At 66.0% G+C, this 114,210-nt stretch carries 103 protein-coding genes and 1 tRNA gene (1 of these 104 only partly in view); 51 read left to right on the forward strand and 53 right to left on the reverse strand.

The annotated features are described in order from the left end of the window. Positions 1–439: 439 nt before the first annotated feature. Together AC56KW_RS09470 and AC56KW_RS09475 are read left to right on the forward strand one after the other, a co-directional pair. The gene (locus AC56KW_RS09470; protein ID WP_497170484.1) at positions 440–910 is read left to right on the forward strand and encodes a TadE family protein; all 471 of its coding nucleotides are present in this window, start codon (positions 440–442) and stop codon (positions 908–910) included. A 787-nt stretch (positions 911–1,697) separates the two neighbouring features. Continuing rightward, complete coding sequence (locus tag AC56KW_RS09475; protein WP_497170485.1) at positions 1,698–2,294, forward strand: PEP-CTERM sorting domain-containing protein; 597 nt, start codon at positions 1,698–1,700, stop codon at positions 2,292–2,294. A gap of 397 nt (positions 2,295–2,691) precedes the next feature. Here AC56KW_RS09475 and AC56KW_RS09480 read toward each other — a convergent pair whose 3' ends face one another. The 3 genes from AC56KW_RS09480 to AC56KW_RS09490 all read right to left on the reverse strand — a co-directional run bounded on the left by AC56KW_RS09480 (position 2,692) and on the right by AC56KW_RS09490 (position 3,709). Further along, positions 2,692–2,736 (reverse strand): hypothetical protein, encoded by a 45-nt coding sequence (locus tag AC56KW_RS09480; protein ID WP_497170671.1) that lies wholly within the window; start codon positions 2,734–2,736, stop codon positions 2,692–2,694. A gap of 19 nt (positions 2,737–2,755) precedes the next feature. After that, complete coding sequence (locus tag AC56KW_RS09485; RefSeq protein ID WP_497170486.1) at positions 2,756–3,265, reverse strand: hypothetical protein; 510 nt, start codon at positions 3,263–3,265, stop codon at positions 2,756–2,758. Between the two features lie 357 nt (positions 3,266–3,622). Next, a tRNA-Leu gene (locus tag AC56KW_RS09490) sits at positions 3,623–3,709 on the reverse strand. A gap of 208 nt (positions 3,710–3,917) precedes the next feature. On the opposite strand from AC56KW_RS09490, the gene AC56KW_RS09495 reads away from it, so the two are divergent. The 12 genes from AC56KW_RS09495 (at position 3,918) to AC56KW_RS09550 (ending at position 17,434) form a co-directional block, all read left to right on the forward strand. Continuing rightward, positions 3,918–4,709, forward strand: coding sequence for a ParB N-terminal domain-containing protein (locus AC56KW_RS09495; RefSeq protein ID WP_497170487.1), 792 nt, complete (start codon positions 3,918–3,920; stop codon positions 4,707–4,709). Positions 4,710–4,732: 23 nt separating this feature from the next. Then, positions 4,733–6,976: a penicillin acylase family protein gene (locus AC56KW_RS09500; protein WP_497170488.1), complete on the forward strand. Its 2,244-nt coding sequence runs from the start codon at positions 4,733–4,735 to the stop codon at positions 6,974–6,976. Positions 6,977–7,155: 179 nt separating this feature from the next. Next, complete coding sequence (locus AC56KW_RS09505; protein WP_497170672.1) at positions 7,156–7,683, forward strand: sugar O-acetyltransferase; 528 nt, start codon at positions 7,156–7,158, stop codon at positions 7,681–7,683. A gap of 111 nt (positions 7,684–7,794) precedes the next feature. Next, on the forward strand, positions 7,795–8,346 hold the full coding sequence (locus AC56KW_RS09510) for a thymidine kinase (protein ID WP_497170489.1): 552 nt from the start codon (positions 7,795–7,797) through the stop codon (positions 8,344–8,346). A gap of 7 nt (positions 8,347–8,353) precedes the next feature. Next, entirely contained in the window at positions 8,354–8,932 is a 579-nt protein-coding gene (locus tag AC56KW_RS09515; protein ID WP_497170490.1) for a hypothetical protein, read from the forward strand. Positions 8,933–9,057: 125 nt separating this feature from the next. Further along, positions 9,058–10,104 carry an aldo/keto reductase gene (locus AC56KW_RS09520; protein WP_497170491.1) on the forward strand — a complete coding sequence of 349 codons (1,047 nt, stop codon included), beginning with the start codon at positions 9,058–9,060 and terminating at the stop codon, positions 10,102–10,104. Between the two features lie 297 nt (positions 10,105–10,401). Next, a complete protein-coding gene (locus AC56KW_RS09525) occupies positions 10,402–12,711 on the forward strand; it encodes a carboxy terminal-processing peptidase (protein WP_497170492.1) in 2,310 nt (769 codons plus the stop codon). A 360-nt stretch (positions 12,712–13,071) separates the two neighbouring features. Further along, complete coding sequence (locus AC56KW_RS09530; protein ID WP_497170493.1) at positions 13,072–13,866, forward strand: PEP-CTERM sorting domain-containing protein; 795 nt, start codon at positions 13,072–13,074, stop codon at positions 13,864–13,866. Between the two features lie 125 nt (positions 13,867–13,991). After that, positions 13,992–15,194, forward strand: coding sequence for an acyl-CoA dehydrogenase family protein (locus tag AC56KW_RS09535; RefSeq protein WP_497170494.1), 1,203 nt, complete (start codon positions 13,992–13,994; stop codon positions 15,192–15,194). A 7-nt stretch (positions 15,195–15,201) separates the two neighbouring features. After that, a complete protein-coding gene (locus AC56KW_RS09540; protein WP_497170495.1) occupies positions 15,202–16,455 on the forward strand; it encodes an acyl-CoA dehydrogenase family protein in 1,254 nt (417 codons plus the stop codon). Further along, the gene (locus AC56KW_RS09545) at positions 16,452–16,979 is read left to right on the forward strand and encodes a MaoC family dehydratase (RefSeq protein WP_497170496.1); all 528 of its coding nucleotides are present in this window, start codon (positions 16,452–16,454) and stop codon (positions 16,977–16,979) included. Before AC56KW_RS09540 ends, AC56KW_RS09545 begins: the two co-directional genes overlap by 4 nt. Continuing rightward, a complete protein-coding gene (locus AC56KW_RS09550; RefSeq protein WP_497170497.1) occupies positions 16,979–17,434 on the forward strand; it encodes a MaoC family dehydratase in 456 nt (151 codons plus the stop codon). The genes AC56KW_RS09545 and AC56KW_RS09550 overlap by 1 nt, the downstream gene beginning before the upstream one ends. Before the next feature lie 42 nt (positions 17,435–17,476). Here the strand turns inward: AC56KW_RS09550 and AC56KW_RS09555 are convergent, their stop codons facing one another. Both AC56KW_RS09555 and AC56KW_RS09560 read right to left on the reverse strand, forming a co-directional pair. Then, positions 17,477–18,430 (reverse strand): diguanylate cyclase domain-containing protein, encoded by a 954-nt coding sequence (locus tag AC56KW_RS09555; RefSeq protein ID WP_497170498.1) that lies wholly within the window; start codon positions 18,428–18,430, stop codon positions 17,477–17,479. Next, on the reverse strand, positions 18,427–22,518 hold the full coding sequence (locus AC56KW_RS09560; RefSeq protein WP_497170499.1) for a response regulator: 4,092 nt from the start codon (positions 22,516–22,518) through the stop codon (positions 18,427–18,429). Before AC56KW_RS09560 ends, AC56KW_RS09555 begins: the two co-directional genes overlap by 4 nt. 579 nt (positions 22,519–23,097) lie before the next feature. Between AC56KW_RS09560 and AC56KW_RS09565 the strand changes: the two genes are divergently transcribed. The 6 genes from AC56KW_RS09565 to AC56KW_RS09590 all read left to right on the forward strand — a co-directional run bounded on the left by AC56KW_RS09565 (position 23,098) and on the right by AC56KW_RS09590 (position 28,501). Continuing rightward, a complete protein-coding gene (locus AC56KW_RS09565; RefSeq protein WP_497170500.1) occupies positions 23,098–23,994 on the forward strand; it encodes an SPFH domain-containing protein in 897 nt (298 codons plus the stop codon). A 12-nt stretch (positions 23,995–24,006) separates the two neighbouring features. Next, positions 24,007–24,201 (forward strand): type II toxin-antitoxin system antitoxin, encoded by a 195-nt coding sequence (locus AC56KW_RS09570; RefSeq protein ID WP_497170501.1) that lies wholly within the window; start codon positions 24,007–24,009, stop codon positions 24,199–24,201. A 125-nt stretch (positions 24,202–24,326) separates the two neighbouring features. Then, on the forward strand, positions 24,327–25,970 hold the full coding sequence (locus tag AC56KW_RS09575) for a TonB C-terminal domain-containing protein (protein ID WP_497170502.1): 1,644 nt from the start codon (positions 24,327–24,329) through the stop codon (positions 25,968–25,970). A 42-nt stretch (positions 25,971–26,012) separates the two neighbouring features. After that, a complete protein-coding gene (locus tag AC56KW_RS09580; RefSeq protein WP_497170503.1) occupies positions 26,013–26,369 on the forward strand; it encodes a translation initiation factor Sui1 in 357 nt (118 codons plus the stop codon). 191 nt (positions 26,370–26,560) lie between these two features. Next, entirely contained in the window at positions 26,561–27,892 is a 1,332-nt protein-coding gene (gene paeA / locus AC56KW_RS09585; protein WP_497170504.1) for a polyamine export protein PaeA, read from the forward strand. A 132-nt stretch (positions 27,893–28,024) separates the two neighbouring features. Further along, positions 28,025–28,501, forward strand: a complete 477-nt coding sequence (locus tag AC56KW_RS09590; RefSeq protein ID WP_497170505.1) for a hypothetical protein — start codon at positions 28,025–28,027, stop codon at positions 28,499–28,501. A 3-nt stretch (positions 28,502–28,504) separates the two neighbouring features. Here AC56KW_RS09590 and AC56KW_RS09595 read toward each other — a convergent pair whose 3' ends face one another. Both AC56KW_RS09595 and AC56KW_RS09600 read right to left on the reverse strand, forming a co-directional pair. Further along, entirely contained in the window at positions 28,505–29,662 is a 1,158-nt protein-coding gene (locus tag AC56KW_RS09595) for a pyridoxal phosphate-dependent aminotransferase (protein WP_497170506.1), read from the reverse strand. Between the two features lie 27 nt (positions 29,663–29,689). Further along, entirely contained in the window at positions 29,690–30,145 is a 456-nt protein-coding gene (locus tag AC56KW_RS09600) for a putative toxin-antitoxin system toxin component, PIN family (RefSeq protein ID WP_497170507.1), read from the reverse strand. Positions 30,146–30,194: 49 nt separating this feature from the next. Between AC56KW_RS09600 and yaaA the strand changes: the two genes are divergently transcribed. After that, complete coding sequence (gene yaaA / locus AC56KW_RS09605; protein WP_497170508.1) at positions 30,195–30,965, forward strand: peroxide stress protein YaaA; 771 nt, start codon at positions 30,195–30,197, stop codon at positions 30,963–30,965. Positions 30,966–31,011: 46 nt separating this feature from the next. Here the strand turns inward: yaaA and AC56KW_RS09610 are convergent, their stop codons facing one another. After that, positions 31,012–31,914 carry an outer membrane protein assembly factor BamD gene (locus AC56KW_RS09610; protein ID WP_497170509.1) on the reverse strand — a complete coding sequence of 301 codons (903 nt, stop codon included), beginning with the start codon at positions 31,912–31,914 and terminating at the stop codon, positions 31,012–31,014. Between the two features lie 64 nt (positions 31,915–31,978). Between AC56KW_RS09610 and AC56KW_RS09615 the strand changes: the two genes are divergently transcribed. Beyond that, a complete protein-coding gene (locus AC56KW_RS09615; protein WP_497170510.1) occupies positions 31,979–33,073 on the forward strand; it encodes an RluA family pseudouridine synthase in 1,095 nt (364 codons plus the stop codon). Beyond that, a complete protein-coding gene (gene pgeF, locus AC56KW_RS09620) occupies positions 33,070–33,861 on the forward strand; it encodes a peptidoglycan editing factor PgeF (protein WP_497170511.1) in 792 nt (263 codons plus the stop codon). Before AC56KW_RS09615 ends, pgeF begins: the two co-directional genes overlap by 4 nt. 23 nt (positions 33,862–33,884) lie before the next feature. Here pgeF and AC56KW_RS09625 read toward each other — a convergent pair whose 3' ends face one another. Continuing rightward, positions 33,885–34,130: a hypothetical protein gene (locus AC56KW_RS09625; RefSeq protein WP_497170512.1), complete on the reverse strand. Its 246-nt coding sequence runs from the start codon at positions 34,128–34,130 to the stop codon at positions 33,885–33,887. Between the two features lie 50 nt (positions 34,131–34,180). On the opposite strand from AC56KW_RS09625, the gene phaC reads away from it, so the two are divergent. From phaC to AC56KW_RS09645, 4 genes are all read left to right on the forward strand, one after another. After that, positions 34,181–35,932 (forward strand): class I poly(R)-hydroxyalkanoic acid synthase, encoded by a 1,752-nt coding sequence (phaC, locus tag AC56KW_RS09630; RefSeq protein WP_497170513.1) that lies wholly within the window; start codon positions 34,181–34,183, stop codon positions 35,930–35,932. A gap of 205 nt (positions 35,933–36,137) precedes the next feature. After that, positions 36,138–36,704, forward strand: a complete 567-nt coding sequence (gene phaR / locus AC56KW_RS09635) for a polyhydroxyalkanoate synthesis repressor PhaR (RefSeq protein ID WP_497170514.1) — start codon at positions 36,138–36,140, stop codon at positions 36,702–36,704. Between the two features lie 99 nt (positions 36,705–36,803). Continuing rightward, positions 36,804–38,261, forward strand: a complete 1,458-nt coding sequence (gene rimO / locus AC56KW_RS09640) for a 30S ribosomal protein S12 methylthiotransferase RimO (RefSeq protein ID WP_497170515.1) — start codon at positions 36,804–36,806, stop codon at positions 38,259–38,261. A gap of 33 nt (positions 38,262–38,294) precedes the next feature. Beyond that, entirely contained in the window at positions 38,295–39,461 is a 1,167-nt protein-coding gene (locus tag AC56KW_RS09645) for a cystathionine beta-lyase (RefSeq protein WP_497170516.1), read from the forward strand. A gap of 30 nt (positions 39,462–39,491) precedes the next feature. Here the strand turns inward: AC56KW_RS09645 and AC56KW_RS09650 are convergent, their stop codons facing one another. Further along, positions 39,492–39,854 (reverse strand): DUF4870 family protein, encoded by a 363-nt coding sequence (locus AC56KW_RS09650; protein WP_497170517.1) that lies wholly within the window; start codon positions 39,852–39,854, stop codon positions 39,492–39,494. A 99-nt stretch (positions 39,855–39,953) separates the two neighbouring features. Next, complete coding sequence (gene trxC / locus AC56KW_RS09655) at positions 39,954–40,391, reverse strand: thioredoxin TrxC (RefSeq protein WP_497170518.1); 438 nt, start codon at positions 40,389–40,391, stop codon at positions 39,954–39,956. A 133-nt stretch (positions 40,392–40,524) separates the two neighbouring features. Between trxC and AC56KW_RS09660 the strand changes: the two genes are divergently transcribed. From AC56KW_RS09660 to AC56KW_RS09675, 4 genes are all read left to right on the forward strand, one after another. Then, entirely contained in the window at positions 40,525–41,295 is a 771-nt protein-coding gene (locus AC56KW_RS09660; RefSeq protein WP_497170519.1) for a DUF72 domain-containing protein, read from the forward strand. 71 nt (positions 41,296–41,366) lie between these two features. Then, positions 41,367–42,185 carry a Mut7-C RNAse domain-containing protein gene (locus tag AC56KW_RS09665; RefSeq protein WP_497170520.1) on the forward strand — a complete coding sequence of 273 codons (819 nt, stop codon included), beginning with the start codon at positions 41,367–41,369 and terminating at the stop codon, positions 42,183–42,185. A 53-nt stretch (positions 42,186–42,238) separates the two neighbouring features. Then, positions 42,239–42,628, forward strand: coding sequence for a hypothetical protein (locus AC56KW_RS09670; protein WP_497170673.1), 390 nt, complete (start codon positions 42,239–42,241; stop codon positions 42,626–42,628). A gap of 136 nt (positions 42,629–42,764) precedes the next feature. Continuing rightward, positions 42,765–43,151, forward strand: a complete 387-nt coding sequence (locus tag AC56KW_RS09675) for a cupin domain-containing protein (protein ID WP_497170521.1) — start codon at positions 42,765–42,767, stop codon at positions 43,149–43,151. 64 nt (positions 43,152–43,215) lie between these two features. Here AC56KW_RS09675 and AC56KW_RS09680 read toward each other — a convergent pair whose 3' ends face one another. The 4 genes from AC56KW_RS09680 to mfd form a co-directional block, all read right to left on the reverse strand. Further along, positions 43,216–43,683: a hypothetical protein gene (locus AC56KW_RS09680; protein ID WP_497170522.1), complete on the reverse strand. Its 468-nt coding sequence runs from the start codon at positions 43,681–43,683 to the stop codon at positions 43,216–43,218. 97 nt (positions 43,684–43,780) lie between these two features. Next, positions 43,781–45,007 (reverse strand): SGNH/GDSL hydrolase family protein, encoded by a 1,227-nt coding sequence (locus AC56KW_RS09685; RefSeq protein ID WP_497170523.1) that lies wholly within the window; start codon positions 45,005–45,007, stop codon positions 43,781–43,783. Between the two features lie 353 nt (positions 45,008–45,360). Continuing rightward, entirely contained in the window at positions 45,361–46,209 is an 849-nt protein-coding gene (gene serB / locus AC56KW_RS09690) for a phosphoserine phosphatase SerB (RefSeq protein WP_497170524.1), read from the reverse strand. 14 nt (positions 46,210–46,223) lie between these two features. Further along, positions 46,224–49,670, reverse strand: a complete 3,447-nt coding sequence (mfd, locus tag AC56KW_RS09695; protein ID WP_497170525.1) for a transcription-repair coupling factor — start codon at positions 49,668–49,670, stop codon at positions 46,224–46,226. A 156-nt stretch (positions 49,671–49,826) separates the two neighbouring features. Between mfd and AC56KW_RS09700 the strand changes: the two genes are divergently transcribed. Further along, positions 49,827–50,498 (forward strand): class I SAM-dependent methyltransferase, encoded by a 672-nt coding sequence (locus AC56KW_RS09700; RefSeq protein WP_497170526.1) that lies wholly within the window; start codon positions 49,827–49,829, stop codon positions 50,496–50,498. Between the two features lie 74 nt (positions 50,499–50,572). Then, on the forward strand, positions 50,573–51,892 hold the full coding sequence (locus AC56KW_RS09705) for a GDSL-type esterase/lipase family protein (protein ID WP_497170527.1): 1,320 nt from the start codon (positions 50,573–50,575) through the stop codon (positions 51,890–51,892). Here AC56KW_RS09705 and AC56KW_RS09710 read toward each other — a convergent pair. The 11 genes from AC56KW_RS09710 to AC56KW_RS09760 form a co-directional block, all read right to left on the reverse strand. Beyond that, positions 51,846–52,832 (reverse strand): 5'-nucleotidase, encoded by a 987-nt coding sequence (locus tag AC56KW_RS09710; protein WP_497170528.1) that lies wholly within the window; start codon positions 52,830–52,832, stop codon positions 51,846–51,848. The genes AC56KW_RS09705 and AC56KW_RS09710 overlap by 47 nt on opposite strands. Further along, positions 52,833–53,828, reverse strand: coding sequence for an HDOD domain-containing protein (locus AC56KW_RS09715; protein ID WP_497170529.1), 996 nt, complete (start codon positions 53,826–53,828; stop codon positions 52,833–52,835). Positions 53,829–53,959: 131 nt separating this feature from the next. Further along, positions 53,960–54,187, reverse strand: a complete 228-nt coding sequence (locus tag AC56KW_RS09720; RefSeq protein WP_497170530.1) for a hypothetical protein — start codon at positions 54,185–54,187, stop codon at positions 53,960–53,962. A gap of 143 nt (positions 54,188–54,330) precedes the next feature. Beyond that, positions 54,331–54,600 (reverse strand): hypothetical protein, encoded by a 270-nt coding sequence (locus tag AC56KW_RS09725; protein WP_497170531.1) that lies wholly within the window; start codon positions 54,598–54,600, stop codon positions 54,331–54,333. A gap of 169 nt (positions 54,601–54,769) precedes the next feature. Continuing rightward, positions 54,770–55,027: a hypothetical protein gene (locus AC56KW_RS09730; RefSeq protein ID WP_497170532.1), complete on the reverse strand. Its 258-nt coding sequence runs from the start codon at positions 55,025–55,027 to the stop codon at positions 54,770–54,772. A 142-nt stretch (positions 55,028–55,169) separates the two neighbouring features. Next, complete coding sequence (locus AC56KW_RS09735; RefSeq protein ID WP_497170533.1) at positions 55,170–56,936, reverse strand: putative bifunctional diguanylate cyclase/phosphodiesterase; 1,767 nt, start codon at positions 56,934–56,936, stop codon at positions 55,170–55,172. Further along, complete coding sequence (locus tag AC56KW_RS09740) at positions 56,926–57,747, reverse strand: PAS domain S-box protein (protein WP_497170534.1); 822 nt, start codon at positions 57,745–57,747, stop codon at positions 56,926–56,928. Before AC56KW_RS09740 ends, AC56KW_RS09735 begins: the two co-directional genes overlap by 11 nt. Further along, positions 57,744–58,136 carry a phosphonate transporter gene (locus AC56KW_RS09745; protein WP_497170535.1) on the reverse strand — a complete coding sequence of 131 codons (393 nt, stop codon included), beginning with the start codon at positions 58,134–58,136 and terminating at the stop codon, positions 57,744–57,746. The genes AC56KW_RS09740 and AC56KW_RS09745 overlap by 4 nt, the downstream gene beginning before the upstream one ends. Positions 58,137–58,272: 136 nt before the next feature. Continuing rightward, positions 58,273–58,632, reverse strand: a complete 360-nt coding sequence (locus AC56KW_RS09750) for a DUF1428 domain-containing protein (protein ID WP_497170536.1) — start codon at positions 58,630–58,632, stop codon at positions 58,273–58,275. A 96-nt stretch (positions 58,633–58,728) separates the two neighbouring features. After that, complete coding sequence (locus AC56KW_RS09755) at positions 58,729–59,088, reverse strand: DUF1428 domain-containing protein (RefSeq protein WP_497170537.1); 360 nt, start codon at positions 59,086–59,088, stop codon at positions 58,729–58,731. A gap of 106 nt (positions 59,089–59,194) precedes the next feature. After that, the gene (locus tag AC56KW_RS09760) at positions 59,195–61,669 is read right to left on the reverse strand and encodes a penicillin-binding protein 1A (protein ID WP_497170538.1); all 2,475 of its coding nucleotides are present in this window, start codon (positions 61,667–61,669) and stop codon (positions 59,195–59,197) included. A 152-nt stretch (positions 61,670–61,821) separates the two neighbouring features. Between AC56KW_RS09760 and AC56KW_RS09765 the strand changes: the two genes are divergently transcribed. After that, positions 61,822–64,080, forward strand: coding sequence for an OPT family oligopeptide transporter (locus AC56KW_RS09765; RefSeq protein WP_497170539.1), 2,259 nt, complete (start codon positions 61,822–61,824; stop codon positions 64,078–64,080). A gap of 104 nt (positions 64,081–64,184) precedes the next feature. On the opposite strand, the gene AC56KW_RS09770 is transcribed toward AC56KW_RS09765, so the two are convergent. Continuing rightward, on the reverse strand, positions 64,185–65,096 hold the full coding sequence (locus tag AC56KW_RS09770) for an NAD-dependent epimerase/dehydratase family protein (protein WP_497170540.1): 912 nt from the start codon (positions 65,094–65,096) through the stop codon (positions 64,185–64,187). Between the two features lie 104 nt (positions 65,097–65,200). On the opposite strand from AC56KW_RS09770, the gene AC56KW_RS09775 reads away from it, so the two are divergent. Beyond that, positions 65,201–66,100 carry a LysR substrate-binding domain-containing protein gene (locus AC56KW_RS09775; protein WP_497170541.1) on the forward strand — a complete coding sequence of 300 codons (900 nt, stop codon included), beginning with the start codon at positions 65,201–65,203 and terminating at the stop codon, positions 66,098–66,100. Between the two features lie 84 nt (positions 66,101–66,184). On the opposite strand, the gene AC56KW_RS09780 is transcribed toward AC56KW_RS09775, so the two are convergent. After that, a complete protein-coding gene (locus AC56KW_RS09780; RefSeq protein ID WP_497170542.1) occupies positions 66,185–67,693 on the reverse strand; it encodes a peptide MFS transporter in 1,509 nt (502 codons plus the stop codon). Between the two features lie 253 nt (positions 67,694–67,946). On the opposite strand from AC56KW_RS09780, the gene ppnN reads away from it, so the two are divergent. Then, on the forward strand, positions 67,947–69,353 hold the full coding sequence (gene ppnN / locus AC56KW_RS09785; protein WP_497170543.1) for a nucleotide 5'-monophosphate nucleosidase PpnN: 1,407 nt from the start codon (positions 67,947–67,949) through the stop codon (positions 69,351–69,353). A 168-nt stretch (positions 69,354–69,521) separates the two neighbouring features. On the opposite strand, the gene lysS is transcribed toward ppnN, so the two are convergent. The 4 genes from lysS to AC56KW_RS09805 form a co-directional block, all read right to left on the reverse strand. Beyond that, positions 69,522–71,060 carry a lysine--tRNA ligase gene (gene lysS, locus AC56KW_RS09790; protein ID WP_497170544.1) on the reverse strand — a complete coding sequence of 513 codons (1,539 nt, stop codon included), beginning with the start codon at positions 71,058–71,060 and terminating at the stop codon, positions 69,522–69,524. A 26-nt stretch (positions 71,061–71,086) separates the two neighbouring features. After that, positions 71,087–71,752 (reverse strand): HAD family hydrolase, encoded by a 666-nt coding sequence (locus AC56KW_RS09795; protein WP_497170545.1) that lies wholly within the window; start codon positions 71,750–71,752, stop codon positions 71,087–71,089. 15 nt (positions 71,753–71,767) lie between these two features. Further along, positions 71,768–72,872, reverse strand: a protein-coding gene (gene prfB, locus AC56KW_RS09800; RefSeq protein ID WP_497170546.1) for a peptide chain release factor 2 whose coding sequence is annotated in 2 segments (ribosomal slippage) — positions 71,768–72,790 and positions 72,792–72,872 — 1,104 coding nt in all. Because the reading frame shifts where the segments join, the coding sequence is not laid out codon by codon here. Further along, the gene (locus tag AC56KW_RS09805; RefSeq protein ID WP_497170680.1) at positions 72,789–72,956 is read right to left on the reverse strand and encodes a hypothetical protein; all 168 of its coding nucleotides are present in this window, start codon (positions 72,954–72,956) and stop codon (positions 72,789–72,791) included. The genes prfB and AC56KW_RS09805 overlap by 84 nt, the downstream gene beginning before the upstream one ends. A gap of 50 nt (positions 72,957–73,006) precedes the next feature. Here AC56KW_RS09805 and AC56KW_RS09810 point away from each other — a divergent pair, with 50 nt between their 5' ends. Continuing rightward, entirely contained in the window at positions 73,007–75,019 is a 2,013-nt protein-coding gene (locus AC56KW_RS09810) for a bifunctional 2',3'-cyclic-nucleotide 2'-phosphodiesterase/3'-nucleotidase (protein ID WP_497170547.1), read from the forward strand. 131 nt (positions 75,020–75,150) lie between these two features. Here AC56KW_RS09810 and AC56KW_RS09815 read toward each other — a convergent pair whose 3' ends face one another. From AC56KW_RS09815 to AC56KW_RS09825, 3 genes are read right to left on the reverse strand one after another with little or no spacing between them, the layout of a single operon-like run. Next, complete coding sequence (locus tag AC56KW_RS09815; RefSeq protein ID WP_497170548.1) at positions 75,151–75,486, reverse strand: DUF2288 domain-containing protein; 336 nt, start codon at positions 75,484–75,486, stop codon at positions 75,151–75,153. 11 nt (positions 75,487–75,497) lie between these two features. Next, the gene (locus AC56KW_RS09820; RefSeq protein WP_497170674.1) at positions 75,498–76,172 is read right to left on the reverse strand and encodes an RES family NAD+ phosphorylase; all 675 of its coding nucleotides are present in this window, start codon (positions 76,170–76,172) and stop codon (positions 75,498–75,500) included. A gap of 11 nt (positions 76,173–76,183) precedes the next feature. Next, on the reverse strand, positions 76,184–76,621 hold the full coding sequence (locus AC56KW_RS09825) for an antitoxin Xre-like helix-turn-helix domain-containing protein (protein WP_497170549.1): 438 nt from the start codon (positions 76,619–76,621) through the stop codon (positions 76,184–76,186). A gap of 125 nt (positions 76,622–76,746) precedes the next feature. Here AC56KW_RS09825 and AC56KW_RS09830 point away from each other — a divergent pair, with 125 nt between their 5' ends. After that, positions 76,747–77,190, forward strand: a complete 444-nt coding sequence (locus AC56KW_RS09830; RefSeq protein ID WP_497170550.1) for a YybH family protein — start codon at positions 76,747–76,749, stop codon at positions 77,188–77,190. A gap of 6 nt (positions 77,191–77,196) precedes the next feature. On the opposite strand, the gene AC56KW_RS09835 is transcribed toward AC56KW_RS09830, so the two are convergent. Further along, a complete protein-coding gene (locus AC56KW_RS09835) occupies positions 77,197–77,631 on the reverse strand; it encodes a PACE efflux transporter (protein ID WP_497170551.1) in 435 nt (144 codons plus the stop codon). 90 nt (positions 77,632–77,721) lie between these two features. Between AC56KW_RS09835 and AC56KW_RS09840 the strand changes: the two genes are divergently transcribed. Next, positions 77,722–78,615 carry a LysR family transcriptional regulator gene (locus tag AC56KW_RS09840; RefSeq protein ID WP_497170552.1) on the forward strand — a complete coding sequence of 298 codons (894 nt, stop codon included), beginning with the start codon at positions 77,722–77,724 and terminating at the stop codon, positions 78,613–78,615. A gap of 74 nt (positions 78,616–78,689) precedes the next feature. Here AC56KW_RS09840 and AC56KW_RS09845 read toward each other — a convergent pair whose 3' ends face one another. The 3 genes from AC56KW_RS09845 to AC56KW_RS09855 are packed head-to-tail and all read right to left on the reverse strand — an operon-like array spanning position 78,690 to position 81,416. Beyond that, positions 78,690–79,511: a hypothetical protein gene (locus tag AC56KW_RS09845; protein ID WP_497170553.1), complete on the reverse strand. Its 822-nt coding sequence runs from the start codon at positions 79,509–79,511 to the stop codon at positions 78,690–78,692. Between the two features lie 4 nt (positions 79,512–79,515). Then, positions 79,516–80,253 (reverse strand): hypothetical protein, encoded by a 738-nt coding sequence (locus AC56KW_RS09850; protein WP_497170554.1) that lies wholly within the window; start codon positions 80,251–80,253, stop codon positions 79,516–79,518. After that, positions 80,253–81,416, reverse strand: a complete 1,164-nt coding sequence (locus AC56KW_RS09855; protein WP_497170555.1) for a sialidase family protein — start codon at positions 81,414–81,416, stop codon at positions 80,253–80,255. The genes AC56KW_RS09850 and AC56KW_RS09855 overlap by 1 nt, the downstream gene beginning before the upstream one ends. Positions 81,417–81,742: 326 nt before the next feature. Here AC56KW_RS09855 and AC56KW_RS09860 point away from each other — a divergent pair, with 326 nt between their 5' ends. Continuing rightward, entirely contained in the window at positions 81,743–82,843 is a 1,101-nt protein-coding gene (locus AC56KW_RS09860) for an MBL fold metallo-hydrolase (protein WP_497170556.1), read from the forward strand. 3 nt (positions 82,844–82,846) lie between these two features. On the opposite strand, the gene AC56KW_RS09865 is transcribed toward AC56KW_RS09860, so the two are convergent. Next, positions 82,847–83,959, reverse strand: a complete 1,113-nt coding sequence (locus AC56KW_RS09865; RefSeq protein ID WP_497170557.1) for a metallophosphoesterase — start codon at positions 83,957–83,959, stop codon at positions 82,847–82,849. A 131-nt stretch (positions 83,960–84,090) separates the two neighbouring features. Between AC56KW_RS09865 and AC56KW_RS09870 the strand changes: the two genes are divergently transcribed. Continuing rightward, the gene (locus AC56KW_RS09870) at positions 84,091–84,852 is read left to right on the forward strand and encodes a YdcF family protein (RefSeq protein ID WP_497170558.1); all 762 of its coding nucleotides are present in this window, start codon (positions 84,091–84,093) and stop codon (positions 84,850–84,852) included. A 2-nt stretch (positions 84,853–84,854) separates the two neighbouring features. Here AC56KW_RS09870 and recJ read toward each other — a convergent pair whose 3' ends face one another. Together recJ and AC56KW_RS09880 are read right to left on the reverse strand one after the other, a co-directional pair. Continuing rightward, positions 84,855–86,558, reverse strand: a complete 1,704-nt coding sequence (recJ, locus tag AC56KW_RS09875) for a single-stranded-DNA-specific exonuclease RecJ (RefSeq protein ID WP_497170559.1) — start codon at positions 86,556–86,558, stop codon at positions 84,855–84,857. Between the two features lies 1 nt (position 86,559). Further along, the gene (locus AC56KW_RS09880; RefSeq protein ID WP_497170560.1) at positions 86,560–87,582 is read right to left on the reverse strand and encodes a hypothetical protein; all 1,023 of its coding nucleotides are present in this window, start codon (positions 87,580–87,582) and stop codon (positions 86,560–86,562) included. A 176-nt stretch (positions 87,583–87,758) separates the two neighbouring features. Between AC56KW_RS09880 and AC56KW_RS09885 the strand changes: the two genes are divergently transcribed. The 8 genes from AC56KW_RS09885 to AC56KW_RS09920 all read left to right on the forward strand — a co-directional run bounded on the left by AC56KW_RS09885 (position 87,759) and on the right by AC56KW_RS09920 (position 100,670). Continuing rightward, positions 87,759–89,042, forward strand: a complete 1,284-nt coding sequence (locus tag AC56KW_RS09885; protein WP_497170561.1) for a lipoprotein-releasing ABC transporter permease subunit — start codon at positions 87,759–87,761, stop codon at positions 89,040–89,042. 48 nt (positions 89,043–89,090) lie between these two features. Beyond that, positions 89,091–90,368 (forward strand): lipoprotein-releasing ABC transporter permease subunit, encoded by a 1,278-nt coding sequence (locus AC56KW_RS09890; protein WP_497170562.1) that lies wholly within the window; start codon positions 89,091–89,093, stop codon positions 90,366–90,368. Continuing rightward, on the forward strand, positions 90,361–91,068 hold the full coding sequence (lolD, locus tag AC56KW_RS09895) for a lipoprotein-releasing ABC transporter ATP-binding protein LolD (protein WP_497170563.1): 708 nt from the start codon (positions 90,361–90,363) through the stop codon (positions 91,066–91,068). Before AC56KW_RS09890 ends, lolD begins: the two co-directional genes overlap by 8 nt. Positions 91,069–91,071: 3 nt before the next feature. Then, a complete protein-coding gene (locus AC56KW_RS09900; protein ID WP_497170564.1) occupies positions 91,072–91,872 on the forward strand; it encodes a TatD family hydrolase in 801 nt (266 codons plus the stop codon). A 140-nt stretch (positions 91,873–92,012) separates the two neighbouring features. Beyond that, positions 92,013–94,847 (forward strand): type VI secretion system Vgr family protein, encoded by a 2,835-nt coding sequence (locus tag AC56KW_RS09905; RefSeq protein ID WP_497170565.1) that lies wholly within the window; start codon positions 92,013–92,015, stop codon positions 94,845–94,847. After that, a complete protein-coding gene (locus tag AC56KW_RS09910; protein ID WP_497170566.1) occupies positions 94,844–96,550 on the forward strand; it encodes an esterase/lipase family protein in 1,707 nt (568 codons plus the stop codon). The genes AC56KW_RS09905 and AC56KW_RS09910 overlap by 4 nt, the downstream gene beginning before the upstream one ends. Continuing rightward, positions 96,547–98,262: a T6SS immunity protein Tli4 family protein gene (locus tag AC56KW_RS09915; protein ID WP_497170567.1), complete on the forward strand. Its 1,716-nt coding sequence runs from the start codon at positions 96,547–96,549 to the stop codon at positions 98,260–98,262. Before AC56KW_RS09910 ends, AC56KW_RS09915 begins: the two co-directional genes overlap by 4 nt. Positions 98,263–98,318: 56 nt before the next feature. Then, positions 98,319–100,670 carry a DNA internalization-related competence protein ComEC/Rec2 gene (locus AC56KW_RS09920; RefSeq protein ID WP_497170568.1) on the forward strand — a complete coding sequence of 784 codons (2,352 nt, stop codon included), beginning with the start codon at positions 98,319–98,321 and terminating at the stop codon, positions 100,668–100,670. A 15-nt stretch (positions 100,671–100,685) separates the two neighbouring features. Here the strand turns inward: AC56KW_RS09920 and AC56KW_RS09925 are convergent, their stop codons facing one another. The 3 genes from AC56KW_RS09925 to AC56KW_RS09935 all read right to left on the reverse strand — a co-directional run bounded on the left by AC56KW_RS09925 (position 100,686) and on the right by AC56KW_RS09935 (position 104,429). Then, the gene (locus AC56KW_RS09925; RefSeq protein ID WP_497170569.1) at positions 100,686–102,251 is read right to left on the reverse strand and encodes a hypothetical protein; all 1,566 of its coding nucleotides are present in this window, start codon (positions 102,249–102,251) and stop codon (positions 100,686–100,688) included. A gap of 77 nt (positions 102,252–102,328) precedes the next feature. After that, positions 102,329–103,741, reverse strand: coding sequence for a sensor histidine kinase (locus AC56KW_RS09930; RefSeq protein ID WP_497170570.1), 1,413 nt, complete (start codon positions 103,739–103,741; stop codon positions 102,329–102,331). A gap of 1 nt (position 103,742) precedes the next feature. Continuing rightward, a complete protein-coding gene (locus AC56KW_RS09935) occupies positions 103,743–104,429 on the reverse strand; it encodes a response regulator transcription factor (protein WP_497170571.1) in 687 nt (228 codons plus the stop codon). Between the two features lie 255 nt (positions 104,430–104,684). On the opposite strand from AC56KW_RS09935, the gene AC56KW_RS09940 reads away from it, so the two are divergent. Further along, entirely contained in the window at positions 104,685–105,521 is an 837-nt protein-coding gene (locus AC56KW_RS09940) for an alpha/beta fold hydrolase (RefSeq protein ID WP_497170572.1), read from the forward strand. A 16-nt stretch (positions 105,522–105,537) separates the two neighbouring features. Here the strand turns inward: AC56KW_RS09940 and AC56KW_RS09945 are convergent, their stop codons facing one another. Next, positions 105,538–105,801, reverse strand: coding sequence for a hypothetical protein (locus AC56KW_RS09945; RefSeq protein ID WP_497170573.1), 264 nt, complete (start codon positions 105,799–105,801; stop codon positions 105,538–105,540). Between the two features lie 151 nt (positions 105,802–105,952). Between AC56KW_RS09945 and dcd the strand changes: the two genes are divergently transcribed. Then, the gene (gene dcd, locus AC56KW_RS09950; RefSeq protein WP_123068242.1) at positions 105,953–106,519 is read left to right on the forward strand and encodes a dCTP deaminase; all 567 of its coding nucleotides are present in this window, start codon (positions 105,953–105,955) and stop codon (positions 106,517–106,519) included. 12 nt (positions 106,520–106,531) lie between these two features. Here the strand turns inward: dcd and AC56KW_RS09955 are convergent, their stop codons facing one another. The 7 genes from AC56KW_RS09955 to AC56KW_RS09985 all read right to left on the reverse strand — a co-directional run. Then, on the reverse strand, positions 106,532–107,413 hold the full coding sequence (locus tag AC56KW_RS09955) for a sigma-70 family RNA polymerase sigma factor (RefSeq protein WP_497170574.1): 882 nt from the start codon (positions 107,411–107,413) through the stop codon (positions 106,532–106,534). Between the two features lie 69 nt (positions 107,414–107,482). Beyond that, positions 107,483–109,741 (reverse strand): Orn/Lys/Arg family decarboxylase, encoded by a 2,259-nt coding sequence (locus AC56KW_RS09960; protein ID WP_497170575.1) that lies wholly within the window; start codon positions 109,739–109,741, stop codon positions 107,483–107,485. Between the two features lie 196 nt (positions 109,742–109,937). Further along, positions 109,938–110,573, reverse strand: a complete 636-nt coding sequence (locus AC56KW_RS09965) for a DUF4337 domain-containing protein (protein ID WP_497170576.1) — start codon at positions 110,571–110,573, stop codon at positions 109,938–109,940. Further along, complete coding sequence (locus AC56KW_RS09970; protein ID WP_497170577.1) at positions 110,570–111,070, reverse strand: dihydrofolate reductase; 501 nt, start codon at positions 111,068–111,070, stop codon at positions 110,570–110,572. Before AC56KW_RS09970 ends, AC56KW_RS09965 begins: the two co-directional genes overlap by 4 nt. Beyond that, a complete protein-coding gene (locus tag AC56KW_RS09975; protein ID WP_497170578.1) occupies positions 111,067–111,861 on the reverse strand; it encodes a thymidylate synthase in 795 nt (264 codons plus the stop codon). Before AC56KW_RS09975 ends, AC56KW_RS09970 begins: the two co-directional genes overlap by 4 nt. Positions 111,862–111,890: 29 nt before the next feature. Next, a complete protein-coding gene (locus AC56KW_RS09980; RefSeq protein WP_497170579.1) occupies positions 111,891–112,994 on the reverse strand; it encodes a threonine aldolase family protein in 1,104 nt (367 codons plus the stop codon). 58 nt (positions 112,995–113,052) lie between these two features. Then, on the reverse strand, positions 113,053–114,210 hold the 3' portion of the coding sequence (locus AC56KW_RS09985) for a methyl-accepting chemotaxis protein (RefSeq protein ID WP_497170580.1). It continues 867 nt past the right edge of the window; only the last 1,158 of its 2,025 coding nucleotides appear in the window; the start codon falls outside the window, past its right edge; its stop codon occupies positions 113,053–113,055.

Below are 114,210 nucleotides of genomic sequence, written 5' to 3' on the forward strand. Positions count from 1 at the left end.
ACGCGAGAATACCTTGACCAGGGCCTGTTCTACAAATGCCGGAGAATACCTTGCTTTCATCTTGCGCCTCTACCTCTGGGGGAAATTTAGAGGCGACAACTAGTCTGACACCGGGGGCAGTTAAGCCGGTGCTCGTCCTGAATTATGGGCAGACCCCTTGATCTTCATCCGCCACTCAGGCGTGCTTTATCGTTTACGCCCCTGGAAGTGACATATGAATCGCTAGATTCTGCCTGGAATGGTCATCACGTAAAACCGCCACGAAATGCGCACCGGATCCGATCTGCCCCGAGGAATGCGGGAGCGCCCGCACGGCGACATGTCGGAGACGATTCAGGCCTGGCCGCAGTAACAACCAGCGCACGGTTTGTCGATGCGCAATTGAGCCGACGCCCATTTGAATAGGATCAAATCAAGTTCTTTCGTGGAGCAATTTGACATGGACCACCCGTTGCGGGGATGCATCCGTAAGCAATCTGGGTCAGCAGCTGTAGAGCTTGCTCTCCTGTGCCCGCTGTTCGTATTCCTGTTCGCGGTTCCGGTGTTTTACGGGGCACTGATGATGGATTACGAAAGAGCGTTCAAGGCCGCTGAGGATGCGACCCGCTATCTGTCTACGATCTCCGAACAGGAGATGAGGGAGCCTGATTTGACGATAGCTGCAGCCGAAGTGACCCGCGCGATCGTCATGATGGAGTTGGCGGATATGGGCCCGCGGGCAGAGGGCGTCACCGTCGAAGTATTTTGCGGCACTGAAACATGTGCTGGCGTACGGTCGCGACCGCTTCCAGATATTGTCCGGGTTCGCATCGCTATGGACGTCAAGGACCGCTTCATGGGCTTGGTCGACACAGGCCGATACGGGCTGCCGATAACGATCGACATGAGCACGACCTACCTTGGGCAGTAGTCCTTGCCAAGATGCTTCAGTTCGGGACGGGGAGTCATGGGGCCGGGCGCCGGCGCAGCCAGGACCTGAGGAGCATGCGCAGGGCGAGATCCAACCCGGCGCCTTGGAGCTCAAGCGCCCGGTCGCCGCCGGGTGCGCGCCGTGCGTTGGCGCGACATTGATGACCAGGTCGAACTCGACAGCGGTTGGACGGTCGGTTCGAGTATGCACCGCGGCAGCGTAGCCGGCTGGTTGGATCCGGGCGCAAACAGGGTTAAGCCGGCAGGCTGACATACTGCATGGCGGTTTGCGCGGAACTACCGCAACGAGCCGCGAGTTGCAGGAGGGTACATTAGCATTGGTGCCCGAAGCCGGAATCGAACCGGCATGCCATGGCTGGCAGCAGATTTAAGACTTGGCGCACGGTCATTAAAATCAGAAGATCAAGCCAGGTTTGCGTTCCGCAGATGATAAACAGGCGTCCTGTTCTGCACTATGAAAAATGCTATTCGTAGATCATCTGCGGAACGACTTTGTCGGTGACGAGCCTGTCCTCGAGCAGGTTTGGCCAAAGCCTTGCCAAGCACCACGATCATTTGACGAAGGGCTGATGTTTGACCGATAGAGGACGAGCGGAACGGCTAAGTGCATGCTGCTTTCATGTAGGCCGACTATGGTCTATCAGGCCCCCTTGGTGTCGGTAGTTCTTACAGCTGAGCTACATGACGGGTTGGGAGACCTTGTGAATCAACGAGTTAGCGTTTCGGCATGGAAATTGCTAATAGATGGCCACAAACTAGAGGGTTATATGAATCTGAAACTAACTATCGCAGCAGCATGTCTGTCTTTGCTATCAACGGCAAGCCAAGCTGGCGTCGTGTACGAGTGGGTCACCGTCAAGAACGAAATGCCGATGAAGAACCCTAAAATCCTTATTGAGATTGAAGAAAGCGTGGTTCGAAGCGGCTCATTTCAACTTACTGTTCCGAGCGGGGTCCAGAACATTCCAAAGACTGGTCTTGATCGATTTTATTACCTTGATACTAGCGCTCCAGAAAACTGGTTCCCAACGCAGTTCGGGTATATGAACATAAACTTGAACTTCGTCCAAGACAACTTCTACGCAGTTGGATCTATTAGTTACATTGATTTTGCCAGCGAGCTGATTGCGAGCACAACATATAACCCTGTTGATCCACTGCTCTGGACTATCCACCGGACGAACGGCGACAGCATCTTGGGGTGTAGTTTCGAGACAACTCAGGGCTATTGCTCTGGAGCGACGGGCTACTTCCGTAAAGTGCCAGAACCCGCGTCAATATTGCTTCTTGGCGCCGGCGCTTTGGCCATCGGTATCTCTAGGCGCCGAAAGATAAAATACCAGGTGTCTCGGCTTGCGGTCTAAGACAGCGGCGTCGGAATCCCTGTCAGCATCCCTGACGGTTGGGACACTTCTAGGGTAACTGCTGCATTTCAAACGTACGGCTAGCGGCCGCTTCGGCCGATTGCAGCCAGTTGTAATTGCTGAGAGCAGCTGCAATGGCGCCGAAGTAAATTGTAGAAGTTACACCCGCTGCTGTGTATTCGTCGAACCAAGTCAAAGCCAACCCTTGATAGCGCGCAAGCGGCGCCACGCCCGTTAGTGGAGCGCCCGACTACCGACGACTGTGACGCATGGCAGACCTGGGCGATTGGACGCTACGAGAGTACGCCGAGTGCGCCGCACGCCACACCGAGGCTGTTCAGATCTGATCAAAGTGAGCAGAGCTAAAGCTGTGCAGGCATTTGAACCATGTTTATGACTATCTGCGACGCGCGAATATTAGAGTGGCGATTGCCAGAGCCATCAAGGCTAATGGATTTGGCTCAGGATATCGAATACGGCAGTTCGGATTTGGCAAAGTTCAGCCTCATGCAATAGTTGGCGCGAAAATCTCGCCGCAAATAATAGTTATTAATATTGTCGGCCCCGTCTTCGTGAGAATGATATGCGCCGATTGAATGTGCAAGCGGGCCGCCGATTTGGTAGATAATTCGGAATGGAATAAACGTTTCGTAAATCCCGTCATTGTCAGAATTAAATTCCCCGGCAACGCCATCAATGTCAACTTCGTTTAACAGAGCGCTGCCTGCCGCGCGAGCGCCTGTATCGCTTTGAAACACGAAGTCCGATTTTTCATCACAGTTGCCGGAAATTGAAGAGCAGGCGCCTTTAAAAACGTCACGTCGTAGCTCTTTCCTAGAACGGTCACGTTTTTTGCGCCAGTCAAGATGCCACTGCTGTCGACTTGAAGGATAGGTGCAGCGCCAGCATGTGCGGTGAAAAACGAGGGCGGCAACGGCTGCTGTGGCGCGGACGATAGGCAAGAATTTCAAGAAATCGGACGCAGTAAAAGTCAGGTCCAACTTGCATAAGGGCCCTGCGTTTTTCAATCAGGTCGCTGCGGCGATTCTGCCTTGACCCCGTCCAGCAAGCTGTGCGCCAACACATGCTCGCAAACCTCGGGCGAGAACGATTTGTCGACCAACCCAGCACATCGCTCGCATGACGTACATGTGACGAAGTCGCGCGCCGTGCATGGCGTGAAAGCATATCGGAAAGGGTGCGTGGTAGCGAGAGCGGGGACTGCGGTAGGTGATCCACCAGGTTTGTGGAACGTACCTTTGCGGAATTACCTTGATTTTGCGGAACCACGACCGCGAGAAACGTTCCGCAGAGACCCATGTAAACACTGGTGCCCGGAGCCGGAATCGAACCGGCACGCCATTGCTGGCAGCAGATTTTAAGTCTGCGGTGTCTACCAGTTTCACCATCCGGGCAACGCCCAGGATTCTAGCACAGGCACGCTCGATTCGGATCGGTTAGGCAACTTAATCCCTCCCTAGATAACTCGCCGCTACGGCATGCATGTCCTCCGGCCAAGTTCGCGCGAACTCTTGTGTCTTTGGAACCATTGCCCGTATGGTGTAGCATGCCATCCTGCGCCCCAGCTGGCGCAACCATAGGCAAGACTAGCAAGGACAAGAATTGAACATCACGATCAACGACGAATTGCGGTCCTTCGTCGACCCGCTCACCGACATCGAATACGCCGCGCTCGAGCGCAGTCTTCTGGCTGAAGGCTGCCGCGACGCGCTGGTCCTCTGGCGCGATACGCTGATCGACGGCCATAACCGCTACGAAATCTGCCAGAAGCACGGCATTCCCTTCCGCACCGTCCACAACAATAACTTCGCCTCGCTCGAGGACGTTATGTTGTGGATGATCGACAATCATCTGGCGCGTCGCAGCGTGTCGGACTTCCAGCGCGGCGTCCTCGCCCTGCGCAAGAAAGAGCTCGTCGCCGCGCGCGTCGCCGAGCCTCCAGCGCAGGAAGCGGGCGACAAGACCGCCGCGGCCGACGACGGCGCGCCGCCCTGGAACACACGCGAAGACGTGGCGCGCGCCGCCCGCGTGTCGAGCAACACCATCAGCCAGATCGAACGCATCCAGAAGGCCGCAACGCCGCAGCTGCGCGAAGCAGTGCGCACCGGCACTATCTCGATCAACGCCGCCGCCAATGTGGCGCAGCTGCCGGAAGAGCAGCAGATCGCCGCGGTTGCGGGTGGCCGCAAGGAATTGCAGCAGGCCGCGCGCCAGGTGCGCGAGCAAAAGATGGCCAGCCGTCCGCGCAAGGAAAAAGTCGCGCTTGATCCAGAAGACGAGCTGGCCGCTCTGCGCAAGGAAGTCGCGGGCTTGAAAGACCGCCTGGCGACCCTGCTTACCGATAACCAGCGCCTCAAGCAGCGCCTGGCCAATGCCGGCCTGGACGACGAATAACCCGACCTGAAGGAAGACAATAGATGCCCATGCCACGCTCGTTCACGCCGGTCCTGCTCAGTAGTGTCCTGGCCGCCGCCGCGGCCCCGGCGCTCGCCGTCGCGCCAGCCAGGGCGCCCGTCGACGCCATGCCCGCCACGCCGGCTTTCAGCGCGGCCGAGATCGCACGTTGGAAGGCGACCGCGCAACGCGTGACGATTATGCGCGATAAATGGGGCGTCCCGCACATCTTCGGCAAGACCGACGCCGACACCGTGTTCGGCATGCTGTACGCCCAGGCCGAGGACGATTTCAACCGGATCGAACTGAACTACATCAATGCGATGGGGCGCCTGGCCGAGGTCGAGGGCGAGAAGGAAATCTGGCGCGACCTGCGCATGAAGATGTATATCCAGCCGGCCGCCATGCAGGCCAGGTATGCGGCCAGCCCGGCCTGGCTGAAGAACCTGATGATCGCCTTCGCCGATGGCCTGAACTATTACCTGCATACCCACCCCGAGGTGAAGCCGAAGCTGCTGTCCCGTTTCGAGCCTTGGATGGCCTTGACCTTCAGCGAAGGCAGCATTGGCGGCGACATCGAATCGATCGACCTCAAGGATCTGGAGCGCTTCTACGGCAAGCGCCCCGTCATTGCCCAGCTCGATGTGAACAAGGGATTCGATCCCGAACCGCGCGGCTCGAATGGTTTTGCCATCGCTCCAAAGCGCTCGGCCAACGGCCATGCGCTGCTGATGATCAATCCTCATACCTCGTTCTATTTCCGTCCCGAGGTGCACATGGTCAGCGACGAGGGCTTGAACGCCTATGGCGCCGTGACCTGGGGCCAGTTCTTCATCTACCAGGGCTTCAACGACAAGCTCGGCTGGATGCATACTTCGGGCGGCGGTGACGTGATCGACGAATACCTCGAGACCGTAATCGAGCGGGACGGCGAGTTTTTCTACAAATACGGCAAGCACGAAGGCCGGATGCGCACTGCGCAGATCAACCTGCCATACAAGACGGCGAATGGCGCCATGGCCAGCCGCACCGTCACCGCCTACTTCACGCACCACGGCCCGGTCGTGCGCCAAGAGGGCAATAAATGGGTGTCGGTCAAGATGATGGATGATCCGCTCAATGCGCTGACCCAGTCCTATTCGCGCACCAAGGCGCGCGACTACAACGCCTTCTACAAGGCGATGGAGTTGCGGACGAATTCCTCGAACAATACCGTGTACGCCGATGCCCAGGGCAATATCGCCTACTTCCACGGCAATTTCATCCCCAAACGCGACCCCCGCTTCGACTGGACCAAGCCAGTGGACGGCAGCAATCCGGCCACCGAATGGCAAGGTCTGCACGAGATCAAGGAAACGATCACCCTGGTGAACCCGGCGAGCGGCTACATCTCCAATACCAATAACTGGCCGTGCAATGCTGCGGGCGCCGGCAGCAGCCCCAAATGCGCGAACTATCCGGCCTATATGTGGTCGCTGCCCGAGAATGCGCGTGGTCGCAATGCCGAGCGCGTGTTCAAGGATGCAAAAGGTCTCGACATCGACGGCCTGATCGCCGCCTCCTACGACACGCGCCTGGCTGCGTTCGAGCAACTGGTGCCGGCGGTGGTGGCAGACCACGCCGCGCTGCCCGAGAGCGACGAACGCAAGGCCGCTCTGCTGGAGCAGATCGCCGTGCTGCGCGACTGGAACCTGCGCTATGCGGTCGATTCGGTACCGACCTCGCTGGCGGTGTATTGGGGGCAAGAGATGGTGGCCGAGCATGGCGCGCGGGCGCGGGCCGAAAACATCCCGGCGGTCGACTACATCGCTACCCGCTTGAGCCCGGCCGACCGGCTCGATGCGCTGGCACGCGCCTCGAACAAGCTGCAGGCCGACTTCGGCAGCTGGCGTACACCATGGGGCGAGATCAACCGCTTCCAGCGCCTGAGCGGCGCCGTCGACCAGCAATACGATGACAGCAAGCCGAGCATCCCGGTAGCATTCGCCTCGGCCAACTGGGGTTCGCTGGCGTCGTTCGGCATGTCGGCCAGGCAGAACACCAAACGCATCTATGGCGATCGCGGCAACAGTTTCGTGGCGGCGGTCGAGTTCGGTCCGCGTATCAAGGCCAAGAGCATCCTGGCCGGCGGCCAGAGCAGCGATCCACGTTCGCCGCATTTCAGTGACCAGGCGGCGATGTACGCGCGCGGCGAATTCAAGGATGTGCTGTTCTACAAAGAAGATATCGAGCGCAACCTGGAGCGCAAGTACCACCCGGGACAGTGATCAATGTCGTCGAGCTGGCCGCCGCCCAGGGCGGATGGCTGCGCCGACCGTGCGTCCGGCTCGAGCTCGCCCTGTGGCGAAGGAGCTGCCGGTTCAACGCGTAGGCGGCAGGGCCGCCCGCCGCTTGTTATCGATATGCATCCAGAAAGGACCGCGTGGAACTGAGCGAAAAACAAAAGATGTTGGCCGGTATGCAGTACCACGCCAGCGATCCCGAATTGCGCGCCGAACAGAACGCCACGGCAAGCTGGCTGGCGCGCTACAACGCTGCGCTGGGCGAACCGATCAGCTGGCAAACCTTGCTGGGCGAGCGCATCGCGCGCGTCGGGAAGGGTACGACCGTGCGTCCGCCGTTTCACTGCGACTACGGCTGGCACATCACCCTTGGCGCACGGGTATTCATCAACTTCGACTGCGTCTTCCTCGACGTCGCGCCGATCGTCATCGGCGACGATTGCCGCATCGGTCCGGGCGTGCACATCTATACCGCCGACCATCCGCGCGATCCGGCCCTGCGCCGGGCCGGCTTCGAGTCGGGACGGCCGGTGACCATCGGGCGCAATGTCTGGATTGGTGGCGGCGCCATCATCCTGCCCGGCGTGACGGTCGGCGATGACGCGATCATCGGCGCCGGTAGCGTCGTCACCCACGACGTGGCGCCCGGCGCCCAGGTTGCGGGCAATCCGGCACAGGCAATTTCCGGTTGATTCGTCCCACCGCCCGGATGGATCGGCGCGTGGCCAGTGGCTGGCGTAGCCTGTTACCCGCTTGCTATAATCGCAGCTTCGCACCAAAGAACAGCAAGGCAGGACAGGGCAGTGGCCAAACTCTATTTCAGGTACTCGGCGATGAACGCCGGCAAATCGACGGCCCTGCTACAGGTCGCCCATAACTACGAAGAGCAGGGCCAGCAGGTCAAGCTCTACACGGCCGCGATCGACAACCGCTATGGCGTCGGTCTGATCACCTCGCGCCTGGGCGCCCAGCGCAGCGCCGAGGTCTTCGATGCCGACACCAACTTCCTCGAGCAAGTCTCCGGCATCGCCTGCCTGCTGGTCGATGAATCGCAGTTCCTCACCAGCGTCCAGGTCGGCCAGCTGCACCAGCTGGCCCAGGTGCGCGGCGTGCCGGTCATCTGCTATGGGCTGCGCAGCGATTTCCGTGGCGAACCTTTCCCTGGCTCGGCCTACTTGCTGGCGCTGGCCGACGATATCGAGGAAATCAAGAATATCTGCACCTGCGGCAAGAAGGCGACCATGAATATCCGTGTCGACGAACAGGGGCGCCGCATCCTCGAAGGCGAGCAGGTCAGCATCGGCGGCAATGAAAGCTACCGCCAGGCCTGCGGCCGCTGCTTCTACGCGGGCTGATCCTGCGATGATGCCCGGCTGCGGCGCATGGCTTCCGGCCGCCGCCTGCGCCGCGGCAGGTCCGGCGCTCGACATCTTCCTGTACCTGGTCCCGTCGGCCGCGCTGGCCGTGTTGCTGTGGATCGCCTCCGGCGCCCATCCGGCCTTCTTCGTCTTCACGGCCGCCGGCACCCTGTGCCATGAACTGGCTCACTTCTCGGTCGGCCTGCTGACCAATGCCGAGCCGGTTGGCCTGAGCGTGTTCCCGCGCCGGATCAAGCGCCCCAAGGGTGGCCACAACTGGGAACTGGGCTCGGTCACCTTTGCCAACCTGCGCTGGTATAACGCGGCCCCCGCCGCGTTGGCGCCGCTGCTGGTGCTGCTGGTGCCGCTCGGCGTGGCCTGGTGGCGCACCCGTGGCGGCTGGAACTTCGAGCCGGTCGACCTGGCCATCATGTTCTTCCTCGCGCCCCAGTTCCTGTCGTTCTGGCCGTCGCCGGTGGACTGGAAACTGGCGGCCAGGTCCTGGCCCTGGGCGCCGCTGTTGGCGCTGTCCGCGGGATGCTGGTATGCGCGCGATATGCTGTTCCAGTTCATTGAGCGATAGGCATCTCCTGCGCCAGTTCCGTGGGCCAGCCGACTTCTTGATACAGGAAGAACCCGGCTTTTCGAGGCAGGCGCGAGGCGCCGTTCGATGCTATCACTAGCATGTGTCCAGCCGAGGAGAAAAACATGCGCTACCGCCTGTTTGGCGCCCATTCCGGTTTGCGGGTTTCCCAGCTCGCTCTGGGGACCGGAAACTTTGGCACCGCCTGGGGTTATGGCGCCGAGCCCGATGAGGCGCGGCGCATGTTCGCGCGCTACGTCGAGGCCGGCGGCAATTTCATCGATACGGCCGACAACTACCAGGCCGGCCAGTCCGAAACCCTGCTGGGCGAGATGGTGGCGCCGCTGCGCGACAGTCTCGTACTCGCTACCAAGTTCTCGCTCGGCGCCAATCATGCCGGTGCCGGCCCCGCCGCAGTAGGCAATTCGCGCAAAGTGATGATGCAGTCGGTCGAGGCCAGCCTGCGGCGCCTGCGTACCGACCGCATCGACTTGTTGTGGGTACACCTGCCCGATGGCGTGACCCCAGTGGACGAGCTGATGCGAGGTCTGGACGACCTGGCCCGCGCCGGCAAGATCGCGTATGCCGGCTTCTCGGATTTTCCGGCCTGGCGCGTGGCGCGGGCAGCGACCCTGGCAGAATTGCGCGGGACCTTGCCGCTGGCGGGGATGCAGATCGAATACAGCCTGGTCGAGCGGACCGCCGAACGCGAGCTGTTGCCGATGGCCAGCGCGCTCGGAATCGGCACGGTTGGCTGGTCGCCCCTCGGAGGCGGTCTGCTGACCGGTAAATATCGGCGCGGCGAAGAAGGGCGTGCGACCCAGCTGGGCATGCTGATCCACCAGGAAGACGACGCCCGAAAGGCGGCCGTGCTCGATGCGCTCGAGACAGTGGCCGACGAGGTAGGTTCGAACATGGGGCGCGTCGCCATTGCCTGGGTAATCGCGCGTGGCGTTACGCCCATCATCGGCCCCAAGTCGCTGCTGCAGCTCGACGATAATCTGGCCGCGGCCGGCCTGGGCCTGGCCGAGCAGCATCTTGCGCTGCTCGACGCGGCCGGCGCGCCGTCCCTGGGCTTCCCGCACGAGATGCTGAACCAGGAAGCGATTCGGCAGGGCCTGGCAGGAGTCGACCCTGCGCTGCTGGACTTGCCTGGCGGCGCTATCGCCTGAGTTCGCTGCACCGCCGCGGCCGTGCCCGGTCGCGCGCCGCTCGCGCGCCCTGGGCGCCTGCCAATATCGCCACCCGTTGTCCCGGCGCTTGCCAAAGCGGCCATCCCGCGTGCCGGCCGGGTTGCATGGCGGCTTACGCCAGCCTTAATTTGCCCCGGTTTTGCTTCGTCAAGCGGGACAAGCCACCTCTTGCGCGCGGTTCTATCCTGTAGAATGGACCGCAAAGCGCGGTATGGCTGGCTTATGGATATGTGGTCATGTCGCATCCGCAAGGAATTCCGTACGGAGAAACGCAGAATGAAGAAGCACGTGCTCATCGCCGCCTTGGCATTTGCCATGTCCGCCCATGTGGTGACTGCGCAGCCAGAAAAGTCGGCTGCCATCGCAACGCCACCGGCGCCCGCCAAGCCCGCCGATTCTGCGAAGAAAGCCGCAGCACCCGCCCCCGGTTCCCTCGAGATGAAGCCGATCGCAGCCCAGACCCAGGCCGCCCTGTGGGCCTCGCGCGTGCTGGGCCGCTACCACTACAGCCCGATCCCCCTCGACGACGCCATGTCGGCCAAGATCTTCGACAATTACTTCGATGGCCTGGACGGCGAAAAGCTGTACTTCGTGCAGGGCGACCTCGACCAGTTCGGCGCGCTGCGCACGCAGATGGACGACGCGATCAACAACGAAGACCTGACCGCGCCTTTCGCCATCTACAACCTGTATCAGAAGCGCTTTGCCGAACGCATGGCTTATGCGCGCGGCCTGCTCAAGACCAAGTTCGACTTCACCACCGACGAGACCATGCAGCTCGATCGCGAAAAGGCTGCCTGGGCGAAGGACGAGAACGAGATCCACGATCTGTGGCGCAAGCGTGTCAAGAACGACTGGCTGCGTCTCAAGCTGGCAGGCAAAGACGACAAGTCGATCCGCGAAACGCTGGACAAGCGTTACGACAACTACGTCAACCGCATCCGCAAGCTGAACAACGAGGACGTGTTCCAGATGTTCATGAACGCGTACGCGACCGCGATCGAGCCGCACACCAATTACCTCGGCCCGCGTTCGGCCGATAACTTCGATATCGCGATGCGCCTGTCGCTTGAAGGCATCGGCTGCGTGCTGCAGTCGCGCGACGACTACACCATCATCCGCGAAATCGTGCCGGGCAGTCCGGCCGACAAGTCGGGCAAGCTGAAGGTTGGCGACCGCATCGTCGGCGTGGCCCAGGGCGACAAGCCGTTTACCGACGTGCTGGGCTGGCGCCTGGACGATGTGGTGGCGCTGGTGCGCGGCGAGAAAGGTTCCACCGTGCGCCTCGATGTGATCCCGGGCGACGGCGGTGTCGACGCCAAGCACGTCACCGTGTCGATGGTCCGTAAAAAGATCAGCATGGAAGAGCAGGCCGCCAAGAAGTCGATCATCGAAGTCAAGGAAAACGGCGTGGCGCGCCGCATCGGCGTGATTTCCCTGCCGACTTTCTATCAGGACTTCGAGGCGCGCCGCAAGGGCGACCGCGATTTCCGCAGCGCGACCCGCGACGTCGAACGCATCTTGACCGAACTCAAGAAAGAAAAGGTCGATAACGTCCTGATCGACCTGCGCAACAATGGCGGCGGCTCGCTCATCGAGGCGGTCGAACTGACCGGCCTGTTCATCGACAAGGGCCCGGTCGTGATGCAGCGCACCGCCGAAGGGCGGGTCGAGGTGGAAAGCGATACCAAGCCGGGCCTGGCCTGGGACGGCCCGATGGGCGTCCTGATCAACCGTGGCTCAGCCTCGGCATCCGAGATCTTCGCGGCGGCGATCCAGGATTACGGCCGCGGCCTGGTGATCGGCGAGCCGAGCTTCGGCAAGGGCACGGTTCAGACCTTGATCGACCTCGACCGCTTTGCGCCGAACGAAAAGATGCGCTATGGCGAACTGAAGATGACCATCGCCCAGTTCTTCCGGATCAATGGTGGCACCACCCAGTTGCGCGGCGTGACGCCGGACATCAAGCTGCCGGTGCTCACCGATATGGACACCTTCGGCGAATCGTCCTACGACAATGCGCTGCCGTGGGTGGCGATCAAGCCGGCGCAATACATGCCGCTGGGCGACCTGAAGGAACTGGTGACGCCGTTGCAGAAGCGTCATGAAGAGCGCATCGCCAAGGACAAGGATTTCCAGTTCCTGCAAGAAGACATCAGCGAAGTCCTCAAGCTGCGCAAGGAGAACTCGCTATCGCTGAACGAAGCCGTCCGTCGCAAGGAGCGCGACGCCCAGGACGCGCGTTCGAAGATGCGCGAGGCGCGTCTGGCGGGCACGTCGGCGACGCCGGACGAGCCGGCGAGCGGTCCAGGTAAGCTGGAGCAGCGCGCCGCAGAACCGGATCCGACCAAGGCGGAGAAATCGGTAGTCGCCCTGCGCGGTACGCCGCGCCAGGACGATGGCCTGCAATCCGACGAGCGTAATCTCCAGGCCGAGCTGGCTGCCGAAAAAGCGGCGAAGGATGCCAAGGACGTGATGCTGCAAGAAGCAGCGAACATCCTGGCCGACGAAGTCGGCATGCTCAAGACCGATACGCGGATGGCGTCGCGCGTCATGCCGTATATGACGGTGGCTGACAGTAAATAAACTCGCCATGGCGTGGCCTGGGCCACACGTCGAACAGGAACGGCCACGCCAGAACGGCGTGGCCTTTTTATTTTGCGGGTGAATGCGGGACGCGGGGCGCGCTGCCACTCCCACTAACAAAGCTGTCAGCGAGGATGCATTTCCCCGCCGCCTCTATCAAAAGTACATGTTCCTTAGATGGGATATCTATAAAACAAAACGCCTGAATTGGCTTTCAGAGAAGCATATTTATACCGAAGCTCAACAATCAAGACGCATGCACGGTTCGCGGTTGGCCAATAATTAAGTTTTTTGGTTTGTGGTACGATGATTTCATGGTTGTAAAAAGAACAATGTTTTCTTTACTTAGGAGTTATCGTCATGTCAACACGCCACCTCGTCGCTGCTGCGATTCTCGTCTTCGCCGGTGCAGCCCAGGCAGATGTCGTTTCCACGACAGGATTCCAGAATGGATGGAACGCCGGTAACGGTTCCAGTGTGATCGGTTCTGGTGTACTTGGCAGCGACGTCAGCTTGGTCGGCGGCGTTGCCCACAGCGCCAGCGGCGACCTGTCCAGCGCGCTGATCGGCAAGGCGAGCGCGAGCTTGTCGTCGGCCGACGCCCAGAAACTTTTCGTCCAGCAAGGTATCGACGCCAACTACGTGCTGAGCGCCGGTAACGGCCTGCTGGCTGCGCGCTACGGCAATTCGGTGTCGGTCATCAACGATGGCGATGGCGTGAAGATCGTGCCGGGGCAGAATGGTGGAGGCAACGCCGTGTTGCCGAGCGCTCCGGCGGCAGGCGACATTCCGTCCGCAGGCGGCGGCAATGCCGCCCCAGGCAGCGGCAACACCGCGCCGGGCGGCGGCAATACCACGCCGGGCAGCGGCAACACCGCGCCAGGTGGTGGCAATACCGTGCCAGGTGGCGGCAACATCGCGCCAGGTACCGGTAGCGGTCCGGCAACACCGGACACGGGCAGCGACAACGGTGGTGGCAGCGATGTCATCGTCTCCGTTCCAGATGCCGACCCAGTCTTCCAGCTCCCGGTCGAAGGCGATATCGGCGTACTGCCTGATGAAGTCAACGCAGTACCGGAACCAGGCACCATTACCCTGATGCTGGCCGGCCTGGTCGCCGCCGGCGCCTTCTCGCGTCGCCGCAAGGCCAGGTAACACGCTGTCGGCCTGGCCAATCCAGGCTGGATAACCGCGCCGCTACCGCTTGGCGGCGCGGCCGATTCGGGTACAATCCTTGTGAACGATCGTGCTATTCAAGACGACGATAACAAGGAGACCGCATGAATCTGCTTTACTCCGACGAGGACCTGGCTTTCCGTCGCCAGGTCCGCGCCTTTCTCGCATCGCAGCTCCCTCCAGAACTCCAGCACAAGGTCCGGCGGCATCTTCGCCTGGAGCGGGACGACTACGTCCGCTGGCATCGCATCCTCGCCGCCCAGGGCTGGGCCGCGCCCGGCTGGCCGGTCGAGCATGGCGGCCCGGGCTGGACGCCGGTGCAGCGCCACATCTTCGAGGAAGAGTGCGCGCTGGCCGGCACGCCGCCGGTCCTGCCGTTCGGCGTCAATATGGTGGCGCCCGTGATCATGGCCTTCGGCAGCCAGCAGCAGAAAGCGCATTATTTGCCGCGCATCCTGTCCTGCGAGGACTGGTGGTGCCAGGGCTATTCCGAGCCCGGCGCCGGCTCCGACCTGGCCGCGCTCAAGACCAGCGCGCGGCGCGAGACCGACGCCGCGGGCGAACACTACATCGTCAACGGCCAGAAGACCTGGACCACCCTGGCCCAGCATGCCGACATGATCTTTTGCCTGGTGCGCACCGATACCGGCGTGCGCAAGCAGGAGGGCATCTCCTTCCTCCTGATCGACATGCACAGCCCCGGCGTGACGGTGCGTCCGATCGCGATGCTCGACGAAGACCACGAAGTCAACGAAGTCTTCTTCGACAATGTGCGGGTGCCGGCCGCCAACCTGGTGGGCCAGGAAAACCGCGGCTGGACCTACGCCAAGTATTTGCTGGGCCACGAGCGCACGGGCATCGCCGCGGTGGGCCGTTCCAAGCGCGAACTGGCGTTCGTGAAGCGCCTGGCGCTGCGCGAGCACAAGCGCGGACGAGCGCTGCTGGACGATCCCTTGTTTGGCGCCAAGGTAGCGGCGCTCGAGATCGAACTGATGGCGCTGGAGGTGACCGTGCTGCGCGTACTGGCGCGTGGCGAGACCGCGCCTGGTCCCGAAGCGTCGATGCTCAAAGTGAAGGGCACCGAGATCCAGCAGGCGCTCACCGAGCTGATGGTGGAGGCGGTCGGGCCGCTGGCGCTGCCGTTCGAGCCGGACTACCTCGATGGCGGGCGCGAACACGCCAGCGCCGGCGACGACGATGCGGCTGCGCTGGCCGGCTACTACTTCAACTACCGCAAGACCTCGATCTACGGCGGATCGAACGAAATCCAACGCAATATCATCTCCCAGATGATCCTGGGACTGTGAGGACGCCATGCATCTCGAATTGAACCAGGAACAGCTGCAACTGGCCGACGCGATCCGGCGCTGGATCGGCCGCGACTATGGTTTCGACAAGCGCCGGGCGATCGTCCACCATGCAGCGGGCGTATCGACCGAGGCCTGGGACACCATGGTCGAACTCGGCCTGACGGCGCTGCCGGTGCCGGAGGCGCACGGCGGCTTCGGCGGCGACGCCGTCGACCTGTTCGCCGTGATGCAGGAACTCGGCCGCGGCCTGGTGGTCGAACCGTATATGGCGACGGTGCTGGGTGCCGAATTCCTGCGCCTGGGCGGCCTTCATGGCAGCGCACATGGCGACTTGCTCGCCCGCGTGGCCGCGGGTGAGTCGAAGCTTGCCTGCGCGCTGGGCGAACGCCAGTCGCGCCACGATGCCTTCGACATCGCTACCCGCCTGGAGTCCGTCGACGGCGGCTACCGCCTGCATGGCGAGAAACGGGTGGTGGTGCATGGCGCCGAGGCGGATGTGCTGGTGGTGTCGGCCCGGGCATCGGCTCCTGTAGCGGGCCACGGGCAAGCGCTGAATGGCGTCACGCTGTTCGCGGTGCCGGCGAACAGCGCCGGCCTGTCCATCACCGGCTACCGCACGCTCGATGGCCTGCGCGCGGCGAACGTGGTGCTCGACGGGGTCGTGATCGGGCCAGAGGCCGTGGTCGGCCAGGTGGGCGAGGGCGGCGTCATCCTCGATGCGGCGCTCGACTACGGCGCCGGGCTGCTGTGCGCCGAGGCGCTGGGGGCGATGCAGGCGCTGTTCGACGCGACGCTCGAGTATCTCAAGACGCGCCAGCAATTCGGTGCGCCGATCGGCAAGTTCCAGGCGCTGCAGCACAAGATGGCCGATATGGCGATCCACCTGGAGCAGGCGCGTTCAATGGCGCTGCTGGCGGCGCTCACCCTGGCGCACACGCGCGCCGGTGCCGATGCGGACGAAGCAAGCCAAGGTGGCGAAGTGGATGGAGGGGGCGTGCGAGGCGCAGGCCCGAATGGCACCGATAGCGATGCCGCGGAACGCCGGCGTGTCGTGTCTGCCGCCAAGTACCGCGTGGGCCTGGCCGCGCGCTTCATCGGCCAGGGCGCCATCCAGCTGCACGGCGGCATGGGCGTGACCGACGAGCTGCCGACCTCGCACTATTTCAAGCGCCTGTCGATGATCGAACTGACGCTGGGCGATATGGACCACCACCTGGAGCGCTTCGTTGCCCAGCCGGGATTCCGGGAGGCGGCATGACGGCAAGACGCGGCGGCGCGGCAGGCGCGGCGCAAGACGCGCCAGGCCAGGCGGGCGCGCCAGCCGGGAAGCGCTGGTATTTCGAGGACTTCCATCCCGGCCAACAGATCGACCTGGGCGAGCGTACCGTCACCGAAGCCGAGATCCTCGCTTTCGCGCGCGAGTTCGATCCGCAATCCTTCCATGTCGACACCGTAGCGGCGCAGGCGTCGCCGTATGGCGGCCTGATCGCCAGCGGCTGGCATACCTGCAGCATGATGATGCGGATGGTCGTCGACGGCGTATTCAGTTCGGCGGCCGGCATGGGTTCGCCTGGCCTGGACGGCGTGCGCTGGCTGCAGCCGGTGCGCCCGGGCGATACACTGCGCGTGCGCTACCTCACGCGCCAGGTCAAGGCATCCGCTACCAGGCCCGATCGCGGCGTGGTCTGGTCGACCTGGACCGCCACCAACCAGCATGGCGTCGACGTGTGCACGGTCGACGGCATGAGCATGGTCGGGAAACGTCCCGCCGGGCAGGATTGATGGCCACCACGATCGCACTCGACGCGCTGCCGGCCCTGGTCGGCAGCGAAGTGGGCGTCTCCGACTGGTTCGAGGTCGGGCAAGACCGCATCGCCACCTTCGCCGAAGCAACCGACGACCGCCAGTGGATCCACCTCGACCCCGAGCGTTGCGAGCGCGAATCTCCGTTCGGCCAGCCGGCGGCGCACGGCTTCCTGACCCTGTCGCTGCTGCCGGCCATGCTCACCAGCGCGCTGGCGATCGAGGGCATGCGCATGGGCGTAAACTATGGCCTCAACAAGGTGCGCTTCCCGAGCCCGCTCCCCTCGGGCAGCCGGGTGCGTGGACGCTGGCGCTTGCGCGGCGCCGATGCGGTGGCCGGTGGCTGGCAGTTCACCTGGGATGTGGCGATCGAGGCCGACGGCGCCGCCAAACCCATTTGCGCGGCCGAGTTCCTGATCCGCTGCTACGCCTGACCTGCGCCTGACCTGCGCTTGACCTAAAACCGAGGCGGCGCGCTAGGTGTCCTGGCCCCCGGCGGCGGCGGGCATGCCCGCACCATCCACGCGGTACTGGTTGCGTCCACCCGCCTTGGCCTGGTAGAGCAGGGCGTCGGCGCCGGCCAGCAGCGTGTCGGCGCCTTGCGCATCGCGCGGCACCAGGCTCGCGATGCCCATGCTCACCGTCAGCCGCGGCGCCGTGGGCGACGCAGCGTGCGCCAGGTCGAGCCGGGCCAGCTCTTCCAGCATGCGACGGGCCACGCCCTCGGCGCCGAGCGCGTCGAGCTGGGGCAGCAGGATGGCGAATTCCTCGCCCCCGTAGCGCGTGACCAGGTCGTGGGTGCGGCCGGCACCGCGCCGTAGCGCCGCCGCCACCTGCACCAGGCAGGCGTCGCCGGCCTGGTGGCCGTAGTGGTCGTTATACGCCTTGAAGTGGTCGACGTCGGCCAGGATCAGCGCGACCGGCAAGCCGGCGCGCGCGCAGCGCCGCCATTCGGCGTGCAGGCGCTCGTCGAACGCGCGGCGGTTGGCCACGCCGGTGAGCGGATCGGTCAGGCTCATGGCGCGCAGGGCGTCGGCCTGGCGTTTGACGGTCAGGTGGGTACGCACGCGGGCGCGCACCACGGCCGCGTTGACCGGCTTGGTGATGAAGTCGGCCGCGCCGGCGTCGAGCGCGCGCGTCTCGTCCTCCGGCGTCTTGAGCGCGGTGACGAAGATGACGGGGATATCGCGCGTCTCCGGCGCCGCGCGCAGGGCCGCGCACACGGCGTAGCCATCCATGTCGGGCATCATGGCGTCGACCAGGATCAGGTCGGGATGCTGGCTGCGCGCCAGCTCCAGCGCGCGCGCTCCGCTCAGCGCGAACAGCACTTCCTGCTCTTCCTGCAGCGCAGCGTGCAGGATCTGGATGTTTTCCATCGCATCGTCAACCACCAGGATGCGGCCACCCTGCGCCATCTCGGTCCAGCTCACGGTGTCTCCTTTCGCTTCATGAGCTCTGCCACCAGCCGCGCCGCTTCGTCGAAGCGCAGGGTGGCGATGGCGTTGGCCAGCGCATTCGCGGCCTGCTGGCCGGCGTCGGCCGCCAGCGCGGATCGCAGGGCGCCCTCGGCGGCGATGGCCCTCATATTGTTATTTTCCAGTAAGTGGAGCAGACGCGCCAGCGCGGCATTCAGCGTGGCGCGGTCATCCACCACGGGTAGCGCCATGGCCGGTTCCTGGTCGCGCACCGGCGGCGCCAGCTCGCGCGCGATCGCGACCACCGCGTCGAGCGCGCGCGCCAGGTCGGCCAGGCGCAGGCGCACAGTGCCGTCGTCGGCATCGCGCAGCGCCTGTTCGAGGGCGTGGGCGGCGTCGGCGGCGACGGTCGCGCCAAGGTTGGCGCTCACGCCGCGCAGGCGGTGCGCGAGCTGGCCGGCGCCGGCGCGCTCGCCCGACTCGACCTGCGCCCGCAATTCGGCGAAGGTGTGCGCCTGGCCGTCGGCGTACCGGGCGAACAGCTCGCAAAAGCGCTCGAAGCTGCCGGCAAAGCGCGGCAGGGTCGATTTCAGGTCGATGCCGGGCAGGTGCGGCAAGGCGACCGGCGGCGCGGGCGCGGCATCGGCCATGGGCAGCGCCGGTGGCCGCGCCGTGACCCGCGACAGGGTGGCGACCATGGCGTCGACGTCGATCGGCTTGGCCAGGTGGGCCTGCATGCCCGCCGCGAGCGAGCGCTGGCGGTCCTCGTCCATTGCGTTGGCGGTCATGGCCACGATCGGCACCGTCAAACCTGCGGCGCGGATCGCGGCGGTGGCCTCGAAGCCGTTCATCACTGGCATCTGCAAGTCCATCAGCACGACGTCGTAGGCCGCATCCTCGAGCAGCATGCTCAGGGCGGCGCGGCCGTTGGCGGCGATGTCGAGCGCGGCCCCGGCGTGGGCCAGGATGAAGCTGGCGACTTCCTGGTTGATCAGGTTGTCCTCGACCAGCAGCACCCGCAGGCCGCGCAGGGAGCCGGCCAGCGGCGTGCCGGCGGGGGCGGCCCCGGCCGCGTCAAGCCCACCCAGCAAGCGGGCGACGGCCGCGCGCAGGCTGGCGCCCGTAAACGGCTTGCCCAGCATGGCGGCCAGGCCCACGTCGTCGGCCAGTTCGGCGTAGCGCTCGGTGTCGGGATCGGGCGCCAGCAGGCACAGTCGGGGCAGGTGCGCGCGGGCATTGCGCGCCGCCGCGATCAGCGGCAGGCCGTCGAGGCCGGGCATGGCGCTGTCGAGGAAGGCCAGGTCATAGCGCCCGGCGCACAAGGCCGCGAGGGCCGCATCGCCATCGCGCACGGCGTCGACACGCCAGCCGAAGGCGGCGCAGGCCGCGGCCAGGGCGGCGCGCGCGCTGTCATTGTCGTCGGCCACCAGCACCCGCAGCGCGTCGTCTCCCGGGGGCGGCGCCATGGGAGCCGCTTCCAGCACATCGAAGTCGAGTTCGAAGCGGAAGGCGGCGCCGGCGCCAAGGCTGCTCTCCAGCCGCAGGGCGCCGCCGGCCAGCTCCACCAGGCGGCGCGAGATCGACAGGCCCAGGCCGGCGCCGCCGTGTTTGCGGACCGTCGAGCTGTCGGCCTGGGAAAACACCTCGAAGATCCCGGCCTGCACCTCGGGTGCGATGCCGATCCCCGTGTCGCGCACCTCGAAGGCCAGGCGCACCTGGTCATCGGCCCCGTGCTGCAGCGCGATCGACAGCACGATCTGGCCCTGCTCGGTGAACTTGACCGCGTTGCCGACCAGGTTGAGCAGGACCTGCTCGAGCCGTACCGGGTCGCCGCGCAGCAGCGGCGGTACGCCGGGGTCGACCGAGAACGCCAGTTCCACGCCCTTGGCCCAGGCACCCGGCCCGTTCAGGACCGCGATGCTGCCCAGGACATCGTCGATGCGCAGCGGGATGCGCTCCAAGGTCAGCTGGCCGGCCTCGATACGCGAGAAGTCGAGCAGGTCGCTCAGCATGCCCAGCAGCGAACGGGCGGCGGTGCGCATGCGCGCCACGTAGCCGCGTTCACGCTGGCCCAGCTGGCCTTCTTCCAGCAGGCGCGCCAGGCCCACGATGGCATTCATCGGCGTGCGCAGTTCATGGCTCATATTGGCCAGGAACTCGCTCTTGGCGCGGCTGGCCTGTTCGGCCAGGCGCAGCGCCGCCTGGAGCTGGGCGCCGGTGGCGCGCAGCGCTGTCTCGGCCGCGACGCGCGCGCTGATGTCGCGGATCGTGGCCTGCATCATGCCGACGCCGCCGATGTCGAGCCGGGTCAGCAGCACATCGGCGGTGAACTCGGTGCCGTCGGCGCGCAAGTGCTGCCACTCGAAGGACGCCCTGCCTTCATCGAGCGCGCGCCGCATGTTCTCCAGCGACACCTCGTTGCTCGGGCGGCCGTCGGGCTGCAGCAATGGCGACAGGCTGGCGGGCGACTCCTCGAGCAGGGCGGCCGGATCGCGAAAGCCGAACAGGTCGGCCGCGGCCTGGTTGGCGCTCACGAAGCTGGCGCCATACGCCAGCAGCAGGTGGGCGTCGCCGGCCGCTTCGAACAGCGCGCGGAACATCTCCTGGTGGTCGCGCTCGCGCTGCTGGTGCCGTTTGCGCTCGGTGATGTCGAGCACCACCGCGTTCACGCCCATCAGCTCGTGGTCGGGGCCATGCACCGGGTAGTAGCTCGAGATCCAGTGGCGCATCACGCCGGGCGCCGCGGGGGTGTCGGCCGTGGCCTCGATCTCGACCAGGGGGCGGCCGCTGTCGATCACGCGCCGGTAATTGGCTTCCAGCTCCTCGCCCTTGGGGCCGAGCAGCTCGGGCAGGGTGCGGCCGGCATGCTCGCGCGACGGCCGGCCATTGATGTCGGCCAGGTAGTCATTGACCATCACCATGCGCAGCTCGGTGTCCATGAAGCACAGGCCGACAGGGATCGCCGCGTACACCGTTTCCAGCTGGGCCTTGGAGCGCTCCAGCTCCTGGGTGCGCTCGGCCACCAGCCGCTCCAGGCAGCGCCGGTAGTCCTGCAGCTCGGCGTCGACCTGGCGCAGCGCATGCGCGACCGTCTCGACTTCGCGGATGTCCGACGGCGGCAAGACCAGCGGCTCGCCGCGTCCGAGTCGCTCGGCGGGGCCGGCCAGCCCCTGCACGGCGCGCGCGATCGAGCCGCCCAGCGCCCAGGCCAGGCCCAGGCTGATCGCCAGCAGGGCGGCGATGGCGGCCACGGTCTTGGGCATCGATTGCCCGAGCAGTTCGCCGGCGGCGTTGTGCGGATAGCGGATCGCGACCACCCAGCCATGCTTGGGCGAGCGCGCGAAGGCGGCGAAGGTCGACGGCCCGCCGTCTTGCGGCAGTTCGACGATGCCGGGACTGCCGTGCGCCACCGCCTCGGCCAGTGCCGGGACCATCGGCGTGCCGACGTGCCGGCCGGCGTCGGCGCTGCGCGAGATCGTCATCAGACGCCGGTCGTGGATCTCGGCGATCCAGCCCTCCGGGAGGTGCTGGCTGTCGAGCAATTCGGCCATACGGCGCGGACGCAGGTGGACAGAGAGCACGAAGCGCACCTCGCCCTCGTACCAGATCGGCACCTCGACCGAGGGCACGTATTGGGCGCCGCCATCGAGCCGGTGCAGGCCGGACGCCATCGTGTTGCCCGTTTCGGCCACGCGGCGGATGTCGTCTTCGTTGCCGGTGCGCGGCAGCGGCGCGCCGAGGCGATGATTGGTATGAACCAGCGGGATGCCGCTCGGCAGGCTCAATACGAAGGCCTGGGCCGGGAAGTCGGGCCGCAGCAGGCTGCGCGCCACGCCATGGATGGCGGCCATGTCGCCCCGGGCCATCATCGCCGTATTGGCCAGCACCCGGGCGGCGGTCTCGCCACTCTCGATGTCGCGCTCGACCGCCGCCGCCAGCACTTCCGCCACGGTCTGGGCATCGCGCGAGACATGGTTGCGCTCGCGCACCGCGGCGTCGCGCGCCAGCGCGATATAGCCGAGCAGGATCGGCAGCGCGCACGCCAGCACCAGGATGTACAGCTTGGCGCGGATCGAGGGCAACGGCAGACGGGCGAACGGCAAAATTGGACTCCAGGGCGGGGCGCACAGCGGGAAGGCGACATGGTAGCGGTCCTCATCCACGCCGCATAGCAGCATACGACATTGTGCAGGCGAATGTCTTGAGCCAGCAACATGATCGTCCGGCCGAATTCATCGTTATGGAACGGCTATCGCGCCTTGCTTATTGATTGATTATTATCGTACGCTGAAGCCGGCGGGCACAACCGCGCCAGTATCATCGGCGATGATCATGGCGAACCGCTTCGTTGTCGCCGGCGTGGCAGCGCGAGGGTCGCCAGTGCGAAGCGGCCGGGCACTACCAGGTCGCGCTGCGCACGGGCGCGCGCAATGGCGTGTGGTGGATGGGTCGCGGCATCTCGCTGCAGGCCGAGAAGCATGACGCCGAAGTGGTAGCGGCCTTCCAGCAAGCGCTGGCGAGCGGCGCGCCGGCAGCCGCACTGCAAGCATGCGTGGAGGGCCGGTTGCGACAATTCGGCCGCCGAGCGAACGTCCCGTCAACTTGCCAGAATTGCTTGACAATAAGTTCTGGTGATCCTAAAGTGATATCACTTTGATGTTACTTACACGAGAGGGTGGAATATGCATGGAGCTCACACGCGCCGCGAATCGGCGTTCTCTTCGGCCAACGGATACCTGGCGGGCTGCGCCGGGATCGTCCTGCTGCTGGCCGCCTTCTACGTGTTTCAGCTGATGGTGGAAACGGCGTCCGGCCTGCCGTACCTGGCTGGCGGCGTGGCGCTGGTGCTGGCAGGGGGGCTGTGCCTGGGCGGCCTCTACATGCTGCAGCCAAACGAGAGCGCGATCCTGACCCTGTTCGGTAAATACATCGGCACCGACCGCAGCGAGGGCTTGCGCTGGGCCTTCCCGTTCTACGTCAAGCGCCGCCTGTCGCTGCGCGCCCGCAACCTCAACGCGCCGACGCTCAAGGTCAACGACAGGCGCGGCAATCCGGTCGAGATCAGCGCGGCGGTTGTCTGGCGCGTGCGCGACACCGCCCAGGCGGTGTTCGAGGTCGACGATTTCGAGCGCTACGTTTCGATCCAGGCCGAAGCGGCGCTGCGCCACCTGGCCTCGCAATACGCTTACGACGAGGGTGAGGACCTGCCCGAAGGCGAGACGACCCTGCGCGCCGGCATGGACGTCGTGGCGGAGGCCCTCAAGGTCGAGCTGCAGGCACGTTTCGAGGCGGCGGGCGTGGAGGTGCTCGACGCCAAGCTGACCCACCTGGCGTACGCCGCCGAGATCGCGCAAGTCATGCTGCGCCGGCAGCAGGCCGAGGCCATCATCAGCGCTCGTGCCAAAATCGTGCATGGCGCGGTAAGCATGGTGGAAACGGCGCTGAAGGGCTTGTCCGAACGCGGCATCGTGGAGCTCGACGACGAACGCAAGGCGGCAATGGTCAGCAACCTGCTGGTCGTGCTGTGCTCGGACAAGGAAACCCAGCCGATCGTCAACACGGGCACACTGTATAACTAGCGGCCGACCAGCATGGCAAGTCCAGGTAAAAAAGCCTTCCCGTTGCGCATCGACCCCGCATTGTGGGAAGAACTGCAGCGCCTCGCGGCCCGCGACCTGCGCAGTGTGAACGCGCAGATCGAGTTCATGTTGCGCGAGGGACTGGCGCGGCGCGGCGTGAAGCAGATCGAGCCGGGCAAACGGGACGAGGGCGGCGACGGCGACTAGCGGTGCGCTGCGACATCCGTCTTGCTGCTGTTGTGTTAGCATCGCCGGGTTTGTTTCCTTATCGGCATCTTATCGTTCACGTGGCCTATTCGAAGCGGTTTTCCCCACCCGTCGCGTCAGGGCGCTTGCGCCTGGGGATCCTGCTGTCCCTGCTGTTGCACGCGCTGCTGCTCAGCATACCCATCCAGGGCGACACTTTCGGCATCGCCGGACTGCGTCTTCCCTGGCACGAGCGGCGACTGGCGGCCAGCGATCTGCAGGTCGTGCTGGCGCAGGCCCGCCCTGCGGCGACGCCGGCCGCGGCGCCGGAGGCGGTGCGAGCAGCCGCGCCGGCGCCCGTTCGAGCGACGGCGCCAATACCGGGGCCCGGACCAGCCCCGACTCCGGTCCCCGTTCCCGTTCCCGTTATCGCTTCCCCTGCCGCTCCGATTGCAGCGGTGGCGCCGCCAGCCGCCCCACGCGTGCAGATGCCTGTTCCGGCGCCGCCGCAAGTCAGTCAGGAAGCGAAGGAGATCGTCGCCGAACCGGCGCTTGACCCGACATCGAAACCGCAGGCGGTGGACCAGTCCCCCCAGGTCGAGTTGATCGCCCTGGCGCGTGCGCAGGCCGAGCGCGAGGCAGCCATGCGCGTGAAAGCGGACCGGGTCGCCGCCGAGCAACGCGAAGAGGCGAGAGAGGCAGCACTCGAGGCGGCGCGCCATGAACAGGCGAGGCAGGATGCGAAGGCGTGGGAGGCGCAGAAAGAAGCGGAGCGGCTTGAGGCCGTGCGGCAGGAAACCGTCCAACAAGAGCAGGCACGGCGCGAACAGGAGCGGCGCGAGCAGGCAGCGCGTGAGCAGGCAGCGCGCGAACAGGCGGCGCGTGAGCAGGCGGCGCGCGAGCAGGCAGCGCGTGAGCAGGCAGCGCGTGAGCAGGCGGCGCGTGAGCAGGCGGCGCGCGAACAGGCGGCGCGTGAGCAGGCAGCGCGCGAGCAGGCAGCGCGTGAGCAGGCAGCGCGCGAACAGGCGGCGCGTGAGCAGGCAGCGCGCGAACAGGCGGCGCGTGAGCAGGCGGCACTTGAGCAGGCGGCGCGTGAGCAGGCGGCAGGTGAGCAGGCGGCGCGTGAGCAGGCGGCACGTGAGCAGGCGGCGCGTGCGCAGGCGGCAGGTGAGCAGGCGGCACGTGCGCAGGCGGCGCGTGAGCAGGCGGCAGGTGAGCAGGCATCACGTGAGCAGGCATCACGTGAGCAGGAACGGGCAAGCCAGGCCCAGGCCAGCCAGTCGCCGGCGTTGCAAGCACCCGTCGGACAGGGCCAGCCGGCGCCGCTGGCGCCGCGCGAGGAAAGGCTGCGCGCGATCGCCGAACAACTGGCCAGGGAGGCCGCCCTGCGCGACGGGAACGCGACAGCGCCGGGCCTGCCGCAGCCGACAGTCAGCGGCCTGCGGCGCGGGTGGCTGTTCGGACGCGCGGATCCCAACCAGGACCTGGTCGAGTATGCGCAGGCGATGAGCCGGAAGATCGAGTTGAACATGACGCTGGACATGGTGCGCGACGCGCTCAAGCAGCCGCACAGGCAGCCGGTCGTCACGGTGGCGATCCGCGCCGACGGTTCCGTCGAAAAGGTCACATTCGTCACCTCGAGCGGCGTGCCGGCGATCGACGACGGTATCCGCGAGATCATCGCGAGCCAGGCGCCCTACGGTCCTTTCCCGCCCGCGCTGGCCAGGCAGTACGATGTGGTCGAGATACGCCGCACCTGGCTGTTCGATGTCGCTGTGCGCCTGCAGTAGCGCATGCGGCACCCCACCATTGCATAGAAACGTGAGCATGACATGAAACGCAGTCCCAGCGCTGGCCTGGTCTATTCCACGGAGAGCGGGCGCATGTGTCCCGCATGCCGGCAGCCTCTGGCGGCGTGCGCGTGCCGGGCCAGGGCCGCGCCGGTCGGCGATGGCGTGGTGCGGGTGTCGCGCCAATCGAAAGGCCGGGGCGGCAAGACTGTCACGCTGGTCAAGGGCGTGGCGCTCGACGCGGCAGCGCTGGCGTTGCTTGGCAAGCAGTTGCGCGCCGCCTGCGGTTCCGGCGGCACGGTCAAGGATGGCGTCATCGAAGTGCAGGGCGACCATTGCGACCTGGTGACCGACACGCTGACCAGGCTGGGTCACGCCCCGAAGCGTACGGGTGGCTGAACCCTGCATGGGCTTTGCATTGGCGGCGAGCGCTTGGTCCACCGCGCCGCCGGGATGCGGCACGCGTTCTTCGTCGGTCCCGAGCACATGGCCGACATCCTGCTCGACCGGTCAAGCTGGCCATGTGCTAAAGTGACATCATTGCCTCAATACCCCGGTCAAAGCGACCCAAAAACAAACCCGGGTGTCCCATGAATCTATTCGAACATTTGGCCGTGCTGGCCTTGCTGGTGCTGGCGGCCGGCTTCTTGTCACTGACCGAGATCGCGCTGGCCGGCGCGCGTAAAATCAAGCTCAAACTTCTGGCCGAGGCGGGCGACGAGCGGGCCCGCAAGGTCATGGCCCTGCAGGCGCAGTCGGCCGACTTCTTCGCCGCCTCGCAGCTCGGCCTGAATGCGATCGCGATCCTGGGCGGTATCCTGGGCGAGGGCGCCCTGCGGCCGTTCTTCCTCGAGTGGCTGTCGCTGTTCTACAGCGGCCCGGGTCGCGAAAATATTGCCTTCGCCCTGTCGTTCGTGTTCGTCACGACCTTGTTCGTGCTGTTCTCCGACCTCATGCCCAAGCGCCTGGCGATGATCGCGCCCGAGGTCACGGCGATGGCCGTGATCCGTCCCGTGCTGTTCGTGATCCGTCTCTTCCGGCCGTTCTCATGGGCGCTGAACAAGATCGCGAACATGCTGTTTCGCCTGTTCGGAGTCGACATGACGCGCGAAGACCGCATCACCTTCGACGAGATCTCGGCGGTGGTGGAGGCCGGCGCCCAGGCCGGCGTGTTGCAGAAGCAGGAGCAGCACTTCATCGAGAACGTGTTCGAGCTCGAGTCGCGCACCGTCACGTCGACCATGACGACGCGCGAGAACGTCGTGTTCTTCGACCTGAGCGAGCCCGAGGAAAGCATTCGCCAGAAGATCGCGAACCACTCGCTGTCGAAATTCCCCGTGTGCGACGGGGTGATCGACCGCGTGGTCGGCTATGTCGATACACGCGACATCCTGGTGCGCCTGCTGGGCAAGCAATCGAAGTTCCAGCTGAGCGAATCGACCATTCGCACCGTGCTGATGATCCCGGACACGCTGACCCTGTCCGAGATGCTCGACCGCTTCCGTTCCAGCAAGGAGACCTTCGCGGTCGTAATCAACGAATATGCCTTCGTGGTCGGCGTGATCACGCTGAGCGACATCATGGTCACCGTCATGGGCCGCTGGGGCAGCCCGCTGGAGGCCGACCAGCAGACCATGCAGCGCGACGACGGCTCATGGCTGATCGACGGCAGCACCCCGGTGGCGGACATGAAGCGCGTGCTCGACCTGCCGTCGCTGCCCGAGGAAGAGCGCTACGAGACGGCGGCCGGCTTCATGATGTACATGCTGCGCAAGGTGCCCAAGCCGACCGATAGCGTCGAGCACGAGGGCATGCGTTTCGAGGTCGTCGACGTCGACCATTACCGCATCGACCAGTTGCTGGTCAAGCGCCTGGAGCGCCCCGACACGTTCTCCGCGGCGTCGACCCTGTTGACCGACTAGTCCCGCGCAGTGATGTCGTTGGCAGACGTCGCGGCTGAGCCGTGCGTCAATGGTTTGCGCGCTTTGGTAGCCTGAACCGGTCCGGCTCGCCCATCGTTGCGAGCCGCTTACCTTCGTACAGGAGTCTCCGCCATGTCCATTCGTAACCTGCTTTCTTCCATCCTGATCGGCGCCGTCGCCAGCGCCCGCTCGATGACGCCCATGGCGACCATCGCGACCGCGCGCCTGGCCGGCCGCGGCACCTCGGGCGAGCTGTTCCTGCTCGATCGCCCCGCCTTCAAATATGGCGCGCTGGCGATGGGCGTCGGCGAGCTGTTCGGCGACAAGATGAAGAGCGCGCCCGACCGTACGGTCTTCCTTGGCTTGCTGGCGCGGGTAATGAGCGCAGGGATCGCCGGGGCGGCGTTGGCGCCGCAGGGAAGGGAGAAGGCGGGCGCCGCGGCCGCCGTCGCCACCGCCGTGCCGCTGGCCTACCTGACGCTGGCGGGCCGCAAGCAGGCCATGGCGCGCATCGGCCAGACCCGCAGCGGCCTGATCGAAGACGCGCTGATCATCGCCGCGGGCGCCGCGATCGTGGCGATGGCCACGAAGCCGCAGCGCGGCCAGTAACACTTACAGCTGCGCGAGACGCTCCAGCGCGAGCTGCAGCGTCTCGTCCTTCTTCGCGAAGCAGAAGCGAACGACTTTCGATTCGATCGGCCGGCTATAGAATACGGAGACGGGAATCGCCGCCACCTTGACCTGGCTGGTCAGCCACTGCGCGAACGCCACCTCGGACAGGTCCGAAATCGCCTCGTAGCGCACGCACTGGAAGTAGGTGCCGTCGGATGGCAGCAGCGTGAAGCGCGACCCGGCCAGGCCGGCGCGGAACAGGTCGCGCTTGGCCTGGTAGAAGGCCGGCAGGTCGCGCCACGGCGCCGGGTCTTGCAGGTAGGCCGCGATGGCGTGCTGCATCGGCGTGGCGACGCTGAACACGTTGTACTGGTGGACCTTTCGAAATTGTGCCGTCAAGTCCGCCGGCGCGGCCACATGGCCGATCTTCCAGCCGGTCACGTGGAACGCCTTGCCGAAGCTCGACACCACGAAGGCGCGCTCGGCCAACACCGGGTGGCGCGACACCGAGGCGTGCGGTGCGCCCTCGTACACCATGTGCTCGTACACCTCGTCGGAGAGGACCAGGATCTGGCTGCCTTCCACGATCGCGGCAAGCGCATCGAGGTCTGGCTGGCGCAGGATGGTCCCGGTCGGATTGTGCGGCGTATTCACGACGATCATCCGCGTGCGTGGCGTGACGGCGGCGCGTACGTCGTCCCAGTGCACGCTGTAGCCCCCCGCGTCGACCCGCATCGCGACCGGCACGACCACGCCGCCGCTCAGGACGACCGCGGGCGCGTAGCAGTCATACGCAGGCTCGATGACGATCACCTCGTCACCGGGATGCACGGCGGCGAGGATCGCCGACTGGATCGCCTGGCTGGCGCCGACGGTGACGGTGATCTCGGTCGCGGGATCGTAGCGGCGGCCATAAGTCGCCTCGATCTTGGCGGCGATCGCCTCGCGCAGCGCCGGTACCCCGGCCATGGGGGCGTACTGGTTATGCCCGGCGCGCATCGCCTCGCTCACGAGGTCGACCAGCCTGGGGTCGCAGGCGAAATCGGGAAAGCCCTGGCCGAGGTTGACGGCGCCGTGCTCGAGCGCCAGTTGCGACATCTGGGTGAACACGGTGGTGCCCACTTGCGGCAGGCGGGTGACCAGGGCAGGGATGCTCATGGTGTACTCTGGAAGTGAAAGATGGTTTTATTCTAACGTGCCTTCGGCGCGGGCCTTGAGCCAGGACTCGGGCAGCATGATCCGGAACAGTCCGGCCTGGGCTGTTTTGCGGCCGAGTTTGAGCAAGGCCTTGTCCTTGCTGATCAGGACCGAGGCGCCGGCGTCGCGCGCCAGTTCCATGAATTTCTGGTCGTCGCGGTCGGTGCATACCGGCAGGCGGATCGCTTTCGAATCGGGCGCTACCAGGCGCAACAGGGCGTCGAAGCGCGCCGCGGCCTGCGCGCGGCCGGCTTCATCCAGCGGCAGGTGCGGGTAGCGCAGCACGGCGAGGTATTCGTCGCGGCATTCGGCGCGCGTGATGGCATCGACTTGTTTTGACTCGATGGCGGCGAGCAGCTCGGCCCAACGCGGATCGTGGAACACGAACAGGTCGAGCAGGACATTGGTGTCGATGACGATGGGTTTCGCTGGAACGGTTATCATGTAGGTTGCTTATTTACATTATCTATTTGCGGAAAATTTTCGTTCGTCCATGCTGATTGTCCTGTCTCCCGCCAAGTCGCTCGATCTCGAATCGCCCCTGACCACAAAGCAACATACCACTCCCGAGTTCATCGCGCAGGCCAGTAGCCTGATCACGGTGCTGCGCGATTACTCGCCGGCCCAGGTCAGCGAACTGATGCATCTGTCGGATGCGCTGTCGGTGCTCAACGTCGGCCGCTACGCCCACTGGGAGCGTGACCACGCCGAGGCGCGCCCGGCCGTGATGTCCTTCAACGGCGACGTCTATACCGGCTTCGACGCCCCGAGCCTGGATGCGAAAGGGCTCGCGTACGTCCAGCGTCATGTGCGCATCCTTTCAGGGCTGTATGGCCTGCTGCGTCCACTGGACCAGATGCATCCGTATCGCCTCGAAATGGGCACCAGGCTGGCGAACCCGCGCGGCAAGGATTTGTATGCGTTCTGGGGCACGACGATCACCGAAGCGCTCAATCGCCAATTGGCCGAGACGAGGGCGATGGCCCTGGTCAACCTGGCATCGACCGAATATTTCAGGTCGGTCAAGCCGAAGCTCCTGGATGCGCCGGTGATCGAGCCCGTGTTCCAGGACTGGAAGAACGGCCAGTACAAGATCATCTCGTTCTTCGCCAAGCGGGCGCGCGGCATGATGGCGCGCTACGCGACCGACAACGGCATCACCGATCCTGAACAGCTGAAGGAGTTCGACGTCGACGGCTATGCCTTTGACGCGAGCGTCTCGCGCGACAACAGCTGGGTATTTCGCCGCCGCGTAGAAGCCTGACCCGGACGGACAACCGGCGCCCGAGGGCGCCGGCCGGCAGGGGTCTTTACTGCACCGCGTCCTTTGGCGAAGGACGTGGGCCGCTCTTGGCCCAGAATTTCCACCAGGGCGCATCGGCGACCGCGTTCGGGCGCGGACGCTGGTCGTTGCTCGCCCAGAACTTCCACCAGGCGGCGTCACCGCGCGCACCTGGATTGAGGAAGTAGCTGTCCGGGTAGTTGAGCAGGAACACGCGCTGGGTGTCGTCGCGCAGCAGCGGCATGCCCAGCTTGTCGTAGCTGCGGATCATGATGAACAGTGCTTCTTCGCGCGCCGGCGCGTCGGTGTAGTTGGTCACCGCATCCTGGGCGCGGTTGAGGGCCGCCAGGTAGGCGCCGCGGCGATAGTAGTAATTCGCCACGTGCACTTCGTACTGCGCCATCGCGTTGATCAGGTAGCTCATGCGCTCGATCGCGTCGGGCGCATATTTGCTGTTCGGGAACTTGTCGACCAGGGCCTTGAAGGCGGCGAACGCCTCGCGGGTCGCGCGCGGATCGCGCTCGGTCGGATCCTGTTCGTAGACGAAGCTGAAGAAGCCGAGCTGGTCGTTGAAGTTGATCAGGCCGCGCAGGTAGTACATATAGTCGACCTGGGCATGGTTCGGGTGCAGCTTGATGAAGCGCTCGACCGCGGCCAGGGCCTCGGCCTGGTCCTGCGCCTTGTAGTGGGCGTAGGCGATCTCCATCTGCGCCTGCGTTGCATAGACGCCAAACGGGAAGTTGGTTTCCAGGCGCTGGAACAGCGGAATTGCTGCTTCATAGTGCCCGCCGGCCATCTCCTCGCGCGCCTCAGCGTATAATTTCTCCGCCGACCAGTTTTTGGATTCGTCGGTAGGCTTCGGCAGAACACTGCATGCCGAGAGGCCGACGAGGACGCAAGTTGCGACCAACACAGACAATTTTTTTTGCATAGCTTTTTGCAGAAAAGTTTTACCTAGATTCAACGAACGGCTGATTATAGCCGATGGGACTCACGTGATATTAACTCCTGCGCCGGATTCGGCGGATTTACCAATTGACCCTGACTTTGACGATGAACTGGAGGCCGGGTTCGTCCCTGCGCCCGGCATCGACCTGTCGCCGATCACGCTCGCGCTGCAAGAAGAACATTGCGGCCAGCGGCTCGACAAGGTGGTGGCCGGCCTCGTGCCCCAGTTCTCGCGCAGCCGCCTGCAGCAATGGTTCGAAAGCGGCCACATCATGGTTGATGGCAAGCCGGCGCGCGGCAAGGACACCGCCTATGGCGACGAGACCATCGTCGTCGAGCCGCAGGCCGCGCCCGAGGACACGGCGTTCGCGCCAGAAGAAATGGCGCTGAACATCGTCCACGAGGACGACGACATCATCGTCGTCAACAAGCCGGCCGGCCTGGTCGTGCATCCGGGCTCGGGCAATTGGAGCGGCACCCTGCTCAACGGCCTGTTGCACCACTGCCCGCAACTGGTCGGCGTGCCGCGCGCCGGCATCGTGCACCGCCTGGACAAGGACACCAGCGGTCTGATGGTGGTGGGCAAGACCCTGGCCGCCCAGACCGACCTGGTGCGCCAACTGCAGGCGCGCACCGTCAAGCGCGAATACTTCGCGCTGGTCTGGGGCACGCCGCGCGCCTCGGGCACCATCGACAGCCCGATGGGCCGCGACGCCAAGGACCGCGTCAAGATGGCGGTCTCGAACAGCCCGTTCGCCAAGCCGGCGATCACCCATTACGAGCGCGTCGTCACCGGAGAACTCGACCGGCGTCCGGTGTCGCTGGTGCGCTGCCGCCTCGAGACCGGCCGCACCCACCAGATCCGCGTCCACATGCAGTCGCTGGGGTTTGCCCTCGTCGGCGATGCGGTCTACGGCAAGCGCCACCTGACCCCGGTGTTCCACCGCCAGGCGCTGCAGGCGCGCCGTCTCGGCCTGGTGCACCCGGGCACGGGCGAGCAATGCGAATGGACGGTGCCTCTGGCCGACGACTTCGCCGCGCTGATCGCCCAGGCGGGCATCGAAGAGCCGCAAGATGGCCACTTCGGCAGCGAGACCGCACACGAGGATGACGACGACGGCGTCGTCACCTACCGCGTATGACCCAAGGCGAGCTTGCTGCGGCCGACCTGGTCTGGCCGGCATGGCCGGACCTGCCGGCGTCGATCGGCGCGCTGGCCACCAGCCGCGACGGCGGGGTCAGCGCCGCGCCCTATGACGACGGCAAGGGCGGTGGCGGCCTCAACCTGGGACTGCACGTCAACGACGACCCCGATGCCGTGCGCGCCAACCGCGAGCGCCTGCGCGCCTGGCTGCCCGGCCGTCCGGCCTGGATCGCGCAAGTGCATGGCGCCGACGTGGTCGATGCCGCCACCGTGGGGTCCGACCAGCCGGTCCGCATGGGCGACGCCAGTATCGCGACTGCCGCCGGAATCGTCTGCGCCATCCTGACCGCCGATTGCCTGCCGGTGCTGTTCGCCGACCTGGATGGCAAGGTGGTGGGCGCCGCCCATGCCGGTTGGCGCGGGCTGGCCGGTGGCGTGCTCGGTGCGACCGTGAAAGCCATGCGCGCGGCGGGCGCCGGCGAGATCACGGCCTGGATGGGGCCGGCCATCGGCCCCGAGGCGTTCGAGGTGGGGCAGGATGTGGTGGATGCGTTCGCGGCGGCGATCCCTGGCGGGGCGGTGCATGCCTGTTTCCGCGATTATCCGGGGCGCACGGGCAAATACCTGGCCGATATGTTCACCCTGGCGCGCCTGATGCTGGCGCAGGATGGCGTCGACCGTGTCCATGGCGGCGGCCTGTGTACCGCTGGCGCGCCCGGGCGCTTTTATTCCTACCGCCGCGACGGCGTCACCGGTCGTCAAGCCAGCTTGATCTGGATCAAGTAAGGGGGGCGGCTGTCCGATACTGCTCAGTCGCCGTCGCCATCCGATGACTCGGCGGCATCTCCCGCCGCGTCCTTGTTGGCAGGCTTGCCTTGGCGATGCGTTGTCATTTGGCGGCGCTGCCGACGCCGCCTTGCGCCAGTCAGATAGAAAAGAATGGATAATGGGACTGCGCAGTAAAAGACAAAGGTCATGATGCCGCCGACCACGGTCGGTTCGGTCGCCGCCATGAGTACGACAACGTATATCCACGCGATGGCCACGATCCACATGATGTTTTGTTCCTGGTTGAAGAGACGAGATTCTAACAACGGATGCCTACATGAACATGCCTGACCCGCAAGCTTTCGCCGCAACCTGGTTGTCCCAGTTTACCGATCCCAAGGCCTGGGAGGGCTGGATGAAGATGGCGCCCATGGCTCCCTTGTCCGCGCCACCCGCGTCGGCCAATCCGCTGGCCGGCTTCCTCAAGGATATGGGCGCCGGCATCGACCCGACCAAGCTCGAGTCGATCCGCGACGATTACCTCAAGAAGGGCGCCCAACTCTGGCAAGATTTTATGTCCGGCAAGACGCCGGCGCTGCACGACAGGCGCTTCTCGGCATCGGAATGGGTCGGCAATCCGCTGTCGGCATTCTCGGCCGCGTCCTACCTGCTCAATTCCGAATTCATGCTGGCCCTGGCCGATGCGGTCGAGGCCGGCCCGCGCGAGCGCCAGAAGATCCGGTTCGCGGTGCAGCAAATGGTCGACGCCATGTCGCCCGCCAATTTCTTCGCGACGAATCCAGAAGCGCAGAAGAAAATGATCGACACCAAGGGCGAGAGCCTGACCAAGGGCATGGCGAACATGCTGGCCGACATGCAAAGGGGGCGCATCTCGCAGTCGGACGAATCCGCCTTCGAGGTTGGCCGCAATGTCGGCAATACGCCCGGCCAGGTGGTCTTTGAAAACGCGTTGTTCCAGCTGATCCAGTACACGCCAGCCACGCCGACGGTGCGCAGCGTGCCGCTGCTGATGATCCCGCCCTGCATCAACAAATTCTACATCCTCGACCTGCAACCCGAGAATTCGCTGGTGCGCTATGTGGTGGAGCAGGGCAATACCGTGTTCATGGTGTCATGGCGCAATCCTGATCGTACGCAAGCCAACCTGGGCTGGGACGACTACGTGGAGAAGGGCGCCATCCGCGCACTGGACGTGGTGGCCGAGATCAGCGGGCAAGAAAAAGCCCATGTGTTCGGCTTCTGCGTCGGCGGCACGATCGCCGCTACCGCGCTGGCGGTGCTGGCCGCGCGCGGCAAGCAGCCGGCCGCCAGCCTGTCGCTGCTGACCACCCTGCTCGATTTTTCCGATACCGGCGTGCTCGAAGTGTTCGTCGACGAAGCACAAGTGGCGCTGCGCGAGCAGACCCTGGGCGGCGGCGGCCTGATGCCGGGACGCGACCTGGCGACGACTTTCTCGGCCCTGCGTCCAAACGACCTGGTCTGGAACTATGTACAACAGAACTATTTGAAAGGCAAGGAGCCGCCGGCCTTCGACCTGCTGTACTGGAATGCCGACAGCACCAACCTGCCGGGCCCGATGTTCTGCTGGTACCTGCGCAATACCTACCTGGAGAACAAGCTCAGGACGCCTGGCGCGCTGACCGTGTGCGGCGTGCCGGTCGACCTCGGCAAAATCGACGCGCCGGTGTTCATCTATGGCTCGAAGGAAGACCATATCGTGCCGTGGCAGGCTGCGTATGCGTCGATGGGCTTGCTCAATCCGGCGAACCCGAAGGCGAACCGGTTCGTGCTGGGCGCCTCGGGCCACATCGCGGGCGTCATCAATCCCGCGGCGAAGAACAAGCGCAGCTATTGGGTCAACGACAAGGACGGCACATCGAAGCCGATGGACGATCGCGCCTGGTTCGATGGCGCGGTCGAGAACAAGGGCAGTTGGTGGCCGGAGTGGGCCAGGTTCCTGGCCCAGTACGGCGGCGCCGAAGTGCCGGCCCCGGCCGCGCCGGGCAACGCGCAATATGCAGCACTCGAGCCTGCGCCGGGACGCTACGTCAAGGCGCGTGCCGACTGAACGGACGTGCCTTAAATTGACAGAAAAGCCAGGGTAATGACCAACCTAGTAATTGCTGCACCTGCATCAATTGCGTGGTATGGTGTCTGCTGTTCGTCTGCTGCCGACCTGGCGGCGGGCGGGCAGGAGACGAACCGGCGATGCCGGCGCAAACAATTCTAAATACGTGGCGCATGAAGCCGCGGCGCAACCTATGGACCGAGAGATGAGCAGTGTGAAGAAAAGTACGGAACGCCTGATCAAGAAATACCCGAACCGTCGCCTGTACGATACGCAGACCAGTTCCTACATCACGCTTTCCGACGTCAAGCAGCTCGTGCTCGACGCCGACGAGTTTACCGTTGTCGACGCCAAGAGCAACGAAGACTTGACCCGCAGTATCCTGCTTCAGATTATCCTCGAGGAAGAAGCGAACGGCGTCCCGATGTTTTCGAGCTCGGTCCTGGCGCAGATCATTCGCTACTACGGTCACGCGATGCAGGGCATGATGGGTTCTTACCTGGAAAAGAACGTCCAGGCCTTCACCGACATCCAGAACAAGTTCACCAGCAACGCCGCCGGCGCGCTCGAAGGCAAGCCATTCAGCCCCGAGATGTGGACCCAGTTCATGAACGTCCAGGGCCCGATGATGCAGGGCATGATGAACAACTACATCGACCAGAGCAAGAACCTGTTCCTGCAGATGCAAGAGCAGATGCAGAACCAGAGCAAGGCGATGTTTGGCGCGTTTCCATTCCCGGGCATGCCGACCACTCCGACCGACAAGAAGTAAGCGCGTCGCACGGCGCTGCAACATACGGCCCCGGCGTCCCCACCGGGGCCCCGGGTTCAGGTACAATCGCGGATTGCCCAAATCATTTGTCGTCCGCCCATGCCTGAACTTCGTCGTAATCCTTCCGCCAACCCGAGCAACAGCCCCAGCATCGCTGCCGCCGCGAAAGCCCCCGCCATCGTCATCCCGACGCCGGCCCAGGGCGTGATCGCGCCGAAGGTCGGCTTCGTGTCGCTCGGCTGCCCGAAGGCGCTGGTCGACTCGGAACAGATCCTGACCCAGCTGCGCGCCGAAGGCTACCAGACCGCCAATTCCTACGACGGCGCCGACCTGGTGATCGTCAACACCTGCGGCTTCATCGACGCTGCAGTGCAGGAGTCGCTCGACGCGATCGGCGAAGCGCTGGCCGAAAACGGCAAGGTGATCGTGACCGGCTGCCTGGGCGCCAAGAAAGACGCGGCGGGCGACGACATCATCACCAAGGTGCACCCCAGGGTGCTGGCCGTGACCGGCCCGCACGCCGTCACCGAAGTGATGGAGTCGGTGCACCTGCACCTGCCGAAACCGCACGACCCGTTCATCGACCTGGTGCCGGACCACGGCGTCAAGCTGACCCCGAAGCACTACGCCTACCTCAAGATCTCGGAAGGCTGCAACCACCGCTGCAGCTTCTGCATCATCCCGTCGATGCGCGGCGACCTGGTGTCGCGCCGCATCGACGAAGTGCTGATCGAGGCCGAGAACCTGTTCAAGGCCGGCGTCAAGGAACTGCTGGTGATCTCGCAGGACACATCGGCCTACGGCGTCGACGTCAAGTTCCGCACCGGCTTCTGGAACGGCCGCCCGATCAAGACCCACATGACGCAGCTGGTCGAGGCACTGGGCCAGCTGGCGCGCCAGTACGACGCCTGGGTGCGCCTGCACTACGTCTATCCTTACCCGCACGTCGACCAGGCGATCCCGTTCATGGGCGACGGTCACGTGCTGCCTTACCTCGACATCCCGATGCAGCACGCGCATCCGGATGTCCTGAAGCGCATGAAGCGTCCGGCCAGCGGCGAGAAGAACCTCGAGCGCATCCTCAACTGGCGCCGCATGAACCCGGACCTGACGATCCGCTCGACCTTCATCGCCGGCTTCCCGGGCGAGACCGAGGCCGAATTCGCGTACCTGCTCGACTTCCTGAAAGAGGCGCAGATCGACCGCCTGGGCTGCTTCGCCTACTCGCCGGTCGAAGGCGCTACCGCCAACGAGCTGGCCAACCCGGTGCCGGAAGAAGTGCGCGAGGAACGCCGCGCGCGCGTCATGCTGCTGCAAGAAGAGATTTCGGCCAAGCGCCTGCAGGCCAAGGTGGGCAGGACGTTGCGCGTGCTGGTCGACGAAGTCGGCGCGCGCGAAGCGATCGGTCGCTCGGCTGCGGATGCGCCCGAAATCGACGGCGTGGTCCACATCAAGCGCCCGCTGGTGCCTGGCAAGAACAAGCTGGCGGTCGGTCAGTTCGCCGACGTGGTTGTTACCCGTGCCGACGCCCACGACCTGTGGGCCACGCCAGTCTGACGCAATTCACCCAGGGCTTAGCGCGACCGTCATATGAACAAGAAGTCGATCCAGACCACCCTGATCCATAGCGACTACGTCGCGCCGAGCGGGTTCGACGCCTTCCCGCCCGGGATCCACCGCGCGTCGACGGTGCTGTTCCCGAATACCGCCGCGATGCGCTCGACCGAATGGCGCGACAAGCAGGCCTATACCTACGGCCTGCACGGCACGCCGACCACCTTCGCGCTCGAAGGCAAGCTGGCCGAGATCGAGGGTGGCGCGCACTGCCTGCTGACGCCTTCCGGCCTCTCTGCGATCGCAATGGTCGACTTCGCGCTGCTCAAGAGTGGCGACGACGTGCTGTTGCCGGATAACGTCTACAACCCGAATCGCGAACTGGGGCGCTGGCTGACCGAGGATTTCGGCGTCTGCGCGCGCTATTACGATCCAATGATCGGCGCCGGCATCGCACAGCTGATCCAGCCAAACACCAGGTTGCTGTGGACCGAGGCGCCCGGTTCGGTCTCGATGGAAGTGCCGGACCTGCCGGCCTTGTGCAAGGCGGCCCACGCGCGCGGGGTGATCGTGGCGCTGGACAATACGTGGGCGGCCGGCCTTGCGCTGCGTGGCTTCGACCACGGCGTCGACATTGTCATGCATGCGCTGACCAAGTACCAGTCGGGCGGGGCGGACCTGCTGATGGGCGCCGTGATCACGCGCGATCGCGCGCTCAACGACCGCATCGCGCAGGCGCATATGCGGCTCGGCATGGGCGTGAGCCCGGACGACGCCTACCTCGTGCAGCGCGGCCTGCCGACCATGAAGCTGCGTTTCGAGCGTCACGATGCCAGCGCGCGCCTGCTTGCCGCCTGGTTCAAGGCGCGGCCTGAAGTGGCGAAGGTGCTGCACCCGGCGTTCGAGGATTGTCCTGGCCACGCATTCTGGAAACGCGATTTTACCGGTGCCGGCGGGCTGTTCTCGGTGGTGTTCGATTCGCGCCACGACGAGGCCCAGGTCGACCGGATGGTCGATGCCTTGACCCTGTTCGGCATCGGCTACAGCTGGGGAGGGCCGAACAGCCTGGTGATGCCGTACCGGATCAAGAGCCTGCGCGACAAATGGATCGATCCCGGCGTGCTGGTGCGCTTTAATGTCGGCCTGGAAGATCCGGCCGACCTGATCGCCGATCTCGAGCAGGCGTTCGAACTGCTGTCATGAAACATGGGGCCTGGTCGGCCCCATGCGTTTTCACGCCGGCATCGCCTTGTTACTGTTCAGGTCAAGGAAGCCGCGCACCAGGCGGTAGGCTTTCCAGACCCAGACCACGAACCACAGCAGGTACGCAAGCGGGATGCCGATGACGGTGATGAACAGCACGGCGCCGACGGCCATCCAGGCTGCATACCACCAGAACGACCGGATCATCCAGGTGTGATGGCTGTGCACGAGCGTGCCGACGGTTTCCGGACGCTTGATATAGTTGACGATCACGGGGATGATCGACAGCATCCCGAGCGAGAAGAAGAAGGTCAGTGCGTGAATCACGTACAGGATGCGCGCCCAGTGCTTGCTGTCCTCGACGCCTCGTTCCAATACCAGTTCTTGCGACATAGCGGCTCCTTGTAAGAGACGGGATCATCCCGTTTGTTGCCATTGTATCAGCGCCGGCCGCGCCCATGCGGGGCCGTGCAGGCCGGAGCGAAGCAGGACTCAGCCTATATGGTGGCGGACCCATGCCACCAGCCGTCCTGCGTCCATGGCGCCCGACTGGCGTGCAATTTCTTGCCCGCCGCGAAACAGCGCCAGGGTGGGGATGCTGCGGATGGCGAAGCGCGCCGACAGGTCTTGCGCGTGTTCGGTATCGACCTTCAGCAGGCGTACCTGCGGCTCGAGCCGCTGGGCGGCCTGGGCATACGCCGGCGCCATCATCTTGCAGGGGCCGCACCATTCGGCCCAGAAGTCGACCAGCACCGGTACATCGTTGCGCATGATGTGGCGCTCGAAGCGGGCGCTGTCGACGTCCAGCGGACGGCCGCTGAAGATGGCTTGCGAACATTTGCCGCAGGTAGGGGCATCCCGCAGCCGCGCCTGCGGCATGCGGTTGACCGCATCGCAGTGCGGGCAGACGACGTGGAGCGGGTCGCTCATGGTGCTTCTCCTTCGGTGGACACGATGACGGCATTGTAAGCGCGGCCGTGCGTTCGCGTCGCCGGCCCAGCCATGCGCCGCGACGAAGGCGACTTGCATAGAATTGTGGGAATGACACGATCACGGTAGTCCGATGCCTCAATCCGAATCGACCGGCCGCCTGCGCGTCGGCTGCGCCGGCTGGAGCCTGCCCAAGGCCTGCGCCGATGCTTTCCCCGCCGAAGGCAGCCACCTGGAACGCTATGCCGCCGTCTTCCCCACGGTGGAGATCAATTCCTCGTTCTACAGGCCGCACAAGCCTGAAACCTATGCGCGCTGGGCCGCCAGCGTGCCGGACGACTTCCGCTTCGCCGTCAAGGTGCCGCGCGCCATGACGCACGAGGCGCGCCTGATCGAGGTCGGCGCGCAGCTGGACCGCTTCCAGCGTGAAGCGGGCATGCTGGGCCATAAGCTCGGCTGCCTGCTGGTGCAGTTGCCGCCGCGTTTCGGTTTCACCGATGCACCGGCGCACGCCTTCTTCGATGGCTTGCGCGCCCGTTTCGGCTGCAGTATTGCCTTCGAGGCGCGCCATGCGAGCTGGTTTTCCGAAGCGGCCAGCGCCTTGCTGCGCGAATGCGGGGTGATCCGCGTGATCGCCGACCCGGCGGCCGGCCAGCCGGGCCCGCACGAACCGACCAGCGCTGAGGAAGTCTACGTCCGCCTGCACGGAACGCCGCGCATCTATTACTCGCGTTATCCGCAGGAAGAGATCGCACGCTGGCGGGCCGAATTCGACGCACTGGTCGCGCGAGGACGCAAGGTGTGGTGCATCCTCGACAATACGGCGGAGGGCGCCTCCGTACCCAATGCACTAGAATTGATGCAGGAGTACGATGTACAGGCGGCCGAATTGATGCAGGAGTAGGATGTACAGGCGGCCGAATTGGTGCAAGAGCAGGATTTGCAGGCGGGCGATCGGGCCAGACAGGTGCAAGCATGGTGAGCGCGACCTTTCGATTCCATCAGGCGTTGGGACAATTCCTGCCCCGCGACCGGCGCGGCCGTACTTTCGCCGCGGCATGTGCGTACCGGTCGACCACCAAGCACATGGTCGAGGCGCTCGGTGTGCCGCACACCGAAGTCGACATGGTGCTGGTCAACCGGGAAGCTAGCGGTTTCGACCGGGTGATCGACGAAGGCGACCATGTCGCCGTGTACGCGCGCTTCGAGTCGCACGGCCTGGGCCCGCACGGCAGACCCACACAGGAACGATCACGCGACCGGGCCCGCGCGCGCATGCGCTTTATCGCCGATTCGCATCTGGGTGGCCTGGCGCGCCTGTTGCGCATGGCGGGCTACGGCACCCTGTACGACAACCATTACCATGACGATGACGTCGAGCGCCTGGCGCAGCTGGACGATCGCATCGTGCTGACGCGGGACCGTGAACTGCTCAAGCGGCGCGCTGTCGTGCATGGCTGCTATATCCACGCCCTCGACCCGGCGCAACAGTTGCAAGAGCTGTTCGACCGGCTCGACCTGGCGCGCGGCGCGCGGCCGTTCTCGCTCTGCCTGCATTGCAATATGGCGCTGCGCATGGTCGACAAGGCGAGCGTCGCCGAGCGGCTGCCGCCGTCGGTGCGCGCGCTGCACGACAGTTTCACCATCTGCGACAGCTGCCTGCGGATCTACTGGAAGGGCTCGCACCACCGGAGGATGGCAGCGCTGCTGGCCACGGTGGCGCGGCGCAACGAAGGCGCCCTCAACGACTTTGCCGAGGTAGAATCAAGCGAGCAAACCGATTTTCAACCCTGAGCGTGACGATTTCTGCCGCTGCATCCTCCGTCCCGCCGGCGCCGATCGCCGGCATGCCCCTGCGGGTAGAATGCCCGCCGGGCGCCTGCGTGTGCGAGCGCGACCGGGTGCTGGCCGACCCGGCGGCCGACCAGCGGCCCTTGTTGATCACGCGCCAGCAAGAGTTGAAGCTGATCGAGCGCATCGAGCGTGTCGACAGCTATGCCGACCTGCAGCACGTCCAGAATCTGATCCGCAAGAACGTCGGCGCCGAACTGCGCATCGCCCCCGGCCCCAACGAGGTGCGCACCGTGCGCGGGATCGTGGTCGTGCTCGAGGAGCGCCCGGGATTGTGCAAGAAGCTCCGCCAGTCGGTGCCGGCGGCGGTGCGCCGGCGCCTGGTCGAGCGGCCCGAGATCGCCTGGGCCATTCTCGATGCGCATGACTTGTTTGGCGCAGGGTAAGGGGGACCCGAGGGGCGCCAGGCGCCCTTCGCACACGAATCGCCCGGCTCTTATACAATCGATGACAGAGCGGCATCTGCCGTCCGTGAACCTCCGCGCAGCCCTGGGCCGCGCGCGCAGCATTTTGGAGAACCCTATGTCGGGCGACAGCATCAATATCGAACAAAAAACGCTCTCTGGAAACAACTTCCGCGAGGTGCTCTACACCACCAAACGCAGCCAGCTCGTCATCATGACCCTGCAGCCGGGCGACGAGATCGGACTCGAGCGGCACGAAGGCCATGACCAGTTCATCCGCGTTGAAGCGGGCGCGGGCGTGGCGCTGCTGGACGGCGAAGAGCACAAGCTTGAAGACGGTGTTGCTGTCGTGGTCCCGGCCGGTACCGAGCACAATGTCATCAATACCTCGAAGAGCGAGCCGATGCGTTTGTACACGCTGTATACGCCGCCGGAGCATCCGGATGGCACCGTGCACGCCACCAAGGCCGAGGCGGACGAGTACGAGCGCCAGCACGGGCATTGATCGTCCGGGCCCGCAGGGGCCATGGATGAGCAACAAAAAAGCCGGCATCCGCCGGCTTCGTTATTTACCAGCCGTGAGGCCAGCGCGTCCCGATGTGTCCACCCCAGCCGCGACCACGGTGTCCGCGCCAGCTGCTGCGTCCAAAATCGAACCCGAGGCCGATCGAAATCGGTGGATACCAGTAGCGCGGCTGCTCGACATACACCGGCTGCGGCACATACACCGGTTGCTGCTGCACCCAGACCGGCTGCTGTTGCTGTACGATGACTGGTTGTTGCGTGCGGTACACGGGCGTTACCGACGTGGTCGACCAGCCAGAGCTGGGGGGCGCAGTGGCGATCGGGGTCGAAGTGACGACGCTGCCCTGGCCGGATGCGGCCACTTGGGCGCCAGTACCGACCGGCACCGGCGTCACGGACACCACCCGCCACTGGCTGGGATCGGATGGTTGCTGGTAGGTATAGGTCGGGCCCGGCGCGGCGCAGCCGGCCAGCAGACCCAGCGACCCGAGAATGATGACGAGATTTTTCATGGCGGTCCTCCTGATCATGTCATCATACGGAATGCCGGATCAGTGTGTCCAAGGAATTACACCCTGTTACACGGCGCCGAACCAAGACGGCATATCGTCAAAGCCCTCCACCCATCAGTGACCACAGCGCCGGCAGCGGCACTGCCGCCGCCAAGGCCTGGTAACCCGCATCATTCGGATGCAGGCGATCCCCGCTGTCGTACCCAGCAAGGAGGCGCTGCGGCGCACCGGAATCGCGTAGCGCCAGGTCGACATCGGCGAGCGCGTCGAACGGCTGCGCGCTGCGCATCCAGGCATTGACCGCCTGCCGCACCGCCTCGCGCGCCGGGGTGTAATAGACGAAGCCGAAAAACGGCGGCAACGTCGCCCCCAGCACTGGCATGCCGTGCAAATGCGCACGTGCGATCAGCTGCTGGTAGCCGGCGATGAGGTCCTCGGCCGGAATCGGCGCCGATGGCGGGCTATAGACAATATCGTTAATGCCGATGAGCACCGCCAGCCCGCGCACCCCGGCGGTGGACAGCACGTCGCGATCGAAGCGCTCCAGCAGGTCGTTGCCTGCCAACAGCGCGGTGCCGGTGTCGGCCAGCATCCGATTGGCCGCGATGCCGCGGTTGACGACGCCGATGCGGTCGTTACCGAGCTCAGCCTGGAAGCGGCGCGCCAGGTAGTCGGGCCAGCGTCGGTTGAGGTTGGAAGTGCTGCCCACCCCGTCGGTCACCGAATCGCCCACCGCCACCAGCACCGGCGCGGCACGGTCCACGTCGACCTCGGTCAGGAACGGCCAGGAGGCGAAGGCGCGCTGGACCGGCAGCGATGTCTGCGCGCCGAAGTCCCCGGCGGTCGAGGCGTAGCTCGCCTGGTAGGCGGCGTTGTGGATCGTGGTCGCCTGCACCGTGCCGGGAAGATACACGCTGATCGCGAGGTCGGTGAACGGCGCGACCGGCAGCGTCACCGGGTCGGAGACCACCGGGGCGCCGGCCGGGACGGTCACGCTCGTGCGGCCGCCGAAGGTCAGCTGGCGGCTGGTGCCCGCGGTGATCACGGCGCCGCCGGCGCGCAAGGCCACGCGCGCGTTGCCGACGCGCAGCGCTGCATCGCCCATCTCGTTCGAGAGCCGGATGCGGATGCGGTTGCCGCCGAGGCTGGTGCGCACGATCAGGCGCAGGGTCTGGTCGGTGAAGGTCAGCAGCGAGGCGGGCGGCGGCGGGCCGGCTGGAGCGCAACCCCAGCCCGCGCTCCAGCGCTCGGGCACGCCTGTCTGGGCCTTGACCGCGCCGCCCGGCGCGGCGAGCGCGCCGGCCACGATCGGAGCGGCGAGCAAAACACGTCGTCGGCCCCGATCGACGCCGGGCTTGTCTTGCGCAGGCGAGGAAGGTGGAATGCCGGGCAAATGGGAGACACTGAAATCCGGATTGGACATGGCGGGCTCCTGAAGAAGGTCCTGGAGGGTAGGGCGCGATTGACCCCGAAACCACGATATCCCAGAGCGCGGGTCACGCGCGGGCCGTCGCGCACATCCTTTGCGCTGGGTCGTGCGGATTTCTGATGGGAAGGATTGCCAATTCTAGGAATCAGCGGATACGTAGGAAGTGTGACGCGGCAAACGCCACAAGAACACGGCCCTTGCGTGGCGCCGGCGATCGTGCCGGCGCCGCCAAACCGGCTGGCGCCGGCTCAGGACAGGATGGTCAACAGAGCGTCCAGGCCCGAGAAGTTGAGGGCGACAGATGCTTGGGCGCGCACCACCGGCTTGGCGCGGAAGGCAACCGACAGACCAGCGATGCCCATCATCCCGAGATCGTTGGCGCCGTCGCCCATGACGATGGCTTGCGATGGGTCGATGCCCATCTCCGCGCACACGCGCTCGACGGTGCGCTTCTTTTCCTCGGCGTCGACGACGCCCCCCAGCACGCGACCGCTCAACTTGCCGTCGATGACTTCGAGCACATTGGCGTGGGTGTAGTCCAGGCCAAGGCGCGGCTTGAGGCGCTCGGTGAAAAAGGTGAAGCCGCCCGACACCAGGAGCGTCCTGAGGCCGGCCGCCTGCACCGCCTGCAGCATCGCTTCGCCGCCCGGTGAAATGCGCAGGCGTTCGTCATACACGCGCTGTAGGGCGCCCGCTTCCAAGCCTTCGAGCAGTGCCACGCGCCGCGCCAGGCTTTCCGAGAAATCGAGCTCGCCGCGCATGGCCGCCTCGGTGATCGCCGCCACTTGCGGCTTGAGGCCCTGCATGTCGGCGATCTCGTCGATGCACTCGATGGTGATCAGCGTCGAATCCATGTCCATCGCCACCAGCTTGAAGTCCGATAGCAGGCGTCCGGCGGCGATGAAGCTGGCGTCGACGCCCGCCCCGAAGGCGGCGGCCTCGATCTGCTGCTTGAGCGCGGCGCTGAAGGCGACGCCTTCGGCGCGCAGCGCGTGCGCGCCGAGCTGGGTCAAACGTTGCGGATTGGCCAGGCCGGCCAGGCGCTCGAGCGTTGCTTGGGTTGCCTGCGGTCCTTGCAGCACCAGGTTCGTGGTCATGAATGTCGTTCTCGTCAGGCGAGCAGTTGTTTGATTGTCTGTTTGATCTGGTTCACGCGCGCCGCCAGGTCGGGCATGCTGGCGGTGATACGCAGCTTATCCTGGCCGGCGAGCTTGACCTGGCGGTTCTTCTGGATCAGCGTGATGATCCTGATCGGGTCGATCGGCGGCTTTTCCATGAACTGCAGGCTGGCCGCCTCGCCATGGGCATCGATCTTGACGATGCCGACGCTCTTCGCGGCGATGCGCAGGCGGTGGGTCTCGACCAGGGCCTTGACGGCGTCCGGCATCTTGCCGAAGCGGTCGATCAGCTCTTCCTGCATCGAATCGATGCGGTCCTGGCTTTCGCAGTTGGCCAGGCGCTTGTAGATCGACAGCCGTTCGTGCACGTCGCCGCAGTAGTCGGCCGGCAGCAGGGCCGGCACGTGCAGGTTGATCTCGGTGGTCGACGACAGTGGCGCCGCCAGGTCGGGTTCCTTGCCGGCCTTGAGCGAGCGCACCGCCTCGCTCAGCATGTCCGAATACAGCTGGAAGCCGATTTCGAGCATTTCGCCAGACTGGTTCTCGCCCAGCACCTCGCCGGCGCCGCGGATCTCCAGGTCGTGCATGGCCAGGTAGAACCCGCTGCCCAGTTCTTCCATCTGCTGGATCGCATCCAGGCGGCGCTGCGACTGCTTGGTCAGGTTCGACAGGTCGCTGACCAGGAGATAGGCGTAGGCCTGGTGGTGCGAACGGCCGACCCGGCCGCGCAGCTGGTGCAGCTGGGCCAGGCCGAACTTGTCGGCGCGGTGCATGATGATCGTATTCGCGGTCGGCACGTCGATGCCGGTCTCGATGATCGTCGTGCATAGAAGGATGTTGAATCGCTGGGCCACGAAGTCGCGCATGACCTTCTCGAGGTCGCGCTCGTGCATCTGGCCGTGGGCCACGCCGATACGCGCTTCGGGAAGCAGCTCTTGCAGCATGGCGCGGCGATTTTCGATGGTGTCCACTTCGTTGTGCAGGAAGTAGATCTGGCCACCCCGTTTCAGTTCGCGCAGGCAGGCTTCGCGGATGATCGAGCCATCCTCGCTGCGAACGAAGGTCTTGATCGCCAGGCGCTTTTGCGGCGCGGTCGCGATGATCGAAAAGTCGCGCAAGCCTTCGAGCGCCATGCCCAGGGTGCGTGGGATCGGGGTCGCGGTCAGGGTCAGCACGTCGACTTCGGCGCGCAGGGCCTTCAGGGCTTCTTTCTGGCGCACGCCAAAGCGGTGTTCCTCGTCGATGATGACCAGCCCGAGGCGCGTGAATTTCACGTCGGGCGACAGCAGTTTATGCGTGCCGATCACGATGTCGAGCGTGCCGTCGGCCATGCCCTTGATCGCATTGTTGATTTCTTTTCCTGTCCTGAAGCGCGACAGCTCGGCGATCCTGACCGGCCAGTCGGCGAAGCGGTCGGCGAAGGTCTGGGCGTGTTGTTCGGCCAGCAAGGTGGTCGGGGCCAGGATCGCCACCTGCTTGCCGCCCATGACGGCGATGAAGGCGGCGCGCAGCGCCACCTCGGTCTTGCCGAAACCGACGTCGCCGCACACCAGGCGGTCCATCGGCCGCCCCGAGGTCATGTCCTTGATGACGTTGTGGATCGCCTCGGCCTGGTCCGGCGTCTCGTCGAAGCCGAAGCTCTGGGCGAAATTCTCGTAATCGACGCTCGAGTATTCGAACGCGTGGCCCTGGCGCGCGGCGCGGCGCGCGTAGAGGTTCAGGAGCTCGGCGGCGGTATCGCGCACCTGCTCGGCCGCCTTGCGCTTGGCTTTCTCCCACTGGCCCGAACCCAGCGAGTGCAGCGGCGCATCCTCGGGCGAGGTGCCGGAGTAGCGCGAGATCACGTGCAGCTGCGATACCGGCACATAAAGCTTGGTGTCCTTTGCATACTCCAGGTGCAGGAACTCGGTCTCGCCTTCGCCCAGGTCCATGCTGGTCAGGCCCATATAGCGCCCGATGCCATGGTTGATATGCACTACCGGATCGCCGATCTTGAGCTCCGACAGGTCGCGCACCATCGACTCGACCTGGCTGGTCGCTTCCTGCTTCTTCTTGCCGGCGCGCCGGCCCGAACCGGCATACAGCTCGGTCTCGGTGATGAACACCAGGTGGCCGGATGATTCATCGAGCAGCTCGAAGCCGGCCTGCAGCGGGGCCACGCCCAGTGCCAGCCTGGCGCTGCCGGCGCGGAAGCCCTCGAAGCCCTCGACCGGCGCCAGGTCCAGCTTGTACTCGCTGAAATACTGCTGCAGGGTCTCGCGGCGGCCGGCCGAGTCGGCGCAGATCATCACGCGTGTGTCGGTGCGCAGCAGGAAGGCGCGCAGGTTGGTCAGCGGGTCGTCCAGGCGCCGGTTGACGGCGATGTCGGGAATCGGGGCCGACAGCTCGGAGGCCGGTGCGCCTGGATCGCGCGCGATATTCCAGCGGCCGTGCGGCTTGATGCAGGTGAAGAACTGCTCGGCGCCGAGGAACAGCTCGTGCGGCTCCAGGATCGGGCGTTCGCGGTCGCTCTTCAGGAAGCGGTAGCGCGATTCGGTGTCCAGCCAGAAGCGCTGGATCGCCGCGTCGATATCGCCGACCAGGGCCACCGGCGCTTCATCGGGCAGGTAGTTGAACAGGTTGGCCGTCTCTTCGAAGAACAGCGGCAGGTAATACTCGATGCCGGCCGAGGCGATGCCGTTGCCGATGTCGCGGTAGATCGGCGAGCGGGTCGGGTCGCCCTCGAAGCGTTCGCGCCAGCGGCCGCGAAACGCGGTGCGGGCGGCGTCGTCCATCGGGAACTCGCGTCCCGGCAGCAGGCGCACTTCCTTGACCGGATACAGCGAGCGCTGGGTGTCGGCGTCGAAGGTGCGGATCGATTCGATCTCGTCGCCGAACAGGTCGAGCCGGTAGGGCAGCACCGAGCCCATCGGGAACAGGTCGATCAGGCCGCCGCGCACCGAGTATTCGCCGGGCGACATCACCTGCGATACATGGGTATAGCCGGCCAGCGTCAGCTGGGCCTTGAGCTTCGCTTCGTCCAGGCGTTCGCCCTGGCGGAAGAAGAAGGTATACGCGGCCAGGAACGATGGCGGCGCCAGGCGCACCAGGGCCGTCGTGGCCGGCACCACCAGCACGTCGCACTGGCCGTTGCGGATCTCGTGAAGGGTGGCCAGGCGCTCCGATACCAGGTCCTGGTGCGGCGAGAACGCGTCGTAGGGCAGCGTTTCCCAGTCGGGCAGCAGGTGGCAGGACAGCTTGCCTTCGGCAAACCAGGGAATTTCGTCCAGCAGGCGCTGGCCGTCGCTCGCGTTGGCGACGACCACGGTGAGCAGCTGGCCGCGCTCTTTCAGCGCCAGTGCGGCGGTGGCGAGGGCATAGGCATCGGAAGAACCGTGAGCCAGCGGCAGGACGAAACGGTGGCCTGGTTTGGGTAGGTGCTTCTTGAGATCGAAGGGCATGCAGCGTGCTGTAACGTTCGCGTCAAAGTAGACGTCAATTATAGACGAAGGCGCAACGGCTCGCCGTCTTGCGCGGCGCGACCCGGTAGTGCGGCGCTTGCGTAGCGGCCGCATACGTAATACGATAAGTTACGAGAAACCACAAGGAGTAACCCGATGTGCCATTTCCACGATCCGGCCATGGTGGCGCGCTACCCTGAGGGGCCGCCGACATTCGTCCCCGGCTTCGCCGACATGCAGCGCATGGCGCGGGTATTGCTGGCCGAGCGCGCGCCGCTTGACGCGCGGGTGCTGGTGCTGGGCGCCGGCGGCGGGCTGGAGCTGAAGGTGTTCGCCGACGGCCAGCCCGGGTGGCGTTTCGACGGCGTCGACCCATCCGCGGCGATGCTGGACCTGGCGCGGCAACTGGTCGCGCCGCATGGCGGGCGGATACGCCTGCACCAGGGATATGCGGACGCGGCGCCGCCAGGCCCGTTCGATGCCGCGGCCTGCCTGTTGACCATGCACTTCATGCCGGCGCCACAACGCAGCCAGGCGCTGCGGGCGATCCACGCCAGGCTCAGGCCGGGCAGCCCCTTCGTCGTGATGCACATGAGTATTGCGGCCGAGGCCAGGGCGCGCGCGCGCTGGATGGCGCGCGACGAAGCCTTCGCCGTCGCCGGCGGCGTGCCGGCCGACATGGCGCGACAGCGGCGCGAAGGGATCGCGACCAGCCTGTCGGTACTGGGGCCGGATGAGGACGAGGCACTGCTGGTTGGCGCCGGCTTTTCGGGGATCGAACTGTTTTATGTGGGCGGGGTATTCCGGGGCTGGATCTGCCATGCCTGAGGTGCCGGCATGGTTGTGGTCGAGCTGAAACTCGCGCATGATCTGGACTCGACAAGATAAAGACAGGAGACGTCATGCGCCCAGGCTTCGCCGCCATATACTTCATCATCGCAGCCACGCTGCCCGACCTTGCGGGCGCGGCGCCTCCCGCCACGCTGGTGCTGTTCGACGGCGCGGCGCGCCAGGACGTGGCCGTCTCCGTGGTCACGCCCGATACCGAGCACGTGCTGCTGCGCGACCGGGTCGACGCCACCGCGGCCATCGCCGAGAAATTCCCGCACAGCGCGATCGAGCTGACGCGCATCGATGGGCCCGGCGATGGCCAGGCCTTGCGCCTGCACTGGAAGAACATCTGGAAGAGTGGTGTGCTGTTGTCAGGGCCGCCATTCGACCTGCGTCCCTACCTCGCGACCGGCACCCTGGCCTTCGACCTCAAGGTCGATGCGCTGGACACGGGCGGCATCGTGTTCCGGGTCGGTTGCGGCGACGACTGCGACCGGCATCTCTCCTACGTCGTCCCCGGCCGCGCCGCCGCGGGCAAGGGCTGGCAGCGCATCGTCCTGTCGATGTCGTGTTTCGCGCGTCACGGCGACGATTTCTCGTCGGTGAAGCGGCCGTTCCAGCTCGAAGGCACGGGCAGCGGCGACATTGGCGTCGCCAACGTGACGTTCTCGCAGGACGGCACGCCGAATACTCCATGCCCCGACTGGCGCACAGTGGCCGTCACGCCCGACACACTCGACGAATCCTGGTCGATTGCCTGGTGGCTGCCGCGCCATCGCCAGAAGCTCGAAGAGGCCGAGCGCATGGTCGCCGAAGGCAAGCGCCCGCAACTGGTCTTCATCGGCGATTCGATCACCCAGGGCTGGGAAAAGGAAGGCGCGCCCGTTTGGCAACAGTACTATGCGCGCCACAATGCGCTGGCGCTGGGCTTTGGCGGCGACCGCACCGAGAATGTCCTGTGGCGCCTGCAGCACGGCGCGGTCGATGGCATCGATCCGAAGGTGGCGGTGCTGCTGATCGGCACCAATAACAGCGGTCACCGGCGCGACTTCCCGGCCATCACGGCGGCCGGCATCGAGCGCAATATCGAGGAGCTCAAGCAGCGCCTGCCGCGCACGCGCATCCTGCTGCTGTCGATCTTCCCGCGCGACGCGACGAGCGATGGCCGGCTGCGCCGTCTTAACGCGCAGATCAACGCGCGCCTGCCGGCGCTGGCCGACGGGCGCCGGGTGTTTCATCTGGACGTGAACCAGTCCTTCCTGCGCCCGGACGGCACGCTGCCGGCCGATGTCATGCCCGACTGGCTGCACCCGAACGAAACCGGTTACGCCATCTGGGCCAAGGCTATGCAGCCGGAGCTGGAGCGGCTGATGGCGCTGCCGCGTCTGTAACGGCATCACTGCCGCGCCGGTTGGCGATCCCGAACGGCACGTGCACCATCGGGATCGTGCCGCCGGGCCCAGACTTGAGGTGGGTCAGCTGGTCGTCGAAGAAGATGTGCGGCTTGAACACCGACAGCACCCGGCTCTTGTCCATCCCGCCCAGGAAGAACGTCTCGTCGGCCGCGACGCCCCAGCTGCCCAGGGTGGTGACCACGCGCTCGTGCGCCGGCGCGCTGCGCGCGGTGATGATGGCGATGCGCACGATGCGGCGGTAGGCTGGATCGTCGCGCTCGGCGTCCTTCTCGAGTTGCTGCAGCATCGACAGCTTGCGCACCATGCCTGCCAGCGGCCCGGGCTGGTGCGGGCGCGCCATGTGCAGGGTCTCGTGGGCGTGGAATTCGCCCAGGCCAGCGCGCTTGAAGACCGTCTCGGATTCGTCGTCGGCCAGCACGCCGTCGAAATCGAAGGCCACCCGCAGCTCGATGTCGTCCTGGTCGTCCGCGATGCGCGAAGGCAGCACCAGGCCGGCTGGATAATCGACGTCGATCGCGCTCTTGACGTCTTCCTCGTTCGCGCTCAGGAACAGCGCGGCATTGAAGGCCGGCAGATAGGGATAGGGTGACTTGCCTGTCATGAAAACGGCGCGCGAGATATCGAGGCCGTAATGGGCAATCGAGCGCATCACGCGCAAGCCCGTCTCGGGCGAATTACGCGAAAACAGCACCACCTCGACCGGCGCCTGCTGCGGGAAGCATTGGTTGAGGCTGAGGAAGCGTCGGATGAAAGGAAAGGCCACGCCGCGCGCCAGCACGACGTCGCGCTGGCGCTCCTGGTAGGCGCGGTACGCATCGGGACCGTGGTCCAGGTAGACCTGGTGCGACTCGGACAGGTCGAACAGCGCGCTCGAGGCGACGCCGATCACGAGCTTTTCTTCGATGGGAAACGGCATTCAGGCGTACTCTTCGTCTACGGGGTCGGAGGGATCGGTCAGTTTGTCGTACACCTGTCGCGCGTCGAACGGCAGCGCCAGCGCCGTGCGCACGAACACGGGCTGGCCGCCCCAGGCCAGCATGCGCAGCTTGGCCAGCCGGTCTGCATCGAACAGCAGCGCCGGCAGGGCGCCAGCGTCGCCCAGGTGGGCGATCGCGTGGCCGATCGCGGGTGGCAGTTCCCACTCGTCGGCGATGCGGGCCGACATCAGGCGGGCTACCCTGGTCAGGCGTAGGCCGAAGGCGTCGTCGTCGGGCAGGCCTCCGGCCGGCAGCAATTGCTCGATGACGCGGAAGGCCGCCACCAGCCCGACGTTATGCATCAGGCCCGCCAGGTAGGCTTCGAAGGCGTCGGCGCCGTGGTGTGGCGCCAGCAGGCTGGCGGCCCGCGCGCACTTCTCGGACTGGGCCCACAGGGGCGGCGCCACCAGCCGCGCCAGCGGGCCGGCCTGCTGGCTGATGATGGGGCGGAACGCGACCCGCGCCAGTAATATGCGCAAGCCGTTTTGCCCGAGGAGCAGCAGTGCGCCTTCGAGACTGCGGATCGGCGACGCGGGCTGGTAATAGGGACTGTTTACCTCGCGGATCACCTCGGCCACCAGCACCGGATCCTGGGCCACCTGGCGCGCCAGCGCCCCGGCGCTGCTGTCTTGTTCGCGCAGGCTGCGCAGCAATTGCGGAATCACGGCCGGCACGCGCGGCACCAGCGCCGCCGCGCCGTGCGGATCGCGCGCCAGGCGCACCAGTTCGTCAAGCAGGGGGCCGTCGGCGGCAGGGCGCCCTGTCACGTGCGGACTGACAAGCCAATGGAAGAAGGCGAGGTCGAGGTCGATCTGTTCGGGGGCCGGCGGTTCGGCGGCCGCGACGGCATGCTCGCGCAGGCCGTTGTCAGCGGTGACAGTGGCTTGGTCTCCCTCGTCGCGCGAACCGAACAAGCGTGCGAGCCAGTGCTTCATGGGCATATGTTCGTTGAGAATGGGACCATCCGGCCATTCTACCGTGAATGAAAAGGCGCTGTAATCGTTAGCTGTGGATGACGCCGCATGCGCTACGCAGCAAATGCTCGACGGTAGTCACTCGCCCACCATCACTGGCAGCAACGATAAGGCTGCAGGTCGTTGGCGTGTCCATGCCCGTGACAGCGCCCGCAGCCGCACGCCGGGCAGCAGCGCACTCTTGAGCGAATCCCGTCGACGAGGAAGGTGATGCGGTCGAGGTCGGCTGGCGGATGCAAGGCGGCGAGCAACTCCTGGCGCTGCGGCTGGTTCAGCAGCGGCAACTGGGAGAACAGCGTGGCGAACATGGGGGTTTTCACCGTGCGCTCCTATCGACATCGACAGGAGTTGGACCGCCCATCAGCTCAGCAGTTCAAGGCTCATCCACAGCTAACGGGTACAGCGCCAATGAAAATGGCCCGGCCACCGCTTGCGCGGGGCCGGGCCGTCAGGATGCAGTGGCTTACTGGCCGTTGTTCGAGCCGGTCGTGGTGTGACTGGTATTGGTCGGGGTGCTCGCGCTGCCGGTCGCATTGGCCGGGCCAGTGTTCGAGACGTCATTCGGGCTGATGCCCATCTGCGCGTCGACGGTCGGGTTGCCGGTCGACCCAGCTTGCGTCGTGCCCATCGAGGACGAGCCGCGCGTGGCGCCGGTGGTGTCGGTAGTGTTGCAGGCAGCCAGGCCGAAGGCCATCATGCCACCCAGCAGAACGGTGTGGAGCTTCTTCATCATGTTTCTCCTTGATTGGTGAGTCCATGCATCATGCGAGGTCAGCCGTACGCATGAAATAGGAAGAAAACGTCAATGCCTGTAGGAACAGGCTCACATATACCGCGGTCGATTCAGGCGCATGCAAGGTGCCTGGCATGGTGTCCACGTGGTCTTGCGTGCGCCAGCCCGATCAGCGGCTGACAGGCGTGTCGGTGGTCTGTTCGTTGTTGCTGGTGGTGCCCGAGGCGGCATTGACGCCCGAGGCGCCGTTCGAGCCCGCATTCCAGCTGTTCGTCCCGCCGGTGGTGCTTGGCGTCTGGACGCCGCTGCCGATGGCCGAGCCATTGCCGCTCGAGCCGCTCATTGAATCGGAGTTGGGGGTGTTGCAGGCAGCCAGGCCGAAAGCCATCATGCCTGCGAGAACTGCGGTGTGGACAGTGCGTTTCATGGTGCTCTCCTGTGGGTGCTTGAGTGTTTTCATTCTCGTAACAGGAGCGGTCCACGAGAATAGGAACACATCGGCTACCCATGTAGGATTCCGCGCCAGTTCGACGTCAGCTACCGCATTAGCACTGGCACCAGCACCACCATCACCCGGGCACGGCCGCCTCCAGCGCCAGCCAGTCGAGCAGTTCCGTAGCCGGCAGCGGCCGGCTGAAATAATAGCCCTGCACCTTGTCGCAACGCTGCTCGCGCACCACGTCCAGCTGGGAACGGGTCTCGATGCCTTCGGCCACCGTGGTCATGCCCAGGCTCTGAGCGACCTTCACGGTCGCCTCGATCAAGACGCGATGGTGGAAGCTGGTATCGGCCTGGCACACGAAGGAGCGGTCGATCTTGACCGTGTCGACCGGCAGCAGGTGCAGGCTTGACAGCGATGAGTAGCCGGTGCCGAAGTCGTCCAGGGCGAGCTTGACGCCCAGCGCCTTGAGCTCGTGCAGGCGCTCTTGCGTGTCCTGGTCCTGGGCCGCGAGGCTTTCGGTGACTTCGAGCTGCAGGCAGGCGGGCGGCACGCCGCTGGTGCGCAGCACCTCGGCGACGCTGTCGATCCAGCCTGCCTGGCCGAGCTGTGCGCGCGACAGGTTGACCGCCATCAGGCGCGGCGCCGCCGTGCCCAGACGCTCCTGCCAGTCCATGAAGTCGCGGCAGGCGCGCCCCAGCACGAAGTCGCCCAGCGCGCCGATCAGGCCGCATTCCTCGGCCACCTGGATGAATTCGATGGGCGGTACGATGCCGCGCTGCGGATGGCGCCAGCGCACCAGCGCCTCGACCCCGGCCGCGCGGTCGACGCCGCCGTCCGGCAGGAGCCGCACCACCGGTTGGTACACCACGAACAGCTGGTCGTCGGCCAGCGCATGGCGCAGGTCGGCCTCGATGTCGGCGCGGCGCGCCGCGCGCTCGCGCATATTCGCCTCGAACACCGCGTAACGGTTGCCGCCGGCGCGCTTGGCTTCGACCATGGCGATGCCGGCATCGCGCAGCAGGCTGTCGGGATCGTGCTGGCCGAGCGCCGCCGCGTCGAGTCCCCAGGCCAGACCCAGGCTCGCATGGCAGACGATCTCGTGGCCGCCGATCAGGTAGGGGTGGGCCAGCACGTCGAGCAGGCGCAGCGCGACCCGTTCGGCGTCGGCGCGCGCACGCAAGCCGTCCAGCGCCACGACGAACTCGTCGCCGCCCACGCGCGCCGCCAGCTGGCTGCTGCGCATGCCGGGTTCGATGCGGCCGGTGGGTGGGCGCAGGGCGTTGCGCAGGCGGTCGGCGACGTGCATCAGGAGCTGATCGCCGCCGGCCTGGCCCAGGCTGTCGTTGAGCTGGCGGAAACGGTCGCAGTTCAGGGTGAGCACCGCGAATCCGAGTCCATCCCGCGGCCGTGCGAGCAGGCGCTGCAGCTCTTCGCGCACCGCCGCGCGGTTGGGCATGCGGGTCAGGCTGTCGGTGCGGGCGGCGCTGTGCAGGCGGCGCGACAGCATCTCTTGTTCGCGCTGGACCTCGAAGGTGGCGTCGGCGACGGTCGCCATCAGGCGCTCGGGGTCGAGCTTCATGAGGTTGAGCGACAGCACCTGCAGCGAGCCGCTGGCCGCATGCTGGACGCCCACCGGCAGGCGCAGCCCCTCGCAGATCATGCCGGACGGCTCGGGGAAGGCCGCCACCATGGCCGGCAACTGCGGCGCCACCGGCGCCAGGACGTCGAACAGGTTGTCCAGTCCGGCGTCGGTGGCGAGCGGCATCAAGAGGTTCGAGGCCATCGGGTTGAGCATCTCCACCGCGCCGTCGAGCGCGGTCTGGGCCAGGCCGATCGGGGCCCGGTACAGGAATTGCACCAGCGGCTCGTAGGCGTCGCTCGGTTCATGCTGCATGGGCATTCTCCAGGTGGCGTTCGGATGTCGCTGGCCGCCGATCGATATCGCGCAGGATCAGGCAATAGGCGGCGCTGTCGTCGGCTTGTGCGGGGCTGGGCTCGCGATCCGGCAGCGGGGCGATCAGTGTACTTCCCCAGAAGGCGCCGCCATCAGCGCGCACGCGCCGGCCTTCGTCGAGCGACCAGCCGGTGGCGTCGGCCTCGCGCAGGCGGTCCTGGCGGTATTCGAGCGTGATCGCATCGGACGGATGGAAGATCGTGTACGGCTGCCCCACGGCCTCGGGACCGAAACCGGTGACGCGCCCGATGCTCGGGTTCCATTCGACGATCCGGCCCTGCAGGTCGAGGTCGGCCAGGGCGTAATCGCGGACCCCGGCCAGGATGACGTTCAGCCAGGCGTCGTTCTGGCGCAGCCGGCGTTCGCGCCGCAACTGTTCGGTGATGTCGTTGATCACCGCCATCAGGCGCCCGGCATCGAGCTTGAGCAGGGTGAGCGCCAGGACCTGCGGCGCGCGCCTGGCGCCGCCGCCGGCCGGCAGATGGACGTGCAGACCCTCGCACACCTTGCCGTAGGGCTCGGCATGCTGCCCGACGACGGCGTGCAGCTCGGGCGCCACCGCTTCCAGGGCCGTGAACAGGTTGTCGAGTCCGCCGTTACGCGACAGCGGCATCAGGAGCTGTGCCGCGATCGGGTTCATCATGGCGACGTCGCCATGGAGATCGGTCTGCACCAGGCCGACAGGGGCCAGGTACAGGAACTGGATCAGCGCCTCGTGCTCGGCGCTGGGTACCGTCAGGTCGCGGCTCACCGCGGCTGGCGCTGGACCAGGACGTAGCGCGTGCCGCTGCCCGGATTGGCCAGCAGCCGCAGCGCGACCTTGACCGGGCGCATGCGCAAGGTGAGCACGTAGTCGATCGTGTCGTCCAGCACGCTATTGTCGTCGCGGGCGTCCTCGAAGCGCTGGGCCACCATGAAGTTGTTCATGCAGGGCGCGACGTTCGTGAACAAGGGCTGGCCGAGCACGCGCTGCGGCGACAGGCCGGCCGCCTGCGATTCGAAGGCGTTGTACAGCGTGACATTGGTGTCCGCGCCAAAGCCGATGACGCCGAATTCCAGCGTATCGAGTTGCTCTGGCGTGGTCTGGTCGAGACGGGCGGCCAGGTCGGGCGTGTCGAAGGCGAGGAGCGGAGCGGTCATGGTATCGGATGCTGGGGCGCGGCTGTTGAATATGGGAAATGCATGTTGGCATGTGAAAAGGTTCAATGTCAACCGTGCGCGCCTTTCGCTGTGACATTTTTTCACTTCATGTGCCGTACATGGCACAGCGGTCGGCTCAGACGTCGACCAGGTTGTCGAAGCCACCGAAGAACATGCGCTTGCCGTCGAACGGTACACCGCCTGGTTTCATCATGTCGGCCAGGCGCGGGTCTTGCATGACTTTCTCGAGGACGGCGTCGCGGTGGCTGCGCGATTCGTACACCACCCAGGCCAGGATGACGGTCTCGCCGTCTTCGAGCCTGACGCTCTGCGGGAACGATGTGTGCTCGCCCGGCTTGACGTCGTCGGCGATCCATTCGCGGTATTCGAGCGCGCCGTGCTCGCGCCAGACCCGGCCGGATAACTCGGCCAGGGCGCGATACTCGTCGATCTTCGAGGTGGGAAGGGGAAGGACAAAACCGTCGACGTACGCCATGGTGCTTCTCCTGAAGGTAGGTGATGCGTGAGGCAAGGGCAAGACGATGCGCGGACCGCCCTGGTACTGACCGGCGGGCCGTGCACAAGTTTCCCGCTAGCGGTCGACGAACATCTGGAAGCCGCCGTAGATCAGACGCTTGCCGTCGAAGGGCATGAAGCCCGGCTGCATCATGTCAAGCATGCGCGGGTCTTTCTCGACCTTGCCATTGATCTCATCGCGGTGCGCGCGCGATTTGTAAACAATCCACGAGAAAACCACGGTCTCGCCATCTTCGAGCTTGACGCTCAGGGGGAAGGAAGTGGTCTTGCCGCCCGGGACGTCGTCGGCTACGGCTTCGCGGTATTCGAGCGCGCCGTATTCGAGCCAGATATCGGCGCACTTGTTGCTCAGCTCCCGGTATTCGTCGAGCTTCGACTTGGGCAGGGGCAGGACGAAACCATCTACATAGGCCATGGGTGTCTCCTCAGAGGTAGGACGCAAGGCTGGCCGCACGAGCCGCAGCTGGATGACCTGCGGCGCTGCGCCAGGTTCCCGGTCGCTGGGCCGGGAACCGAGCAGATTACCACAAGGCGTCTTGCGCGGGCGGGTTTGGCGGGGGCGGTGGCTGCGCCGGCGCGGGCGGTGCAGGCGCCGTTACCGGCGGCAGGGCCTCGATGGCCGGCCGCTCGTCGAATGGCGATGGGTCGGGCGGCATCTCCTGGCTGCCCGGCGCCAGGTCGAGCGGTTGCTCCATTGTCGATTGCTCGATGTCGATCGCACGCGTCTCGCTCGCGTCGGTGAATTCCGGGTAGATCCAGTCTTCTCCGTCGTGCACCACGTCTTCGGGCGGCGTACGCGCCACCGGCGCCACCTTGGCCAGCGCCACCCGCATGTAGTCGATCCAGATCGGCATGGCCAGGGTCGAGCCGAACTCGCGTCCGCCGAGCGAGCGCGGCTCGTCGTAGCCCATCCACGACACCGCCACCACATTGCCCGCGTAGCCGGCGAACCAGCCGTCGATCGCATCGTTGGTGGTGCCGGTCTTGCCGGCCAGGTCCTGCCGTCCCAGCTGCTTGGCGGAAGCGGCGGCGGTGCCGAAGCGGGTCACGTCGCGCAGCATGCTGTCGACCACGAAGGCGTTGCGCGCGGTGACCGCGCGGTTGGCTTCGTTCTTCGCCGCGGGAGGCGTGTTCTGGAGAATGATGGCGCCGTTGCCGTCCTGGATGCGCTCGATCAGGTAGGGTTTGACGCGGAAGCCGCCATTGGCGAACACCGCATAGCCGCCGGCCAGCTGCAGCGGGGTAACGGCGCCGGTGCCGAGCGCCATCGTGTAGTTCTTTGGATGGCGCGCCAGGTCGAAGCCGAAGTGTTCCAGGTACTGGTGGGCAAAGTCAACCGACACCGCGCGCAACACGCGCACCGTCGGTACGTTCTTCGATTTGACCAGCGCCTGGCGCAGGCTGACTTCGCCGTCGAACTTGCCGTCGTCGTTCTGCGGCCTCCACGGCGTCTCGAGGGTCGCGCCGGGCAGCTCGATCGGCTCGTCCAGGATGCGGGTGGTCGGCGAATAGCCTTTCTCCAGCGCCGCCGAATACACGAAGGGCTTGATGCTCGATCCCGGCTGGCGCCAGGCCTGGGTCACGTGGTTGAACTTCTGCAGGTTGTAGTCGAAGCCGCCGACCAGGGCGTGGTAGGCACCGGTGTCGGCATCGATCGCGACGAAGGCCGCCGCGACCTCGGGCACCTGGGTGATGGACCAGTTGCCGTCCTTGCCCGTGCTGATGCGGATCACGGCGCCCGGCGTGATCCTGGCGCTTTCGCGCGCCTTGCCCGACAAGGCATTGGCGGCGAACTTCAGGCCGTCGCCCTTGATGACGATGTCTTCGCCCGACAGCGTATCGACCAGCACTTCCTGCGGGCTCGCCGCGAGCACCATGGCGGGCAGCAGCCCGTCGCTGTCGGGACGCTTCTGCAGCGCGTCGACGATGGCTTCCTCGCGCTCCCCGGCGTCGACCGGCAACGCGATGCGCGCCTCCGGGCCGCGGTAGCCGTGGCGTGCGTCGTAGGCCAGCACATTGCGCCGCACCGAATCATAGGCGGCGTCCTGCTCTGCCGCGAGGATCGTGGTAGTGACGGTGATCCCGCGCGTGTATGATTCTTCGCCGAACTGCTGGTACACGGCCTGGCGCGCCAGCTCGGCCACGTACTCGGCGCGGGTATCGTACGACTGGCCGGCGTCGCGCTTGACGCGCAGCGGTTCGGCCAGGGCCTGGCGGTATTGCGCATCGTCGATCTCGCCCAGTTCGTGCAGGCGCTTGAGGATGGCGTGCTGGCGCACCTGCGCGCGCTTCGGGTTCGACACCGGGTTGGTGCGCGCCGGGTTTTGCGGCAGGCCTGCCAGCATCGCTGTCTCGGCCAGGGTAAGATGGTCGAGCGTCTTGCCGAAATAGCTGCGCGCCGCGCTCGAGAAGCCGTACGAGCGCTGGCCCAGGTAGATCTGGTTCATGTACAGCTCGAGGATCTGGTCCTTGCTCAGGGAGTCTTCGATCTTGTAGGCCAGCGCGATCTCGGTCAGCTTGCGCGTGACGGTCTTCTCGTTGGTCAGGAAGAAGTTGCGGGCCACCTGCATGGTAATGGTCGAGGCCCCCTGGCGAAAGCCCCCGCGCAGGTTGGCGCGCGCCGCACCCAGCGCGCGGATGAAGTCGATCCCACCGTGTTCATAGAAGCGCGTGTCCTCGATCGCGAGCACGGCGCTCTTCATCATCTGCGGTATCTTCGAGATCGGCACGAAGTCGCGGTGCTCGACGCCGAACTGGCCGATCAGCACATTGTCGGCCGTGTAGATGCGCAGCGGGATCTTGGGGCGATAGTCGGTCACGGCGTCGATCGGCGGCACTTTCGGCAGGATCGCGGTCATCACATAGACCATGGCGCCGGCCCCGGCCAGCAGCACGACGGCCAGTAAGACCAGGACGAAGGCGCGCAGATGCCTTACGTGCCGCATGCGCCAGGTCGTGCGGATTGGATTGCCGGACTTCTTGTCGGTGTCGCTCACTGCTTTACTCTCGCGGTGCGGCCAGGCTGGGGCCATGAGCGGCCGATTATAATCGGCTTTTATTCCGCGCTTTCTTTCCGTTCGTGCATGTGCGATATTCTCGCTTTGGCCTGCCGACGGCTTGGCGGGCCGCGCCTGCAACGAAGGAAACCATGCCACTCGATCCGAATCCGGCCGGCTTCAAGCCGTATATCCCCGCCAGCGCCCAGCTACCAGAGATGACCCCACGCGCCCTGATCATGGGCGTCATCCTCGGCATGATCTTCGGCGCGTCCTCGCTCTACCTGGTGCTCAAGGTGGGCCTGACGGTCAGCGCCTCGATCCCGGTGGCGGTGATCGCGATCACCCTGTTCGGCATGGCCAAGAAGCTCGGCGCGCGCGAATCGACGATCCTCGAGAACAGCGTGGCGCAGACCGCCGGCTCGGCCGGTGAATCGCTGGCCTTCGGCCTGGGCGTGACCATGCCGGCCATTATGATCCTCGGCTTCGACCTCGAGATCTCGCGCGTGATGCTGGTCGGGGTGCTGGGCGGCCTGCTGGGCATCCTGATGATGATTCCGCTGCGCCGCACGCTGATCGTCGACCAGCACCGCGAACTGAAATACCCGGAAGGCACGGCCTGCGCCGAAGTGCTCAAGGCTGCCGCCACCGACGTCTCGCGCGAAGCCGCGGGCGAGGTGCGGATCGAAGGCAGCGACGCCATGAAGACGGCCAAGCGCCGCGCCATGCTGATCTTCGGGGGCTTCGGCATCGGCATCCTGTACAAGACCCTGAGCGTGTCGTTCAAGGGCTGGCGCGACACGATCAACTTCGAGTTCGGTGCGCCACTCAAGACCGGCAGCATCGGCGCCGAGGTCTCGCCCGAACTGGTCGGCGTCGGCTACATCATCGGCCCGCGCATCGCCTACACGATGGCGGCCGGCGGCGTGCTGGCGTCGCTGCTGCTGGTCCCGATGATCAAGTTCTTCGGCGAGCTGGCGACCACGCCGCTGTCGCCCGCGACGATCCCGATCCGCGACATGAGCGGCGACGATATCCGTGCTTCCTATATCCTGTACATCGGCGCCGGCGCCGTGGCGGCCGGCGGCCTGATCTCGCTGGCGCGCTCGCTGCCGACAATCTGGAACGGCCTGCGCGGCGGCCTGGCCGGCGTCAGGCAGGGATCGAAGGGCGACGACTCCTTGCGCACCGAGCGCGACATCCCGATGAAATGGGTCGTGATCGGCTGCCTGGCCATCATCGCGATCATTTCGCTGGCGGCGCCGCTGCACATGAACGTGCTTGGCGCGCTGCTGATCCTGGTATTCGGTTTCCTGTTCGCCACCGTGTCGTCGCGCCTGACCGGCGAAATCGGTTCGTCGTCGAACCCGATTTCGGGCATGGCGGTGGCGACCCTGCTGTTTACCTGCCTGATCTTCCTGGTGATGGGCTGGACCGGCGGGCAGTACTATGTGACCGCGCTGTCGGTTGGCGCCATCGTCTGCATTGCCGCCAGCAATGCCGGCACTACCTCACAAGACCTCAAGACCGGCTACCTGGTCGGGTCGACCCCGCGCATGCAGCAGTACGCGATCCTGTGCGGCGCCTTCGCCTCGGCCCTGATCCTGGGCCCGATCCTGCTCAAGCTGAACGAGGCGGGCACCGTGTACGTGCCGGCCGCCCAGGTGGCCCCTGGCCTGACGGTCGATGCGTCGAAGCTCACCGATACCGCGCAGCTGCAAGGTCCGCAGGCCAAGGACGACCCCAACACGTATCGGGTCTGGCACAAGACCGACACCGTTGGCGGCCCGGCCGGCAAGTACCTCGTCGACGCGGCGGGCAAGGTGGCATACCTGGTCGACCCAGGCATCAACGGTCATCACGCCACGCGGCCGGACGGCACCGAAGTCAAGAAATACGATGCGCCGAAGGCAGTGCTGATGTCCTACATCATCAAGGGCATCCTGGACCGGGAACTGCCATGGACCCTGGTGCTGTTCGGCGTGATGATCGCGATCGTGCTCGAGATGGCGGGCATCGCATCGCTGGCGTTCTCGGTGGGCGTCTACTTGCCGCTGGTGGCGACCCTGCCGATTGCGATCGGCGGCACCGTGCGCTGGCTGGCTGACCGCCGCAATAACCAGCTGCCGCAAAACGCGCACCTCGACGAAGAAGAACGCCAGGCGGCGGGCGACCGCAGCTCGGGCGTGCTGCTGGCCTCCGGCTATATCGCTGGCGGCGCGCTGGCAGGCATTATCATCGCCATCACGGCCGGCGTATTCACCGACTTCGATGCCGCGATCGGGCGCTGGGCCGAGGCCTCGAATCCGTTCTTCGCGGGGGCGAGCGCGAACTGGCTCAGCATGATTCCGTATGCGGGCATCGTGCTGCTGCTGTGGTGGGTGGCGCGCGAAAGGCCACGCAAGGATTGAACTGGCGGGGAGCAAGCATGAATGACAACGCCGGCATGACGCCGGCGTTGTCCTATGGAGGCGGGTGCAGCGCCATCCCGCCCACGCGTCGAGCCAGGAGCGAATCAGACGTACGCCAGATCGTGCTGCCGGATCGCGCTGTCGATCCAGTCGCCGGTATGACTGAATTGATAACCCAGTGCCTTGGCGCGCGCGGTATCGAGCATCAGCGGCGTCACGAGGTCGAACGGCGACGGCGTGCCAGCCGCGACCTTGCGCATGCGCGCCGGCGCATTCAGCGCCGCGCCCACGCGGCCGTGCAGCTCATAAGCCGACAGCGCGCCATCGGCCGCCGCGTTCACGGGCCCCGTAAATTCGTGGGCGCCGGTCCAGACCAGGAAGTCGGCCGCCTCGCGCGCCTCGAGGAACGAGGTACGCGCCCTGGCGCTCGTATAGGAAAGAGGCGCACCCTGGCGCACCAGGTCGACGTAATGGGCCAGACGGCCGGTGAAGTCATCCGGCCCGCCCAGCACGTGGGCCAGGCGCACGCTCGCCACCGGCATGGCGCCGGCCCGGTACAGATAAGCCTCGGCCTGGACCTTGCCCGCGACATGGCTCTCCATTGCGCGCGCCGGATCGTGCCAGGGATAGCCGGTGTCGATCGGCTGCGCGTCGACGTGCAGCGACGCCTCGTCGAACGCCTGCGACTGCGGCTCCAGGGCGCGGTAGACGTCGATGGTGGAGGTCATGACGTAGCGCCCGACATTGCCCCTGAAAACGCGGCTCGAGATCGCCGCGTCGAGCGGCGAACAGCACATCTGGTCATAGACAATGTCAAACCTGACGCCGCCGAATGCGGTGCGCATCGCGTGTTCGTTGCGACGGTCGACCCGGACCCGCCTGATGCGCTCGCCGAAGGGATCCGGCGCATAGCCGCGGGTGGCGATGGTGACGTGGTGGCCGGCCCGGACCAGGCGCTGCACCAGCAGCTTGCCGAAAAAGCGGGTGCCGCCGATCACGAGAATATTCTTGGACATGGGGTTTCCTTGTGTGATCACTACTATTTTCCTCGTAGCAGTACAATTCATCAAACGAGAAAAAACATGTCAATGAATAAGAAAAACTTAGCCATGAGTGCGATATGAAGGCCTTGCGCAGCCTTTCCGGCCTGATCGACTTCGAGTGCGCGGCGCGCTGGGGCAGTTTCAAGCTGGCCGCGCATGAGTTGCACAAGACCCCGGCCGCGGTCAGTCTGCAGGTCAGGCAGCTGGAAGAGAATATCGGCTTCGCCCTGTTCGTGCGGCATCCGCGCCATATCGCGCTGACGGAGAAAGGGCAGGAGCTGGCGATCGCCACCGCCCGCATGCTGGGCGAATTGCGCGCCAAGGTTACTGCCTTGCAGAGCGGCGACGAGGAGGCGGTGCTGCGCATCGCCACCACCCACTCGTTCGCGATCAAGTGGCTGGTGCCGCGCATGCACCGTTTCACCAAGCTGTATCCGGAACTGGATATTCGCCTCGATTCGAACGACGCTCCGGTCGACCTGCAGGCCGACAGCACCGACGTCGCGATCCGCTACGGTCCTGTGACAAACGGCGATCCGACGGTGTTGTTTCGCGAGAGGCTGGTGCCGGCCTACAGCCCGGACCTGCTCTTGCCCGGCCAGGCGGGGCTGACCCTGGCCGACCTGGGCCAACACCGCCTGTTGATCGTGCATTCGCCCGAAGCCTGGCTGCAGCTGCTGAACGAGAACCGCTTGCTCAAGGGCGAGTACGATTTCTCGCGCGCCTATAGCCACTGGGGCGTACTGGTGCAGGCCGCGGTGGCCGGGCAGGGCGTGGCCCTGGTGCCGTACGGGATCGCGTTCCAGGACATCGCTTCCGGCGCGCTGCGCCTGATCCCTTGCCGCAGCGTGCCGTTCGCGAACGGCTATCGTTTCCTCGCCAATCCGCACAAGGAGCATATGCTCAAGGTGCGGCGCTTCCGCGAGTGGATGGTGGCCGAGATGGCGGCCATGAGCGCGCATCTCGATTACCGATAAGGGATCTGGCCCTGGAACGAACAACGGCGGCCCGGGGGCCGCCGTTGTTGACGAAGCAGGACGCGCTTAATTGGCAGGACGCGCTTACTTCACGCCGTGCATCAGTTTCTGGATCACTGGCGCCAGCAGCAGCAGCAGCACGCCGCCGCCCAGCAGCGACCAGAAGCCGAAGCTGTAGCCGCTCAGTGCCGAGGTCACCGACATGCCGGTCTCGCCCGAGACGTGCGAGGCGAAGATGCCCGACAGGTTGTTGCCGATCCCGGTCGAGAGGAACCAGCCGCCCATGCCCAGGCCCACCAGGCGGGTCGGCGCCAGCTTGGTCACCATCGACAGGCCGATCGGCGACAGGCACAGCTCACCGATCGACTGGATCACGTAGACCGCGAACAGGGTCCAGAACGGGATCTTGCCGTTGTCGTTGATCAGCTGCGACAGCGCGTACATCAGCAGGCCGAAGGCCAGCGCGTTGAACACCAGGCCGAGACCGAATTTGCGCGGGATCGACGGGTTCGCGTTGCGCTTGCCCAGCCACACCCAGATCGCGGCGATGATCGGCGCGAAGGCGATGATGGCGACCGAGTTCACCGACTGGAACCAGGCGACCGGGAAAGTCCAGCCGTTGGCGAAGTCGCGGTCGACGATGTTATCGGCCAGGAAGGTGAACGAGCTGCCGGCCTGCTCGAAGAAGCACCAGAACAGGATGTTGAAAAAGAAGATGATCATCATCGCCCAGGTCTTGTCGCGCGCGACCTTGCCCTCGCGGATGCCTTCCATGACCAGCATCGCGGCCAGGCCGACGAACAGGATGGTCAGCAGGACCTGCAGGTTGTTGGCGCCCGCCTGCAGCAGCAGGTACATGATCGGGATCACGACCAGCGCGCCGATGACGGTGAAGATCAGGCGCTTCGGATTGGCCAGGTCGCCGACCGGTGCGCCGATGCCCTTCAGGGATTTGCGGCCGATGTAGAACCAGACCAGCGAGATCAGCATGCCGATGCCCGAGGCCAGGAACACGATCTTGTACGATGGCATGGCTTCGGTGCCGAAGACTTTCTCGGCCAGGATCTGGGTCAGGATCGGTGCGAAGAAGGCGCCGACGTTGATGCCCATGTAGAAGATGGTGAAGCCGGAATCGCGACGGGTATCGTTCAGCGCGTACAGCTGGCCGACCATGGTCGAGATGTTCGGCTTGAACAGGCCGTTGCCGACGATGATGGTTGCCAGGCCCAGCTTGAAGACGTCATGGTTCGGGATCGAAATCATGAACAGGCCGGCCGCCATGAAGATCGCGCCGATGAGGATCGAGCGCTGGTAGCCGATGATGCGGTCGGCCACGTAGCCGCCGAAGACGGCGCCGGCATACACCAGCGCGAGGTAGGAACCGTAGGTGAGATTGGCGTCGGCCTGGCCGATCGCGCTACCGTCGTAGAACTGCGCGACGATATAAAGGACGAGTGCCCAACGAATGCCGTAGAAAGCGAAGCGCTCCCAGAATTCGGTCATGAACAGCATCCACAGCGGTGCTGGGTGGCCCATGATCTGCTTGAATTCTGGGAGAGGTCCCTTGGCGGGTGTAGTAGCTGCACCGCTCATGCGGTTCCTCCCGAAAATGTAATGACAGAGTAATAGTTATATGGAGCGAACCGACGGGCGGGCATTCCAATAGGCAGGCATTCTAGTGCATATTCTTCATCACAAGAAATCTTTTTCCAGATGTGTTAATACGGTTCGAACATGGTGCACTGCACCTGCGCGGCTCACGGTTTTGGGGCGCGCGTCGCGGCGGTTTGGCGTATATTGCTGTCAAGGCTGTAACGTTTTTTAGAACAGAAGAGGAAACACGACCATGACCCATGAAGTAGTCGATACACTCGTTTCACCCGAAAGCCTGCAACTGGTCGATACCCTGATTTCGCCGCAAGGCCGGCTCGAAGTACTGTCGAAGGCCGAAGTGGCCAAATTGCTCGAAACCGGCAAGGCCGGCCTGTACGATGTGTTCCGCAAATGCGCACTGGCTGTCCTCAATACCGGCAGCGATATCGACGATGGCAAGGAGCTGCTGGAGCGCTATGCGACCTTCGACATCAGCATCCTGCAGCGCGAGCGCGGCATCAAGCTCGAGATCCGCAATGCGCCGGGCAATGCCTTCGTCGACGGCAAGATGATCCGCGGTATCCACGAGCACCTGTTCGCGGTGCTGCGCGATATCGTGTTCGTCAACTTCGACGTCACCGACAACCCCAAATTCGACCTGACCCGCAGCGAAGGCATCACCGACTCGGTCTTCCACATCCTGCGCAACGCCAACGTGCTGCAGCCGCAGCGCAATCCCAACCTGGTGGTGTGCTGGGGCGGGCACTCGATCAGCCGCATCGAATACAACTACACCAAGAAGGTCGGCTATGCGCTGGGCCTGCGCGAAATGGATATCTGCACCGGCTGCGGACCGGGCGCCATGAAGGGCCCGATGAAGGGCGCCACCATCGGCCACTCCAAGCAGCGCCTTGGCAGCGGGCGTTATCTCGGCATCTCGGAGCCGGGCATCATCGCGGCCGAATCGCCGAACCCGATCGTCAATGACCTGGTGATCATGCCCGATATCGAAAAGCGCCTGGAGGCGTTCGTGCGCACCGGACACGGCATCGTGGTGTTCCCGGGCGGCGCCGGCACGGCCGAGGAGATCCTGTACATCCTGGGCATCCTGCTGCACCCCGATAACGCCGAGATCCCGTTCCCGCTGATCTTCACCGGCCCGGCGTCGGCGCGCGATTACTTCACCCAGATCGACCAGTTCATCGGCGTGACGCTGGGCGAAGCGGCGCAGCGGCGCTACCAGATCATCATCGACGACCCGGACGCGGTGGCGCGTGCGATGCAGGCCGGCGTGCAAGAGGTGCGCGCCTTCCGCAAGGCGCACAGCGACGCGTATTACTATAACTGGCGGCTCAAGATCGACCACGAGTTCCAGAAGCCGTTCAAGCCGACGCACGAAAACATGCGCAACCTCGACCTGCACCGCCGCATTCCCACGCACCTGCTGGCGGCGAACCTGCGCCGCGCGTTCTCGGGCGTGGTGGCGGGGAACGTGAAGGAAGAAGGGATCCACGCGATCGAGCAGTACGGCAAGTACGAGATCAGCGGCGAGGCCGACATCATGGGGCCGATGGATGCGCTGCTGGCGTCGTTCGTGGAGCAGAGCCGCATGAAACTGCCGGGCAAGGCGTACACGCCGTGCTATACGATCGTCCAGTAACAGTGCAGTATCGTGGGGTGGATGGCCATGCCATCCACGCGTTCAACTGATGATGAAGGGCCGTGAGGCCTGCACGTCCTGGTCGAACGCGTGGGCGGGGAGCCCGTCCACCCCGCTGCAGGTCGCCCTGCCGGATAAAAAAAGCCGCCATTCGGCGGCTTTGTACGATCAGTCTTCCTTGCGTAGATGCGGGAACAGCAGCACGTCGCGGATGTTCGGCGAGTCGGTGATCAGCATCATCAGGCGGTCGATGCCGATGCCGCATCCGCCGGCTGGCGGCATGCCGTATTCCAGCGCGCGAATGTAGTCGGCGTCGTAGAACATCGCCTCATCGTCGCCCGCGTCCTTGGCGGCCACCTGCGACAGGAAGCGCGCGGCCTGGTCTTCGGGATCGTTCAGCTCCGAGAAGCCGTTGGCGATCTCGCGGCCCACCATGAACAGCTCGAAGCGCTCGGTGATGCCTTCGCGCACGTCCGACGCGCGCGCCAGCGGCGACACTTCGACCGGATAGTCGATGATGAAGGTCGGTTCCCACAGCAGCGCTTCGGCGGTCTCTTCGAACAGCGCCAGTTGCAGCGCGCCCAGGCCGGCGGTGGCAAACGGCTTGACGCCGAACCTGGTCTTCAGTTCAGTCTTGATGAACTCGGCGTCGTTCAGCTGCTCGGGGGTATAGCCTGGCGCATACTTGTCGATTGCCTCGACGATGGTCAGGCGCTGGAATGGCTTCGACAGGTCCAGCTCGCGGCCGCCATAGGTCAGCACGGCGCTGCCGTGGGCGTCGATCGCGGCCTGGCGGATCACTTCCTCGGTGAAGTTCATGATCCACTTGTAGTCGGTGTAGGCCGCATAGAATTCCATCATCGTGAATTCTGGATTGTGACGGACCGATACGCCTTCGTTGCGGAAGTTGCGGTTGACCTCGAACACGCGGTCGAAGCCGCCCACGACCAGGCGCTTCAGGTACAGCTCGGGCGCGATGCGCAGGTACATTTCCATGTCCAGCGCATTGTGGTGGGTGACGAACGGCTTGGCCGCGGCGCCGCCCGGGATCGGGTGCAGCATCGGGGTCTCGACTTCCATGAAGCCGTTCTTTTCCATGAAGCGGCGCATCGACGACATCGCGCTAGTACGCGCCTTGAAGGTGCGGCGCGTCTCTTCGTTCATGATCAGGTCGACGTAGCGCTGGCGGTACTTGGTCTCCTGGTCGGCCAGGCCGTGGAACTTGTCGGGCAGCGGACGGATCGCCTTGGCGATCAGGCGCAGCTGGCTCACCTTGACGGTCAGCTCGTCGGTCTTGGTCTTGAACAGGGTGCCTTCCACGCCCAGGATGTCGCCCAGGTCGTAGCTGCGCAGCGCTTCCATCGCATCGATGCCGGCGTTGTCGAGGGCGATGTAGACCTGGATGCGGCCATTGGCGGCCGGGCCGGAGCTATCTTGCAGGGTCGCGAAGGCGGCCTTCTTGCCCGCTTCGCGGCGCAGCATCATGCGGCCGGCCAGCACGACGGCGACCGGCTCGGCTTCGAGTTCTTCGCGGGTCTTGCCGTTATAGCGCTCGACCAGATCGGCGGCCTTGTGCTGTGGGACGAAATCGTTCGGGAAGGCGATGCCTTTCTCGCGGATCGCGCCCAGCTTGGCGCGGCGCTCGGCCATGATCTTGTTTTCATCAGGAGCCTGCAGTGGCCCCTGTTCTTGGTTTTCGGTGGTCATGTGGTGTAGTTCTAGTGTTGGTTGGTTCAGGCCAGCAGCGACTCAACGTCCAGCTCAGTGAAATCGTTGACGATGGCGATGACATTGTCGAATTCGGCGAACGCCTCGGCCGGCAAGGTGGTGGTGAGCACCACCGCGCGCATGCCGGCGCGGCGCGCCGCTTCCACACCCAGCGGCGCATCCTCGAACACGATGCACTGGGCCGGCATGGTCGCGCAGCGGTCGGCCGCTTTCAGGAACACGTCCGGATGCGGCTTGCCGCGCGGGACGTCGACCGTGCCGACCACCACCGCGTCGAAGCGCGGCCGCAAGTCCATCTCGTCGAGTATGAAGCGCGCGCTGCCTGGCGAAGCCGAGGTGGCCACCGCCAGCTTCCAGCCGCGGGCGGCGCCGGCCTCGATGAAGGCGTCGAAGCCGGGCAGGGTGTTGCGGTGCGGGCCGTACAGCTCGCGGTACAGCTCTTCCTTCTCGTGGTTCAAGGTCGCCAGTTCGTCGTCGCCGAGCTCCTCGCCAATGTAGTGGCGCAGGATTTCCTTGCCCTGGCGGCCGGCCGTGTCGCGGAAGAAGGCTTCGGGCTCGATGACCTTGCCGCGCCGCGCGAAGAAGGTGATCCACGCCTGGGTGTGGAAGTCCATATTGTCGACGATGGTGCCATCCATGTCGAAGATCAGCGCGCGGGCGGATGTGGTCATCGGGTCTCTACCTTGTTAAACGTTCTGCTTGAGGGAAGCGGAGATGAAATCGTCCAGATCGCCGTCGAGCACGTTCTTGGTATTGCCCGTTTCGAAGCCGGTACGCAAGTCCTTGATACGCGACTGGTCGAGCACATACGAGCGGATCTGGTGGCCCCAGCCGACGTCGGTCTTGGAATCCTCGAGCTTTTGCTGCTCGCTCATGCGGTTACGCAGTTCGAGCTCGTACAGCTTCGCGCGCAGCATGTCCCAGGCCTCGGCCTTGTTGCGGTGCTGCGAGCGGTCATTCTGGCACTGGACGACGATACCCGATGGGCCGTGGGTCAGGCGCACCGCAGAATCGGTCTTGTTGATGTGCTGGCCGCCGGCGCCCGATGCGCGATAGGTGTCGATGCGCACGTCGGCAGGGTTGATCTCGATCTCGATCGAGTCGTCCACTTCCGGATACACGAACAGCGAGGTGAACGAGGTGTGGCGGCCGTTGGCCGAATCGAACGGCGATTTGCGCACCAGGCGGTGCACGCCGGTCTCGGTGCGCAGGTGGCCATAGGCGTACTCGCCGTCGACCTTGATGGTGGCGGTCTTGATGCCCGCGACCTCGCCCTCGGACTGTTCGAGGATCTCGGCCTTGAAGCCCTTGCGTTCGCAGTAGCGCAGATATTGACGCAGCAGCATCGAGGCCCAGTCTTGCGCCTCGGTGCCGCCGGCGCCGGCCTGGATGTCGATGAAGCAGCTGGCATGGTCCATCGGATTGCTGAACATGCGGCGAAATTCCATCGCCTCGATGATCTTCTGCACTTCGTCGAGGTCGCTGGAGACGGCTTCGATGGTGTCGTCGTCGCCTTCTTCGCGCGCCATGTCGAACAGGTCGCGTGCGTCGGCGAGATCGGCCTTGGCTTTCTCGAGCACGTGCACGACGCCTTCCAGCGCTTTCTTTTCTTTGCCCATTTCCTGGGCTTTTTTCGGGTCGTTCCAGATGGAAGGATCTTCCATCTCCTGGTTGACCTGTTCTAGTTTCTCCGACTTCTTATCGAAGTCAAAGATACCTCCGAAGTTCGGCCTCGCGACCCGTCAGGTCGTTCAGCAGGGCGGAAATGGCGTTGATGCGTTCGGCTTCCATGGTCTCGGCAGTCTCATTGGTTGATTGAATCGAACCGGGGATTATACCCGACGACTGCATCGACGACGCCGTATGGATTGCCATGGTGGCTGCCGCTGCCGTATCATCGCCCCGTCTTGTTTCCCGGAATGCCCATGAACCGCATCTTGCGTTACCAAACTGGCATGGCGTTCGCGCCGCTGCTGCTCATCCTTCCCGTCCACGCCGCCCAGACCCCGAGCGGTGCGACCGCCGTGCTGGCCGTGCTCGAGACCTCCGACCTGCACGCGAACGTGGTCGGCTACGACTACTACAAGCTGGCGCCGGATGCGTCGATCGGCTTCGACCGCACCGCCACGCTGATCAGGCAGGCGCGCAAGGAATTCCCCAACACGCTGCTGCTCGACAATGGCGACACGATCCAGGGCACTGCCTTCGCCGACTACCAGGCGTTGGTCAAGCCGCCGCGCTGCGACCAGGTGCTGGGCATCTACAAGATCATGAACGCGCTCGGCTACGAGGGCGGCACCGTGGGTAACCACGAATTCAACTATGGCCTGTCATTCCTGAACCAGATCACCGGCAGCAGTTTCAGGGTCAAGGACGTCAAGCCGCAGGCCAGGCCATGCGCGGGGCCGGATTTCCCGATCGTGCTGGCCAATATCCATAGCCTGCAGACGAATCAACCGCTGTTTGCGCCGTACCGCATCATCGACAAGAAGATCGTCGCGACCGGCAAGGACGGCAAGCGGATCGAGAGCACCGTCAAGGTCGGCATCATCGGCTTCACCCCACCGGACATCATGTCGTGGGACAAGCGCTGGCTCGAGGGCCGCGTGAAACCCGTGGACATCCGCGCCAGCGCCGAGCGCTACATCCCCGAGATGCGCAGGAAGGGCGCCGAACTGGTGGTGGTGCTGGGCCATGCGGGCCTGGATGACGCGGACTATTCGCCAAGGATGGAAAACACCAACTGGCACCTGGCCAAGGTGCCGGGGGTGGACGTGGTGCTGATGGGCCACGCGCACCAGCTGTTCCCGAACAAGGACAGCACCGTCGGCCAGTTCAACCTGCCGGGCGTGGACAAGGCGCGCGGCCTGGTGCACGGCGTGCCGGCGGTGATGCCGGGCCAGTGGGGCAAGCATCTGGGCGTGGTCCGGCTCCAGCTGGCGTTCGACGGCAAGCGCTGGACGGTCGAGAAGGACAAGACCGTGGTCGAGGCGCGTTCGACCCAGACCGCGCCGAAGACCTTCGTCGAGCCCGACGCCGAGGTCACGGCCCTGGTGCGCGCCGAGCACGAGGCGACCATCGCCTACGTCAAGACGCCGGTGGGCAAGTCGAGCTTTCGCATGAGCACCTACTTCGCCGACGTCGGCGATCCATCGGCGCTGGAAGTGGTGAACCGCGCGCAGGCCGAATATGTCGCCCGGTACGTGCAGGCCAACCTGCCGCAGTACGCGCAGCTGCCGGTGCTGTCGGTGACGGCGCCGTTCAAGGCCGGCTTCCCGACGGTTGCCGACTATACGGACGTGCCGGCCGGCGACCTGGCGCTGAACAATGCGGCCGACCTGTACCTGTTCCCGAACTCGCTGTATGCGGTCAAGGTGGACGGCGCGGGCCTGAAGGCGTGGCTCGAGACGGCGGCGGGGCGCTTCAATACGATCGACCCGGCCAGGGCCGAGCCGCAGGAACTGGTCAATGCACGCTTCCCGAGCTTTAATTTCGATACGATCACATCGCCGGACGTGCGCTACGAGATCGACGTCACCCGCGCGCCGGGCGACCGGATCCGCAAGCTGTCGTACCAGGGCAAACCGGTCGAGGCGAAGCAGGAATTCCTGGTGGCGACCAATAACTATCGCGCCAGCGGCGGCGGCGGTTTCCCGGGCCTGGACGGCGGCAATGTGGTGCTGGCGTCGCCGGACAATAACCGCGATATCCTGATCGAGTACATCCGCAGTGCCAGGGAACTGAGCCGCAAGGCGCAGGGAGCGGCGCGCAGCTGGCGTTTCGCGCAGGTAAAAACGGCGGGGCCGGTGGTGTTCCATTCGGCGCCGGAGCTGGTCGGGTTGGCGCAGGAGGCGGGCATCGACAACGTCAGGCAGCTGAAGGCCGATGATGGCAGCGGCAAGGGCACCGCCCTGTATGCGGTCGATCTGTCGCAGTAAATCGATCTGGCGTTACAACGATGGGGTGGGCGGCCAAGCCGTCCACGCGTCCAGACCACGCTGGAACAGCCGCTCGCCTGCTGGTCGGAGGCGTGGACGGGAGGCCCGCCCATACCACATGGATGCTGCGCTCAGTGCAGCTGTTTCTTCTCCGGCTGCACCAGCACGAACGGGCTTACCACCGACGCCCACAACACTTCATCCGCGTCCAGCCAGCCCTGCGCCTGTGCATCGCTGACCTTCGCCACGCTGCCTTCGTTCATCCAGCGCGTCACGCTGGCGCGATCATCATGGGCGATGCGCAGGGCGACCTCGATCAGGTCCAGCGCTTCGCTGACCCAGATGACCGAGCCGCTGGCGAAATGGCGTTCCAGCTCGCTCCATTTGACGCGGCCGGTTTCGCGGTTGATCTTGTCGTGCAGTTCGGGGTCGCGCAGTGCTAACTCGCTATCGGGTTTGGTTTTCATCGTGAATCTGTTCAAAGAATCTCGACCGCAGGATGCGGCGAACCCGCCCATGTTAACCGATAGGTCTGCGCCTTGCGCACATTGCCGACCAGCGCGGGCCGGAAGCAGGCCAGGCAAGTGCCGCCTGGATGCCGCACACTGGGGTAGATGACGCCCATCGAGCCCCCAGCGAGCAATTCGGTCGCCAGCGCCTGCGAGGCGACATAGCTGGCCGGATCGAGGCAATCCTCATATGCGGCAATCCCCCGCACGTCATGGAAGCTGGCGCTGAAGTCGGCCAGCAGGCACTGGTAGCTGACGCTGTCGTCGAAGCGCTTGATCTCGGCGTACTCCACCGTCTTGTGGAAGACGACCTCGGCCAGCGAGGTTTCGGCATCGAAGCCGCAATACCACGCCCCGCGCTCGCCGTCGTTGAAGCGGCTGCCCTCTGGCCGGGCGTAGGTGAAAGCCGCATTGATGATGCGGAAGTTGGGCACGCCGAACACCAGTTCGTCCATGCCGATGCCCTGCAACAGCCCGGACTCGCCGCGCAGGCGGTCGTTGGTGGCGTTATCGAGGTCGAACAGGTCGCGCAGGATGTCGTCGTTCTCGGCCAGCGGCGCCAGCACGGAGTCTTCCATGTCGGCGAAGCGCGACGGGATCAGGCGGCAGGTGTCGTTCTTGCGTAGCAGCGTGAGCCGCGGCATCAGCTTGAGACTCACAGGCCGCCGCGCCGGGCGTCGAGCAGGCGCCGCACGCTGTGCATCGCGAGCAGGCCACCGCAGAGCATGAAGGCGAGCGGCGTGCGGCCGGTGAATACAGGATTGGTATTCGGAAGCTGCACCCATTCGTCGGCCAGCTTGTCGCCGTACAGGATGTGCAGGCTCTTGTAGATGCCGAGCAGATAGGAGATGCGGGTGATACGGTCGACTTCGAGCACCCGGTCCGGGTTCTTCTTCCAGTCGTAGAACGACGACGACGAAAGCCCGCCGAGCAGCTCGCGCGCATCGTCGTCACGCAGGTTCCAGGCTGCCGCCAGCTTGAAGAACCCCTTCAGGGCCGACTGCGACAAGCGTTCGCGCTCCGCCCGCGAATGGAGGTCGACCAGGGTCGCCGGTTCGAAGCGGCTCTTGGGGTAGGCAAAGGCCAGGCTCATGTTTTCTCCGATAGTGGAGTGTTTATACTCCAATTCAGTATCGCATGAAAGGGCCAGTTGTCAAGCAGAGCATCCCATGACAGAATCGGCTGATTGCCAAACAGCAAATATCCTTTCCGCCTTCTATGCGCCTTAGCTCGCTTTCACTGATCGTCGTCTGCCTGGCCGCCGCCGCCGCCGCCGGCCGCGCGCGGGTGTCGGGCGACGACCTGCGCCGCCAGGTGATGGCGCACGAGCGCGCCTTTGCGACCACCATGGCGGCGCGCGACTTCGAGGGGTTCGGCCGCTACCTGTCGCGCGAGGCGGTCTTCATGGCCGATGGCGGCGCCTTGCACGGCAAGGAGGCAGTACTGGCCGGCTGGCGCCGCTACTTCGACGGCGGGCAGCCGCCATTCTCATGGGAGCCGGAACAGGTGGAAGTGGTCGAGTCGGGCACGCTGGCCTACAGCACCGGACCGATCCGCGATGCGGCGGGGCGCCGCATCGGCAGCTTCAATTCGGTCTGGCGGCTGGAGGCGCCGGGGCGCTGGGCGGTCGTGTTCGACCGCGGCTGCGATTGCAGGCAGTAGTCGCGGTCAGGCGCCATGCGGCGCGCCCACCGCTGCGACCGGAAACACGCGGTCGTACCCCAGGTTGAACAGGAAACCGTAGATCAGGTAGAACGTGACGATCGCGAGATCCATGACCAGCGCCGCCCATAGGCCAATGCCGAGGTACCAGGCGATCAAGGGGATGAGCATGGCGACCAGCCCGGCTTCGAACAGGAAGGTATGCGCCACCCGGATCGTCATCGTCTTGTCGACGCTGCCGCGCAGGCGCAGCATGGCGCGATCGAACCCCATATTGAAGATGAAGTTCCAGACGGTGGCGATGGTCGCCGAAGCGATGCCGATCACGCCCATGTGGTTGACCGGCTGGTCGAACAGCGCTGCCGAGCCGGGAATGAAGATGGCCAGGGCGACGGCCTCGAACAGGAGCGCGTGGCGAACGCGGTCACGGAAAGTACGCATGCAAAACATCCTCTATAAAACGCAGGGCCGCATCTTCGCATACACGAAAATATATGCACAGAGGCAAAATCGAGGCATCATGCTCCAAATATGAAACATACGAACTGGGATGACTTGCGCCTGCTGCTGCTGATCGCGCAAGAGGGCGCCTTGCGCGCTGCGGCGAGAAAAGCCGGAATCAGCGCGGCCACCCTGTCGCGCCGGCTCGATGCGCTGGAAGAGGCTCTCGGGCAACGGGTCGTCGAGCGCTTCCAGGGCGGCTGCGTGCCGACCGCGTTCGGCGCCGGCATCATCGCCGCGGCCAGCCAGATGGGTGAGATCGCCCTCGAGATCGACCGCAACCGCGACCGCCAGGACGCGCACGCCGCATCCGGAGTCGTGCGCATCAATACCGACGAGTGGCTGTCGTATTTCCTGACGACGCGCTTTGCCCGCTTCCATGACGCCCATCCCAACGTCGAAGTGGAAATCGTGACGTCGCACCGGCCCTACAGCCTGGCGCGGCGCGAGGCGGACATCGCGGTCCGGCCCTTTCGTCCGGAACAGCTCGACTTGGTCACGCGGCAGCTCGGCACCTTGTCATTCGGCCTGTACTGCAGCCGCGACGTGGCGGCGCGCCACGCCGCCGCCCTCGAGAACCAGGATTGGGCCAGCGTGCCGTTCGTGGGCTTCGATGAGCCACGCGCGGAATTCCAGTCCGACCTCTGGCTGCGCGCCTTGCCTGGCGCCCCGGCGCCATGGATGCGCTGCAGCTACGGGCTCGGGATCCTGGATGGCGTGGCGCACGGCGCCGGGCTCGGCGTGCTTGCGACTTTCCTCGCGGCCGATCTGGACAACCTGGTTGCCGCCATTCCCCATATCCCCGCGCTGGACCAGGATATCTGGCTGTCGATGCACAGCGGCCTGCGCACCAGCGCGCGCATCAGGGCGGTAGTCGACTTCATGGGGCAGGTGTTCAGCGAATATCGCCAGGGCGAAGGCTGACGGACCGGTTCGATGTCGGCGATGCGTCGAACCGGTCGGGAACGACCTGGCACGAGGGTGCGTGCCCGGCGCCCTCAGTCCCTGCCGATACCGCTGGCCAGCGCTGCATCGGCGCCGGCGCCGGCGCTGAGCATCCAGCCGGTCATGAGCAGATAGAACATCAGCAGCGTGAACAGCACCGCCACCCGGCGCGCGTTGATGCCGTCGAACAGCGGCTTCTTGCCGTAGTTGACGCCGACAAAATAGGCGCCGAAGACGGTCGCCATATAGTGCACGGCGCCGAAGGTTTCACCCAGCTCGCCCTTGCGCGGATGGTCGACCAGCAGGTGCGACAGGATCACCAGGACCAGGTAAGGCACCGAGGCCGCCAGCGGCGGCAGGTACAGGCCGAAGCGCTCGACGAAGCTGCGGACGGACGGACGCTTGAGGGCCAGCAGCGGCAGGAACAGGTTGTGGATCAAGCCAGCGATCACGATGATCTTCAGCAGCACCGCCTTGTGCAGGCTTTCCTTGCCAAAGCCGAGATTGTGCAGGTTCGTTTCGGCCTGGCGGTTATGCTGCTGGAACCATTCGGGCGACTGGATTTGCAGGATGCGCTGGAACCAGCTGATCTCTTCCAGCGCGGCAAGGGCGACCAGGCCCGTCAGGCCGGCCAGGACCAGCACGCCGAGACCGAAACCTTCCGTCTTCCAGCGGTCGATCGCGACGTAGCCCAGCAGGCCGGAAGTGAGCGAGAACGCCAGGAACTGCATCCATTCGACGATGCCGTCCTCGACCAGCAAGCGCGCCAGCTCATGCGAATTGTTTGCCCAGACCAGTGCCAGCAGCAGGCAGAAAGCGTTGATGATGGTCGCCGAGACGATCACCGGGTGTTTGTACCATTTGTTATCTACCACTAAATTACTCCTTCAAAGACGAAAAATGGTTGGCCGCCAGTGGTTGCAGGCCGGGCGCCGGCGCGCTGGCCGGCTCGGGTTCGCGCTCCTGCAGGCGATCGGAGGCGCGGCGGCCCGTGCGGCGCAGGGCGCCAGCCAGCAGGGTCACCACGGCCCAGCCCCACAGCAGCGGGTCGATCAGGGCATCCCACAGGTTGCCGGTGGGCAGGCGCAGCAGCGCAAACAGGGCGAACGCGCCGAGCAGGCAGCTCGCCGGGCCACGGCCATGGCCGCGCACGATGGCGAACACGCAGCCGGCCGCCGCGGCGATGCCGAGCAGTGGCGCGGTCGCGCCGCCGAAGCCGGCATAATAAAAGCCGCGCGCCAGCACGCCGAGGGCGTCGAGATACAACAGGATGCCGCTGACCGCCAGCACGCCGGCCAGCGCCTGCGGCATGACCTGGCTGCGCCGGACACCGTTCCAGCGCTCGCCCAGGCGCAACAGGCAGCAGCCGACCAGCAGACCGCTCGGATACTGGAACGCCAGGCCCAGCGACCAGGCCGGCGACAGCGCGCCCGGCAACGCCATCGCCGCCAGCGAGGCCACCACCACCGCCGCCAGCGCGACCCGGGACAGGGGCGACGAGCGGCGCGCGAAGGCGCGCCACGAAGCGCACCACAGGGCGCACGCCAGCGCCGCGACGACAATGGCCCAGCCCAGGCGGCTGTACAGGATTTGCAGTGACAGGTCCGGCAGGTGCATCAGATGGTCCCTCCGGCGTGGATGCGGTAGCGGTGGTGGGCGATCGCCTGGCGCTGCCAGGTGTAGGTGACGTGCAGTTCCTCGCCGACCTGCTGCAGGGTCGGATACGAGAACTCGTCGCCCGCCTTGCCCCTGGCGATGTCGGCGACCGTGCGCCAGCTGCGCATGTCGTCGGAGATCGACAGGCGCAGGACGCTGCGCGCCGAGGCGTCGTCGGCCGCGTGATTATGCAGCATCAGGAACTGGCCGCTGGCCAGGCGAATGGCCGCCATCGAGGTGTTATGGTTGGGCAGGTCGAGCGCCGGCAAGTCTTGCCAGCTGGCGCCGCCATCGAGGCTGGCCGCGTGCTGCATGCGGCGCGCTTCGCTGTCGTCGCGCAGCAGGGCGCGCACCTCGGTCTTCGAGACAGCCACGATGGCCGGCTGCAGGGTCGAGGTGCTTTGCCCGATGCGCGCCAGCGAAGTCGGGTTGCCCTGGGCGTCGAAGGCCATCAGCATCGGGTACTTGTTGCCGATTTCGAAATACACAGGAAGCCACCAGCCGCCATCGCTCAGCGCCAGCGGCGAGGTGCGCACCAGCGCGCTGGTATTGAATAGCGGCGAGGTCGGCAGTACGCGGCGCACATGGAAGCTCGCGCCCCGGTCCTGCGAGACGATGTGGGCGATGCGCGCCGCCGCCCAGCCGCCCAGGCCGGTAGCCACGACGTACAGGTGGATCCTGCCGTCGCGGTCGGTCCAGGCGACCGGATTGCCGATGCGACGTACGCCGAAGCCCAGTTCGGCGCCGAGCGACTCGCGGCTGGCGACCACCCACGGCGCGCTCCAGGCGCCGTTGGCCCAGGTCGAGGCAAATACCTTGACGTCGGGCCCGCTTTCGCGGCTGCCGGCCCACCAGAAGGCGAGCATGCGGTTGCCCGGCAGCGGCGTCATCGAACTGGCGTGGGCCGACGGCATGCCTTGCGGCGCGGGGATGTGGGTGTGCGACAGTTCGGTGAGCGTGACCGGACCGGCGCCGGCGGCGCCGGCCAGGCTTGGCTGCGCCGCGGCGTGCGCGTCGCGGCTCCAGCGCAGCGCTTCGGCGCCGAGCATGAGCAACAACAGCAGCACGCAGCCGAGCAAGACGAGATTGCGGGGGCGCGGCCGAGGGATCTGGGGATTCTCCATTCGCTTCCAGTAGAGGGAACCCGGCTTTGCGTCCTGCACTGGCGGGCTCTGACATTGAACTCCCGGGAAGCGATGATTCCGCTGCGGGACTGCCGACGCAAAATAGCCGGCCAGCAAAAGGCGATATGGTACCGGAAAGCCGGGGAAAACACATCAGGCAGAGGCGAGAACCGGACCGAAATAAGCGTCATTCCGCGTCCGGGGCACGGGTCGGGCGGCGGATGATGGCAAGCTTGCCAACGCATTCTCACGTTTATGGCAATTTCTTGATAATGAGCTCAACGCCCAGCCTATACTTGCGTTTTCGACAGCCTGGGCACTGCCGCATGCGTACTTTACCCGCATCACTCGTCTTGATCCTTGCCCTGTTCGGGGCGGGATGCGCGAACCAAAATCCGTATTTCGACTCCACCAAGCCGCACCACCGTCCGGAAGGCTTCGCCAACAACTATCCGTCGAATCCCGCCTACCAGCGTCCCAAGCTCGGCTTTTTCGAGGGCTGGGCGGCGCGCATCAAGAACTGGACCGAGGACGAAGCGGTGCGCGCGCCGAGCGCGCCGATCCCGGCGGTGGCGCCCGATCTCGCCTTCATCCACGCCAACCGCGACACGCCGGCGCTGACATGGATCGGCCATGCAACGTTCCTGTTCCAGACCGGCACCGGGGTCAACATCCTGCTCGACCCGGTGTTCGACGAGCGCGCCTCGCCGCTGCCGTTCGCCGGCCCCAGGCGCCACCAGCCGCCGGGCGTGGCGATCGCCGACCTGCCGCGCATCGATGTCATCCTGATCAGCCACTCGCATTACGACCACCTGTCGCGCGACTCGCTGCGCCGGCTGTACCGGCAGGCTGGCGGGCCGCCGCTGCTGGTGGCGCCACTGGGGGTAGATATCTGGCTCGAAAGGAACGTGACGGGCGGCGACCGCGCCCGCATCGTCAAGCTGGACTGGTGGGACAAGACCGTCTACCAGGGGCTGGAGCTGCATTTGCTGCCGGTGCACCACTGGTCGGCGCGTTCGCTGTGGGACCGCAACGCAACCCTGTGGGGCGGTTTCGCGGTGACGCGGCCGGGCTTCTCGTTCTTCTTTTCGGGCGACCTCGGGTATTCGAAGGACATCCAGGATATCGCCGCGCGTTTCGACGGCTTCGACCTGGCGGCAATCGGCATTGGCGCCTACCAGCCGATCTGGTACCGCAACTCCCACGTCAGCCCGGACGAGGCGGTGCGCATCCACCGCGAGCTGCGCAGCAGGCGCAGCGTCGGCATGCACTGGGGGACGTATCCGATGGGGCAGGAGCGGCTGGACCAGGCCGCGATCGACCTCGCCACCGCGCGCAGGGCGCAGGGCGTGGCCGACGGTGCATTCTTCGTGATGAAGATCGGGGAAACCTACCGGCCGCGCGCCGCCCCGCCTTCCGCGAGATGACGCCTAAGGTCGCGGCGAGCGCAGCGTCAATTTCAGGATCTCACCGGGCTGCCACAGCCGCATGCGCGGCCCCCAGCCGCCGGCGCCGCGGCTGATCACCAGCTGCATATCGCCTTCGCGGTGCAGGCCCGCCAGGTGCGGGAATTCGCGCTTGACGAGATAGCTGAACGGCCAGATCTGCCCGCCGTGCGTATGCCCGGACAGCATCAGGCTCACGCCCTCGCGCGCGGCGCGCTCCACCAGGCCGGGCGCCGGGATGTGGGCCAGCAGGATGGTGGCGCCTTGCGCGCGGCTGGGGATCGTCCGTCCCAGTCCGGCATAGATGTCGCCCCCACCGCGCATGGCCCGGCCGATGTCGTCCAGGCCTGCCAGGTGCAGGCCGGGCGCGATCTCGACCCGCTCGTCGCGCAGCCATTGCACGCCGCCGGCCGAAAATTCCTCGATGGTGCCGCCGGCGTCGCCATAGTATTCATGATTGCCCGTCACCGCCCACACGCCCAGCGGCGCGCGCAGGCGGCGCAGCACCGGCGCCAGCTGGTCGTCGTTGATCGGTTCGTCCTCGACCTGGTCGCCCAGCATCACCACCGCGCCCGGGTCGAGTGCGTTGATCTGCTCGACCCGCTTGCCCAGCCAGGCGGCGCGGCGCTGGGCGCCGAGATGGGTATCGCTGATGGCGACCAGGATCGTGCCGTCCAGTTCCTGCGGCAGGCCGGCCAGGGCCAGTTCATGCTCGATGATCGTCGGTGCGCGTACTGCCTGGAAGATGGCGAAGGCGCTGACCGCGACGCCGGCGATGGCGCCGGCCGCCAGGATCTTCTGCGCGAACTTGCGCAGCCACAGCCCGAAGCCGGTCACCAGGTCGGCGACCAGCAGGTATTGCGCCATCACGAACAGGATGCCGAGCCAGGTCATGGCGAACTGGCCCGGCCACCAGCGCCAGTCGAGGGCGGCGTCGCCCAAGCGCACGCCAAGCAGGTAGACCGCCCACACCGCGACGGCGCCCAGCCACCACCAGCGCGCGCCGATGCGCGCGCGTACGGGGCCGAGCGCATACAGCCGGTGCGCCACATAGAAATGCATCAGCGTGCCGATGCCGTTGAGGATGAGTGAAAACATGCGTAATGACGCCGGTCTGGCCGGCGGCGGTAGTCCGTAACCGGGCAATCATAGCGGGATCGCCATCATCATGTCGCCGGGAATTATTGCGAGGTTTATACTGCCTTGTCCCCGTCAACCACGACCGCCCCGTGATAGAACTGCTCAATGCGATTGCGCGCAACCTGATTCTGCCACCCGCCAGCCTGTTCTCGCTGATCGTTATCGGCCTGCTGCTGCGGCGGCGCTGGCGGCGCGCGGGCAATATCGTCGCCGGTTCGGCGCTGGCGCTGCTGGTCTTCTTGTCGAGCAATGGCGGCGCGCGCTTTTTGGTCGCGCCGCTCGACGCAATGACCACGCCGCTGCGCTGGCCCGAGAAAGCAGGCGCGCAGGCGATCGTGGTGCTGGCCGCCGGCCGGCTGCAGGGTGCCCCCGAATACGGCGGCCGGGACATCCCGGACTATATCGCGCTGGCGCGCCTGCGCTATGCGGCGCACCTGCACCGGCGCACCGGCCTGCCGATCCTGGTCAGCGGCGGCGCGCCGCGCGCCGGCGAGACCAGCCTTGCCGATACGATGGCAAGTGCGCTGCGCGAGGATTTCGGGGTGCCGGTGCGCTGGGTCGAGAAGCGTTCGCGCAATACGGCCGACAATGCGGCCTTCAGCGCCGCCCTGCTGCGCGTCGACAAGGTCGAGCGTGTGCTCTTGGTGACCGATGCGATGCACATGCAACGCGCCCGCACCGCGTTCCAGCGCGGCGGCCTGCAGGTGACGGACGCGCCGACCATGTTCTTCAGCCGGCAGGCGCGCGGCCTGGGCGCCTGGGTGCCGAGCGCCGAGGGTTTGCGCCGTTCGTGGTATGCGTCGTACGAGCTGATCGGGATCGCGTGGTACCGGCTGAAAGGACGGGAGTAACGCTAGGCCGCCTCGGCGTGCTCGACCAGCAGCTGCACCTTGGTCACGCCATTGTACTCATTGGCATCGAGCCGGAACGCCACCCGCGCGCGCTCGGGCAGGCTGTCGGTGTGGCCGAACCAGATCGCGTCGTAGCGGCGGCCGTTCTTTTCCAGCAGCAGCTTGAGGTGACGCTCCTTCAGGATGCGCTGGCTGACCACGCGGAATTCGTCGCAGAACACGGGTGGCGCGAAGCCCTGGCCCCACACCTGGTCGTCCATCAGCGCGATGAACTGGGTCGAATAGAACTCGTCTTCCAGCGGGCCGTCGGTCTCGACGATGCGCTCGAGCTGGGCCTCGGTCAGCCAGGCCTGGCCGACCGCCTCGAAGGCCTGGCAAAAACTGTCGAGAGCATCCAGGCGGATCGACAGGCCGGCCGCCATCGCGTGGCCGCCGAACTTGTCGATCAGGCCCGGCACGCGCTTGGACACCAGGTCGAGCGCATCGCGCAAATGAAAGCCCGGAATCGACCGCCCCGAGCCCTTGATCCAGCCGTCGCCGGCCGGCGCGAAGGTAATCGTCGGGCGGAAGAATTTTTCTTTCAGGCGCGAGGCGACGATGCCGATCACGCCCTGGTGCCAGCCTTCGTCGAATACCGCGATGGTGCTGGCGCTGGCGGGCTCGAAGCTGTCGAGGTGGATCAGGGCCGTGTCCTGCATCTCGGCCTCGATCTCGCGGCGCTTGAGGTTGATCTCGTTGAGCTGCTGGGCGATGGCCCAGGCGCGGCCCTCGTCGTCGGTGATGAGGCACTCGATGCCGAGCGCCATGTCTTCGAGCCGGCCGGCGGCGTTCAGGCGCGGACCGACGGCAAAGCCCAGGTCGAACGGCGAGGCGCAGCGCGCTTCGCGGCCGGCCACGCGGAACAGGGCGGCGACGCCGGCATGCATGCGGCCCGCACGCATGCGCTTGAGGCCCTGGGCGACCAGGATGCGGTTGTTGGCGTCGAGCTTGACCACGTCGGCGACGGTGCCCAGCGCGACCAGGTCGAGCAGGCTGTCGAGCTTGGGCTGGGTCTGGGCGTCGAACACGCCGCGCTTGCGCAGCTCTGCGCGCAGGGCCAGCAGCACGTAGAACACGACACCGACGCCGGCCAGGTGCTTGCTCGGGAAGCCGCACTCCGGCTGGTTCGGATTGACGATCACGCGCGCCGGCGGCAGGGCGTCGCCCGGCAGGTGGTGGTCGGTGACGACGACCTCGATGCCGAGCCGGTTGGCCTCGAGCACGCCCTCGATGCTGGCGATGCCGTTGTCGACCGTGACGATGATGTCGGGGTTCTTTTCGCGCGCGGTGATCTCGACGATCCCGGGCGTCAGGCCATAGCCGTGCACCACGCGGTTCGGCACGAAGTAGTCGACCTGGGCGCCCATGGCGCGCAGGCCGCGCAGCGCGACCGCGCAGGCGGTGGCGCCGTCGCAGTCGTAGTCGGCAACGATGGTCATGCGCTTGCCGGCCTGGATCGCGTCGGCCAGGAAGACGGCGGCGGCGTCGATGTGCTTCAGGCCGGCCGGCGGCGACAACGCCGCCAGCTCGCTCGAGAGCTCGCGCACGTGCTCCAGGCCGCGCGCGGCATAGATGCGCGCCAGTACCGGGTGGACGCCGTCCTGGCGCAGCAGTTCCGACACGCGGAACGGGCAGGGGCGGGTGGAGATGCGGGTCTTGGTGGTCAAGTCAGTGTCCAGCCAGTGAATCGAGCGTGGGGCTGCGCCAGAATTTGCGTTGCGCCATCGCGCTGGTCGTCGCCTCGAGCAGTCCTTCGCGGCTGCTCATTACCAGGCGCAGCGACTTCACGCGGCCATCCCTGACGGCGGCCAGCAGGGGCGCGAACAGGGTTTCCTCAAGGTGTTGCATGCCTTGCAGCCAGCCGTTCCAGTCGGCGGCCAGCGCGGCCTCGCCGAGGTTGCCGGCGACCAGCAGGCCATCTCGCCCGAGGACGCCGTCCAAGCCGTCGAGCGAATCGAGGCGCAAGCTGGCAAGGGCGGTCAGCCAGCCGGGGGCGGCGTAGCTGGCCAGCGCCCTGGTCGACGCCGGCGCCTGCGTCGCCGCGCCCCAGACCCAGAACGCATTCACCACCGGCAGCCGGCGCGCCTCGCGCGCGGCGTTCACGGGATGAGCGTGCCAGGCCATCTGCACCTCGTTCTGCAGGCGGCGGTAGGCCTGGGCCTTCGCGCCCTTGGGCATGAAGTCGGTCAAGTCCATATTGGCCACGGTGTCGGGGCTGGCGGTATCGAAACCGGTCCAGTCGTCGGCGCGCAGGAACCAGGTATGGGCGTCGCCGTAGCGCAGTGTGTGGCCGATCTCTTCGCACAGGCCGCGCGCCGCCTCGAACAGGGCCTGGCCGTCGTCGTCGGCCAGGCTGACCTGGCGGGTGTCGGCCATCATCAGGTGGCTGCGCGCGATCTGGATATGGGCCGGCGTGACGATATGCCAGCGCCCCTGGCCAGGATCGATACCAAAGCCGCTCATGGCGGCCACGGCGAACGGCGTCGGCCCTTCCTGGCCGAGTCCGAGTTCGCGCGCCAGCCAGGTTTCATGCGGCAGGGCGTGGACGATATCGGCCCTGGGAGCGCGCTCTAAGCGCGAAGTGCGCGACAGCAGCGCGCCCAGCGCCGGCGCCTGCAGGGCGCGAACAAGGTCGGGTGCGAATTCGGGGAGGGGAAGGGCGAACGGCAGGACAAGCGTAATATGAGCCATCCCGCTATTCTAGGACAAAATCGGCCGGCTCGCGGGTTTGATCTCGGCTGGCCAGGGGGCGCTGGCACATGGTTATTTGATAATCCGCGCCACAAAAGCGGTTTGTCTGGCAAACTGCCGGGTTGGCGAAGCCAGAACAACAAGAACCGGACCGACAGCGTGAGCACGACCCAACCATGAGCATCACCCAGAAACTCCCCTACGAATGGCAGATCGGCCTGCGCTATACCCGCGCCGGCAAGCGCAGCGGCCGCAACAGCTTCATTTCCTTCATCTCGATGGCCTCGGTGGCCGGCATCGCCCTCGGCGTGGCGGCCCTGATCGTGGTGCTGTCGGTGATGAACGGCTTCCAGAAAGAAGTCACCAACCGCATGCTGTCGATGCTGGCCCATGTCGAGGTCTTCGATGCGCGCGGCGCCCTGCCAGACTGGCGCGCGAACAGCAGCCAGGCGCTGCGCCATCCCGAGGTGCGCGCCGCCGCGCCTTTCCTGGATGCGCAATCGATGCTGCTGGTCGACGGCGTCATGAAGCCGGCCCTGCTGCGCGGCGTCGAGCCGATCGAAGAGGCCAAGGTGTCGGACGTGGTGCGCCAGATGAAAGAGGGCAGCTTCGAGTCGCTGCGTCCCGGCTCCTTCAATATCGTGCTGGGCCGGGCCCTGGCCAGGTCGCTCGGCGTCGAGATGGGCGACCGCGTGTCGCTGCTGGTGGCCAGTGGCGGCATCCTGGGCGGCGCCAGTTCGCCCGGCGAGAATGCGTTGCCGCGTACGCGCGCGCTCACCGTTTCCGGCATCTTCGAGGCCGGCCATTTCGAATTCGATTCCACGCTGGCGCTGGTGAACATCGCGGACGCCGAGGCCGCGACCGGGGCCACGATGCCGGCCGGCCTGCGCCTGCGCCTGGCCGACTTGCGGCAGGCGCCGCGCGTGGCCCATGAGCTGCAGCAGTCGATGGCGGGCGACCTGATCCTGCGCGACTGGACCAAGGTCAACACCGTCTGGTTCGCCGCCGTGCAATCGCAGAAGAACATGATGTTCATTATTCTTACCATGATCGTGGCGGTGGCCGCCTTCAACCTGGTGTCGACCCTGGTCATGACGGTCAAGGACAAGCAGGCCGACATCGCCATCCTGCGCACCCTGGGCGCGTCGCCGCGCGGGATCATGAAGATCTTCATGGTGCAGGGCACGCTGGTCGGCATGCTGGGCGCCTTGCTCGGCGTGGGGCTGGGCGTGCTGGTGGCGCTGAACGTCGACGTGATCGTGCCGGCCATCGAGCGCATGCTCGGCGTGCATTTCCTGTCGCAAGAGGTCTACCTGATCAGCGAGATGCCGTCCGAATTGCTGTGGCGCGACGTCGGCTGGATCGGCGGCGTGGCCGTGGTGCTGGCCTTCCTGGCCACGATCTACCCGAGCTGGGCCGCCTCGCGCGTGAAACCGGCCGAGGCCCTGCGGTATGAATGAGCGCCGCACGATGACCTACCCCGCTTCATCTTCTCGAGACACATACGCATGAGCATCATCCACAGACTGCCGTACGAATGGCAGGTCGGCCTGCGCTATACGCGCGCCGGCAAGCGCAGCGGGCGCAGCAGCTTCATCTCCTTCATTTCGCTGATCTCGGTGGCCGGTATCGCCCTGGGCGTCGCGGCCCTGATCATCGTGCTGTCGGTGATGAACGGCTTTCAAAAGCAGGTCACCGACCGCATGCTGTCGGTGCTGGCCCATATCGAAGTGTTCGACGCTTCGGGCAGCCTGCCGGACTGGCGCGCATCAAGCAGGGAGGCGCTGCGCAATCCGAATGTGCTGGGCGCTGCGCCGTTTGTCGAGACCCAGGGCCTGCTCGTGCGCGACGGGGTGATGCGGCCCTCGATCGTGCGCGGCGTGCTGCCGGGCGAAGAGAACCAGGTGTCGACCGTGGCGCAGCAGGTGCGCGCCGGCAGCTTCGATGCGCTCAAGCCGGGCCAGTTCAATATCGTGCTCGGCTATGCGCTGGCACGCGCGCTGGGCGTCGGCCTGGGCGACAAGGTCACGATGGTGCTGGCCCAGGGCCAGGTGACGCCGGCCGGCATGGTGCCGCGCACGCGCAGCTTCACGGTCGCCGGCATCTTCGAGGCCGGTCACTTCGACTTCGATGCGGCGCTGTCGTTCATCCACGTCGAGGACGCCCAGCGCCTGGAGCGCCTGGCGGCGCCGTCGGGCCTGCGCCTGCGCATCGCGAACATGCGCGAAGCGCCGGAAGTGGCCGAGCAGTTGCGGAGCACGATGCAGGGCGCGAAGGAGGGCGACCTGGTGGTGCGCGACTGGCCCAAGCTCAATGCAAACTGGTACGCTGCCGTACAGACCGAAAAAAAGATGATGTTCATTATCCTCACCCTGATCATCGCGGTGGCCGCCTTCAACCTGGTCTCGAGCCTGGTGATGACGGTGACCGAGAAGCAGGCCGATATCGCGATCCTGCGCACGCTGGGATCGTCGCCGCAATCGATCATGAAGATCTTCATGGTGCAGGGCGCGGTGGTCGGCGTGCTGGGGACGCTCGCCGGCGTCGCCATGGGGGTGGCGGTCAGCCTGAACATCGATGTCATCGTCCCGTTCATCGAACGTTTGCTGGGAGTGGAGTTCTTGTCCAAAGATATATATTTGATCAGTACCGTGCCGTCCGACCTGCATGGTCCGGACGTCGCGATCATCGGCGTCATCTCGGTGCTGCTGGCGTTCGCCGCTACCGTGTACCCGAGCTGGGCCGCCTCGCGTGTGAAACCGGCGGAGGCATTGCGTTATGAGTGAGGCACCGGTGTCCGCAGCAACCCCGATCCTGGCCTGCCGTGGCCTCGGCAAGACCTTCAAGCAGGGCGACGCCACAGTGCGCGTGATCGACGGGATCGACTTCGCCGTGCACCGCGGCGAGCGGGTCGCCATCGTCGGCGCCTCGGGTTCCGGCAAATCGACCCTGCTGCATCTGCTGGGCGGCCTGGATACCCCGAGCAGCGGCTCGGTGACCCTGAATGGCGAGGATTTCGCGACGCTGTCCGAAGCGCGCCGCGGCGAATTGCGCAATACGGCGCTGGGTTTCGTGTACCAGTTCCACCACCTGCTGCCAGAGTTTACGGCGCTCGACAATGTCATGATGCCGCTGTTGATCCGGCGCGAGGCACGCCCGGTGGCGCTCGAACGCGCGCAAGCGATCCTGGAACGCGTGGGCCTGGGCAAGCGCGTGGTGCACCGGCCGGGCGAATTGTCCGGCGGCGAACGCCAGCGGGTGGCGCTGGCGCGCGCGCTGGTGACCCAGCCCGCATGCGTGCTGGCCGACGAACCGACCGGCAACCTGGACCACACCACCGCGCAGATCATCTTCGACCTGATGCTGGAATTGTCGCGTACCCTCGGCACCGCCTTCGTGATCGTCACCCACGACATGGAACTGGCGCGCCGCTGCGACCGCGTGCTGCGCATGACCGAACACGGCCTGCAGGCGGCGGAGGCGTAATCGATGTGGATCGATACCCACGTCCACCTGGATGCGCGCGAATACGGCGGCGACGGCGCCGGGGTCGCGCGCAAGGCGCAACAGGCCGGGGTGTCGATGATCGTGATCGTCGCGGTCGAGCGCGCTAATTTCGACGCCGTGGCCGGACTGGCGCATGGCAGCCCGAACACCTGCTATGCGCTGGGCATCCACCCGATCTGCGTGCCGCAGGCGCGCGACGAAGACCTGGACTACCTGCGCACGCGGGTGGAGCAGGCGCTGCTGGATCCGCGCTTCGTGGGCATCGGCGAGATCGGCCTGGATTTCTTCATTCCCGAACTGACCGAACCGGCAATGCGCGACAAGCAGGCGCGGTTTTTCCGTGAACAGCTGCGCATCGCGCGCGACTTCGGCCTGCCGGTCCTGACCCACGTGCGCCGCTCGCAAGACCAGGTGCTCAAGCACCTGCGCCAGATTCGCCCGCCAGCGGGAATCGCCCATGCCTTCAACGGCAGTTTCCAGCAGGCGCAAAACTTCATTGACCTTGGATTTCACCTGGGATTCGGCGGCAACATGACCTTCACGCGCGCGCGCCAGATCCGGCGCCTGGCGGCCGAGCTGCCCCTGGCGTCGATCGTGCTGGAAACCGATTCCCCGGACATCGCGCCGAGCTGGATTCATCCGGGTCGCAACAGTCCCGATCAACTTCCCGGCATCGGCGCTACCCTGGCCCAGCTGCGCGGGGTCGGCGTGGAAGCGGTGCGCGAGGCGGCCTACCATGCCTCGCTGGCGGCGCTTCCGCGGCTGGCCGCGCTGCTCCCTTGACGGCAAGCCACGAGTATCGGTTTTCGGCGTAGTTCACTCGTCAATTGTGACCGCGAGCAAACCACGCTGGATACCGCCATGCCAAGATTCTCCTTCGACGAGTCGAGCCCGACTCGACTGCCACCGGACAGGAGAACCCCTTGGACAGCACGAGCGAATTCCTGCGCATGCTGCAGCACGAAAGGTCGCTGGCGACGGCGCACCGGCCGATCCGGCTGCGTCTGGGCCACGCCGACCACCTTGCCGATGAAGTCCTGCTGCCGCAGCGGGTCACCGGCAGCGAGTCGGTTTGCGGCGGCCTCGAATACACGGTTACCTGCGTCGCCTCGACGCCGCGCCTGCCGCTCAAGGAACTGATCGCGCTGCCGGCCGAGATCCAGTTCGTTACCGACCGCGGCCAACTGCGCGGCGCCTGCGGCATCGTCGCCGAGGCGCGCGCCGGCGACCACGACGGCGGCCTGGGCCTCTATCAGCTGGTGATCCGCGACGCGCTGGCGATCATGGAAAAGCGTGTCAACAGCCGCGTGTTCCGCAACCAGAACGAGCTCGAGATCGTGCAGGTGCTGTTCGATGAATGGCGCCAGTCGAACGCGGTACTGGCCAGCGCCTTCGAATATGAACTCGATCCGCTGTTCGACATGCGCCAGTTCCCGCCGCGCGAACAGACGATGCAGTACAACGAATCCGACGCCGCGTTCATCCGCCGCCTGCTGCGCCGGCGCGGCGTGGCCTGGACCTTCCGGCCCGGCCACGCGCGCACCATGGCGCTCGAGGTCGAGCGCGACACATCGCCGGTGCACACGCTGGTGCTGTTTGCCGACGCCAACTCGCTGCCGCGCAACGGCGCCGGCACGGTGCGCTACCACCGCGGCGGCGCCGCCGAAGAACGCGACACCATCGTTTCCTGGTGCGCCGCGCGCCGGCTGCAGCTAGGCAGCACTACCCGCCACAGCTGGGACTACCGCAACCCGCTCGGCACCCAGTTCATGACCACGACCGCGCGCAGCATGGCCGACCAGGGCCGCAGCGGCAACCAGCTTGCCGCCAGTCTCGACGACTACCAGGTCGAAATGCCGCATGCCGGCAACGACGTCGAAGACCACTGGCGCCTGGGCCAGGTGCGCATGAACCGCCACGAATTCGAGACCAAGTGCTTCCATGGCGAGGGCGACGTGCGCGACCTGCGCGCCGGCGAGTGGTTCACCCTGGACGGGCATCCCGAGATCGACACCCATCCGGTGGCCGAACGCGACTTCGCCATCACCGCGCTGCACGTCGAGGCCGAGAACAACCTCCCGGCCGACGTCCGTGCGCGCGTGCGGCGCCTGATGGGCGCCTGGATGGATGGCGCGGCGTTTCCGGATGCGCCGCCGTCGCTGGACGCCGTACGGGTGCGGGTGAGTTTCGACGCGGTGCGGCGCGGCATCCCGCTGGTGCCCAGCTTCGACCCCGGGACCGACCTGCCGCATCCGCAACTGCAAAGCGCGATCGTCACGGGCCCACCCGGCGAAGAAGTGCATTGCGACGCGCTGGGTCGGGTCAAGATCCGCTTTCCCGGCATGCGCAGCAACGACCACCGTCATGCGCATGGCGCCGGCGCGTCGGACTCGCCGGCTGATTCGGCCTGGGTACGGGTCGCGTCGAACTGGGCCGGCGCCGGGCCGGGCAGCCACCAGCAATCGGGCACGCTCGGCCTGCCGCGCGTCGGCACCGAGGTGCTGGTGGCCTTCATGGGCGGCGACCCCGACCGTCCGGTAATCCTGTCGCAGCTGTACAACCAGCGCGCGCAGCCGCCGGCATTGAGTCGTGCAGGCGAGTTGCCGGGCAACCGCTACCTGTCGGGGATGCGCAGCCGCGAGATCGGCGGCGCGCGCGCAGGCCAGCTCGTGTTCGACGATACGCCCGGCCAGATCGGCGTGCAGCTCGCGAGCGAGCATGCGGGCTCCGAGCTCAATCTTGGTTGGCTGTCCGAACCGCGCGCCAACGGCCAGGCAGGGGCGCGCGGCGAAGGTGCCGAGCTGCGCAGCGACAAGGCGGTGGCGCTGCGCGGCGGCGAGGGCATCCTGCTCAGCGCGGGGGGCAATCAGCGTGATGCGGGCGCCCAGCTGGAACGGGGCGGTCTGGTCGGCATCGCCGAGGTGATGCACGGGGTGCTCGACACGCTCGGCAGGCTGGCGGCCGATCATGGCGAGAGCGAGCAAGCCAGACCGCGGCTCGATGCGCTGGCCGCGCGGCTGCGCGAGTGGCACGACGGCTCGAATGTCGGTCCGCGGCTGGCCGAAGGAGCCGGCGAGGGCGGCGCGCCGATGGTGGCGGTGAGCGCGCCGGCCGGCGTGGTGCTCGCCAGCGACGACAGCATCGCCCTGGGCGCCCACACCAAGATCGACATCGTCTCGACCGGCGACGCCGAGCTGGCGACCGGGCGCAGCCTGTTCCTGCGCGCTTCGCGCGCCCTGAGCATGTTCGCCCATGAACTGGGCATGAAGCTGATCGCCGCGCGCGGCGACATCGTGGTGGAGACGCACCGCGGGGATATCGAGATCAAGTCGTCCAGCCGCATCCGCCTGATCGCCGCCACCGGCATCGAGCTGGAAGCGCCGTCGGTGAAGGTCGTGTCGCAAGGCACCCAGACCGACTGGGACGGCGGCACGATCACGCACCAGAGCAGCGGCAAGCACGTGGTCAGGGCGACGGCGGTCGAGCACCTGTCCCCCGGCGGCGGCGCCCCGGCCGGCCTGCGCCTGCCGGCGACCGAGCTCGAGACCGATGAACGGGTGGTCGTGCTCGACCGCCAGACCAATCTGCCGGCGCGGGGCAAGCGCTATGTCGCGCGCCACGAGGACGGCACGCGCATTCAGGGCGTGACCGACGACGAAGGCCGCACCAGCATCCTCTGCAGCTACGCCATGGGCGATATCGAAATCCGCCTGCTACCCGACGACGAACCAGACGATCCCGGTGCGGGCCGGACATGAAGGAGCCGACCCGCCCCATCCCCCAGCCGACTGTCGAGCGCGATGGAACCCTGGTGGCGCATACTGTCGCGACCCCGACCGCCTTCAAGGTGCGGGCCAGGGTGACCATCGGTTCACGCAAGGTCATACCGGTCATTTTCGTGCCCGGGATCATGGGATCGAATTTGCGGGCGCGCCGCGAGCCGAACGCGCGGAAGGACGGCGTACTCAAGCCTGGCGAGTCGGCATGGCGCCCGCCGAATGGTTCGCTCGAAGGATATCGCGAGGCCGCCAAATGGGAAGACCGCTCGCCGGCGATGCGCCAGCGTATCCTCGATCCCGGCATCCTCGAAGTCGATCCGGGCGGTTCGCTCGATGTGCCTTTCTGCGCGCTCGATTCCTCGGTCATGCGCGAGCGTGGCTGGGGCGAGGTGCACGCGTCATCGTATGGCGCGCTGCTGGTCGACCTCCAGCGGCACCTGGACCGGACGTTCCAGGTGTCGCCCCATGGCGTCCGGCAGGTGCGGCATGTCTGGAAACGCGTCATGCAGTGCGAAGCCGAGCGCTGGGGTGTCCGGACGGTCGACAATGTGACGGAACAAGAGCTCGAAAAATACGCTGCCTATCAGTATCCCGTGTATGCATTTGGCTATAACTGGCTCGCGTCCTGTGAAACCGCAGCCCGGCAACTGCGCAAGCGCATCGACGACATCAAGCAATTCTGGGTCGAGCGCAAGCACACATGCAACGAGGTTATCCTGCTCACCCATTCGATGGGCGGGTTGGTGGCGCGCGCCTGCGCCAGGTTGAGCTCCACCGATGACGGCAATCGTGCCGATATTGCGGGCATCGTGCATGCCGTGATGCCGGCCCTGGGCGCGCCGGTGGCCTATCGCCGCATCGCCTATGGCACCGAAGGGGGCAATTTTACCAACGGGCTCGCTGACAATGTCAAGGCGAGCAAGTTCGCCCAGATCGCCGGGGAGACGAGCGCCGAAACCACGCCGATCATGGCGATTTCTCCGGGCGTGCTCCAGCTGCTTCCCAATCATCTCTACCCCCGGCCCTGGATGCTGGTCAAGACCATCCGTTCGGTGAACCGGCGCGATCAGGTGCGCGATCACCTGGCGCTACCCGAGGGGAATCCCTACGACTTCTATCGCGACATGGCATCCTGGTTCCGGATGATCGATCCGGGATTGGCCGACCCTGCACGCCGTCATGCGGATGCCCCTGGCGGCGTCACGCGCCTGATCCGGACGAGCATCGACGAGGCCGAGCATTTTCACACCAGATTCCTCGTCGGCGGGCTTGGCGCGAAGGGGGGGCGGGCACCGTATTACCACCCGCTGACTTATGCATTCTATGGGGCGGACAAGACGTTCAAGGCCTTCGGCCAGATCCAGTGGGTCGCGCGCGAACCGTCCAGCAGTGGCGTCGCACTCACGACTGGCAATATCCGGGCAGCCAGGTATGTCGCGTCAGCCGCCGACGGCATGCGCGACGTCGAAGTCGAGAAAGGGCTGCGACTGCAGTTTTCGATCTGGCCACAAGATGCACACGGGGACGAAACCGTACCCGTGCAGTCTGGCGCGGGCCCGGGGCAATACGCACGCCAGATCTTCGCGAGCGGTGGATTCCGGCATCAGGACAGCTTCCAGAACGATGGCATGCTGCTGCTCACACGCCATCTCATCGTCAAGATTGTGCAGGATATCCAATGAAGCGGTTCGGCGGCCGAAGGGCGCGGTGGGCCGGCGCGCTGCTGGCCCTGTCCATGATGCTGGTGTCGTTTCTCGCCAACTCGGTGCAGACCGTCCAGGACAAGCAAAAGGTGGCAAAGATGACGGACAACATGAAGACCGTGTGCGTAGGCCGCTTCCTGATCGACTTGCCGGTCGAGGCGCAGGTGAGTATCCAGTCCGGCTTTGTGGGCGGCTTTGATCTGGAAAGCGCCGATAGCGAGACCGAGCAGGAGTTCGATGCACGGCTCGCCGGACTTGAGTCGCAAGTAAGCGCCGCCGGCCACGACGAAAAGCCCGCTCATGTGGAAACCGCCAAGGTCTTCGGCGCCGATGACGCGCGAGGAAAAATCGTCGTGTATGACAGGCAGCGAGGCCAGACCATGGAAGACGACCGGCTGGTCGAGATGGAAGACGTCAGCGTTGCAGGTATCGTCCGTGTCGAGGGCATGAGCATCACGGCCCGCGCGAAACACCGGGCGCTGGATGTGGGACCACGGCTTGAACGCACGCTGCGCCAGATCCGGCCACTGGGACCCGGTGAGATTCCACCAGAAAAAGGCTTCTGCATTAACCGGGCGATCGTGCGTGAGCCGTTCGAGCACAAGGGCAATGAGAGCGTGATCATGTTCGCCGGCCTGCCTGGCCATCCCGATGTGAATATCGTCCTGTCGTCGATGGCCGGCACCGACCCGGCGCCGGGATTGTTGGCGCGTCATGAACGCAGCGTGACGCGCCAACCGCTCGTCATGCGCCTGGCATTCACGCATCTGCGCGAGCGCCCGCGCACCATCAATGGTCTCAACGGCGATGAGCTGGTCATGCGGGTGCGCGAGCCGAATTTCACGACAGGATATTCGTTCCAATGGGAGATGGGCGGTCGCCAGGATGACCTGTACGCACCGCTCCTGTTGCTCGAACTCGAGTCGGGGGCCAACCCGGTCGCAGGCGGAAGCCCCGTCCAGTCGACGCTGTCCGAGGAAGCCATGTTCGACCTGTGGGAGCGCATTGCTGCCAGCATCCGCGTGCGACCGACGCAGAACCGCGATCCCGTGCCAGCCCAGGCACGGGCGGCACTGGGGACGAGCGTATTTGCCGGCGAGATGTGTCCGCAGACCGGTTGGTGGGCTTGTGGCGACGGCGCGGATGGCATCGGCGTATTTGGCGGCCAGCAGCAATTCGTCAACAGCGGACAGCGCATGCCACAGGCCTTGCTGTTGCCAGCGCAAACCACATGGCAACGACTCCGTGGCGTACAGCCCAGCTTCGAGAGCAGCCTGCCGACGCTCTGGAGCCTGGTCGACAAGCGGCGCCGCGCCAGGGTCGCGCCGGTTCCCGGACTCGCGCAGGCGACACCGGCGTCCGAGCCGGGATTCACCCCCGCGGGTCACCTCGCTAGTGGACGTTTCCAGGTTCCGATCGGCAGCATCGCGAAGACGGGCGCGGCGTGTCCGGCCAGCGGCTGGTGGCGCTGTGAAGACGGCGACGCGCTCGACGGGACCCGATGGTTTGCCGCGGGAAGCCTGCTTCCGGCGGCGACTTTCCGTGCACAACGCCACCGGCGCCCGAGCGCGCATCCTGAACTGATCCATCGGCCCAGCGCGTGGCAACTGGTGCGGCATCTCGACACCGGTGCAGCAGGAAGCAGCGGCGAGGGCCCGCCGGATTCACTCGGCAAGGATGGTCTGGCATGAGCGCCGGGGAGCGGTCCCATCCACGCTGCGCGCCCACCTGACGGCGCCGGCCCAGCATGCGCAGCGCGATCCTCGCGTTCGCCGCCGGCGCCGCCGCGCTACAGCTGCAGGCCGTGCTGCCGACGGCGGGCATCCTGCAGGCCTGCGCCGCCACGCTGCTCGCCGCCTGCCTGCTCCTGCGCGGCCTGCCTCGGCGCCTCACGACCGGTCTCGTGCTCGGCTTCTGCTGGGCCGCCATCACCGCTCACCTGGCGCTGCGCGACGCCTTGCCGCGCCATGATGAAGGCCGCGACATCACCATCACCGGCACCATCGCCAGCCTCCCGCACCGGTTCGAGGGCGGCGTGCGTTTCCATGTCGACGTCGCACGCAGCGAAACACGCGGCGCCACGGTCCCGCCACGGATCCTGCTGTCCTGGTACGGTGCGACCGCCGCCGATCCGGCGTTGATCCATCCCGGCGAACACTGGCGCCTGGTGGTGCGCCTGCAGCGGCCCCACGGCAACGCCAATCCCCACGGCTTCGACTACGAGGCCTGGCTGCTCGAGCAGGGCGTGCGCGCCACCGGCTACGTCCGTCCCTCCAGCGCCAGGAACCAGCGCCTGCGCGACTGGACGCCGGGCGCCGGCTACGCGATCGAACGTGCGCGCGGGTACCTGCGCACGCGCATCATGTCGATCCTGGACGGCCAGCCCTATGCGGGGGTCATCGTGGCCCTGGTCATCGGCGACCAGCGCGGCATCGGCCAGGACGACTGGGACGTCTTCAACCGCACCGGCATCGGCCATCTGGTGTCGATCTCGGGCCTGCACATCACGATGGTGGCCGCGCTCGCCGCCTGCGTCGCGTCGGCGCTGTGGCGCCGCTCGTTCTGGACCGACGTCCAGTTGCCGCTGCATCTGCCGGCCCAGAAGGCGGCCGCGCTGGCCGGCGCTTCGATGGCGCTGCTGTACGTGCTGCTGGCCGGCTTCGGCGTACCGGCCCAGCGCACCTTCTACATGCTGGCGGTCGTCGCGGCGGCGCTCTGGCTGGGACGCATCGCATCGAGCTCGCATGTCCTGTGCCTGGCGCTGGGCATCGTCGTGCTGTTTGACCCCTGGGCCATGCTGTGGCCCGGCTTCTGGCTGTCGTTCGGCGCCGTGGCCGCGATCCTGTACGGCTGCAGCGGACGGCTCGGCGAGCAAAGCCGCGGCTGGCGTGCGGGGCTCGTGCTGGCGGCCCGCACCCAATGGGCCGTCACGATCGGCCTGGCGCCGCTGACCTTGCTGCTGTTCGGCCAGGTGTCGCTCGTCAGCCCGCTGGCGAACGCGGTGGCGATCCCGGTCATCAGCCTGTTCGTCACGCCGCTGGCGCTGGTGGGCAGCGTCCTGCCGTCGCCGCTGGCGGACCTGGTCCTGGGCGCGGCCCACCTGGCCGTGACGCTGCTGGCCTGGCCCCTGCAGACACTGGCCGCGTCCGAGCTGGCGGTGTGGACCGCGCCCGCCCCGTCGCCATGGATTCTCGGGCTGGCCCTGCTCGGGACGGCCTGGGTGCTGGCGCCGCGCGGCTGGCCGCAACGCTGGGCAGGGCTCGCGGCCTGGACCCCGCTGCTGGCGCAACTGCCGTCGGCGCCGGCGCCGGGCCAGTTCAGCGTCACCGCCTTCGACGTCGGCCAGGGCATGGCGCTGCTGGTCGAGACGCATCGCCATCGGCTGCTGTACGACACCGGACCGCAGTATGCGCCAGGCGCGAGCGGCGCCAGCCGGGTCATCCTGCCGTACCTGCGCGGCCGCGGCATCCGGCGCCTCGATACGCTGGTGGTGTCGCACAGCGACCTCGATCACATCGGCGGCGCCCACGCCGTGCTTGCGACGCTGGCTGTGGACGAGCTGGTGTCGTCCTTGCCGGCCACGCATTCCCTGCTGCCCAAGGCAAAACGGCGGCGGCGCTGCCTGGCAGGTCAGCACTGGGTATGGGATGGCGTGCGTTTCGAGATGCTGGGCCCGGATCCCGCCATCTACGCCAATGCGCGCCTGAAAGCCAATGCCCGCAGCTGCGTGCTGCGCGTGAGCGCCGCCGGCACCGCCATCCTGCTGGCCGCCGATATCGAGGCCGCGCAAGAGGCGGGACTGGTCGCAACAGAGGGCAAGCGTCTGCGGGCGAAGGTCCTCCTGGCGCCGCACCACGGCAGCGGCACGTCGTCGACCGCGGCTTTCCTGGCGGCGGTGCGTCCGGAACTGGCGCTGTTCCAGGTCGGTTATCGCAACCGATATCGGCATCCCAAGAAAGAGGTCGTCGACCGCTACCAGGCCCTGGGCATCAGGCAACTGCGAACCGACCACACTGGCGCGATCGTGCTCGACTCGGTCGATGGCCTGGCTCCGCGCGCCTACCGTACCGAGCATGCCCGTTACTGGCACGGCCGCTGATGGCTGACGAAACGTTCAGGATGCCGAAGGCCGGGCCAGGCAGGTGAATGGCGCGTGCAGGTATTCCCACTCGCGCGTGACGCGCCGCACGTGTTGTCCCTGCAGCGCCTGGCCTGGTGCGCACATCCCGGCCGGCGCCCCTTGGTTCGAACGATGGCGCATGACCTTGGTCGGCTTGCCGTTCGCACTGAAGACCGGGATGCTGTCCTTTGGCAGGGGAAGCGTCACCGCCTTCTCGGTGCGCGCATGGAAGATTTCGGCTTCAGGGTTGTACAGCTGCGGGTAGTGACCGAGCACCCAGCGCGCCGCCAGCGAGTGTTCGGTATACATGGTCTTGCCGCCCAACAGGCCGGTGGTGGACAGCAGCACTGCCTGCAGCGCCGCGCCGCCGAGCAGGAGCGCCAGGCCGGATTTCGCCGACAACAGCCTTGCCGCCAGCAAGGCCAGCGCCATCAGCGGCATGCCGAGCCAATAGCTGTAGCGCGTCATGACCACGCCGCCCGAATTCCAGTTGACGGTGCTCAGCGCGGGTACGGCCATCAGGACGATCACGCCAACCAGCAGCGCGGCCACGACCAGCCATGGGCCGCGCTGTCGACGGGGCAGCAGCCCAAGGCCCATCAGAAGGGCCAGCGCCACGCCAGGAATCCCGATGATCATGCCCTGGTTCAGGTCGAAGAACACCGAAAACAGGCGGGCGCCCGTGATGAAGGCCGATTCGTTGAAGTCGCGCGCGATCACGCTGGGCGTGCCGAAGGTGGCCTGGAAGAACGCATACGGCGCCAGGGTCAGCGCGACGCCGGTCGCGCCCAGCAGGAGTTCGCGCTGGTCGGGCGCCGCGGCCACGCTATCCGGCCATTGCAGCGCGGGATACCTGGCGATCAGGAGACGGTAGGCGGCGGCGAATGGGATCAAGAGGAAGATCGGCGGATTCTGGCTGGCGGCCAGGCCGGCGAACAGGATCGCCAGTCCGGCCTGGCCGCGCAGCAGCGCGATGCAGGCGATCAGCACGCAGCTGGCGGTCAAGACCTCGGGCCCGGTCCAGTTCAGGTAGAACGTGGTGCCCGACAGCAGGAACACCAGCATGGCCAGCGACGTGTGCGCTGCGCGCCCGGCATGCCCGGACATCGCGCGCCGCACATATACGAAGGCGCCGACGCAAAAGCTCAGGTTGAGCAGGGTGAAGGCATAGTGCGGATAGGCCCCGAACGGCTTGAGCAGGATATAAAAGGGCAGGGCGAGCAGCGAATACAGGCCGAAATGGATGCCGTAGAAGCGACCCTCGTCGTTCGGCATGATGGTGTAGGTGAACGCCGGCGTTTTCTCGGGCGCGCGCAGGTGCTCGACGATGTACGGCATCAGGTCGCCCAGGGTCACGGCATAGAACGGCACGTTTCCCGCGTTGCGCTGCAGCGATGCGACGTCGGCCTGGGTGATGTCGGGCGACCCGTGCTCGGCCAGCGCGTGCATGGTCAGCATGTACTCGTAGCCGTCGCCGGTCAGCGAGGTCTTGGCCAGGGCGACGCCGGCGATCGCCAGGAAGAAGGGAACGAACCAATAACTGGCAAGGCGCTTGAGCAAGATCGCTCCTGTATGCGAGCGAAAGTCACTCAGGGTGGAGAAAGCGCCCGTATTCTACCCGCGTGCTTGTTTTTTGGTCAATCGCGGGGCAAGCTGATCGTTACCTGCAGCCCGCCATCCTCACGGTTGTGGGCGACGATCTCGCCGCCGTGGGCATGCACCACGCGCTGCGCGATCGCAAGACCCAGGCCATGGCCGTCGACGCCGGTGCGCGCCGCGCCGGCGCGGAAGAACGGCTGGAACACGGCCGCCAGGTCGTCTTGCGCAATGCCCGGGCCGCGATCGAGCACGTCGATGCGGGCGACGGAGGCATCGAGCCGCAGCGCGACCGTCACGACGCCGCCCTGGGCGCCATGCCTGGCCGCGTTGCGCACCACGTTTTCCAGCGCGCTCCAGAGCAAGTCCGGGTCGCCGCTCACACCGACGCTGCCCTCGGCCTCGACCAGGATGCGGGTCGCGTTCCCAGGCCCGCGGCCGTCGCGCAGGTCGAGCTGGGCCGCCTCGAAGCGGGCATCGGCCACGACGCCGTCGGCCAGTTCGGCAAGGTCGACCGGCTCGCGCCGCAGCGCGTCGGGCAGGGCTTCGAGGCGCGACAGGGTCAGGAGCTCGCCGACCAGCTTGTCCATCCGGTCGCTCTCGCGCTCGACCCGCTCGAGCGTGCTGCCGATCTTGTCCGGCTGCTGGTGCGCCAGGCCGACCGCCGCCTGCATGCGCGCCAGTGGCGAGCGCAGCTCGTGCGAGACGTCGTGCAGCAGGCGGCGCTGGCCATCCATCAGCGCGCGCAGCCGCCCGCTCATGCGGTCGAAATCGCGTCCCAGGTCGCTCAATTCATCGCCGCCCTTGGTCGCGCGGCCAAAGCGCGGCGCCAGGTCGCCGGCGGCCGCCGCTTCGAACGCGCTGCGCAGCGCGCGGATGGGGCGCGAGAAATACCAGGCCAGCAGCGCCGCGAACAGCAGGCTGGCGACGACGGCGGCGCCGATCGCGACGGTCTGGCCAATGCGGCGCCGCGCACCGGGGTCGAGCGCCGGCGCCAGTGTGCCGGGGCCGCCGCGCGCCCCTTCGGGCCGGCCGGGTTGGCGCGACACGAAGGCCACATAGCGTGCGCCGCCTGGCGCAACCAGGCGCCGCGCGCCGCGCCACGAACTGCCTTCCAGGCCCCGCTGTTCACCGCTCAGCAGTCGGCGCTCGGCCTCCTGGAGCAGCTCGGCTGGGACCGCGCGCCCCAGCAGGTCGCGCCGCGCCTCGTCGAGTACGAACATCTGCGGGCGCCGCATTTCGCCCAGCAATTCGCGCAGCGCCGCTTCGCCGCCGTGGCGCAAGGTGGCGGCAGCGGCGTCGAGCGCGATCGCGGCCGGCGGGCCGGAATCGAGGGCCGGCGCGGCCTTCTGGCGCGCCTGGTCGCGCAGCCAGAAGGCGCCGCCGATGGCGATGGTCGCCGTCAGCTGGGCCAGCAAGATGCACAGGAAGAATTTCCAGAACAGCCGACCCATGCTAGTCCTTGATCAGCTGGTAACCCTGGCGGTAGATGGTCTGCAGGCAGGAACGGCCGTCCGCCAGAGGTCCCAGCTTGTGGCGCAGGCTGCTCAGGTGGACGTCGATATTGCGGTCGAAGCGCGCCAGCGGCCGACCCAGGCCTTGTTCGGACAGGTCGTTCTTGCTCACCGGCTTGCCGGCATTCCTCGCCAATACTTCGAGCAGGTTGAATTCGGTGCTGGTCAGGTCCAGCGGGCGGCCGTCCCAGGTCGCGCGCCGCCCCTCCGGATGCATGGCGAGCTTGCCCACCGTGAGCGCCGCGCCCGGGCCGCTGTCCGGCTGCGCCTGTGTGCGGCGCAGGATGGCGCGCACGCGCGCGGTCAGTTCGCGCGGCGTGCAGGGCTTGGCCACGTAGTCGTCGGCGCCCAGCTCCAGCCCCAGAATGCGGTCGGCGTCGTCGCCGCGCGCGGTGAGCATCAAGACCGGGATGCGGCTGGCCGCGCGGATCTGGCGCAGGGCCTCGATGCCGCCGCTACCGGGCATCATGACGTCGAGGATGGCGATGGCGTAGTGGCCGCTGAGCGCCGCGCGCGCGCCGTCCTCGCCGTTATGGACGCAGGCGACCCTGAAGCCTTCCTGTTCCAGGTAGTCGGCGAACATGCCGACCAGTTCGACGTCGTCGTCGATGAGCAATACATGGTTCATGGCGACAGGATAGCGTAGTCGCGCGCGCAGGTCTTTCGGGCAGCCTGCGCCTTTACCCGGTTTTACCTCGCCGGGACGCGTTGAACCCTGCGGTGCACGTGCACATGGCGAGCCGCACAGGCAATGCGGGCAATGCGGACGCGGCGACACAGGGCTGCAGCGTTACCCGACTGTAGGGGTTTCCTTCTAAAGGCGGTCCGCGCGGGGGCGCCAGCCATTACAATTGGCCGCTGTTGATGACGACAGCGCCATGCCATGTCCAAGCCCCTGCTTCATTTCGCCCACGGTAACAGCTACCCGGCCGGCACCTACAACCGCCTGCTCGCGCAACTGCGCGCATACTACGACGTACGCAGCCTGGACATGCACGGCCACGATCCGCGCCATCCGGTCGGCGACGGCTGGGATGCGCTGGTGGACGAGCTGATCGAGCACCTGGAAGGGTACGGCCAGCCAGCGATCCTGGTCGGCCATTCGCTCGGAGGCATGCTGTGCATGATGGCGGCCAGGCGCCGGCCCGACCTGGCGCGCTGCGTGGTGATGCTCGATTCGCCGGTGGTGGCCGGCTGGCGCGCGCTGGCCTGGCGCCTGGCCAAGCTGGCCGGCTGGGGCGAGCGCCTGTCGCCCGCGCGTTTCGCCCGCAAGCGCCGCGAACTGTGGGCCAGCCGTGAAGCCGCCCACGACCATTTCAGCGCCAAGCCGATCTTCCAGGCCTGGGCGCCCGGCGCGCTCGACGACTACCTGGAACACGGCCTGGCGCCGCATCCCGAAGGCGTCACCTTGCGCTTTCGGCGCGAGATCGAATCGGCCATCTACCAGACGCTTCCGCACCATATGGATGCAGTGATCCGCGCACCGTTCCCGGTGCCGGTCGGCTTCATCGCAGGCACCCGTTCCGAAGAGATGCGCCAGGCCGGCCTGGCCTCGACCCGCAAGCTGGTGGGCGACAACCTGGTGATGATCGAAGGCGGCCACCTGTACCCGCTCGAAAAGCCGCAGGAGACCGCGCAGCTGGCGCGCGCGATGATCGAGCGCTTGCTGGCGCCGACCGCCAGTACGGCCGGTGGAGGCCGGCGCATCACGTCGGCCTGAGCGCGCCGCGGATCGCTCAGCGGCCGCCGTTGGCGTCCAGCGGGCGCATCGCGCTGTCCATCGCGTCGCGCGCATCCTGGGCGCCGACGGTCTTGAGCATGCGGTCGGTGCTCTTGCGTTTGGGGATGCGCGAGCCGGTCATCTCATGTTCGTCCTGCTGCGCCGCCAGTGCAGGAGCGGCCGTGGCCGGTGCTGCTTCCGGCGTGGGCTGCGGCGGGCTGCTGCAGCCCACGAGAGCGACCAGGGCGCCGAGCGCCGCGACTTTCAATGCATCGCGCATGAAGACTTCTCCGAGAAGGGTTGAGGTAACTTATGGTATGCGCAGCAGCGCTCATCGGCAATCAATTATTGCCAGTCTGGCAGCGGGATCAGCACCGGCGCCGGCATTTCGCGTAAAATCGCGGGATTTTCTCCCTGCCGAAAAACCGACAATGACTATCAAGAGCGACAAATGGATCCGCCGCATGGCGGAAAGCACCGGCATGATCGAGCCGTTCGAGCCGCAGCAGGTTCGGGAGCAGGACGGCCGCCGCATCATCTCGTTCGGCACGTCCTCGTATGGCTACGACATCCGCTGCGCCGATGAATTCAAGGTGTTCACGAACATCAACAGCACCATCGTCGACCCCAAGAACTTCGATTCGAATTCCTTCGTCGACGTCAAGAGCGACGTCTGCATCATCCCGCCCAATTCGTTCGCGCTGGCGCGCACCATCGAGTACTTCCGCATCCCGCGCAACGTGCTCACCGTCTGCCTGGGCAAGTCGACCTATGCGCGCTGCGGCATCATCGTCAACGTGACGCCGTTCGAGCCCGAATGGGAAGGCTACGTGACGCTGGAATTTTCGAACACGACGCCGCTGCCGGCCAAGATTTACGCCGGCGAAGGTTGCGCCCAAGTGCTGTTCTTCGAGAGCGACGAAGTCTGCGAGACCTCGTACAAGGACCGCGGCGGCAAGTACCAGGGCCAGCACGGCGTGACCCTGCCGAAGACCTGACCTGGTCTTTTCTTACCCGACCTGGCGCGCCGCGCGCTCCAGGTGCCCCAGCTTGTCGGGATTGCGCATCACATAGATGGCCGTGATGCGCCCGCCGTCGATCTGTAGCGCCGTGGTCTGCAGCATGGCGTCCCCCTCCAGGGTGATCCGTCCCGGCAGGCCATCGATCCTGGCCATGCGCAGCACCGTGGCCGTGTCCCAGCCGCCTTTGCGCGTGAACGCCTGCAGCATGCGCAGCACCTTGTCCTGGCCGAAGATCGGATTGATGACGGCCGACCGCCTGCCGCCGCCGTCGCCGTAGAACACCACGTCGTTCGACAGCAGTTGCCGCAACTGCTCCAGGTCGCCGCTGCGCGAGGCGGCGAAGAAGGCGGAAGCGATTTGATGCTGCTGGTCCTGCTGCATCGGAAAGCGCGGCCGCGCCTGTGCTACATGGGCACGGGCGCGGCTGGCCAATTGGCGACAGGCCGCCGGTTCGCGGCCGATGGCTTCGGCCACCTCCTCGAACGCCATGTCGAACACGTCGTGCAGCAAGAACGCCGCGCGCTCCAGCGGCGACAGGCGCTCCATCGCCAGCATCAGGGGCAGGGTGATATCGTCGTCTTCGTCATCGGCCGGGTCGACGAAGGGCTCGGGCAGCCACGAACCGATGTATTGCTCGCGCTTGATGCGGCTGGACTTGAGCACGTCCAGGCACAGGCGCGTCACGGTGCGTACCAGGAACGCTTCGGGCTCGCGCACTGCGTCCCGGTCGGCGCCGTGCCAGCGCAGCCAGGCATCCTGCACCACGTCCTCGGCCTCGGCCACCGATCCGAGCATGCGGTAGGCGATGCGCTGCAGGCGCGGGCGGCGGGCGCTGAAGAATGCTGCCGAATCGGTGTGGCTGGTATCCATGAGCGGACATGATACGCGAAAAAAAAGGCCCGGATTCGCACCGGGCCTCTGGCGTCAGGGAGAAGCGTGTTACGCGTCCTGCATCACGCAATCGACGAAGTAACCGCGCTTGCCGTCGACTTCACGCTTGACCAGGCCATGGACGTCGGTCTCGAAGCCCGGGAAGCGTTCGTTGAAGTCGCGCGCGAAGCGCAGGTAGTCGACGATGGTCCGGTTGAAGCGCTCGCCCGGGATCAGCAGCGGAATGCCCGGCGGGTAAGGCGTCAGCAGGATGGCCGTGATGCGGCCTTCCAGTTCATCGATCGCGACGCGCTCGATCCTGCGATGCGCCATGTTGGCGAAGGCGTCCGACGGCTTCATTGCCGGCACCATGTCCGACAGGTACATCTCGGTCGTCAGGCGCGCCACGTCGCGCGACTTGTAGAAGGTGTGGATCTCGGTGCACAGGTCGCGCAGGCCGCGGGTCTCGTAGCGCGGGTTGGCCGCGGCGAACTGCGGCATCACGCGCCACATCGGCTGGTTGCGGTCGTAGTCGTCCTTGAACTGCTGCAGCGCCGTCACCAGCGTGTTCCAGCGGCCCTTGGTGATGCCGATGGTGAACATGATGAAGAACGAGTACAGGCCGCACTTCTCGATGATCACGCCGTGCTCGGCGAGATACTTGGTGACGATCGAGGCCGGGATGCCGGTCTCGCCGAACTGGCCCGACAGGTCCAGGCCCGGGGTCACGATGGTCGCCTTGATCGGATCGAGCATATTGAAGCCCGGCGCCAGCTTGCCGAAGCCGTGCCAGTTCTCTTCGGCGCGGATCATCCAGTCGTCCTGGGTGCCGATGCCTTCTTCCGAGAATTTGTCCGGGCCCCAGACCTGGAACCACCAGTCGGTGCCGTAGTCCTCGTCGACCTTCTTCATCGCGCGGCGGAAGTCGAGCGCTTCGAGGATCGATTCCTCGACCAGGGCGGTGCCGCCCGGTGCTTCCATCATCGCGGCGGCCACGTCGCACGAGGCGATGATCGAATACTGCGGCGAGGTGGAGGTGTGCATCAGGTATGCCTCGTTGAAGGCGTCCTGGTCCAGCTTGACCGACTCGGATTCGCGCACCAGCACCTGCGAGGCCTGCGATAGACCCGCAAGCAATTTGTGCGTCGACTGGGTCGAGAAGATCATCGATTCTTTTGCGCGCGGACGGTTCTGGCCGATCGCGTGCATGTTCTTGTAGAAGTCGTGGAAGGTCGCGTGCGGCAGCCAGGCTTCGTCGAAGTGCAGGGTGTCGATCTTCCCGTCCAGCATTTCGCGCAGGGTCTCGACGTTGTACACCACGCCGTCGTAGGTCGACTGGGTGATGGTGAGGATGCGCGGCTTCTTGTTGACGGCTTCGCGCGCGAACGGGTTGGCTTCGATCTTGCGCGCGATCGATTCAGGGGTGAATTCCTCGAGCGGGATCGGGCCGATGATGCCGAGGTGGTTACGGGTCGGCATCAGGAACACGGGGATCGCGCCGCACATGATGATCGAGTGCAGGATCGACTTGTGGCAGTTGCGGTCGACCACGACGATGTCGCCCGGCGCCACGGTCGAGTGCCACACCATCTTGTTCGAGGTCGAGGTGCCGTTGGTCACGAAGTAGCAATGGTCGGCGCTGTAGATGCGCGCGGCGTTGCGTTCCGACTTGGCTACCGGGCCGGTGTGGTCGAGCAACTGGCCGAGTTCCTCGACCGCGTTGCAGACGTCGGCGCGCAGCATGTTCTCGCCGAAGAACTGGTGGAACATCTGGCCGATCGGCGACTTCAGGAAGGCGACGCCGCCCGAGTGGCCGGGGCAGTGCCACGAATACGAGCCGTCATAGGCGTAGTTGACCAGTGCGCGGAAGAACGGCGGCGCCAGGCTGTCCAGATAGGATTTGGCCTCGCGGATGATGTGGCGCGCCACGAATTCGGGGGTGTCCTCGAACATGTGGATGAAGCCGTGCAGCTCCTTCAGGATGTCGTTCGGGATGTGGCGGCTGGTGCGGGTCTCGCCATAGATATAGATCGGGATGTCCGCGTTCTTGTGACGGATTTCCTTCACGAAGGCGCGCAGGCCGATCAGCGCCGTGTCGGTCTCTTCGAGCGAGCCGCCGCCGAATTCCTCGTCGTCGATCGACAGGACGAAGGCCGATGCGCGCGACTGCTGTTGAGCGAACTGGGACAGGTCGCCATAGCTGGTCACACCGACGACCTCCATGCCTTCCTGTTCCATTGCGGCCGCCAGGGCGCGAATGCCGAGACCGGAGGTATTCTCCGAGCGGAAGTCCTCATCGATGATGACGATTGGGAAACGAAATTTCATGGACAGCTCCAAAACGAAGCGCCGTGGGAGCGGCAGGTCCGCCGGTCGATCCGGAGGGGCTGGCCGCCGCGCACGGCACCGTAGAAAAATGAGAAGCGGATTTTCGCAGAAAACGCGGGTCCCGGTGCAAGTTTTTTTGCTAGGTTAGCCACTGTTCCAGAAGGGTGGCGCACTCCAGCAACCGTCGCGGCGGGGGTCAGTTGTCCATCCTGCGTCCGGCGCGCCGGATACCCTCGGTCAGCAGGGCCGCGGCCAAGGCACCGAGCAGCGGGATCGGTGACAACGCCGTGACACTGCCGTGCAGGAAGGCGAACAGGCCCAGGGTGATGCCGAAGGCGGCCACCGCGCCGGTGAGCGTGAGTAGCCAGGTACGGCGCGCCAGCAGGGTGATCGCGGCCAGCGAGATCGCGATCTGCTGGGCCACCGAGGCCGCGGCCCACTGGCGCTGGCGGTGCAGGGCTTCCTCGGAGCGGCGGTTCGCTTCGCTGGAAGCAGCTTCCCAGCGCTCGGCTTCCTTGCGGATGACTTCTTTTTCTTCCTGGTAGCGCGCAGCGTCCTCGCGGTAGCGCAGGCCATCCACGCCGGGCAGCGTCGCGGCCAGCTCGGCCAGGTTCTGGCGGCTCGACTTGGCCTGGTAGTGGCTCCAGGCGTTGGCGGCGCTGGTCTTTTCCATCGCCGCCTGGGTCTTGAGCAGGCTGGCGTCGTTGTGCGACGAGGTGCCCAGAAAAGCGAACAGGGTGCCGAGCGTGGCGAGCACTGCGATCAATACCGCGACGCGGCCGGCGAAACCGTCGCCGCCGCGCGAGCCGGGAGGACGTAACGCGTCGCTCATTGCGCGGCCCTGCGTGCGTAGGTGATGAATGCGTAGTCGAATCCCTGCTCTTCGGCGCGATGGGTCTCGCGCGCGGTCTCGACCCAGGTAGCCGGATCGATCGGCGGGAAGAAGGTGTCGCAGCGGAAGACATGATCGATATGGGTGACGATCATCGCGTCGGCGACCTTCATCGCCTCGGCGAACACCTGGGCGCCGCCGATGATGCTGGCCGGCTCGCCACCGAGCATGGCGATGGCCGCGTCGAGTGACGCCGCGCGGTCGACGCCTTCATGCGACCAGGCGCCATTGCGGGTTACCACGATATTGCGGCGCTTGGGCAGCGGGCGGCCGATCGAGTCGAAGGTCTTGCGTCCCATGATGATCGGCTTGCCGAGCGTGACGCGCTTGAAGTGCGCCAGGTCGGCGGGGAGGTGCCACGGCAGCTGGTTGTCCACGCCGATGCCGTTGTTGGCGTCGACCGCGACGACGAGGGTCAGGCGAGGGCCGTCGCTCATACGGCCACCGGCGCCTTGATCGCGGGATGCGGATCGTATCCGGTGATCTCGAGATCCTCGAAGCGGTAGTCGAACAGCGAATCGGGCTTGCGCTTGAAATCGAGGCGCGGCAAGGCGCGGATCTCGCGCGACAGCTGCAGCTCGACCTGTTCCAAGTGGTTCGCATACAGGTGGCAGTCGCCGCCGGTCCAGACGAAGTCGCCGACTTCAAGGCCGGCCTGCTGGGCCATCATGTGGGTCAGGATCGCGTACGAGGCGATATTGAAGGGCACGCCCAGGAAGATGTCGGCGCTGCGCTGGTACAGCTGGCAGGACAGCTTGCCGTCGGCCACGTAGAACTGGAACAGCGCATGGCAGGGCGGCAGCTTCATCTGCGGCACATCGGCCACGTTCCAGGCCGACACGATCATCCGGCGTGAATCCGGCGTGGTACGGATCTGTTCCAGCACCTGCGCGATCTGGTCGATGTGCTCCCCGGATGGCGTGGGCCAGTTGCGCCACTGGTAGCCATAGATCGGACCCAGGTCGCCTTCGGCATCGGCCCATTCGTCCCAGATGGAGACCCCGTGCTCCTTGAGGTAGGCGATATTGGTCGAACCCTGCAGGAACCAGATCAGCTCGTGGATGATCGATTTCAGATGCACCTTCTTGGTGGTCAGCAGGGGAAAGCCCTCCTGCAGGTCGAAGCGCATCTGGTAGCCGAAGACCGAGCGGGTGCCGGTGCCGGTGCGGTCGGTCTTGATGGCGCCATGCTCTTTCACATGGCGCATGAATTCGAGATATTGGCGCATTGCGTTACAGGTTTGGACAATCTGCCATTCTAGCATTGGGCAAGGGCGCTGTCCGCCATGGCGTCGGCGAAAAGCCGCAGCGCCCCCCGCACGGCGTCGTCGGCCAGCGACACCAGCTGATCGCCGACGTAGATCTCGACGATGCTGGTGGCAGGCAGTGCGCCATGCGCGGCGCGGTTGAACATCCAGATCCCGTGCTCGCGCGCCAGCGCGTCGCGCACGCCGAGCGCCCGGTCGCGATCGACGGGAAGGTGAATATGCAGCATGTTTGCCTGCGGCGCGGCCGGATTGACGCGCAACTGCGGGTAGGCCCGCAGCGCTTCATACAAGAAGCGGGTGCGCTCGAAATACGCGGGCATCGCCGCCAGCCGCTCGTCGAACCCCATCGCCGCGGCCACGATGTAAGGCGAGCGGTGGATCACATTGCCGCCCTGGCGCCGGAACCATTCGGCGCAGCGGTCGACGTAGGCGCGGCTGCCGCACAGCATGGCGCCACCCAGCCCGCCGATTCCTTTGTACAGCGAGACGTACACCGAATCGAAGCCGGCCGCGATCTCGCGTACGCCGCGGCCATAACCGGCCGCCGCTTCCCACAGGCGGGCGCCGTCCATGTGCAGGTGGATGCCGTGCGTGCGGCAGTGGCGCTTGATCGCTTCGAGCTCGTCCCAGGTCGAGAGCTGGCCGCCGATCTCGCGCAGCGGGATCTCGAGGCCGACGGCGCCGAGGCGGTCGGGGATCGCCACCAGGTCCGCCCCGGTCCACGGCCGATGGCGCTCGCCCACGGACAGCGCCTGGAAGTGGTCGAGCAACTGGTAGTTGGATCGCTCGTGCACGAAGATGTGCGAGGTCGGATGCAGCGCCACCAGGCGGCTGCCGCGATCTTCGCCGCCCAGGCGCAGCGCCGTGACCTGGGCCATGGTGCCGCTGATGCAGAACACGGCCGCCTCGAAGCCCAGCAGGCTGGCGACCTTGGCCTCGAAGGACTGGATCAGGGCCCCGTTGCCGTAGACGTCGTGCTCGATGTCGTGCCGTTCGCACCAGGCGGCCATGGCGGCGTACAGCTCGGCCGGCCGGGGCCGCCGGTGGCCGGGGAAGATGGTGTGGCAGCGGCGCTGCAGGTCGGGTTCGATCAAGGCGGACTCCTGGAAGGCGAGCCCGTTACTGTACACCGCCACCGCCGATGCTGGAAGCTCAGCCCTCGATGAGCGCCTGCCGGCGCGGCGCCGCCAGTGCGGCGCTCTTGCCTTCGTCGGCCAGGCGGAACAGGCGCACCGAACGGGCCAGCGCGTCGGCCTGCTCGTGCATCGCCTGGGCGGCGGCGCTGGCTTCTTCCACCAGGGCGGCGTTCTGCTGGGTCACGGTGTCCATCTCGACCACCGAGCGGTTGATCTCTTCGATGCCCTGCGTCTGCTCCTGGCTGGCGCTGCTGATCTCGGACATGATGTCGGTCACGCGCTGCACGCTGTCCAGCACTTCCTGCATCGTGGCGCCGGCTTCGGCTACCAGCTGGCTGCCGGCATGTACCTCGCTGTTCGATGCGTCGATCAGTGTCTTGATTTCCTTGGCGGCGGCGGCCGAGCGCTGGGCCAGGTTGCGCACCTCGGACGCCACGACCGCGAAGCCGCGGCCCTGTTCGCCGGCGCGCGCCGCTTCCACGGCGGCGTTCAGCGCCAGGATATTGGTCTGGAAGGCGATGCCGTCGATCACGCCGATGATGTCCGAGATCTTGCGCGACGCCTGGGAGATCGAGTCCATGCGCGCGACCACCTGCAAGACGGTGCTGCCGCCCTTGTGGGCGACTTCGGAAGCGCTGCGGGCCAACTGGTCGGCCTGGCGCGCGTTGTCCGCGTTCTGGCGCACGGTCGTGGTCAGCTGGTCCATCGACGAGGCGGTGGTGGCCAGGCTGGCCGCCTGCTCCTCGGTGCGGCTGCACAGGTCCAGGTTGCCGCTCGAGATCTCTTGCGAGGCGGTGGCGATGTGCTCGGCGCCGTCGCGCACCTGCCCCACCACGGTCGACAGGCGCGCGCCGATCTCGTTGATGGCGCCGGTCAGGCGGCCGATCTCGTCGCCGCGTCGCAAAGTCACCTGCGCGGTCAGGTCGCCGTCGGCGATGCGCGTGGCCACTTCCTGCACTTCGGCCAGCGGGCGGGTGACGCTGGCGCGCACCAGGAAGTACAGCACGGCGGCCAGCGCGCCCAGGGCGGCCATGCCCAGCAGGATGAAGCGGTTGCGCAGCGCGGCGGTGGCGGCGGTGATCTCGTCGCGGTAGGTGCCGCCGGCGATGACCCAGTTCCAGTCCTTCATTTCCGAATACGCAGCGAACTTCTCGCGCGCGGCCTTTTCGCCCGG

Source organism: Telluria sp. RT2P19, assembly GCF_059685725.1.

Bases quoted from the DNA above. Each gene is read 5' to 3' on its own strand.
- AC56KW_RS09470 (WP_497170484.1), top strand. From the start codon at position 440: ATGGACCACCCGTTGCGGGGATGCATCCGTAAGCAATCTGGGTCAGCA.
- AC56KW_RS09475 (WP_497170485.1), top strand. From the start codon at position 1,698: ATGAATCTGAAACTAACTATCGCAGCAGCATGTCTGTCTTTGCTATCA.
- AC56KW_RS09500 (WP_497170488.1), top strand. From the start codon at position 4,733: ATGCCCATGCCACGCTCGTTCACGCCGGTCCTGCTCAGTAGTGTCCTG.
- AC56KW_RS09505 (WP_497170672.1), top strand. From the start codon at position 7,156: ATGTTGGCCGGTATGCAGTACCACGCCAGCGATCCCGAATTGCGCGCC.
- AC56KW_RS09515 (WP_497170490.1), top strand. From the start codon at position 8,354: ATGATGCCCGGCTGCGGCGCATGGCTTCCGGCCGCCGCCTGCGCCGCG.
- AC56KW_RS09520 (WP_497170491.1), top strand. From the start codon at position 9,058: ATGCGCTACCGCCTGTTTGGCGCCCATTCCGGTTTGCGGGTTTCCCAG.
- AC56KW_RS09525 (WP_497170492.1), top strand. From the start codon at position 10,402: ATGAAGAAGCACGTGCTCATCGCCGCCTTGGCATTTGCCATGTCCGCC.
- AC56KW_RS09530 (WP_497170493.1), top strand. From the start codon at position 13,072: ATGTCAACACGCCACCTCGTCGCTGCTGCGATTCTCGTCTTCGCCGGT.
- AC56KW_RS09535 (WP_497170494.1), top strand. From the start codon at position 13,992: ATGAATCTGCTTTACTCCGACGAGGACCTGGCTTTCCGTCGCCAGGTC.
- AC56KW_RS09540 (WP_497170495.1), top strand. From the start codon at position 15,202: ATGCATCTCGAATTGAACCAGGAACAGCTGCAACTGGCCGACGCGATC.
- AC56KW_RS09545 (WP_497170496.1), top strand. From the start codon at position 16,452: ATGACGGCAAGACGCGGCGGCGCGGCAGGCGCGGCGCAAGACGCGCCA.
- AC56KW_RS09550 (WP_497170497.1), top strand. From the start codon at position 16,979: ATGGCCACCACGATCGCACTCGACGCGCTGCCGGCCCTGGTCGGCAGC.
- AC56KW_RS09565 (WP_497170500.1), top strand. From the start codon at position 23,098: ATGCATGGAGCTCACACGCGCCGCGAATCGGCGTTCTCTTCGGCCAAC.
- AC56KW_RS09570 (WP_497170501.1), top strand. From the start codon at position 24,007: ATGGCAAGTCCAGGTAAAAAAGCCTTCCCGTTGCGCATCGACCCCGCA.
- AC56KW_RS09580 (WP_497170503.1), top strand. From the start codon at position 26,013: ATGAAACGCAGTCCCAGCGCTGGCCTGGTCTATTCCACGGAGAGCGGG.
- paeA (WP_497170504.1), top strand. From the start codon at position 26,561: ATGAATCTATTCGAACATTTGGCCGTGCTGGCCTTGCTGGTGCTGGCG.
- AC56KW_RS09590 (WP_497170505.1), top strand. From the start codon at position 28,025: ATGTCCATTCGTAACCTGCTTTCTTCCATCCTGATCGGCGCCGTCGCC.
- AC56KW_RS09595 (WP_497170506.1), bottom strand. From the start codon at position 29,662: ATGAGCATCCCTGCCCTGGTCACCCGCCTGCCGCAAGTGGGCACCACC.
- AC56KW_RS09600 (WP_497170507.1), bottom strand. From the start codon at position 30,145: ATGATAACCGTTCCAGCGAAACCCATCGTCATCGACACCAATGTCCTG.
- yaaA (WP_497170508.1), top strand. From the start codon at position 30,195: ATGCTGATTGTCCTGTCTCCCGCCAAGTCGCTCGATCTCGAATCGCCC.
- AC56KW_RS09610 (WP_497170509.1), bottom strand. From the start codon at position 31,914: ATGCAAAAAAAATTGTCTGTGTTGGTCGCAACTTGCGTCCTCGTCGGC.
- pgeF (WP_497170511.1), top strand. From the start codon at position 33,070: ATGACCCAAGGCGAGCTTGCTGCGGCCGACCTGGTCTGGCCGGCATGG.
- AC56KW_RS09625 (WP_497170512.1), bottom strand. From the start codon at position 34,130: ATGTGGATCGTGGCCATCGCGTGGATATACGTTGTCGTACTCATGGCG.
- phaC (WP_497170513.1), top strand. From the start codon at position 34,181: ATGAACATGCCTGACCCGCAAGCTTTCGCCGCAACCTGGTTGTCCCAG.
- phaR (WP_497170514.1), top strand. From the start codon at position 36,138: ATGAGCAGTGTGAAGAAAAGTACGGAACGCCTGATCAAGAAATACCCG.
- rimO (WP_497170515.1), top strand. From the start codon at position 36,804: ATGCCTGAACTTCGTCGTAATCCTTCCGCCAACCCGAGCAACAGCCCC.
- AC56KW_RS09645 (WP_497170516.1), top strand. From the start codon at position 38,295: ATGAACAAGAAGTCGATCCAGACCACCCTGATCCATAGCGACTACGTC.
- AC56KW_RS09650 (WP_497170517.1), bottom strand. From the start codon at position 39,854: ATGTCGCAAGAACTGGTATTGGAACGAGGCGTCGAGGACAGCAAGCAC.
- trxC (WP_497170518.1), bottom strand. From the start codon at position 40,391: ATGAGCGACCCGCTCCACGTCGTCTGCCCGCACTGCGATGCGGTCAAC.
- AC56KW_RS09660 (WP_497170519.1), top strand. From the start codon at position 40,525: ATGCCTCAATCCGAATCGACCGGCCGCCTGCGCGTCGGCTGCGCCGGC.
- AC56KW_RS09665 (WP_497170520.1), top strand. From the start codon at position 41,367: ATGGTGAGCGCGACCTTTCGATTCCATCAGGCGTTGGGACAATTCCTG.
- AC56KW_RS09670 (WP_497170673.1), top strand. From the start codon at position 42,239: ATGCCCCTGCGGGTAGAATGCCCGCCGGGCGCCTGCGTGTGCGAGCGC.
- AC56KW_RS09675 (WP_497170521.1), top strand. From the start codon at position 42,765: ATGTCGGGCGACAGCATCAATATCGAACAAAAAACGCTCTCTGGAAAC.
- AC56KW_RS09680 (WP_497170522.1), bottom strand. From the start codon at position 43,683: ATGAAAAATCTCGTCATCATTCTCGGGTCGCTGGGTCTGCTGGCCGGC.
- serB (WP_497170524.1), bottom strand. From the start codon at position 46,209: ATGACCACGAACCTGGTGCTGCAAGGACCGCAGGCAACCCAAGCAACG.
- mfd (WP_497170525.1), bottom strand. From the start codon at position 49,670: ATGCCCTTCGATCTCAAGAAGCACCTACCCAAACCAGGCCACCGTTTC.
- AC56KW_RS09700 (WP_497170526.1), top strand. From the start codon at position 49,827: ATGTGCCATTTCCACGATCCGGCCATGGTGGCGCGCTACCCTGAGGGG.
- AC56KW_RS09705 (WP_497170527.1), top strand. From the start codon at position 50,573: ATGCGCCCAGGCTTCGCCGCCATATACTTCATCATCGCAGCCACGCTG.
- AC56KW_RS09710 (WP_497170528.1), bottom strand. From the start codon at position 52,832: ATGCCGTTTCCCATCGAAGAAAAGCTCGTGATCGGCGTCGCCTCGAGC.
- AC56KW_RS09715 (WP_497170529.1), bottom strand. From the start codon at position 53,828: ATGAAGCACTGGCTCGCACGCTTGTTCGGTTCGCGCGACGAGGGAGAC.
- AC56KW_RS09725 (WP_497170531.1), bottom strand. From the start codon at position 54,600: ATGATGAAGAAGCTCCACACCGTTCTGCTGGGTGGCATGATGGCCTTC.
- AC56KW_RS09730 (WP_497170532.1), bottom strand. From the start codon at position 55,027: ATGAAACGCACTGTCCACACCGCAGTTCTCGCAGGCATGATGGCTTTC.
- AC56KW_RS09735 (WP_497170533.1), bottom strand. From the start codon at position 56,936: ATGCAGCATGAACCGAGCGACGCCTACGAGCCGCTGGTGCAATTCCTG.
- AC56KW_RS09745 (WP_497170535.1), bottom strand. From the start codon at position 58,136: ATGACCGCTCCGCTCCTCGCCTTCGACACGCCCGACCTGGCCGCCCGT.
- AC56KW_RS09750 (WP_497170536.1), bottom strand. From the start codon at position 58,632: ATGGCGTACGTCGACGGTTTTGTCCTTCCCCTTCCCACCTCGAAGATC.
- AC56KW_RS09755 (WP_497170537.1), bottom strand. From the start codon at position 59,088: ATGGCCTATGTAGATGGTTTCGTCCTGCCCCTGCCCAAGTCGAAGCTC.
- AC56KW_RS09765 (WP_497170539.1), top strand. From the start codon at position 61,822: ATGCCACTCGATCCGAATCCGGCCGGCTTCAAGCCGTATATCCCCGCC.
- AC56KW_RS09770 (WP_497170540.1), bottom strand. From the start codon at position 65,096: ATGTCCAAGAATATTCTCGTGATCGGCGGCACCCGCTTTTTCGGCAAG.
- AC56KW_RS09775 (WP_497170541.1), top strand. From the start codon at position 65,201: ATGAAGGCCTTGCGCAGCCTTTCCGGCCTGATCGACTTCGAGTGCGCG.
- AC56KW_RS09780 (WP_497170542.1), bottom strand. From the start codon at position 67,693: ATGAGCGGTGCAGCTACTACACCCGCCAAGGGACCTCTCCCAGAATTC.
- ppnN (WP_497170543.1), top strand. From the start codon at position 67,947: ATGACCCATGAAGTAGTCGATACACTCGTTTCACCCGAAAGCCTGCAA.
- lysS (WP_497170544.1), bottom strand. From the start codon at position 71,060: ATGACCACCGAAAACCAAGAACAGGGGCCACTGCAGGCTCCTGATGAA.
- AC56KW_RS09795 (WP_497170545.1), bottom strand. From the start codon at position 71,752: ATGACCACATCCGCCCGCGCGCTGATCTTCGACATGGATGGCACCATC.
- AC56KW_RS09805 (WP_497170680.1), bottom strand. From the start codon at position 72,956: ATGGCAATCCATACGGCGTCGTCGATGCAGTCGTCGGGTATAATCCCC.
- AC56KW_RS09810 (WP_497170547.1), top strand. From the start codon at position 73,007: ATGAACCGCATCTTGCGTTACCAAACTGGCATGGCGTTCGCGCCGCTG.
- AC56KW_RS09815 (WP_497170548.1), bottom strand. From the start codon at position 75,486: ATGAAAACCAAACCCGATAGCGAGTTAGCACTGCGCGACCCCGAACTG.
- AC56KW_RS09820 (WP_497170674.1), bottom strand. From the start codon at position 76,172: ATGCCGCGGCTCACGCTGCTACGCAAGAACGACACCTGCCGCCTGATC.
- AC56KW_RS09825 (WP_497170549.1), bottom strand. From the start codon at position 76,621: ATGAGCCTGGCCTTTGCCTACCCCAAGAGCCGCTTCGAACCGGCGACC.
- AC56KW_RS09830 (WP_497170550.1), top strand. From the start codon at position 76,747: ATGCGCCTTAGCTCGCTTTCACTGATCGTCGTCTGCCTGGCCGCCGCC.
- AC56KW_RS09835 (WP_497170551.1), bottom strand. From the start codon at position 77,631: ATGCGTACTTTCCGTGACCGCGTTCGCCACGCGCTCCTGTTCGAGGCC.
- AC56KW_RS09840 (WP_497170552.1), top strand. From the start codon at position 77,722: ATGAAACATACGAACTGGGATGACTTGCGCCTGCTGCTGCTGATCGCG.
- AC56KW_RS09850 (WP_497170554.1), bottom strand. From the start codon at position 80,253: ATGCACCTGCCGGACCTGTCACTGCAAATCCTGTACAGCCGCCTGGGC.
- AC56KW_RS09855 (WP_497170555.1), bottom strand. From the start codon at position 81,416: ATGGAGAATCCCCAGATCCCTCGGCCGCGCCCCCGCAATCTCGTCTTG.
- AC56KW_RS09860 (WP_497170556.1), top strand. From the start codon at position 81,743: ATGCGTACTTTACCCGCATCACTCGTCTTGATCCTTGCCCTGTTCGGG.
- AC56KW_RS09865 (WP_497170557.1), bottom strand. From the start codon at position 83,959: ATGTTTTCACTCATCCTCAACGGCATCGGCACGCTGATGCATTTCTAT.
- AC56KW_RS09880 (WP_497170560.1), bottom strand. From the start codon at position 87,582: ATGGCTCATATTACGCTTGTCCTGCCGTTCGCCCTTCCCCTCCCCGAA.
- AC56KW_RS09885 (WP_497170561.1), top strand. From the start codon at position 87,759: ATGAGCATCACCCAGAAACTCCCCTACGAATGGCAGATCGGCCTGCGC.
- AC56KW_RS09890 (WP_497170562.1), top strand. From the start codon at position 89,091: ATGAGCATCATCCACAGACTGCCGTACGAATGGCAGGTCGGCCTGCGC.
- lolD (WP_497170563.1), top strand. From the start codon at position 90,361: ATGAGTGAGGCACCGGTGTCCGCAGCAACCCCGATCCTGGCCTGCCGT.
- AC56KW_RS09900 (WP_497170564.1), top strand. From the start codon at position 91,072: ATGTGGATCGATACCCACGTCCACCTGGATGCGCGCGAATACGGCGGC.
- AC56KW_RS09910 (WP_497170566.1), top strand. From the start codon at position 94,844: ATGAAGGAGCCGACCCGCCCCATCCCCCAGCCGACTGTCGAGCGCGAT.
- AC56KW_RS09915 (WP_497170567.1), top strand. From the start codon at position 96,547: ATGAAGCGGTTCGGCGGCCGAAGGGCGCGGTGGGCCGGCGCGCTGCTG.
- AC56KW_RS09920 (WP_497170568.1), top strand. From the start codon at position 98,319: ATGCGCAGCGCGATCCTCGCGTTCGCCGCCGGCGCCGCCGCGCTACAG.
- AC56KW_RS09930 (WP_497170570.1), bottom strand. From the start codon at position 103,741: ATGGGTCGGCTGTTCTGGAAATTCTTCCTGTGCATCTTGCTGGCCCAG.
- AC56KW_RS09935 (WP_497170571.1), bottom strand. From the start codon at position 104,429: ATGAACCATGTATTGCTCATCGACGACGACGTCGAACTGGTCGGCATG.
- AC56KW_RS09940 (WP_497170572.1), top strand. From the start codon at position 104,685: ATGTCCAAGCCCCTGCTTCATTTCGCCCACGGTAACAGCTACCCGGCC.
- AC56KW_RS09945 (WP_497170573.1), bottom strand. From the start codon at position 105,801: ATGCGCGATGCATTGAAAGTCGCGGCGCTCGGCGCCCTGGTCGCTCTC.
- dcd (WP_123068242.1), top strand. From the start codon at position 105,953: ATGACTATCAAGAGCGACAAATGGATCCGCCGCATGGCGGAAAGCACC.
- AC56KW_RS09955 (WP_497170574.1), bottom strand. From the start codon at position 107,413: ATGGATACCAGCCACACCGATTCGGCAGCATTCTTCAGCGCCCGCCGC.
- AC56KW_RS09960 (WP_497170575.1), bottom strand. From the start codon at position 109,741: ATGAAATTTCGTTTCCCAATCGTCATCATCGATGAGGACTTCCGCTCG.
- AC56KW_RS09965 (WP_497170576.1), bottom strand. From the start codon at position 110,573: ATGAGCGACGCGTTACGTCCTCCCGGCTCGCGCGGCGGCGACGGTTTC.
- AC56KW_RS09970 (WP_497170577.1), bottom strand. From the start codon at position 111,070: ATGAGCGACGGCCCTCGCCTGACCCTCGTCGTCGCGGTCGACGCCAAC.
- AC56KW_RS09975 (WP_497170578.1), bottom strand. From the start codon at position 111,861: ATGCGCCAATATCTCGAATTCATGCGCCATGTGAAAGAGCATGGCGCC.